77 protein-coding genes and 2 tRNA genes (1 of these 79 only partly in view) are annotated in these 88,170 nt (G+C 58.2%); 30 read left to right on the forward strand and 49 right to left on the reverse strand.

Annotated features, from left to right (window positions below; all coding sequences use genetic code 11):
- Positions 1–350, forward strand: partial view of a divergent polysaccharide deacetylase family protein gene (locus ACP2AU_RS09835; protein WP_426375954.1) — the 3' end only. The gene continues 466 nt to the left of window position 1, outside the view; only the last 350 of its 816 coding nucleotides appear in the window; its start codon lies beyond the left edge, outside the window; its stop codon occupies positions 348–350.
- On the opposite strand, the gene hisF is transcribed toward ACP2AU_RS09835, so the two are convergent.
- The 5 genes from hisF to ACP2AU_RS09860 form a co-directional block, all read right to left on the reverse strand.
- Positions 347–1,120 carry an imidazole glycerol phosphate synthase subunit HisF gene (gene hisF, locus ACP2AU_RS09840; RefSeq protein WP_426375955.1) on the reverse strand — a complete coding sequence of 258 codons (774 nt, stop codon included), beginning with the start codon at positions 1,118–1,120 and terminating at the stop codon, positions 347–349. The genes ACP2AU_RS09835 and hisF overlap by 4 nt on opposite strands.
- Positions 1,121–1,129: 9 nt before the next feature.
- The gene (gene hisA / locus ACP2AU_RS09845; RefSeq protein WP_426375956.1) at positions 1,130–1,867 is read right to left on the reverse strand and encodes a 1-(5-phosphoribosyl)-5-[(5-phosphoribosylamino)methylideneamino]imidazole-4-carboxamide isomerase; all 738 of its coding nucleotides are present in this window, start codon (positions 1,865–1,867) and stop codon (positions 1,130–1,132) included.
- A complete protein-coding gene (hisH, locus tag ACP2AU_RS09850; RefSeq protein ID WP_426375957.1) occupies positions 1,861–2,502 on the reverse strand; it encodes an imidazole glycerol phosphate synthase subunit HisH in 642 nt (213 codons plus the stop codon). Before hisH ends, hisA begins: the two co-directional genes overlap by 7 nt.
- A 27-nt stretch (positions 2,503–2,529) precedes the next feature.
- A complete protein-coding gene (hisB, locus tag ACP2AU_RS09855) occupies positions 2,530–3,123 on the reverse strand; it encodes an imidazoleglycerol-phosphate dehydratase HisB (RefSeq protein WP_426375958.1) in 594 nt (197 codons plus the stop codon).
- 102 nt (positions 3,124–3,225) lie between these two features.
- Complete coding sequence (locus ACP2AU_RS09860) at positions 3,226–3,687, reverse strand: SRPBCC family protein (RefSeq protein ID WP_426375959.1); 462 nt, start codon at positions 3,685–3,687, stop codon at positions 3,226–3,228.
- Positions 3,688–3,881: 194 nt separating this feature from the next.
- On the opposite strand from ACP2AU_RS09860, the gene ACP2AU_RS09865 reads away from it, so the two are divergent.
- The 5 genes from ACP2AU_RS09865 (at position 3,882) to nei (ending at position 8,752) form a co-directional block, all read left to right on the forward strand.
- Complete coding sequence (locus ACP2AU_RS09865) at positions 3,882–6,098, forward strand: AsmA family protein (protein WP_426375960.1); 2,217 nt, start codon at positions 3,882–3,884, stop codon at positions 6,096–6,098.
- On the forward strand, positions 6,098–7,162 hold the full coding sequence (gene mutY / locus ACP2AU_RS09870) for an A/G-specific adenine glycosylase (RefSeq protein WP_426375961.1): 1,065 nt from the start codon (positions 6,098–6,100) through the stop codon (positions 7,160–7,162). The genes ACP2AU_RS09865 and mutY overlap by 1 nt, the downstream gene beginning before the upstream one ends.
- 64 nt (positions 7,163–7,226) lie before the next feature.
- A complete protein-coding gene (locus ACP2AU_RS09875) occupies positions 7,227–7,499 on the forward strand; it encodes an oxidative damage protection protein (protein ID WP_426375962.1) in 273 nt (90 codons plus the stop codon).
- A gap of 119 nt (positions 7,500–7,618) precedes the next feature.
- A tRNA-Phe gene (locus ACP2AU_RS09880) sits at positions 7,619–7,694 on the forward strand.
- Positions 7,695–7,909: 215 nt separating this feature from the next.
- The gene (gene nei / locus ACP2AU_RS09885) at positions 7,910–8,752 is read left to right on the forward strand and encodes an endonuclease VIII (protein WP_426375963.1); all 843 of its coding nucleotides are present in this window, start codon (positions 7,910–7,912) and stop codon (positions 8,750–8,752) included.
- Positions 8,753–8,760: 8 nt separating this feature from the next.
- On the opposite strand, the gene ACP2AU_RS09890 is transcribed toward nei, so the two are convergent.
- The 5 genes from ACP2AU_RS09890 to ACP2AU_RS09910 form a co-directional block, all read right to left on the reverse strand.
- Positions 8,761–10,401 (reverse strand): sensor domain-containing diguanylate cyclase, encoded by a 1,641-nt coding sequence (locus ACP2AU_RS09890; protein ID WP_426375964.1) that lies wholly within the window; start codon positions 10,399–10,401, stop codon positions 8,761–8,763.
- A gap of 166 nt (positions 10,402–10,567) precedes the next feature.
- Positions 10,568–11,803 (reverse strand): aromatic amino acid transporter, encoded by a 1,236-nt coding sequence (locus ACP2AU_RS09895; protein WP_426375965.1) that lies wholly within the window; start codon positions 11,801–11,803, stop codon positions 10,568–10,570.
- 157 nt (positions 11,804–11,960) lie between these two features.
- Entirely contained in the window at positions 11,961–12,743 is a 783-nt protein-coding gene (locus ACP2AU_RS09900; RefSeq protein WP_426375966.1) for a MipA/OmpV family protein, read from the reverse strand.
- A 247-nt stretch (positions 12,744–12,990) separates the two neighbouring features.
- Positions 12,991–13,401 (reverse strand): hydroxyisourate hydrolase, encoded by a 411-nt coding sequence (gene uraH, locus ACP2AU_RS09905; protein WP_426375967.1) that lies wholly within the window; start codon positions 13,399–13,401, stop codon positions 12,991–12,993.
- A 37-nt stretch (positions 13,402–13,438) separates the two neighbouring features.
- Positions 13,439–13,930 (reverse strand): GlcG/HbpS family heme-binding protein, encoded by a 492-nt coding sequence (locus ACP2AU_RS09910; RefSeq protein ID WP_426375968.1) that lies wholly within the window; start codon positions 13,928–13,930, stop codon positions 13,439–13,441.
- A gap of 149 nt (positions 13,931–14,079) precedes the next feature.
- Between ACP2AU_RS09910 and ACP2AU_RS09915 the strand changes: the two genes are divergently transcribed.
- Positions 14,080–14,763 carry a heavy metal response regulator transcription factor gene (locus ACP2AU_RS09915; RefSeq protein ID WP_426375969.1) on the forward strand — a complete coding sequence of 228 codons (684 nt, stop codon included), beginning with the start codon at positions 14,080–14,082 and terminating at the stop codon, positions 14,761–14,763.
- On the forward strand, positions 14,760–15,842 hold the full coding sequence (locus ACP2AU_RS09920; RefSeq protein WP_426375970.1) for a heavy metal sensor histidine kinase: 1,083 nt from the start codon (positions 14,760–14,762) through the stop codon (positions 15,840–15,842). Before ACP2AU_RS09915 ends, ACP2AU_RS09920 begins: the two co-directional genes overlap by 4 nt.
- A gap of 69 nt (positions 15,843–15,911) precedes the next feature.
- Here ACP2AU_RS09920 and ACP2AU_RS09925 read toward each other — a convergent pair whose 3' ends face one another.
- Together ACP2AU_RS09925 and ACP2AU_RS09930 are read right to left on the reverse strand one after the other, a co-directional pair.
- Entirely contained in the window at positions 15,912–16,577 is a 666-nt protein-coding gene (locus ACP2AU_RS09925; protein WP_426375971.1) for an alpha/beta hydrolase, read from the reverse strand.
- Positions 16,578–16,659: 82 nt separating this feature from the next.
- Positions 16,660–16,815: a hypothetical protein gene (locus tag ACP2AU_RS09930; RefSeq protein ID WP_426375972.1), complete on the reverse strand. Its 156-nt coding sequence runs from the start codon at positions 16,813–16,815 to the stop codon at positions 16,660–16,662.
- Between the two features lie 75 nt (positions 16,816–16,890).
- Between ACP2AU_RS09930 and rhtB the strand changes: the two genes are divergently transcribed.
- Positions 16,891–17,511 carry a homoserine/homoserine lactone efflux protein gene (gene rhtB / locus ACP2AU_RS09935; RefSeq protein ID WP_426375973.1) on the forward strand — a complete coding sequence of 207 codons (621 nt, stop codon included), beginning with the start codon at positions 16,891–16,893 and terminating at the stop codon, positions 17,509–17,511.
- A gap of 102 nt (positions 17,512–17,613) precedes the next feature.
- On the opposite strand, the gene ACP2AU_RS09940 is transcribed toward rhtB, so the two are convergent.
- Complete coding sequence (locus ACP2AU_RS09940) at positions 17,614–18,489, reverse strand: hypothetical protein (protein WP_426375974.1); 876 nt, start codon at positions 18,487–18,489, stop codon at positions 17,614–17,616.
- Between the two features lie 136 nt (positions 18,490–18,625).
- Here ACP2AU_RS09940 and ACP2AU_RS09945 point away from each other — a divergent pair, with 136 nt between their 5' ends.
- Positions 18,626–20,824 carry a TonB-dependent receptor domain-containing protein gene (locus tag ACP2AU_RS09945; protein WP_426375975.1) on the forward strand — a complete coding sequence of 733 codons (2,199 nt, stop codon included), beginning with the start codon at positions 18,626–18,628 and terminating at the stop codon, positions 20,822–20,824.
- 55 nt (positions 20,825–20,879) lie between these two features.
- Here ACP2AU_RS09945 and ACP2AU_RS09950 read toward each other — a convergent pair whose 3' ends face one another.
- The 5 genes from ACP2AU_RS09950 to ACP2AU_RS09970 all read right to left on the reverse strand — a co-directional run bounded on the left by ACP2AU_RS09950 (position 20,880) and on the right by ACP2AU_RS09970 (position 26,464).
- Complete coding sequence (locus tag ACP2AU_RS09950; RefSeq protein ID WP_426375976.1) at positions 20,880–22,082, reverse strand: multidrug effflux MFS transporter; 1,203 nt, start codon at positions 22,080–22,082, stop codon at positions 20,880–20,882.
- Between the two features lie 99 nt (positions 22,083–22,181).
- Entirely contained in the window at positions 22,182–22,613 is a 432-nt protein-coding gene (locus ACP2AU_RS09955; RefSeq protein ID WP_426375977.1) for a DUF4124 domain-containing protein, read from the reverse strand.
- Positions 22,614–22,720: 107 nt separating this feature from the next.
- Positions 22,721–23,929 (reverse strand): glycolate oxidase subunit GlcF, encoded by a 1,209-nt coding sequence (gene glcF / locus ACP2AU_RS09960; protein WP_426375978.1) that lies wholly within the window; start codon positions 23,927–23,929, stop codon positions 22,721–22,723.
- A gap of 2 nt (positions 23,930–23,931) precedes the next feature.
- On the reverse strand, positions 23,932–24,999 hold the full coding sequence (gene glcE, locus ACP2AU_RS09965; protein WP_426375979.1) for a glycolate oxidase subunit GlcE: 1,068 nt from the start codon (positions 24,997–24,999) through the stop codon (positions 23,932–23,934).
- Positions 24,992–26,464 (reverse strand): FAD-linked oxidase C-terminal domain-containing protein, encoded by a 1,473-nt coding sequence (locus ACP2AU_RS09970; protein ID WP_426375980.1) that lies wholly within the window; start codon positions 26,462–26,464, stop codon positions 24,992–24,994. The genes glcE and ACP2AU_RS09970 overlap by 8 nt, the downstream gene beginning before the upstream one ends.
- A gap of 225 nt (positions 26,465–26,689) precedes the next feature.
- On the opposite strand from ACP2AU_RS09970, the gene ACP2AU_RS09975 reads away from it, so the two are divergent.
- The 6 genes from ACP2AU_RS09975 (at position 26,690) to ACP2AU_RS10000 (ending at position 31,934) form a co-directional block, all read left to right on the forward strand.
- Entirely contained in the window at positions 26,690–27,448 is a 759-nt protein-coding gene (locus ACP2AU_RS09975) for an FCD domain-containing protein (RefSeq protein ID WP_426375981.1), read from the forward strand.
- Between the two features lie 153 nt (positions 27,449–27,601).
- On the forward strand, positions 27,602–28,372 hold the full coding sequence (locus ACP2AU_RS09980; protein WP_426375982.1) for an ABC transporter ATP-binding protein: 771 nt from the start codon (positions 27,602–27,604) through the stop codon (positions 28,370–28,372).
- 103 nt (positions 28,373–28,475) lie between these two features.
- Entirely contained in the window at positions 28,476–29,228 is a 753-nt protein-coding gene (locus ACP2AU_RS09985; protein ID WP_426375983.1) for a transporter substrate-binding domain-containing protein, read from the forward strand.
- A 47-nt stretch (positions 29,229–29,275) separates the two neighbouring features.
- Entirely contained in the window at positions 29,276–29,980 is a 705-nt protein-coding gene (locus ACP2AU_RS09990) for an ABC transporter permease (RefSeq protein WP_426375984.1), read from the forward strand.
- Between the two features lie 3 nt (positions 29,981–29,983).
- The gene (locus tag ACP2AU_RS09995; protein ID WP_426375985.1) at positions 29,984–30,706 is read left to right on the forward strand and encodes an ABC transporter permease; all 723 of its coding nucleotides are present in this window, start codon (positions 29,984–29,986) and stop codon (positions 30,704–30,706) included.
- A 160-nt stretch (positions 30,707–30,866) separates the two neighbouring features.
- Positions 30,867–31,934, forward strand: a complete 1,068-nt coding sequence (locus tag ACP2AU_RS10000; RefSeq protein ID WP_426375986.1) for a succinylglutamate desuccinylase — start codon at positions 30,867–30,869, stop codon at positions 31,932–31,934.
- Between the two features lie 13 nt (positions 31,935–31,947).
- Here the strand turns inward: ACP2AU_RS10000 and ACP2AU_RS10005 are convergent, their stop codons facing one another.
- Positions 31,948–34,974, reverse strand: a complete 3,027-nt coding sequence (locus ACP2AU_RS10005) for an efflux RND transporter permease subunit (RefSeq protein WP_426375987.1) — start codon at positions 34,972–34,974, stop codon at positions 31,948–31,950.
- Positions 34,974–36,056, reverse strand: coding sequence for an efflux RND transporter periplasmic adaptor subunit (locus ACP2AU_RS10010; RefSeq protein ID WP_426375988.1), 1,083 nt, complete (start codon positions 36,054–36,056; stop codon positions 34,974–34,976). The genes ACP2AU_RS10005 and ACP2AU_RS10010 overlap by 1 nt, the downstream gene beginning before the upstream one ends.
- Before the next feature lie 165 nt (positions 36,057–36,221).
- Here ACP2AU_RS10010 and ACP2AU_RS10015 point away from each other — a divergent pair, with 165 nt between their 5' ends.
- Entirely contained in the window at positions 36,222–36,866 is a 645-nt protein-coding gene (locus tag ACP2AU_RS10015) for a TetR/AcrR family transcriptional regulator (protein WP_426375989.1), read from the forward strand.
- A gap of 22 nt (positions 36,867–36,888) precedes the next feature.
- Here ACP2AU_RS10015 and astB read toward each other — a convergent pair whose 3' ends face one another.
- The 6 genes from astB to ACP2AU_RS10045 all read right to left on the reverse strand — a co-directional run bounded on the left by astB (position 36,889) and on the right by ACP2AU_RS10045 (position 44,758).
- Complete coding sequence (astB, locus tag ACP2AU_RS10020) at positions 36,889–38,229, reverse strand: N-succinylarginine dihydrolase (RefSeq protein WP_426375990.1); 1,341 nt, start codon at positions 38,227–38,229, stop codon at positions 36,889–36,891.
- A 14-nt stretch (positions 38,230–38,243) separates the two neighbouring features.
- On the reverse strand, positions 38,244–39,719 hold the full coding sequence (gene astD / locus ACP2AU_RS10025) for a succinylglutamate-semialdehyde dehydrogenase (protein ID WP_426375991.1): 1,476 nt from the start codon (positions 39,717–39,719) through the stop codon (positions 38,244–38,246).
- A complete protein-coding gene (gene astA / locus ACP2AU_RS10030) occupies positions 39,719–40,819 on the reverse strand; it encodes an arginine N-succinyltransferase (RefSeq protein WP_426375992.1) in 1,101 nt (366 codons plus the stop codon). The genes astD and astA overlap by 1 nt, the downstream gene beginning before the upstream one ends.
- Before the next feature lie 28 nt (positions 40,820–40,847).
- The gene (locus ACP2AU_RS10035) at positions 40,848–41,864 is read right to left on the reverse strand and encodes an arginine N-succinyltransferase (RefSeq protein WP_426375994.1); all 1,017 of its coding nucleotides are present in this window, start codon (positions 41,862–41,864) and stop codon (positions 40,848–40,850) included.
- 168 nt (positions 41,865–42,032) lie between these two features.
- Positions 42,033–43,250: an aspartate aminotransferase family protein gene (locus ACP2AU_RS10040; protein ID WP_426375995.1), complete on the reverse strand. Its 1,218-nt coding sequence runs from the start codon at positions 43,248–43,250 to the stop codon at positions 42,033–42,035.
- A gap of 44 nt (positions 43,251–43,294) precedes the next feature.
- A complete protein-coding gene (locus tag ACP2AU_RS10045) occupies positions 43,295–44,758 on the reverse strand; it encodes an exonuclease domain-containing protein (RefSeq protein ID WP_426375996.1) in 1,464 nt (487 codons plus the stop codon).
- Positions 44,759–44,941: 183 nt separating this feature from the next.
- Between ACP2AU_RS10045 and ACP2AU_RS10050 the strand changes: the two genes are divergently transcribed.
- Entirely contained in the window at positions 44,942–46,081 is a 1,140-nt protein-coding gene (locus ACP2AU_RS10050) for a DcaP family trimeric outer membrane transporter (RefSeq protein WP_426375997.1), read from the forward strand.
- A gap of 497 nt (positions 46,082–46,578) precedes the next feature.
- Here the strand turns inward: ACP2AU_RS10050 and aceF are convergent, their stop codons facing one another.
- Complete coding sequence (aceF, locus tag ACP2AU_RS10055; protein ID WP_426375998.1) at positions 46,579–48,228, reverse strand: dihydrolipoyllysine-residue acetyltransferase; 1,650 nt, start codon at positions 48,226–48,228, stop codon at positions 46,579–46,581.
- Between the two features lie 10 nt (positions 48,229–48,238).
- Positions 48,239–50,902 (reverse strand): pyruvate dehydrogenase (acetyl-transferring), homodimeric type, encoded by a 2,664-nt coding sequence (gene aceE / locus ACP2AU_RS10060; protein ID WP_426375999.1) that lies wholly within the window; start codon positions 50,900–50,902, stop codon positions 48,239–48,241.
- 622 nt (positions 50,903–51,524) lie between these two features.
- Here aceE and ACP2AU_RS10065 point away from each other — a divergent pair.
- Positions 51,525–52,889, forward strand: coding sequence for a KamA family radical SAM protein (locus tag ACP2AU_RS10065; RefSeq protein ID WP_426376000.1), 1,365 nt, complete (start codon positions 51,525–51,527; stop codon positions 52,887–52,889).
- A gap of 44 nt (positions 52,890–52,933) precedes the next feature.
- Here ACP2AU_RS10065 and ACP2AU_RS10070 read toward each other — a convergent pair whose 3' ends face one another.
- The gene (locus ACP2AU_RS10070) at positions 52,934–53,254 is read right to left on the reverse strand and encodes a hypothetical protein (protein ID WP_426376001.1); all 321 of its coding nucleotides are present in this window, start codon (positions 53,252–53,254) and stop codon (positions 52,934–52,936) included.
- A 73-nt stretch (positions 53,255–53,327) separates the two neighbouring features.
- Complete coding sequence (gene trxA / locus ACP2AU_RS10075) at positions 53,328–54,191, reverse strand: thioredoxin (protein WP_426376002.1); 864 nt, start codon at positions 54,189–54,191, stop codon at positions 53,328–53,330.
- 137 nt (positions 54,192–54,328) lie between these two features.
- On the opposite strand from trxA, the gene lon reads away from it, so the two are divergent.
- Positions 54,329–56,779: an endopeptidase La gene (gene lon, locus ACP2AU_RS10080; RefSeq protein WP_426376003.1), complete on the forward strand. Its 2,451-nt coding sequence runs from the start codon at positions 54,329–54,331 to the stop codon at positions 56,777–56,779.
- A gap of 45 nt (positions 56,780–56,824) precedes the next feature.
- On the opposite strand, the gene ACP2AU_RS10085 is transcribed toward lon, so the two are convergent.
- Positions 56,825–57,319 (reverse strand): MarR family winged helix-turn-helix transcriptional regulator, encoded by a 495-nt coding sequence (locus ACP2AU_RS10085; RefSeq protein WP_426376004.1) that lies wholly within the window; start codon positions 57,317–57,319, stop codon positions 56,825–56,827.
- 202 nt (positions 57,320–57,521) lie between these two features.
- Between ACP2AU_RS10085 and ACP2AU_RS10090 the strand changes: the two genes are divergently transcribed.
- The 6 genes from ACP2AU_RS10090 to ACP2AU_RS10115 all read left to right on the forward strand — a co-directional run bounded on the left by ACP2AU_RS10090 (position 57,522) and on the right by ACP2AU_RS10115 (position 63,535).
- Complete coding sequence (locus ACP2AU_RS10090) at positions 57,522–58,433, forward strand: TPR end-of-group domain-containing protein (RefSeq protein WP_426376005.1); 912 nt, start codon at positions 57,522–57,524, stop codon at positions 58,431–58,433.
- A 161-nt stretch (positions 58,434–58,594) separates the two neighbouring features.
- Positions 58,595–59,707: a branched-chain amino acid ABC transporter substrate-binding protein gene (locus tag ACP2AU_RS10095; RefSeq protein ID WP_426376007.1), complete on the forward strand. Its 1,113-nt coding sequence runs from the start codon at positions 58,595–58,597 to the stop codon at positions 59,705–59,707.
- A 161-nt stretch (positions 59,708–59,868) separates the two neighbouring features.
- Positions 59,869–60,792 (forward strand): high-affinity branched-chain amino acid ABC transporter permease LivH, encoded by a 924-nt coding sequence (gene livH / locus ACP2AU_RS10100; protein WP_426376008.1) that lies wholly within the window; start codon positions 59,869–59,871, stop codon positions 60,790–60,792.
- Positions 60,792–62,063: a high-affinity branched-chain amino acid ABC transporter permease LivM gene (locus tag ACP2AU_RS10105; RefSeq protein ID WP_426376009.1), complete on the forward strand. Its 1,272-nt coding sequence runs from the start codon at positions 60,792–60,794 to the stop codon at positions 62,061–62,063. Before livH ends, ACP2AU_RS10105 begins: the two co-directional genes overlap by 1 nt.
- A 5-nt stretch (positions 62,064–62,068) precedes the next feature.
- The gene (gene livG / locus ACP2AU_RS10110; protein WP_426376010.1) at positions 62,069–62,824 is read left to right on the forward strand and encodes a high-affinity branched-chain amino acid ABC transporter ATP-binding protein LivG; all 756 of its coding nucleotides are present in this window, start codon (positions 62,069–62,071) and stop codon (positions 62,822–62,824) included.
- A 9-nt stretch (positions 62,825–62,833) separates the two neighbouring features.
- Positions 62,834–63,535, forward strand: coding sequence for an ABC transporter ATP-binding protein (locus ACP2AU_RS10115; protein ID WP_426376011.1), 702 nt, complete (start codon positions 62,834–62,836; stop codon positions 63,533–63,535).
- Between the two features lie 66 nt (positions 63,536–63,601).
- Here ACP2AU_RS10115 and ACP2AU_RS10120 read toward each other — a convergent pair whose 3' ends face one another.
- A complete protein-coding gene (locus ACP2AU_RS10120) occupies positions 63,602–64,030 on the reverse strand; it encodes a hypothetical protein (protein WP_426376012.1) in 429 nt (142 codons plus the stop codon).
- A 307-nt stretch (positions 64,031–64,337) separates the two neighbouring features.
- Between ACP2AU_RS10120 and ACP2AU_RS10125 the strand changes: the two genes are divergently transcribed.
- The 3 genes from ACP2AU_RS10125 (at position 64,338) to ACP2AU_RS10135 (ending at position 67,613) form a co-directional block, all read left to right on the forward strand.
- Positions 64,338–64,802 (forward strand): DUF3015 domain-containing protein, encoded by a 465-nt coding sequence (locus ACP2AU_RS10125; RefSeq protein ID WP_426376013.1) that lies wholly within the window; start codon positions 64,338–64,340, stop codon positions 64,800–64,802.
- Positions 64,803–64,881: 79 nt separating this feature from the next.
- Positions 64,882–66,750, forward strand: a complete 1,869-nt coding sequence (locus tag ACP2AU_RS10130) for a DUF4105 domain-containing protein (RefSeq protein ID WP_426376014.1) — start codon at positions 64,882–64,884, stop codon at positions 66,748–66,750.
- Positions 66,720–67,613, forward strand: coding sequence for an alpha/beta hydrolase (locus ACP2AU_RS10135; protein WP_426376015.1), 894 nt, complete (start codon positions 66,720–66,722; stop codon positions 67,611–67,613). Before ACP2AU_RS10130 ends, ACP2AU_RS10135 begins: the two co-directional genes overlap by 31 nt.
- A gap of 92 nt (positions 67,614–67,705) precedes the next feature.
- Here the strand turns inward: ACP2AU_RS10135 and pnp are convergent, their stop codons facing one another.
- The 13 genes from pnp to ftsH form a co-directional block, all read right to left on the reverse strand.
- A complete protein-coding gene (gene pnp, locus ACP2AU_RS10140) occupies positions 67,706–69,841 on the reverse strand; it encodes a polyribonucleotide nucleotidyltransferase (RefSeq protein WP_426376037.1) in 2,136 nt (711 codons plus the stop codon).
- Between the two features lie 324 nt (positions 69,842–70,165).
- Complete coding sequence (gene rpsO / locus ACP2AU_RS10145) at positions 70,166–70,435, reverse strand: 30S ribosomal protein S15 (RefSeq protein WP_426376016.1); 270 nt, start codon at positions 70,433–70,435, stop codon at positions 70,166–70,168.
- 81 nt (positions 70,436–70,516) lie between these two features.
- Positions 70,517–71,440: a tRNA pseudouridine(55) synthase TruB gene (truB, locus tag ACP2AU_RS10150; RefSeq protein WP_426376018.1), complete on the reverse strand. Its 924-nt coding sequence runs from the start codon at positions 71,438–71,440 to the stop codon at positions 70,517–70,519.
- Positions 71,437–71,868, reverse strand: coding sequence for a 30S ribosome-binding factor RbfA (gene rbfA / locus ACP2AU_RS10155; protein ID WP_426376019.1), 432 nt, complete (start codon positions 71,866–71,868; stop codon positions 71,437–71,439). Before rbfA ends, truB begins: the two co-directional genes overlap by 4 nt.
- Entirely contained in the window at positions 71,868–74,414 is a 2,547-nt protein-coding gene (gene infB / locus ACP2AU_RS10160; protein WP_426376020.1) for a translation initiation factor IF-2, read from the reverse strand. Before infB ends, rbfA begins: the two co-directional genes overlap by 1 nt.
- Positions 74,415–74,434: 20 nt before the next feature.
- A complete protein-coding gene (nusA, locus tag ACP2AU_RS10165) occupies positions 74,435–75,928 on the reverse strand; it encodes a transcription termination factor NusA (protein ID WP_426376021.1) in 1,494 nt (497 codons plus the stop codon).
- Positions 75,929–75,982: 54 nt separating this feature from the next.
- Entirely contained in the window at positions 75,983–76,444 is a 462-nt protein-coding gene (rimP, locus tag ACP2AU_RS10170; protein ID WP_426376023.1) for a ribosome maturation factor RimP, read from the reverse strand.
- 309 nt (positions 76,445–76,753) lie between these two features.
- A tRNA-Leu gene (locus ACP2AU_RS10175) sits at positions 76,754–76,838 on the reverse strand.
- 8 nt (positions 76,839–76,846) lie between these two features.
- Positions 76,847–77,230 carry a preprotein translocase subunit SecG gene (gene secG / locus ACP2AU_RS10180; RefSeq protein ID WP_426376024.1) on the reverse strand — a complete coding sequence of 128 codons (384 nt, stop codon included), beginning with the start codon at positions 77,228–77,230 and terminating at the stop codon, positions 76,847–76,849.
- A 24-nt stretch (positions 77,231–77,254) separates the two neighbouring features.
- Positions 77,255–78,007: a triose-phosphate isomerase gene (gene tpiA / locus ACP2AU_RS10185; protein WP_426376026.1), complete on the reverse strand. Its 753-nt coding sequence runs from the start codon at positions 78,005–78,007 to the stop codon at positions 77,255–77,257.
- An 80-nt stretch (positions 78,008–78,087) separates the two neighbouring features.
- Positions 78,088–79,431 (reverse strand): phosphoglucosamine mutase, encoded by a 1,344-nt coding sequence (glmM, locus tag ACP2AU_RS10190; RefSeq protein ID WP_426376027.1) that lies wholly within the window; start codon positions 79,429–79,431, stop codon positions 78,088–78,090.
- Entirely contained in the window at positions 79,431–80,261 is an 831-nt protein-coding gene (gene folP / locus ACP2AU_RS10195) for a dihydropteroate synthase (RefSeq protein ID WP_426376028.1), read from the reverse strand. The genes glmM and folP overlap by 1 nt, the downstream gene beginning before the upstream one ends.
- A gap of 95 nt (positions 80,262–80,356) precedes the next feature.
- A complete protein-coding gene (gene ftsH / locus ACP2AU_RS10200; protein WP_426376029.1) occupies positions 80,357–82,300 on the reverse strand; it encodes an ATP-dependent zinc metalloprotease FtsH in 1,944 nt (647 codons plus the stop codon).
- Positions 82,301–82,579: 279 nt separating this feature from the next.
- Here ftsH and yhbY point away from each other — a divergent pair, with 279 nt between their 5' ends.
- Positions 82,580–82,888 (forward strand): ribosome assembly RNA-binding protein YhbY, encoded by a 309-nt coding sequence (gene yhbY / locus ACP2AU_RS10205; protein ID WP_426376030.1) that lies wholly within the window; start codon positions 82,580–82,582, stop codon positions 82,886–82,888.
- A 74-nt stretch (positions 82,889–82,962) separates the two neighbouring features.
- On the opposite strand, the gene greA is transcribed toward yhbY, so the two are convergent.
- The 4 genes from greA to ACP2AU_RS10225 form a co-directional block, all read right to left on the reverse strand.
- Positions 82,963–83,442 carry a transcription elongation factor GreA gene (greA, locus tag ACP2AU_RS10210; protein ID WP_426376031.1) on the reverse strand — a complete coding sequence of 160 codons (480 nt, stop codon included), beginning with the start codon at positions 83,440–83,442 and terminating at the stop codon, positions 82,963–82,965.
- Between the two features lie 4 nt (positions 83,443–83,446).
- Complete coding sequence (gene carB, locus ACP2AU_RS10215; RefSeq protein WP_426376032.1) at positions 83,447–86,665, reverse strand: carbamoyl-phosphate synthase large subunit; 3,219 nt, start codon at positions 86,663–86,665, stop codon at positions 83,447–83,449.
- Positions 86,666–86,747: 82 nt separating this feature from the next.
- Positions 86,748–87,878 (reverse strand): glutamine-hydrolyzing carbamoyl-phosphate synthase small subunit, encoded by a 1,131-nt coding sequence (gene carA, locus ACP2AU_RS10220; protein WP_426376034.1) that lies wholly within the window; start codon positions 87,876–87,878, stop codon positions 86,748–86,750.
- 58 nt (positions 87,879–87,936) lie between these two features.
- Positions 87,937–88,170: hypothetical protein (locus ACP2AU_RS10225; RefSeq protein ID WP_426376036.1), on the reverse strand; the 234-nt coding region annotated here is incomplete at its 5' end.

Genomic DNA, 88,170 nt, shown 5'->3' on the forward strand with positions numbered 1-88,170 from the left:
TGGACAGCCGCACCATTGCCAGCTCGATTGCGGGCAGCGTGGCCGACGCTTACAACATCCCGAGCCTGACCCGGGACGTTTTCCTGGATCACGAACAAACCGAAGAGTTTGTCGACCGCCAGTTCAAGCTTCTGATTCAGACTGCTAAAAAGAAAGGTACCGCCATCGGGATCGGCCACCCCCACAAGGTAACCGTGGATTATCTGGAGAAGCACCTGCCGATGCTGGATGAACAGGGCATCGCCATCGCCACGGTGAGCGGCGTCTGGGCCATGCGTAACGATAACCGGCAGATGTTTGCGGAAGGGGAAAAGCAGGCCATCCGGCCTGCCTATGCACGGAAGAATTAATCGCGGACTTCGATGCCCTGGGCCTTCATAAAGGCTTTGGCCTCGGGGATGGTGTGCTGCCCAAAGTGAAAGATAGACGCTGCCAGCACAGCATCTGCACCGCCTTGAGTCACGCCGTCTGCCAGGTGCTGGAGCTCCCCGACACCGCCTGAGGCAATCACTGGCACCGCCACGGCATCGCTGATGGCGCGGGTCAGGCCCAGATCAAACCCCACCTTGGTACCATCCCGGTCCATACTGGTGAGCAACAACTCACCGGCACCAAGGTCCACCATCTTTCTGGCCCACTCGACCGCATCCAGACCGGTTGGCTTGCGACCACCGTGGGTGAAAATTTCCCAGCGCGCCTCTTCACTTTCGCCACTCACACGCTTCGCATCGATAGCCACCACAATGCACTGGCGACCGAAACGCTCGGCCGCCTCTTTCACAAATTCCGGATTGAACACGGCCGCGGTATTGATCGAAACCTTGTCAGCGCCCGCATTCAACAATTTACGGATATCGTCTACGGTGCGGACACCGCCACCCACCGTCAGAGGAATAAACACTTCAGCGGCCATACGCTCAACGGTTTCATAGGTGGTATCGCGGCTTTCGCTGCTGGCGGTAATGTCCAGAAAAGTAATCTCGTCGGCACCCTGCTCGTTGTAACGGCGGGCCACCTCAACCGGATCGCCGGCATCGCGGATATCGACAAAGTTAACACCCTTGACCACCCGGCCTTTATCCACGTCCAGGCAGGGGATGATGCGTTTCGCCAGTGCCATGGTTCGTCCTCAGTTGCTCAGGCTGTCGCAATAGGCTTGCGCCTCGGAAACATCCAGGGTGCCCTCGTAAATAGCGCGGCCGGTGATCGCACCGATCACCCCCTTGTCTGCCACCGTGGCCAGGCGCTTGAGGTCGTCCATATTGGTCACGCCGCCGGAGGCAATCACCGGAATACCGCCCTCTTCCGCCAGCTTTGCCGTGGCTTCCACGTTTACACCCTGCATCATGCCGTCGCGGGCAATATCGGTGTACACGATGGACGAAACGCCATCGTTGGCAAAACGTTTGGCCAGGCCAACGGCCATCACCTCGGAAACCTCGGCCCAGCCGTCAGTGGCCACACGGCCGTCTTTGGCGTCCAGGCCAACGATGATGTGGCCCGGAAATTCTTTGCACATCTCGGTCACAAACTCCGGCTCTTTCACCGCCTTGGTACCGATAATCACCCACTGCACGCCGGCCTTGAGGTAAGCCTCGATGGTTTCTGCGGAACGGATGCCGCCGCCAATCTGGATAGGCAGATTCGGATACTTCTCCGCAATGGCTTTGACAATCTCACCGTTCACCGGCTCGCCGGCAAAGGCACCGTTCAGATCGACCAGGTGCAGGCGCCGGGCGCCGGCGTCTACCCATTTGGTGGCCATGTCCACCGGGTCGTCACCGAATACCGTGGAGTCTTCCATGCGGCCCTGGCGCAGTCGTACACATTTGCCGTCTTTCAGATCGATTGCGGGGATGATCAGCATTTTCCAGTCCAGTTGGTAAAGTTTTCCAGCAACTGCAGTCCCGCCCGGGCGCTTTTCTCCGGGTGGAACTGCACTGCAAAGATGTTGTCTTTCGCCACCGCCGCGGCCAGGTCGACCCCGTACCGGGTGCGGCCGGCCATATCGGCATTACCCTCGGCCTCGGCGTAATAGCTGTGAACAAAGTAGAAACGATCGCCGTCCGGAATGTTCTGCCAGAGTGGATGATCTTTGGTGTGGTACACCTGATTCCAGCCCATGTGTGGCACTTTCAAACGTTCGCCGTTATCGTTGAGCGTGTCGCCAAAGTAGCGAACTTCAGACGGAAACAGGCCAATCCCCTCAACCCCGCCATTCTCTTCGCTGCGGGCCATCAACGCCTGCATACCCACGCAAATGCCCAGAAACGGCCGGTCCCGGGAAACCTCTTTCACAAGCTCGACCACGCCCAGGCGGTGCATTTCTGCCATGCAGTCACGGATGGCGCCAACGCCGGGCAGAATCACCCGGTCGGCTTCGCGGATAGTGGCGGCATCGCCGGTAACCAGTACGGTGCAGTCCGGGGCCACGTGCTCTACAGCTTTACGGGCGGAATGCAGGTTACCCATGCCGTAGTCGATAATGGCGACGGTCTTCATGGTGCAGTTGTTCCTTACAGTGGCCGGTTACAGCGCGCCCTTGGTCGACGGGGTAACGCCTGCCATACGCTCGTCCATTTCAATCGCAAAACGCAGTGCACGGCCGAAGGCCTTGAACACGGTTTCGATCTGGTGGTGAGTGTTCTTGCCCTTCAGGTTGTCGATGTGCAGGGTCACCATGGAGTGATTCACAAAGCCCTGGAAGAACTCGGCGAACAGATCGACATCGAAGCCACCAACGCTGGCGCGGGTGTAGGGTACATCCATCAGCAACCCCGGACGGCCGGAGAGATCGATGACCACCCGCGACAGGGCTTCGTCCAGCGGCACATAGGCGTGGCCATAACGGCGAATGCCTTTTTTGTCCCCCACAGCCTGCTTGAACGCCTGCCCCAGGGTAATGCCGATGTCTTCCACCGTGTGGTGATCATCAATGTGCAGATCGCCCTTGCAGACGATGTCCAGATCCACCAGACCATGGCGGGCAATCTGGTCCATCATGTGGTCGAGGAAAGGCACGCCTGTGTCGAAATTGGCTTTGCCGGTACCGTCGAGGTTGATCTCGACGACAATCTGGGTTTCGAGGGTATTGCGCTCTACCCGAGCCTTACGTTCGGCCATGGAGACTCCGTTGAAAACTGGCTTGCTACCGAAAACTGTATTCGCGGATTATACCTATTAAGTCAGCCGGAGTCCCGCTCGTGGATTAATCACCCTGATAGTTCAGAACGCTTTCTTGAGGTTGGCCATGTAGGTGTCGACGAGGCTGTTGAACTCGTGCTTGATCACCGGGCTGATCGCCAGTTTGAGCAGGCTCGGCAGGGGCACCGTGAGCTCCGCACTGGTCTGAAACTTCACGGCGGTGGCTTTGTCACCCTTTGAAATCACCGTCCAGGAACCGCTGACAACACCATTACCCTCGCCCTTGATAGGCTTCCAGGTGATTTTCCCGGCTTCTTTGTCCGCATGGTAAGTACAGGCGTACACCGACTGAATGGCGTGCTTGTCCACACCCACTTTCTCCATTTCCCAGCGGTAGGCGTTATCGCCCAGGTCCACCAACTTATCGACTTTCGGGAAGTGGCTGGCAGATTTGGGGACATCCGCCAACAGATCGAAAACTTCATCGTAGCTCGCCGGAATTTCCAAATCCCGGTTCAGCTCAATCGATACGGTAATGGCCACAGCCGACTCCTTTTTTGTTTATTCGTGCCCAAAGGCTACCCGCCCGGCACATTAAGTGAGGGAGCTATTTTGAACCAAGACTACCGCATTGTCATACTCCCGCGCTGTTAATTTGCTAACCCTGCGTTATCCTTTGGTTTATTCACCGTATAAAACATCGGCCACCGAATTCCGACCGGAAAAGGAACCCGAACATGAAAGTAATCCGCTACGCGATTTACGCCGTTATCGCACTGGTGTTGCTGGCAGTCGCTGCCATCGCCATTGCCGTAGCAGTAATCAATCCGAACGACTACAAACCGCAAATAGAAGCGGCCGTTGAAAAGCAGACAAACCTTGATTTGATGCTGGAGGGCGACATTGGCTGGTCGTTCATTCCGCTGGGCCTGGAGCTAAACAAGGTCGAGGCCAACCTGGACGACCAGCGATTTGTGGCGCTGGAGCAACTGATCGCCCGGATCGATTTCTGGTCGCTGATTGCCATGTCACCGCAGGTGAACACCTTCCTGCTTAACGGCCTGGACGCCCGCCTGGAAGTAAACGAACAGGGCGAAGGCAACTGGACCCGGATCATGCGGGACAAAGGCGCAACACCACCGGCCGATACGGCCTCCGATACCCCCCAGCAGGAAACCGCCGGCTCAGAACCCCAGCCCGCCAGCGGCGAAACACTCAACTTCAATGTCGAAAACGTCGAAATCGGTAATGCCAGCGTTCACTACAACGACCTGAGCACTGGTCAGTCGGTTACCCTCGAGGATTTCACGGTAAACGCCAGCAACATCACGCTGGGTACCGAATTCCCGCTGGCCGTCCGCTTCCGGGTTGAAACCGCCCAGCCCCGCTTCGCCGTGGATGGCAACATCAACGCGCGCCTCCAGGCCAACCAGGCTCTGAACGAATTCGCAGTTTCCGGCCTGAACGCAGTATTTGATATGTCCGGCGAACCGTTCGGCGGCGAATCCGTCACGGCCGAGCTCACCGGCTCTCTGGCGGCCAATCTGGAGAACGAAACCGCCACACTCAGCGATTTCTCTGCCAGTCTCGCCAACCTGACGCTGAATACCGATCTCAATGTCAAAGGCTTTGGTGACAAACCGGCTCTGGATGGACGGATTGAACTTTCGGAGTTCTCCGTGAAGGAGCTTCTGGAGAACCTCGGGCAGCCAGCCATTGAGACCAGCGACCCCAATGTTCTGAGCGCCATTGCCCTATCAACCAATCTGGGCGGCGAACCCGGCGTGGTAGCTTTGTCAGAGCTTGCAATCACCCTGGACGACACCCGCTTTAACGGCGGCGGCAGCTACAATCTCGCCACCGGAGGGCTGGTATTCGATCTGGACGGCGATGCGCTGAATGTGGATCGTTACCTGCCACCCACCGCCGAAGGCAACGCCAACGCAGCGGAGACTCCGGAAACACAAACAGACAGCACCCAAACCGCCGGAACCGAACAACCGGAAACCGACCTGCTGCCACTGGAAACCCTGCGTACCCTGCTGCTGGACATTGATTTCGGTCTGGGCGAGCTGGTAGCCAGCAACCTCACCATCAAGGACATCAAAGCCAGCACCACCGCCAAAGACGGCTTGCTTCAAGTAGACGAATTCAGCGGCAAGCTTTATGACGGCAGCTTCGGCGCCAATGTCACCCTGGATGCCCGCACCGACAATCCGAAATGGCGAGTCCGGTCTGACGTCAGCAATGTCCAGACCCTGCCATTACTGACCGACCTGGCAGAGGTCGATATGTTGTCCGGGGGCGCCAATATCAAAGTCGCCGTAGACACCACCGGCAATCGTATCTCCGCCCTGCGTAACAACGCCAATGGCGAAGTCAGCTTCAACCTGGCCGAGGGCGAGTTCCGCAAGATCAACCTGACCCGCATGGCCTGCCAGGGCATTGCCCTGGCCAACCAGGACACCCTGACCGCCACAGACTGGGGCACCGCAACTCCGTTCAATGATATGCGCGGCACTCTGAAGATTGACGGCAACACCCTGAACAACACCGACCTGGTGGCCGCCCTGGCCGGTATGCGCCTGGAAGGCAACGGCACCGTCGATCTTGAGCAAACCGACCTGGACTACGAACTGGGCCTGCGCGTGGTTGGCGAAATTCACCGCGACAATGCCTGCCGGGTTACCGAATACGTGGAAAACGTGGTCATCCCGGTGGAATGCCGGGGCAATTTCACCGAAGACCCGGCCGGGCTGTGTTCATTTGACGGCTCCCGCTTCCGGGACACCCTGAAAGACATCGCCGCTAACGCCGCCAAAGCCAAAGCCCGCGAAGAAGTGGATCGCGCCAAAGCCAGGGCCGAAGAAAAGGTGCAGGAGAAACTGAAAGAGAAGCTGGGCGAGGACGCCGGCGGCAAGGTCAAGGACGCCCTGAAGGGACTGTTCAACTGATGGCCGACCGTTTTGCCGACAAGCTCCTTCGCTGGTACGACCAACACGGCAGGCACAACCTGCCGTGGCACCACAACCGCAACGCTTACCGGGTCTGGATTTCGGAGATAATGCTCCAGCAGACCCAGGTGGCCACCGTTATTCCCTACTTCGAGGCCTTCATGGCCCGCTTTCCCGATGTTCAGGCGCTGGCCGCGGCACCGGAAGACGACGTGCTTGGCCACTGGTCTGGCCTGGGCTATTACGCCCGGGCGCGCAATCTGCACAAGGCCGCGAAACAGGTGGCGGATGAGTTCGGCGGCGAATTCCCCGCCGACCAGGAAACACTGGAGAGCCTGAGCGGCATCGGGCGTTCCACCGCGGCCGCCATTGTCGCCCAGGCCTTCGGCAAACGCGCCACCATCCTGGACGGTAACGTGAAACGGGTTCTGGCCCGCTACCACGCGGTTCCCGGATGGCCCGGGCAAACCGCCGTGCTGAACACACTCTGGCAACACGCCGAAGGCCATACCCCGGAAACCCGCGTGAAAGACTACACCCAGGCCATCATGGACCTGGGCGCCATGGTGTGTACCCGCAGCAAACCCGATTGTGAAGCCTGTCCCGTCAATGACGGTTGCCTGGCCTACGAACGGGACGAGATTCGCCTTTACCCCGGCTCGAAACCCAAAAAGGAAAAGCCGGAAAAAACCACCTGGATGCTGATTCTGGAAGATGCCGAGGGCCGGATTCTGCTGGAACGCCGGCCACCCAGCGGTATCTGGGGCGGGCTCTGGAGCCTGCCGGAACTTGACCCGGCCTATGGTACCGATGAACTGCAGGATGCCTGTACGCGTGAACTGGGCCTGCACTGCCACACTCCCGAACCGTTCAGTGGTTTCCGGCACACATTCAGCCACTACCACCTGCACATTCAGCCGGTACGCCTGCCGCTGGCAGGCAGCGCCAAAGTAGCCGATTCCGACCGCCACCGCTGGCTACACCGGGACGAAGCCCTCAGCCTGGGGCTGCCCGCGCCGATCCGCACCCTGCTGACCGAACCGGAACAGGCCACGCTACTGTAACCAAGCCAAGGTGCCGGCGTGTCTGTTATCATGCCGGCATACTGACCTCAGCACAGGAGCCGACATGAGCCGCACTGTATTCTGCCGCAAGTACCAGAAAGACATGGAAGGCCTGGCCATGCCACCGATGCCCGGCCCCAAGGGCCAAGACATTTACGAAAACGTGTCCAAACTCGCCTGGGAAGAATGGCAGAACCAGCAGACCATGCTGATCAACGAAAAACACCTGAGCATGATGGACCCGAACAACCGGAAATACCTGCAGGCCCAGATGGATCATTTTTTCAATAACGAACCGTTCGACCAGGCCGAAGGCTACGTTCCGCCTGAAAAATAAGACGTTTGATCAAGGCCTGAACAACCGGCAAAAACTTCCAAAATTTTTTACCGGCCGGCCTTGACTCCCAAACCCTAAACCGGTTTAATAGCGCCCCGTTGCAGCACGTAGCTCAACACGCCCGGATAGCTCAGTTGGTAGAGCAGGGGATTGAAAATCCCCGTGTCGGTGGTTCGATTCCGCCTCCGGGCACCATTAAGAATTCTGATAAAGCCCGCCTTGTGCGGGTTTTGTCGTTTTTGGCACTACCGAAATAGCACGCCAGAATTTACTCTCCCCAGCACATCCTCCCGGCTCAAACAGGCCTGGCATCTAAAACTTTTTCACCTGACAACTCTGAATAGCCAAAGGCAACGTAGGGATTAGCGCAACTGTAATGCTTTAAAGACTGATCCGGAGTAGAAGCAAGCATGCCCGAAGGTCCCGAAATACGCCGCATGGTCGACGACATTAATAAGGCCGTTGGCGGCAAGACCGCGCAATCTGTGTTTTTTGCCTTTGAGCATCTGAAGCCTTTCGAGAATGCCCTTCAGGGGCGCAGAGTCGAGAGAGTGGAAGCCCGGAGTAAAGCCGTGCTGGTGTTTTTTGAGGCCACCGATGAAGACGGGCCGTGGTGCGTTTACAGCCATAACCAGCTGTATGGCAAGTGGCGCATCGGCAAACCCGATCGGGAACCGAGTACAAACCGGCAACTGCGCTTTGCCATTATCGGCCCGAAGAAAGCGGCCCGGTTGTACAGTGCCTCCGACATCCAACTGGTTCGGCCTGATGAATTACATGAAGTGCCCTATCTCTCACGACTGGGGCCGGACCCTCTCAATCAGGAGGTCAGCGTCGATCAGCTGGTGGCGGTGTTTGATGACCAGCGGTTTCGGGGCCGGAACCTGGGTGGTTTGCTGCTGGACCAGGCGTTCGTTGCCGGAATCGGCAATTACCTGCGCTCGGAAATCCTCTTTGAGGCGGGAGTGTCACCCCGGGCACGGCCTCGTGATCTGGACGCCAATCAACAGTCGACATTGGCCGAGGCGATTCTGACGCTGGTGCAGCGTACCTATCGGTTAAAGGGCATCACCAATTCGCCAGAACGTGCCGAGCGGCTCAAACAGCTAGGATGGACGTTCGGTCAGCGCCGGCACATGGTGTTTAACCGCGATGGCGAACGCTGTCACGATTGCGCATCGCCGCTGGTTAAAACTCTGATGGCCAGCCGGCGGCTGTATTATTGCCCTGAGTGCCAGGGTGTGCCGGATTAAGTGAGCGGTCAGGCCGCGCAACAAACCCGGTTTCGCCCACCGGTTTTCGCGGCATACAGCGCCTTGTCAGCCCGGTTAACGGCGTCTTCTACCGATTCCGTTGCCTCGTTCAGCTGTGCAACACCCAGGCTTGCGGTCACCCGGATGCTCACCTCCTCGCCGGCTTGCACAACATCGTTTTCCACACCGCTTCGAATACGCTCGGCACACCCCTCGGCTTCGGTGCGGTCGGCTCCGGGCAGCAGGATCACAAATTCTTCGCCACCAAAGCGGGCAACCAGATCCCGGTCCCGGCTGAATTTCTGTAGGTTGACGGCCACCGCTTTCAATACCAGGTCACCGGCGTGGTGTCCGTAGGTATCGTTCACCAATTTGAAGTGATCAATATCCAGGGTAATGACCGACAGCGGCACTCCCAGGGTTCTCGCCTGCGCCGCCAGAGAACCACCTTCTGACATAAAATACCGGCGATTGTAGAGCTGGGTAAGCGGATCGGTAGCGGCTTGGCGTTTGAGTTCATCCTGCTGGGCGCGAATTTCTTCAAGCACCTTTATACGGTAGGAAATGATGAACGCCAGGGTAATCGCTTCCATCACAATCCCAATGCCAACCCCATGGCTGTTGAGGTAGCCGGGCTCGATCAGGCCTTTATAGAACAGCACGGCAAACCCGTTGAACACAATGAAAAAACTGTGACCCACCAGAAAGAATTTCGCCAGCGGGTGGCCTTTGCGCCATATTGAGAGGCTAACCGACAGGGTGGTTACCATCATCAGGGCCGCCAGGCTGCTGGCCGGTATGAGCGCCCCCTCAATATCAACCAGGCCATAACAGAAGCCTGCCACCAGCAGAACCAGCAAACCCTGGAGCGTTCGGTGTTCCGTGCGGTAAAACTCGCGGGTCTCAAAAATCACCATCATGAACAGCACAAGAAAGATCGGCATGGTGAACACCGACAGGTTCAGAATGAATACCGCATCGCCGTAGGCATTGAACGCCTGCGCAATCAATCCGTACGAGAGCGCAATCCAGACAACCCCTGAAATAAGGTAAAGGGAGTAAAGAATGTTCTCTTTCTTGCTGGTGGCGAAATACAGCAGGCCGTTATAGAACACCAGCGCCAGCATCATGCCCACCAGCAGGGCGATATCCAGATGCCCACCCGCCACCAGAGCCTGTCGGGAGTACTTGTCGTCATAGATCTCGGCTTCAAACCACTGGTGCGAATACAACTGGCTGCGAATATATAACGTTGTGGTCTCGCCAGCAGGCACCGCGAACGGATACACAATCGTCCCCCGGTGCATCAGCGAATGATCGCTGGCGCTGTTCAGGTCCACTTCGGCCTGCCCCACCAAACGTTGGGCGCGCTCCTCGTAAATGGCAATGGCCCGCACCTGAAATGCCGCCGGCAAATGCAGAAACAGGGGCTTTGCTTCTGCGCCTGAATTATTCAGCACAATACGGTGCCAGGTAACGGAGGCCCCGGTTCCAAGGGTTGGGGTGCTGTTGGTGGGCGCGTAGGTTTGTTCGCGGGCAGTCTGGTAATTCAGAGACTGCGAATCATCGATCAGATAACCCACGGGAAAGTCTGTTAGCCGGATTTCATCGGCACTCACATCCAAGGTTGACGAGGCGTGTGCCGCCATGCTCATAACCCACAGCAGAAGGACGCACACGCTTATGTTGAGCAGAGCCGTTAACGAAGTCGCGGGGGAAGTCACCGGTGGCGGCATAAGCGGCGTCCTTGCTTGCGGGTACTTGATATTGACCACTCTAGAATAGCCGAGCTCCCCGGCGATTGTCAGGCGCAACTCAACGCAGCACAGGCTCCGGCAACCAACCCGCCAGCCCCATGAAATGGAACAGAATGGTCAGTGCGCCAAAAGCCAGAACCAGCACAATCGCCCACTGGCCGCCTGGGGCCATGAAGCCACGGCGCCCGCCGCTGAGCGTCCGGGATTTGCGGGCCAGCAGCGCCGGCACAATACAGGCCCAGACCGCCGCTGCGGCACCGGCATAGCCAATGGCCAGCACGAATCCGAACGGGAAAAACAACGACAGCAGCAGTGGCGGAATAAAGGTAATGGCCCAGGTTTTGGTGCGGCCTTTGCGATCGTTATCGAAGCCCAACAGATCGGCCATGTAATCGAAGGTGCCAAGGCCAACGCCAACAAAGGACGATAAAATCGCGGCCGTCGAGAAGGCACTGATGGTGGTGGCCACCTGCTCGGAATTGATGGCAAAGCCGAGGGCAGCCAGCAGCACATCCACATCACCGCCCTGGGCGACCACCGGGCCGAAATCCGCCCTCGGCAGATTGCCGAAGATGCTGATCAGCCACACCAGATAAAACGTCAGAGCCAGCATTGTGCCGCCCAGAATGGCTTTCTGCGCCTTGCGCTCTTCACCATAATAGGCGCGCATGGATGCCACCGAGTGGTGATAGCCGAAAGAAGTCAGCGCCACCGGCAGCATCGCCATGGCATAGGGCGCGTATTGGCCGCCGGTATTTGCAGAATCAAACAGGATAGCCAGATCGATTCTGACCGCCAGGCCAGAGACGCCGAGCACAAAACTCACCAGCATGAAGGTGACCAGCACCACCGACAGCCTGTCCACTGCGCGGGTTGAATGCCAGACCACCAGAGAGAACAGCAGAACAAAAACGACCGAGGCCAGTTTGCTGTCGACCCCGGTCATGCTTTGCAGAATCAACCCGGACGACGTGATGTAGGCGTACAAGAGGATGCCACCAACAAAATACACGGTCAGATTACTGAACGCGTTCACCCGGGGGCCCAACAGGGCGTTGGTGACGGTGTTGAACGACGCCCGCAAATCGAAGTGTTTGAAAGCCTCTAACAACATCCAGCCGGACAAGGTCATCACCACCATGGTGAGCACCAGGGCCAGGCTCGACCAGGTTGTCCAGGCGCCGGCACCGGAACTGGGCAAGCCCAGCATACCGGCACCGACGCAAACACTGGCGATGATACTTGCCCCGCCAATCAGGGAAGGTTTGGATCTGGATTCTGCGTGCTCGGTCACTGGGCTCCGCCGTCAAATATCAGCTGCTGGTTTTAAAAGAGGCTGAATGATACAGCTTTGAATTTGACGACACTACGCCTGAAGCGCCTGGGGAGATTAACGCCCGGGAACAATTTGGGCGCTGATCTCTGCAAACGTTGGCGCTTAACCGAAAACCTCAGAACTGATAATTAATGGCAACACTCGCCGTCCACTGATCCGCATCGCCAACGGCCTCAACAATCGGGCTGTCTTCGGCATCACCGAACAAGCGGCTGTATCGCGCGATTGTAGACACGCTTACCCGGTCAGAGATCAGGTAGGTCAGCCGGGTATTGAAACTGGCGCTGAGGTAATCATCATCGGCGCGGTAGCGAGTGAGCCCGGAGCGGGCCGCATCGGAGGCGGAAACGTCGAACAGGCTCCGGTTCCAGCGGTCGTTTGCCCAGGTGGCACCGGGGCCGACGGCAAAGCGCCATTGATCCGCAAGTTGTCCCCGATAGCGCAAATACCCGCGCACCCTCACCCCGTCCAGATCGCCAGAAACCGGCGCAGCCACATCACCGGTAATCTGCCAGCTGCCGGCGGTATAACTGGCAATCGCCCCCGCCAGCAAGCCACCGTGCACACTCTCGAACGCATCAAGATCGCCCGAGTTGTCACGGCCTTTGGCGTAGAACAACGCCGGTGCCAGCTTCCATCGTTCGCTTGCAATCAGGTCGTAGCTGATGCCCGTTACAGGATCAATCGACAACTGCCCCTTGCTTGCCTGAAACCAGGGCAGAGCTTCGGTTTTATAGGTGTCGGCGCCCCGGTACTCCGGTATCAGTGCCGCACCGATACCCAGGCCGACCGACCACTCCTGCCCGGCACCGTTCGCCTCGGCCAGCACCGGCCAGATCAGCGCAACGGCAAGCGCCGGCAACGCCACACCCGACAATGCAGAGCTCCACATCTTCATTATCGTACCCTCATATCTTCCATCAACAGATGGCAGGCATAATACATACATACATGAATGTATAATATAGGGTGCAGCTTGCGTCTAATACCTATTCGGCTGACGGCCAGGGAATTGCGCCCTTTCGTCGAATAAAAATAGGGATGCGGGTGGGCGTGGCAGGTTTTTGGTGAAAAAAGGAAGCGTTGAGACTGGCAGGGAGCGCGATAGCGGCGGCGCCTTGAAGAGGCACCGCCGCACTCGGAACTCAGTTACCGCGGTAGGTAGAGTAACCGTAAGAGCTCAGCAGCAGGGGCACGTGGTAATGCGCCAGCGAGCCGTCCATGGTGAAGACCACGGGAATTTCCGGGAAGAAGGTCTTGGCATTGCGCTCGGCAAACCAGTCACCGGTCTCGAACACCACGCGGTAGGTGCCTTCCTCAAGGCTCTCGCCTTCCGGATACAGCGCGCTGATGCGGCCCTGTTCGTTGGTGACCGCTTCGCTCAGCTCAACCCATTTGCCGTCTTCGTGGCGCTCCAGGGTTACGGTCACGTCCGGCGAAGGCAGGCCGTTTTCAATGTTCAGCACGTGAACGCTCAGCGGGTTATCGGCCGCAAAGGTCATGCTGGAGGCACCGGCAAGCATCAGTCCTGCTGCAATTGATTTCATCTTAGTCATCATTATTCTCCTAACGTATCGTCAGTGTTTGAAAAGATCAGTTTTTCAGAGTTTCCAAAGCTGCAATGGCGCAGCCCTCATCAATGGCGGAACCGCCGGCACCGGCCACACCAATGGCACCAATCACCTGGCCGTTAACTTCCACCGGCACACCGCCACCGAGCAACAACAGTTCATTAACGGTGTTCAGGTTTTCAGATTCCGGGTTGTTACGTGCAATCGCCGACAACTCGCGGCTGGCGGTTTTGGTCGAAAGCGATGTAAACGCTTTGCGCTGGGCCGCGACCGTGTTGTGCGGTCCGATATTGTCGTCGCGCTGCAGTGCAACCAGCCGACCACCACGATCAACAACCGCAACAACCGCGGTACGGTCGTCCGCATGGCAGGCCTCGAGGGTGGCCCCTACCAGATGATTCGCAAGCGCCAGAGACATATTGTTCTGTTGCAGCGGTTCGGGGCTCGCCATGGCCGAGCCTGATGCCAGAGCCAGACCTGCAAGCAAAGATTTAGTAACGGTTGTGCTCTTCATCGTTTGTCCTCTCCGGTAAATGTCGAGGCCATGATCACCTCCGCACGGGAACAGAAAACGAACAGATTTATTAACGTTTGTTAACTGAAATAAACGGCCGTTTTCTCCAACCTGAGATCGCCCGAACCCCACTTACACGAGGCACGTGGATGCGGATTCTTGTCGTCGAAGATGAAATCAAAGCTGCGGATTACCTGCGCAAGGGTCTGAGCGAATCCGGCTTTCAGGTGGAAGTGGCCAATGACGGACTGGATGCCCGGCACCTGATCGAGGAAGGCGAAGAATTTGATCTGGTGGTATTGGATATCATGCTACCCCACCTCAATGGCTGGCAGTTGTTGAAGATTCTGCGGCAGCGGTCAGATACTCCCGTGCTGTTTCTGACCGCACGGGATTCGGTGGAAGACCGGGTGCGCGGGCTGGAAGCCGGCGGCGATGACTACCTGGTCAAGCCGTTCTCCTATGCCGAATTCCTGGCCCGTGTTCGGTCTCTGCTGCGACGCGGCAGTGTGACAAGGGAAATCGATCACTTTACGGTTGCAGACCTGGAGCTGGACCTGAAGAGCCGCTCCGTCACCCGAGGCGGCAAGGACATCATGCTGTCGCCCAGAGAATTCTCGCTACTGCACCTGCTGCTGACACACGAGGGCCAGGTGATGGCACGCACCGACATCGCCACTCAGCTCTGGGATATGAATTTCGACAGTGACACCAAGGTAGTGGATGTTGCTGTCCGGCGTTTACGCCACAAGATGGACGAAGGCTATGCCCAGCGGCTGATCCATAATGTCCGGGGTATTGGCTATGTCCTGAGGGTGGATGAGGACGCATGAGACAACTGTCACTCAGCCAGCGCCTGGCGCTGATGTTTGCAGCCATCAGCCTGCTGACTCTGGGCACGATCGGCTTTCTGCTCTACGGATCGCTGGCCAAGGAACTGGCCTGGCGCGATGACCAGACTTTGCTGGGCCGGCTGGAACGGATGGAAGCCTTGCTGACAAATATCCCTACCATCGCCGAGCTTGAAAGCCAGCCCCAACTTTACGCCAATATGCTGGGCAACACCGAAAACGTCCTGTGGGTGATGAACGCAGATGGCGAGGTACTGATCGAGATCAACCCGCCCAATATTCCCGTGCCACCCCCAGCCCGGAACGCCGGGGCCGAATTTTTCACTCACAGCGACCCCGTGGCTTTCCGCGCGGTTCGGATAAATACCACCATTGACGGCCAGTCGCTCACGCTGATTGCCGGGCGCACGCTGGCTGAGCGCAACCAAATGCTCGCCGGTTACCGGGCCACTCTGTGGTGGGTGGTCACGGTCGGCACACTCATCTGTGCCCTGCTCGGCTGGCTGATCAGCCAGCGCGCGCTGGCCCCGGTAAGGCAGATATCGGAAACTTTGAGCCAGATTCGCACCAACTCACTGGATGTGCGCCTGGACGTGACCGACCCCGCGCCCGAGATCCGCCAGCTGCAAAACCGTCTCAATGGCATGATCGAGCGGCTTGAAACCGGCTTCGAGCAGTTGTCCCGCTTTTCCGAAGACCTTGCCCACGAAATGCGCACGCCATTGCACACACTGATTGGTCAAACGCAACAGAGCCTGTCCCAGCCGCGTTCGAAGGAGGAATATGAGGCCTTGCTGCTGTCCAATCTTGAGGAGCACGAGCGGCTGTCACGGGTAATCAACAGTATGCTGTTTCTCGCCCGGACAGAACATTCAGAGGCACCTGCGGCCGCGCAGGCCCTGGATCTGCCACCTCTGGTGGACCAGCTTTTCGATTACTTCGCCGACATCGCCGCAGATGCACAGATCACGCTGGTAAACGAAACCAGCGGGCAGTTGATGGCATCACGGGACATGGTGCAAAGAGCTCTGGCCAACCTGATGGATAACGCGCTTCGGTAAAAAACGTCGAACGGGGTGTGGAGTTCACGCTGGAGTTTCCGTCCTGATAACACGCCACTCCGGGCCCGTTCACGCCTTTGCGGTGATCCCCGCCAGGAAGTCATCCAGAGCACGAACCTCTTCAAGGCACAGGCTGTGTTCCATACCGTAGCTGTGGTACTCCGGCTCGTAGCCCAGCTCCTCGAGCTTCTGACAGGCTGCCTTCCCGAGCGCTTCGGCCACAATAGGATCAAAGCTGCCATGGCCGATAAAGACCGGCAGGTTGCGATTACTGTCACTCAGGGTGATGGTATCGGCGGTGGCGAAATAGGTGGACAGCGCGAACAGGCCGCCCAGGCGCTCCGGATAGCTCAAAGCCAATTCATAGGCTACGGCCCCACCCTGTGAGAACCCGCCCAGGATAATGTTCTCGCTGGCCACGCCGCGCTCACGCTCCTGGCGAATCAGATCGGCAACCATCGCCGCCGAGGCCCGAAGCTGCTCGGCATCCACCTTCCGGTTGATATCCATGGCCAGAATGTCGTACCAGGCCGGCATCACCATGCCGCCATTGACCGTGACCGGCAGTTCCGGGGCATGGGGAAAAATGAAGCGGACAGGCTGCTCGCGCGCGAACCGGAACTCCGGCACCACGGGCTCAAAATCGTGGCCGCTGGCGCCCAGGCCGTGTAACCAGATAATGGTGGTTTGGGGATTGTTACCGGTGTCAATCTGCAGGGTGTTCAGCGCGGTCATGGCCTCTCCGTTTACAACAATGGAGCGCCGACTCTAACACGTTCTTGCGGTATTCAAACGAAGGGCTTTCGTAAAACCACGGTTATGCGGCTTTGCGAAAGCCCTCCGCCCGAACGGCCTTGTCCCGGCTGCGCTTGTACTTCGTTTTGTTCTCCACCACACGCATCTGGTACTTTGGGGTTCTCAGTTCTCGTTGCACAGCACTGTGCTGTGTGGCTTTCGCCCGTTTTCTGGCCATATCACAGTCTCCTTTTCCGGCCGGTTTACACTTGGAGATAGTATAACACCGTTGATTTCAGCAAGAGCGTAAGCAATGACACTCACTGTCTGGCTGACCTTTCTGGTCGCGGCCATGTTCATCAGCATTTCACCCGGTGCCGGCGCGGTCAACTCCATGAGCAGCGGGCTGCGCTACGGCGTGCGCAAATCGTTGCCCACCATCGCTGGGCAGCAATTCGGTTATGGCGCACAGATTGTGCTGGTTGGTGCCGGGCTTGGCGCGCTCGTAGCCTCCTCCAACACCGCACTGGCTGTCATCAAATGGATCGGAGTACTTTACCTGGTCTGGCTGGGCATCCAGAAATGGCGGGAACCGCCCATCGAAGCCTCACGGGCAGACTTGTCGGGCTTCAGCCCGGCACAGCAGTTCTGGAACGGGGCACTGGTCAACCTGACCAACCCCAAGGCCACAATTTTTCTCATTGCCCTGTTCCCCCAGTTCCTGATGGCGAGCGCGCCTCACGGGCCGCAACTGGCGACCATGGGCGCGACCCTGATCTTTGTCGACATTCTGGTTATGGTGGGCTATGCCATTCTTGCCAGCCAGCTGTTCCGGTTCATGACCACGCCCCGGCGCCAGCGGCAGATGAACCGACTGTTCGGCGGCCTGTTTGTAACGGCGGCGGTAGCCCTGGCCAGTTTCAAGCGCGCCTGAGACCGCCGTGGCTATCAGGTGATCCTGAGTCGTTGTAAAGCCCCGGATGCATCACACGTGTGAAAGGGCCAGACGAGCGGCCGTCTTCGCTGGCTATACAGCTTACCTGTTAACGACCACCTTTTGAGGCAGAACCCCGGAGGTTAGCAACCATTCACTGACGCCCGGATACTGGGCCAGATCCAGCACAAACTCCTGGCCACGAGCGGCAGACCTCAGGCGGCAGTATTCCGGGGAGTCGTCCAGGCGCCAACGTTCCGGATTGTGGTGGTAACTCAGGGGCGACTTACCAGGTTCAGGCATGAAACCCGCCGGTAAGCGCCACTCCGTGACCTTTGCGGCTCCGGGCGCCGTCAGCCGGTGTTGGTCTGACAAAGTCGCTACGGTGCCAGCGGCAGGCAAGTCCTCACTCAACCCAGGCATCTGCAACCGGTTGCCGCTGACATAAAGGCTGTTCCTGGCCGAGCGCTCGCCGTGCAAATGTGGATGATAACGAACCCACTCCGGCACCAAAGGCGCGCCACCCAGAGGCCAAACCTCCGCCACCTGCAACCAACCCCAGATAGCGTGAAACGCCCGGGTTCCGGGCACAAAGCGCCATCGTTTCCGATACCTTTCCACCGGCCGGAACAGCGCAAAAAACAGGAACAGATCACCGGGCCCCACACCATGATTGGCCAGATGAGCCTGAGCCGAGCTGTGTTGGCCCAGCACCGGCCGCCAGCCTGGCAGCCGGGGATAGGCGCTTTCGATGACATCCGGGTCCAGGTGCGCGCCGCGCCTGGAAAAAGCCCGCCGGCCGGTGAGTTGCGACACCAGCTCGCCAATGCTCTCGCCATGGTGCCGGATCTGGCTGTATCGGATTGGCGACTGCTCATCCGGAATGGGCAGGGCCAGACAACGCCCATCCGGAAACACCGGGTTCGGGCACCCACCGGCGGAGCTGTCGAAGCCTTTTCTGCTGAGGATAAGTTTCATAGCCGGGCATTATTGATGAAAGCTCCGACAACAAAAAGGCCCGACGCTGTTCACCGGCAATAAGTAGATGAAATATTATTTGTTAACGATTACCATTTGCGCCGCACAAGAATTCACATTCCCGCAGGAGCAATTCATGGCCCTTAAGAAAAAATTGATCGCAGTTGCCACCCCTCTGCTCGCCACTGGCGTACCGCTTGCGGCAGCGGCACAACCACAACCGTTCGAACTGGACGAGATTGTGGTCTCCGCCAGTGGTTCCGAGCAGAAGCTGACCGAAGCTCCGGCGAGCATCAGCGTCATCAGCCAGCAGGCTTTGCAACAAAATCAGTATTCAAATATCGCCGAAGCCCTGGAAACCGTTGAGGGCGTGGACACGCGCCAGGGTACGGGCAAAACCGGCGGCCTGGACATCAGCATTCGAGGCTTACCCAGCGAGTACACCCTGCTTCTGATTGATGGTCGCCGTCAGAACGCACCCGGCGGCGTCACCCCGAATGGCTTTGGCGATACCTCCACCAGCTTTATGCCACCGATCTCTGCCATAGAGCGTATCGAAGTTATCCGCGGCCCCATGTCCACCCTGTACGGCTCCGATGCCATCGGCGGTGTGGTCAACATCATCACCAAAAAAGTATCGGAGGAATGGATCGGCTCGGCGACCGTCGAACACGAGTTTCAGGAGAATCGTGATTACGGTGACACTGGCAAAATGAGTTTCTACACCAGCGGCCCGCTGGTGAAAAACACTCTGGGGCTGGCCGTTCGGGGCAGCGTACTGGACCGGGAAGCGTCTGACCTCACCTTTGATAACGGCAGTGAGGCACCAAAGCGCGGCGTGGCGCCGGTGGATGGCCGCAACAGCAACATCGGTGCGCGTCTGACCTTTGTGCCTTTTGACGGCCACGAGTTCTACCTGGATGCCGAGGCAGGCCGGCAGGTGTACAACAACGACGAATGCCAGCTTGGAACCCGCGACGGGCGTAAGCGGAACTGCGAACCGGAAAATGATAACAAGGCCGACGGTTACTCGGACGAACTCAGGTTCAACCGAAATCAGGTGGCGCTGGGCCACGTCAGTGCCCTGGATTTTGGCACCTGGTCGAGTGATCTGACCCACAACGTCACCGAGACCGAGGGGCGGACTCTGCCGGGCATTTTTGGCCAGCCTTACGATGCTCCTTACCAGAACCTGGTCGGCGGCAACAAGCGCAAACTGGAATCCAAAGACTCCATCGTCGACACGCGCCTGGTAGCGCCCATAGGGGCCAGCCACATTGCCACCGTGGGCGCCCAGTATCGCGATACTGAACTGACCGACGGCATTGCCGACACCACCTTTGAGCAAAGCTCCTGGGCGTTATTCGCAGAGGACGAATGGTACCTGCGTGACGACCTGGCGCTGACCATCGGCGGCCGTTATGAGGACCACGACGCCTTCGCCGGCCATTTCACACCACGCGCTTACCTGGTCTGGAACAGCACGCCATCCTGGACCTTCAAGGGTGGCATCAGCCAGGGCTATAAGACGCCGGAAATCAGTGATCTGCACGAGGGCATCAACGGTGTAACCGGCCAGGGCGAAGACATCACCATCGGCACCCCGGGGCTGGAGCCGGAGAAGAGTACCAATTATGAAATCGGCGCCTATTACGACAACCTCGATGGCTTCAAGGCCAACGCCACCGTGTTTTATACCCGCTTCAAAGACAAAATCGATGATGGCAGCGACGTCGTCATCAGCGGCGATCCAGGCATTCCGGACGGCACCTACGAGCAATTGGCGAACATCGGCAAGGCAGAAACCCGCGGACTGGAGCTGGCGTCGAGCTGGCAATTCGCCCCGGACTGGAGCATTCGCGGTAACTACACCTACACCGACAGCGAACAGAAAAGCGGCGAAAACCGCGGTGCCAAGCTGACCAACACCCCGGAGCACGTGCTGAACGCACGCCTGAACTGGCAGGCGAACGCGCAATTGAGCCTGTGGCTGGCGGGCGAATACCGTGGTGAGCGCACACGCTACACCAAAAACCGGGAAAATTTCTCGACCGAGGAACAGGCGATTGACGATGCCGTCGGTGATCTCGACGCCTACGCCCTGTTCCATCTGGGGGCCAGCTACCGCGCCACAAAGGCGGTGACGCTGACGGCCACCATCAACAATTTGCTCGACAAGGACTTCCTGTCTGGCGAAGAGTACAGCTACGTTGACGATGGGAATGTGGAAACCGACTGGGCGTCTGACTACATCTACGTCAACCGCGGTATGGCACAAGGTGGCACAGTAGAGCAAGGGCGTCGGCTGTGGCTTTCAGCCACCGTCGAGTTCTGATGCCGTTAATGGCGTGAGAGCGGCAGCGGGGCCGGCAGGCCCCTTTTCCCCGGGATCAGGCTTGCGCTTCGGCCCTCGCTTTTTCCCGGGCAATCGCCGCTGGCGCGCCGGCGGCTAATGCCACTGCGCCGGCAGAACAAGCCAGCATACTGGCCACAATAGGCAGCAACGCATCGCCACCAAAGGTGGATGACAGCGCACTGACACCCCCGGCCAGGGTGAACTGCGAGGCGCCCAGCATGGCGGCGGCGGTTCCGCCCAGATGGGGGAAAAACTCCAGGGCATTGGCCATATTGTTAGGCACAATACCGCCCTGAAAACCAACGGCGCCAATGATAAACAATGCCACCGCCCAGAACGGCCCCGCCAGAAGCACAACAGTCACCAGCCCCACCAGCATCAGGAACTGCAGGATAACCTGAACCCGCAGAAGTACCACCGACGAAAAACGCCGCAACAGGGGCCGGTTAACCAGATTCAGGACCGCCATCAAGCCGATATTGGCCGCAAACAGCATCGAGAAACTGGCATTCGACAGGCCAAACCACTCCTGATAGATGAACGAGGCATGGGTAATAAAGAGCATCATGGTGCTGAAGCACATAACCTGAATACCGACAAAACGCATGGTCGTGCTGTGTCGCAGTACCAGCATATAGTTGGTTACCAGGGTCTTCACTGGCGTGGTCTCTCTGGGCCGGGGCTTCAGCCTCGGAAACAAAGCGATTTGCAGCACCACGGCGAGGAAGAGTGCGTAACCGGCCAGGAGCACAAAAATCCAGTGCCAGTCGCCCAGCGCCAGCATGAGGGCACCCAGCGAGGGCGCGGCGGCCGGAGCAATAAACATGATCAGGCCAATGAGGCCGAACAGGCGTGCCGCTTCCTGCCCACCTACCTGGTCACGGACAACGGCCGGCACCGAAACTGCGCAGAAAGCACCGCCCACGCCCTGCACGATGCGCCAGCCCACCAACTCCGACAGCGTATTGGCACCGGCAATCATCATGGCGGCCAGGGCGAAGATGGTCAGCCCGATGAACAGAATCAGCCTGCGCCCGTAACGATCTGACAAAGGCCCGCCCACCAACTGGGCCAGCCCCAGTGTCGCAACATAGGCGCTGAGCGTGAGGCCGACATCGGCATGGGGAATGCCGAAACCATCGGCAATATCGGGAAAAGCCGGCAGGTAGGCGTCCAGAGCCAGGGGCCCCAGAGCCACGGTCATGCCGAGTAATAACGCGAGCTGAAAATGAGACAAAGGCTACCTCCGTTAATAAGATAGATAGCTAACAGTAGTCCGGCAGCAATCGCAATCCGAGGTAACCGAAGCCTGCCTCTTTACTCGGGGTAACCCGGCCTAATCGAGCAGACACTCCCGGCTGTATTGCCGGCTGACCTTGCGCCGTTTCTGCCTGAGACTGTTGCCCCGGTCATTACCGTAGCCGGCCCGCAACTGGCCCTGAATACGGTCCAGCTGTTTCCGGTATTTGTCGCATTGGCGAGCCTGCTCCCGGTCTTCCCGGCTGGCGGCATAGCGGTCGCGGCTCCGGGGCGCCAGTAACCGATCCACATCGGCCCGGCTCTGCCGTACCTTGTCGGCCTGGCGGATGTTTTCGCTCATAGGTACGGTGACAGGTTCCCGCAAGGTCACATTGGAATGCCGCAATTGCGCGGGTGGCGTATCAGAAAAGTGAATCGACCCGCTGGCATCGGTCCAACGGTAGATTTCAGCGGCGGCCGGTGAGGCCACGACGACAAAAAGCAGACAAAGCGCCCGTTTCCCTGGCATGGGTTCACATCCTGTGATTTGTGGAGTTCAGAGCCCCGCCGAGGAGACGAACGGCGGGGCGGGAAATGCGACTTTAGCAGAAACGGCGGGGGCTTTCCGTGAGCCGCTCAGCGGTCCAGCAACTCAATCCAGTGGTTCACCGGCACCTCGGCTTTCGTTTCCAGATGCAACTGGCAACCGATATTGGCTGTCACAATCCGAACCGGGTTGTCCACCGTCAGGGCTTTGAGCTTATTGTCCAGTAGCTTCTGGCTCATCTCGGGCTGAGTAATGGAATAGGTGCCCGCCGAACCACAGCACAGGTGCTTGTCTTTGGTAGCCGCCAGCTCAATACCGGCTCTGGTAAGCACCTGCTCCACCACGCCACTTTGCTTCATGGCGTGCTGCAGCGTGCACGGACAATGAAACGCCACCTTGCCGCCCTGGGCGGCTCCCTTCAGCGGCTCCAGGTCCTCCTGCAACAGGAAAGCGCCCAGGTCGGTGCACAGTTCGCTGACCTTTCTCGCTTTGTTGGCATAAACCGGGTCGTCTTTGAGCAGGTGACCGTAGTCCTGAACCATGGCCCCACAGCCCGAGGCGGTCATGATGATGGCCTCGGCACCGGCTTCAATCGCCGGCCACCAGGCATCGATGTTGCCGCGCATCTGCTCCAGACCACGCTCATGCTCTGCCAAATGGTAATTCACAGCGCCACAGCAGCCGGCTTCCGGAGCTTCCAGCAAGGTTATTCTCAGCTTGTCCAGCACCCGGGCCGCAGCGGCATTGGTGTTGGGCGCGGCCGCAGGTTGGGCACAGCCCGCCAGCGCCAGAACCACCCGACTGTGACTGGACGACGGCCAGGGGCTGGCGTGCCGGCGTGGCGGCACCTTGACGCGAAGCTTTTCCGGCAAGATCGGCCGGAAGGCCTGGCCCAGGCGCAGCATCAATCCGAACACCCGGCGGTCTGGCAGAAATCGCGTCAGCGCCCAGCGCAGCCATTTTTCCTGCGGCTTACGCGGCAGCTCTTTCTCCATCAAACCACGGCTGATATCCACCAGGCGGCCATATTTCACGCCGGAAGGACAGGTGGTTTCACAGCTGCGACACGTCAGGCAGCGGTCGAGATGTTCCCGGGTTTTCTCGGTCACTTCGCCGCCTTCCAGGAACATCTTCATCAGGTAGATTCGGCCACGGGGCCCGTCCCGCTCGTCGTTGAGCTCCTGATAGGTCGGGCAGGTTGCGGTACAAAAACCGCAATGCACGCAGGCCCGGAGGATGTCCTCCGCTTCCTGACCCTCAGGATCATTGGCAAATTGCTGAACCAGATTCGTTTGCATAATTACAACCAGCTGTAGAGACGACCGGGATTGAAAATCCCGTCGGGGTCGAACGAATGTTTTACTCGGCGCTGGATGGTTTTCAGCGCTTCCGGTTGGCTGTGCATCACTTCAGTGCTGCGATCACCACCCCGGAACAGGCTGACCTGCCCGCCAGCGGCCCGGGCCAAAGGCTCCAGATCGTTCAGTGACGGCTGGCCGCGGTACCAGCGCTGGGAACCGGCCCAGTCGATCATCCAGGGGCCGCCAAGCTCCGGCGTTCTGGCCGTGGAATCCAGGGAAAAACGCCAGAGCGGCGTTTCCGGGTCGTCAAAAAAGTCGTGCTGCATATCTCGAACGTGCTGCCAAAACGGGTCATCCCCAGCCATAACATCGCCATCCCATTTCTCGGCGGTCGCTTCCACGGCAGACTTTGCGCCAGCCAGGCGCAGGTAGACCTTGCCGTCCACCCAGCAGGCACCGGTAACGGGTTTGGGCTCTCCGGCACGACGATTCATGTACGCCACCACCTCGTCCATGGCCATCTCCCGCACCAGGGTTGCGGTGGCCGCCGGCTTTGGCATGACTTTCAGGCTGATCTCGGTGATTGCCCCGAGCGTTCCCATGGCGCCGGCCTGCAAACGGGAAACGTCATATCCCGCCACGTTTTTCATCACCTGGCCACCAAAACGCAGGTGTTCGCCCTTGCCGTTCAGCAGGCGAATACCCAGCACCTGATCCCTCACCGAGCCGGCCCAGGGTCTGGCCGGGCCAGACAGATTACAGGCCAGGGTGCCACCAATCGTGGAGGCATCTCCGAAACGCGGCGGCTCGAAGTGCAAACACTGCCCCTGCTCCGCCAGCACCGCCTCTATTTCTTTCAGAGTGGTGCCGGCACGCACCGTCAGCACCAGCTCCACCGGGTGGTATTCCACCACGCCCGTGTGCCCGGCCAGGCTTAAAGTGCCGGCAGCCGCATCGGCCTGACGGCCCATAAAAGACTTGCTACCGCCGCCGACAATGTTGAGTGTCTGCCCGTGACTGCGGGCCTGGAGCACCTGCTCCTGCAGGGTTTGAATCTGATCAGCCATGGGCAGCGTCCGCCTCTTCGTGCTTGTGTTGCTTGTGCTCGATGGAGCGATACTCCTGGCAAAATTTCAGGGTGGGCACGCCCTTGCCCGGGTTCAGAATCCCGGTGGGGTCGAAGGCCGCTTTCACCTCATGGAACTGCTGCAGTTCGTCGTCATTGAACTGCACCGCCATCTGGCGAATTTTCTCCACGCCCACGCCGTGCTCACCGGTGATACAGCCACCGACCTCGACGCACAATTCCAGAATGGCGCTGCCAAACGCCTCTGCCCTGTCGAACTCGCCGGGCACATTGGCATCAAACAGGATCAACGGGTGCAGGTTGCCATCGCCGGCGTGGAACACATTCGCCACCCGCAGGCCGAACGCTTCGGACATCGCTTCCATTTCCAGCAGAACCTTCGCCAGATAGCGACGGGGAATGGTGCCGTCCATACAGTAATAATCCGGCGAGATACGCCCCACCGCCGGGAAGGCCGACTTGCGCCCTTTCCACAACAGCGCCCGCTCTTCTTCGCTCTGGGAGGTCCGGATGGAGGTAGCGCCAAGCTTACGGAACAGGGCTTCGGCCTCGGCGATGTGTTCGTGCACTTCCTCTTCGGTGCCGTCCACTTCACACAACAACAAAGCCTTGGCATCCCGGGGATAGCCGGCCCCGCAGAAGTCGTCAGCGGCAATAATGGCATGGCCGTCCATCATTTCCAGACCTCCGGGGATGATGCCGTGGGAGATCACGCTTCCCACCGCATCGCCGGCTTTCTCGATACTGTCGAAGCCGGCCATGATCACCTGGGCCACCTCCGGCTTGGGCAGCAACTTTACCTTCACCTCGGTAACCACACCCAGCAGACCCTCGGAACCGGTTACCAAAGCCAGCAGATCCATGCCACAGCTATCCAGAGCATCACTGCCAATGGTTACCCGGTCTCCCTCGGCGGTGATCACCTCCACACTGAGCAGGTTGTGCACGGTCAGGCCGTACTTCAGACAGTGGACGCCCCCGGAGTTCTCAGCCACGTTGCCGCCAATGGTGCAGGCGATTTGCGAAGAAGGGTCCGGGCCGTAATATAGGCCATACTGCGCCGCCTCTTCACTGATCGCCAGATTGCGAACGCCCGGCTGCAAGCGCGCAGTGCGACCAATCGGATCAATGTCCAGAATGCGGTTGAACTTGGCCAACGAGAGCACCACCCCTTCTTTATGGGGCATGGCGCCGGCACACAACCCGGTACCGGCACCACGGGCCACCACCGGCACACCGTGTTCGTGGCAAATGCGCATCACCCGCTGCACCTGCTCCACGGTTTCCGGGAGCACCACCAGCATGGGCATCTCCCGGTACATGGCCAGACCATCGCATTCGTAGGGCTTCAGGGTTTCGTCATCGGTGATCACGAACGCCGGATCAATAAAGGCCCGGAACTGCTTCGCCAGCTGCCATTTGCTGACCGTAGCTGAGATAGTCATAAGGTTACCGACCTGTTTTCCGAGGTTACTTTTTATACTTGATGACCAGAATACTCGTTCTCTAGAGGCAAAACGTCCATCATTTATGCTACTGGTCTGACCAGTTTTTCCGGCACAGACGCGGGCCCCTTTCTCTAACCCGCCATCAAGCCTGGGGTTTGTGGCACCGGGCAGCACTGTCGTATGCTGTTGCCTTACCTTCTAACTGGTCAGACCAGAACGGTTATGGGAATATCCAGAGAAATTTCCTGCAAGCTTGAGCGCCTGATTCTCGACGGCGGGCTGGCTCCGGGGCAGAAGATTCCCTCGGAGCGCCAACTGGTCGCCCGACTGGGGGTGTCACGCCCGGTAGTCCGGGAGGCCCTGCACGAGCTCCAGGCCCGGGGGGTCATTGAAACCCGGCATGGCAAGGGCTCTTTTGTGGCAAGCATTGTCCCCGGGCCCGGCAACCAGGAGACCGGCGCGCTGATGCACCTCTACCAGGGGCACGCCCGGACCCTGTACGATCTGCTCGAAGTGCGTGAGCAACTGGACGGGCAAGCGGCGTTTCTGGCCGCCCAACGGGCGACCAATATCGACCGGCATCGTCTGACCAAGGCCTTTCAGGCACTGGAAACCACCGACCCACTCAGTAACGCGCGCCCCGATCACAACTTTCACCAGGCTATTGTCGAGGCGTCCCACAACCCGATTCTGGTGCATATTCTGAACGGGCTGAAGAATATGATGTTGCTGACCGTGCAGGCTTCGGTCTCCAACCTGAATCCTCGCGAGGATATGCGCCGGAAAATCATGCGCCAGCACCGTCAGCTTTACGAGGCCATCATCGCATCCAAACCGGAGCAGGCACGGAAAATCGCAACCGCCCATGTACGCTTTGTCCGGCAGACCCTGAAGGCAATGGAGAAAGAAGGAGACGAACTGCTGCGCATTCCTGCCCCCTGGGACCTTCAGGACCTGCTGACCGACAACACCGGCCCATAACACGGCAAAATGCTTGCATTGATCAACATTTGCGCCAAAATGACCGACACAGGTCTTGATCCCGATTCACCAAAACTCAACAAAGCGGTATTGATTTCTGCGGCGACAGTCCGTAAAACAAGCGCCTTTGTTTGACAGTCTCAGGAGCCACCCATGGCGGAACCCGCGCCTCTTATCTGCAGGGATATCCATAAAACCTTTGACAAGCTGGAAGTCCTCAAAGGCATATCCCTTGAAACCCAAAAGGGCGATGTGGTTTCCCTGATTGGTAGTTCCGGCTCCGGCAAAAGCACATTTTTGCGCTGTATCAACCTGCTGGAGACGCCAACGTCCGGCGACATTATTGTGCACGGCGACCCAATCCGGTTCACCGACAACCGCAAGGGAGAACGCGTACCCGCCGACAACCGCCAGGTTGAATTGATTCGCGCCCGCCTTTCCATGGTCTTTCAGAGCTTCAACTTGTGGTCGCACATGACGGTGCTGGAAAACATCATTGAAGCGCCCATTCACGTGCTTAAAACCCCGAAAAAAGAAGCCATTGAGCGGGCAGAAGCTTATCTGAATAAAGTAGGCATCTACGAGCGCAAGGACTACTACCCGGCCCAGATGTCCGGCGGGCAGCAGCAGCGGGCGGCCATCGCCCGGGCCCTGGCCATGGAGCCGGAGGTGATGCTGTTTGATGAACCCACCTCAGCCCTGGACCCGGAACTGGTGGGCGAGGTGCTGAAGGTTATGCAGAGTCTGGCCGAGGAAGGCCGCACCATGATCGTGGTTACCCACGAAATGGCATTTGCAAGGGATGTGTCCAGCCAGGTCCTGTTTTTGCATCAGGGCGTGATCGAGGAGCAGGGAACCCCGGAAAAGGTCTTCGACCATCCGGATTCCGAGCGAATGAAGCAATTTCTTGCTCCCAAGTTCTGAACACCGGTGCTATCTTGAATCGGTGCTGGCCCGGAGTTAACAACAAGCTCCCGAAACTTCCATAAAAAATAAAGCCTTTGGCGAATTACTGGAGAAGTGACACATGAAAAAACTGATTGTTGCAGCAAGTTGTGCCCTGGCCCTGGCCGCCGGTACGGCCCAGGCCCAGGAAAGAAACCTGCGCATTGCTTTTGATGTGCCCTACGAGCCATTTGAATACAAAGACGACAACGGCGAACTGACCGGCTTCGAAGTGGAACTGGCCGACGCCATGTGCGAAGAAATGAATGCCAACTGCAAGTTCGTGATCCAGGCCTGGGACGGCATGATTCCCGGCTTGCTGGCACGTAAATTCGACCTGATCATGTCCTCCATGTCGATCACCGCCGAGCGCGCCAAGCGTGTGCTGTTCTCCGAGCCTTACTACAACACCCCGGGTGGCTGGTTCGGCCCGAGCGATTTCAACACCGACGTCACCAACATGGATGCCATGAAAGGCAAGACCGTGGGCGTGCAGCGTGGCACCACCATGGACACCTTTGTCACGGAAAATATGGGTGGCATTGTTGAGATCAAACGCTACACCACCGCAGACGACATGGTTCTGGACCTTGAAGGCCAGCGCCTGGATGTGGCCTTCGTGGACTACCCGGTAGGCGAGCAAACCATTCTGACCAAAGAGGGCTTCAAGGAAGTCGGCGAGCCGGTAAAACTGGGCGAAGGCGTTGGCGTTGCCATGCGCAAGCGTGATGCCGACCTGGCCGAAGAAGTGAACGCCGCTCTGCGTACGTTGAAGGAAGATGGCACCTACGACACCATCATGAACAAGTACTTCAATTACGACATCAAGATGTAATGACCTCGGGGGCGGCAACGCGCCGCCCCTGCTGACCGGATACTCCCATGTTTGATCTGAAAGGCTATGGCCCGGCTCTTGCCGAAGGCGCGATCGTCACCGTTGAGTTGGCCTTCCTCTCCCTGGCGCTTGCCCTGGTGCTGGGCCTTGTAGGGGCCAGCGCAAAACTCTCCGGTAGTCGCGTTGCCGCCGGCATTGCCACCACGTACACCACGCTGATTCGGGGAGTTCCGGATCTGGTCATGATGCTGCTGTTTTATTATGGCGGCCAGGTGGCGGTGAATATGCTGTCAGACTACCTGTGGGAAACCCGCGGTATCGACTTTTTCTTCCAGTTTGATCCGTTTATCTCCGGCGTGGTGACCATCGGCCTGATTTTCGGTGCCTACATGACAGAAACCTTCCGCGGCGCCTTTCTGGCCGTGGATGTGGGCCAGATCGAGGCGGCCAAGGCTTATGGATTTTCCCGCTGGCACACCTTCCGCCGGGTGATGATCCCACAGATGCTGCGCCATGCCCTGCCCGGCATCGGCAACAACTGGCAGGTGCTGCTCAAGACAACGGCTCTGGTCTCTATCATCGGCCTGACCGACATGGTCCGGGTGGCAGAAGAAGCCGCCAAGGCCGAGCGTATGCCGTTCCATTTCTTTATCCCCGTGGCTGCCGTGTATCTCATCCTGACCGCAGGCTCGGAACTGTTTATCAAATGGCTGGATCGTCGGGCCAATGTCGGCGTGGTCCAGGGGAATTAAACGATGCCTGATTTCATTGCCGAGTGGCTGAACGCCAACGAAATTTTTACGGCCATGACACTGATGGAATACTGGGACGGTCTGGTCACGACCGTGCATCTGGTGTTCCTGTCGCTGGTGATTGGCCTGATCGTGGCTGTGCCACTGGCGATTCTGCGCACCGTCAGGAATCCCCTGGTGTCGGGTCCGATCTGGATCTACACCTACCTGTTTCGGGGCACGCCGCTGCTGATCCAGCTGTACATCATCTACTATGGCGTGGCCCAGATTCCTGGCATCCAGGAAACCTTCTGGTGGGAGATTTTCCGGGAACCGCTCTACCCGGCCCTTCTGGCCTTTACCCTGAATACCGCGGCCTACACCACGGAAATCATCCGCGGGGCCATTATGTCGACGCCCCATGGCGAAATTGAAGCGGCCAAGGCCTACGGCATGAACTGGTTCCTGCGGATGCGCCGCATCATTCTGCCAAGCGCAGCGCGCCGGGCCGTTCAGGCCTATGCCAACGAGGTGATCTTCATGCTGCACGCCAGCGCGATTGCCAGTGTGGTGACCATTGTCGATCTGACGGGCGCGGCCAGAAACATCTACTCGCGGTTTTACGCGCCCTTCGATGCGTTCATCTTTGTCGCACTTTGCTATATGGCGCTGACGTTTATTCTGGTGTTCGTTTTCCGTAAGCTGGAAAATCATCTGCTGCGACATCAGCGGCCGGTTAATGGCTAACTTTTGCTCCTATCGCCGGGAGCATGGTCATCTGGCGGGATAGACTTTCCGGGAACCGCTACAAGCACATCCCTGTGCGCTTCTCTCCGGCCATCCATGGCCTCCGAAATTCCCGGAAAGCCTATCCCGCCAGATGCCCCCAAACGCTTCAGGGGAGTCTATGAAAGCAACGAATCAGCTCTTTGAATTCCACCCGGACTGGCTGAGCCACACGCTTGCCAACGCGGCCTGCGATCTTCCTGAAGACAAAATCTCGCTCCCCGATGGCACCCAGGTTTCCCGCAAGGGCACCGGCGTGCTCTGGATAACGCCACCACCAATGCGGCCTAACCCCAACCAGGACGCTCTGATCATTTCTGCCGGTGTACACGGTAACGAAACGGCACCGATTGAGGTACTGAACACGCTCGCATCAGAGCTGCTTTCAGAGGAGTGGTCACCGGCCTGCCCACTGCTGCTGATCCTTGGCAACCCTCCGGCGATGCTAGCCGGCGAGCGGTTTATCGATGCCAACATGAACCGGCTATTTAACGGCGCTCACGGCACACCCGAAAATGCCGGGCTTCCCGAGGCACAGCGGGCACAGTTTCTGGAAGAGATGTGCCGGCAATTCGCCCAGGCTCATCAGGGGCTCGCATTGAGCCACTACGATCTCCATACCGCCATCCGCCCCTCGAAACGAGAGCGATTTGCCCTGTACCCGTTTGTCGAAGGGCGATCCGTACCCGCCGGACAATGTGCGTTTTTGCTGGAGTCTGAGGTGGAAACCCTGCTCTTGCAGCACAAAGAATCGACCGTTTTCTCGTCGTTCACCGCCAGCGCACTTCAGTGCGAAAGCTTTACCATCGAGCTGGGAAAGGTTGAACCGTTCGGCCAGAATGACCTTCGTCGTTTTCAGGGAATCGAGGGCGCTTTGCGCCGAAAATTCCTGGGCGATCCCCCACCCAAGGCGGGCCCGCCGTTTGACCAGTTAACGGTGTTTGAGGTGGTGCATGAGGTGATTAATACCGGGCCCTCGTTCCGGTTTTACGTGCCGGACGATGCCGCCAACTTTACCGAGTATCAGCCCGGCACGTTGATCTGGGAAGATGGTCAGGATCGCTATCAGGTCGGCACCGCGCCCGAAGCCGTGGTGTTCCCCAACCGGGCAGTGCCGGCCGGGCAACGGGCCGGCCTGATGATTCGTGCCCGGGAGGTCTTCAGGGCCGACTCGCACGAGCGGCCCTGAACGCTTTCCAGAATCAGGCGGGGGCGTTCTCCGGGTCTGCCACTGGAAGCTTGATCAGCCTGGTACACACCGACGGAATAACCAGCAGCGTCAGGACCGTCGAAGCCAGCAAGCCACTGATAATCGCCCAGGCCATGGGCGGCCAGAGCGTGGAACTGGAAAAGGCCAGGGGCAGCAAGCCGGCAACGGTGGTTGCGGTTGTCAACAGGATAGGCCGGGTTCGGCGCTCTACGGCGGTGCGTACCGCATCGGCAATCGCCCGGCCGCGTTCCAGCTCCCGATCCATCACATCCAGCAGCACAATGGCGTTGTTTACCACAATACCAACCAGAGCGATCACACCAAGCAGCGACTGAAAGCCGAAGGGGGAGTCTGACAACACCAGGCCCGGAAAGATGCCCACCGTGGCCAGGGGCACGGTTAACAGAATGATGCCCACCCGTCGGAAGGAGTTGAACTGAAGCAACAGGAAAAACAGCAAAAGCAACATTCCCATGGGTGCGGCCGTCAACAACGCGCTGTTGGCCCGGTCGGAACCCTCTGCGTCGCCGCCCATATCCAGGCGAGTACCCTCCGGCAACGGATTCTGCTCCAGCCCGGCATAAAGGCCGTCCAGTGCCTGGCTGAAACTGTAATGATCCTCCAGATTGGCACTGACGGTATTCACACGAACGCCGTTACGCAGGTAAACCGCGGCCGGCTCCCACGTGGTATCCACGGTCGCAACGGCTGACAGCGGAATGGCATCTCCCCGGTCATTGTAGCTGTTGACCGACAACAGGCGTGACAGGGACAGCGAGGTTCCCTCCCGGGAACGCAGCACAATTGGAATAGGATCCTCTTCCTGGCGATAACGCTCCGCCACAGCGCCGTAACTCTGGCCATACAGGCTCTGGGCAACGTCAGCACGGGTCAGCCCGTATCGTGCGGCGGTGGCATCGTCGACATTGATGGCGATACTGGGCACCCCAATGTCCAGATCGTGGCGAACATCAACGGTGCCTTCCACCCCGCGCAGGATAGCAAAAACCTGCTCGGTCGCGCGGGCACGGGTGGTATCGTCCGGATGGAAGATTCGCACGGCCACCGGGGCCGGCCGCGGGGGGCCCTGGCCCAGAATACCGGCGGTGATGTTCAGTTCCGGCATGGACCGGGCCGCTTCGGCGCGAATCCACTGCACCAGGTCCGTGGTGTCGGCCAGTGTTGGCGTGCGCACCACCAGGCGGGCACGATTCGGCGCCTGGGGAGAGCGCTGAAGGTTGTAATAAAACGATGGCCCGGTAAAACCGACAAAACGGTGCACTTCCAGCGCTTCCGGGCGGCTGCGGATCGCCTGCTCCAGCACTGCAGCCACCTCCGCTGTCCGTGCCTGGTCGGTTCCCTCGGGCATATACATTTCAACAATCACCCGGGGCCGGTCGGCATTGGGGAAGAACTGCTGGGCCATGAACGGCGTCATGCCCAGGCTGATCACCACCAGCAGCGCGCCGATGGAAATCAGGCGCCCCGGATACCGGTAGACCAGACTGCCAAGGTAGCGCGCCAGGCCAATCAGCCGATCCCGTTGTACATTACGCCGGGGTTTGAGGAACCGCGCTGCCAGCAAAGGGACCGCGGAAATGGCCAGCAAATAACTGACGGACAAGGTCAGCATGATCATCACCGGCACGCCCCGGGTGAAATCAGCGGCCCCGCCCTTGGCCATCAACAGGGGCGCGAAAGCGGCCAGGGTGGTTCCGGTCGAGGCTCCCAATGGGCCCGCAAGCTCACCAACCGCTTTGCGCAGAGCATCCAGTCTGCGCATACCCTCATCCAGGTAGCCCTGAATGCTTTCCACCACCACAATCGCGTTATCGATCAGGATACCCAGGGAAATCACCATCCCGATCACCGCAATCTGGTGCAACACGCCGCCGCCGAGGTCGTAGAAGCCCACACTGATCAGTGCCACCATGGGCAGAATCGATGCCACCAACAGCCCCATGCGAATGCCCATACCGGTGAACACCACCGCCACGATGATCAGCACTGACAGCACCAGGCTCCAGGCCAGGTCATCGAGGCGATCGGAGACCTTGTCAGGCTGGAAAAACATTTCCCGGATGTCGTAGGGCTCGAAGTCACCCCGAACCTGTTCCAGCCGGTTACGGATGCGCTCACCGAAGCGAATCGCATCGGTGGTGCCCTCTTCCATAATGATGGACAGCAGCACCACCCGCTCACCATCAAACCAGGTTTCCGGTTGCCGGGGCTCCGCCGGCCCACGCCAGACCTCGGCAGCGGCCGCCAGCGGCACCTGGGAGCCATCCGGCAATTCGATGGGGGTGGCGCGGATGGCGTCTATGTCGGTGAACTCGGTATTGGGCAACACCGAGAGCCGTTTTCCTTCCACCACCACGAACCCGCCGGGAATGGTCTGATTTCGGCGCGCGAGGGTGTCGAGTATGCGCTTGGGCGGGACACCAAGGCGGTAAAGAGCGGCGTCATCAAGCGCCAGAGTAATCTGCTCGTCGGCATCACCTTCAAGCTCAATCCGTGAAATGCCCGGAATATCGAGCAGATTCTGCTTCAAACGCTCAGCCACCTCGGAGAGCTCGGTGACGGAGGGCGAACCACCCACCGCCAGCACCACGGCAGGGATGTCGATCAGCCGGTCGTCCAGCTCCATCAGGCCAACGTCGTCCGGGAAGTCTTGTCGCGCACGTTCCATCGCCTGACGCACCCGGTCCCAGGCGGAATCCGTATCGTAGATGCGGTCGCGCAATTTTAACCGGGCCAGGGCCACGCCGGTTCTCGCCGTACCCTGGCTCCAGTCCAGTTCTTCCACCTGTCGCAGTTCATCGGTCAGCGGCTGCAGCACCAGGCGCTCCACCGCCTCGGCACTTGCCCCGGGGTAACTCACCGTCACCATGCCTGCCCGGTATGGAAAGCTGGGGTCTTCCTGCCTGGGCATCGTGCTGTAGGCTGCGATGCCCAGTAAACACAGCATGGTCACCACCATGCCCAGCAAGCGCTGGTAATTCAGGAGGCGGCGAGTCATCAGCGTACCTCCACGGTGTCGCCATCCACCAACCGGGTCATACCGGCGTATACCACCTGGTCACCGGGCGCCAGAGCGCCGGGGTGCACCATCACACGCTCGCCGATAACCCGGTCAACCTCTACCGGTACCCGCCGGGCAATGTCATCTTTTACCCGAAACACGCTGGTTCCCACGCTATCCCGCACAACCGACAGCAGCGGCACGGTAATCGCCGATTCCCGAACCGGAGCAATGCCAACCTCTACCGGCTCGCCAGAGGACAGCGAATTGGGGGGCAGGCTGACCAGAACCGGATGCAACTCACCGCGGATGGAACTGCCCTGGGCAATTTCCACAACCGTCCCGGTGGCAGGCTCTCGGTTTCGATCCTGCACCAGCCATACCGGCAATGACTGACCAACACGCACATGGTTGAGCAGGTGCGCGGGCACCCGCACCTCCACTTCCCGCCCCAGTGGCGATGACAGGCGCATAACCGGCTGGCCCGCCGCAACGAATTCATCCCGCTCTACCAGCAATGCCTCCACCTGCCCGGCAAATGGCGCTTCCAGAACACTTTCCTCCAGCAACCGCGTGGCCTCCGCCAGCGACGCTTCTGCGGTGGCCATACTGGCCCTCAGGGAATCCCGGCGGGCGGCAATCTGTTCCAGGGTCTGTTCAGAGACCACGCCCCGCTGGTGAAGCCGGCTGGACCGTTCCCACTCCCGCTGGGCCTGCTCGAATTGCGTTCTGAGCTCTTCCAGGCGCGCCGCAGCGGAATCCCGTGCCGGCTCCAGAGCCGGGTTATACAAACGCGCTAACTCGTCGCCTGGTTTTACGCTTTGGCCTAATTCTACCGGCCTCTCCTTGAGCGTGCCGCTGACCTGAAAAGTCAGGGTTGCACGCTGGGCGGCACGGACAATACCGGAAAAGCGCAAGGGAATTTCTTCCATCTTCCCGCCGGCCACCTCGGCCACTCGCACAGAGACAGAACCGCTGTCGGCGGATTCAGACCCACCTCCACGGCAACCGGAGATCATGAAAGCAGCCAGCAGAACGCTGACCAGTGCAAACGGTGAGTGATGTGGCATGAGAGACATAGTGTTCCGACCCCTTTCCCTGAACATGGTTAATTGTTGCTCTCCGGTCCGTCGGAGGCTGGCCATTGTTTTCGACATGATGTCACTCTTTGACAAATTGTCAATAATCGGCTTTCATCGAATTTCAGTTATCATGTCGCCACAGCCAAACAGCTCGGAAGCAGTATGAATGAACCGCTGAAATCAAGACGGGAACGGGAAAAGCAGGCCAGGCACGAGGCCATTCTGGATGCCGCCGAACGGGTTTTTTCCGAAAAAGGCTACGAACGGACCTCCATGGACGATATCGCCCGCACCGCCAGCCTCAGCCGGGCGCTGCTGTATGTCTATTTCAAAGATAAAGCCGCTATTCAGCGCGGCATCATGCTGCGGGCAGGCCAGGATCTGGTTAGCCGCTTCGAACGGGCGCTGGAGAACACCGGCACCGGCCTGGGGAAAATCCGGGCCATGGGCGAGGCCTACTATCGCTTTTACGTGGAGGTGCCGGATTACTTTACTGCGCTGACCAAAGCCTCCACGGCCATCGCCGATGCCGAAGGCGACCAGGCCCGGGATATGCTGTGCTCGAAAAACGAATTGATGATGCTGATGGAGACCGCCATTCGTCAGGGGCTGGAAGACGGCACCATCAGCCAGGAGAGAATCAGCTCACCCGCCCGCACTGCATTGTATCTTCGCGGCGCACTGCATGGCGTTATCATGCTGTGCCAGGCCGAGTTGTCGCAAAGCGACGAATTCCCCTCTGAGACCTTGATACGCCACACCATGGATATGCTGACTCGCTCCATTTCGAGCGAATCAGCCCACTGAGCAGGCTGATTCCCGGGGCACCTTACAACTGGAAGTCGTAGATACTGCCGAGCCCCAGAATGGCGGTCAGCTCATCCAGAGCCTTACGCACCTCATCCAGCAGCATCGGGTCTGCAAGGTCCTGCTGGCTCAACCGGTCACGATAGTGCGCCTCAACCCAGGTGGTAAGGCGCTGGTAGAGCTCATCGGTCAGAATCACCCCGCGGTTGATGGCACCCAGCTCCTCATCATTGAGGGCAACCCGCAAACGCAAACAGGCAGGGCCACCGCCATTGCGCATGGACTGCTTGACGTCAAACACCTCCACGCCGGTAATGGGTGTGTTGGTCTTCACCAACTCGTCCAGGTACCGGCTGACAGAGGGCACCTCCCGACACTCACCCGGCACCGCCAGAAGCATACCATCGGCACTGTTCAGTAACTGGCTATTGAACAGGTACGACGACACGGCATCCTCAATGGGCACCTGCTCTGACGACACGCGGACCGCTTCCAGATCCGTACCGGTCAAACGCTCCCGGATATCCGCCAGCACCTGCGCTTCATTCAGGAAAGCCTGCTCGTGGTAGAACAGGCAGTTACCGTTGCCCACCGCAATAACGTCATTGTGAAACACGCCGGCATCGATGGCCGCCGGGTTCTGCTGGGCGAATACCGCATGGCGATCGGTCAGCCCATGCAGGCGGGCAATGGCCCGGGAGGCCTCCAGGGTTTGCCGCGCCGGGTACCTGGCCGGAGCAGGGGCAGACTCGTTAAAAGCCTCTTGCCCGTAGACAAACAACTCCACACCGGGCTCGCCGTAGCGACTGCACAAACGGGTGTGATTGGCCGCCCCCTCGTCACCAAAATGGCTGACCGATGGCAAGGCCGGATGGTGGGCGAAATAACTTTCGTCGCCGAAAATGGCCTTCAGTGACCGGCCCGTTACCTGATGCTCGATCGACCGGTGAAATTTGGCGCTGAGATTGGCCGGGGTAAAGTGCACCCGATGATCCGCGGTATCGGCACTCGGCGACACGGTGGCGGCGTTGGCCGTCCACATGGATGACGCTGACGATACCGCCGCCAGGATCGCCGGATCGGCCCTGGCTACGGCCTCCAGTACCTGGCGCTCACTACCCTCAAAGCCCAAAGCCCGGAGTGTTGGTATATGAGGGCGCTCATGAGGCGGCAGGACAGCTTGTACGTACCCGCGGTCCGCCAGTTTTTTCATCTTTTCCAAGCCCTGAAGGGCAGCCTCCCGGGGATTGGCCACGGAATTGACGTTGGATTTTGACGCCACATTCCCCCAGGACAATCCGGCATAGTTGTGGGTAGGCCCCACCAGGCCATCAAAGTTTGCTTCTACCGCGTGCTTAGCCATCACAGCTGTTCCTGTTAGTCGAAATTCAGGCCCGGAGCCAGGGTGTCCGGCAGTTCACTTTTACCCGCTTCCAGAGACGCCATCGGCCACGCACAGTAATCCGCCGCGTAATAGGCACTCGGGCGATGGTTGCCACTGGCACCGACACCGCCGAAAGGCGCCGCGCTGCTGGCACCGGTAAGCGGCCGGTTCCAGTTCACGATACCGGCCCGCACTTCCTCAACCAGGCGGTTATAGAGCTTCCTGTCGTCGGTGAGGATGCCCGCGGCCAGTCCGTAGCGGGTGTCGTTGGCCAGCTCCAGCGCCTCGTCGAAGCTTTTGTAGCGGTACACGGTTAGCAGCGGCCCGAAGTACTCCTGGTCTTCCAGGCCAATGCCCGTAGCATCCACAATACCCGGCGATAACAGGCCGGTATCGGGTTTGAGTTGTTTCATTTCCAGCAACGGGCTGGCCCCTTTTTCAAGCATTCCGGCCTGGGCGGCAAGCAGTTTCTCTGCGGCCTCGGCCGAAATGACCGAGCCCATGAACGGTTGCGGGTCGGCATCGAATTCCGCCACGGTCACCCGAGCGGCCACCGCCACCAGTCGCGCCAGGAATTCATCGCCTTTCTTGCCTTTGGGCACCAGCAAACGGCGGGCGCAGGTGCAACGCTGCCCCGCCGAGAGGAAGGCCGATTGCAGCGCATGGTGAACGGCACCGTCCAGGTCCGATACGTTCTGGACAATCAGCGGATTGTTACCGCCCATTTCCAGTGCCAGGATCTTCTCGGGCTGGCCCCCGAACTGCTCATGCAGAAGATGTCCGACGGTAGAGCTGCCGGTGAAGAACAGGCCGTCGATCAGTGGATGCCGGGCCAGGCATTTGCCGGTGTCGGAGCCGCCCTGCAACAGGCTGATCACCCCATCCGGCAAGCCGGCCTTCTCCCAGAGCCTGACCGTCAGCTCGGCAACGCCGGGCGTCAACTCACTGGGTTTGAACACCACGGTGTTACCGGCCAGCAAGGCAGGCACCATGTGGCCGTTCGGCAAATGCCCCGGGAAATTGTAGGGGCCGAAGACAGCCACCACCCCGTGGGGCCGGTGGCGCAGCACCGCATGACCGCCGGCGGCCTCGGATTCGGTATGGCCCGTGCGTTCACTGTAGGCTTTGATTGAGATCGGAATTTTTCCGATCATCGCAGCCACTTCCGTGCGCGACTCCCAGAGCGGCTTGCCGGTCTCCCGGCCAATCTGATGGGCCAGCTCTTCTTTGTTTTCCGCCAACAGCTCGCCAAAGGCCTCGATCACGGCCTGGCGTTCGGCCAGAGTTTTCCGGCGCCAGGTCAGGAACGCCTTGCGGGCTTCCCGCACTGCAGCGTCCACATCTTCAAGGCTGGCGCCATTTCCGTCCCAGACGGTCTCACCGGTCACCGGCTGAAGCGATTCAAACGGCGCACCATGGCCCTGTAACCAGAGCCCGTCGATGTAAAGATTGCCTGTCAGGTTTGCCATTAGCTGTCACCTCCCGGTTCGGAATCGTTTGTGTGCCCCTGCACTCGTTGCATAGGCGGCAGGCCGACGTCCTTCAGGGGAGCAAGACGCACTACATCGCCCGCCTCTACCAACAAGGCGTTGGCCATTTCTCTTGTCAGGTTCACGGTATCAGTCTCGACACAGTCCATGGGAATCGTGGTTACCCGAAAATCCCGGAACAAACGGTTCGAGATCATCATTCGCTGCTCTGCCGGCACATCGAGTGTAGCGGAGGATTCAACCACCTTTACCTCACGGTTACCGGCTTCACGCACCGTTCTTATGTTATTTACAAAGGCCTCAACAACGGGCCCTCCATCGAAGATATCGACCATGCCATTAAAGTTGAAGCCTTCCGCCTGAAGCATTTTCAGGGCCGGCCGGGTGTTGTCATGCACCCGGCCGATGACCGCACGCGCGCTGTCCGGCAGCATGGGCAGGTAGATTGGATATTTCGGCATCAGTTCGGCAATAAACGATTTGTTGCCCAGCCCGGAGAGCATATCGGCCTGGCTGAATTCCATGTCGAAAAACTTGCGGCCCAGGGCATCCCATAGCGGGCTGAGCCCGTTCTTGTCGGAAACGCCCCGCATTTCCGCAAAGACTTTTTCGGAAAAATGGCTGCTAAAGTCATCAAGAAACATGAACCGGCAGCGCGACAGCAACAGCCCGTTTCCCCCACCCAGATAATCGTTGGACAGCAGCAGCGAGCAGATTTCGGTGGTATCCGTCATGTCGTTCGACAGGTGAAGCGTGGGTGTTCGCACGTGGACACCGAGCTCCCTGGAGGCATTCACGGTGACGCTCAGGCGGTAGTTGTAGAACACCTCTTCCAGCCCCACCCGGGCTTCGATGCCACTGATGCCCACGGCTTTACCGGTGCGGGTATCTTCCAGTGCGAAGAGATAGAGCGCTGCCTCCGGTGCGCAGCGCTGGTTGAACGCTTCCCGGGCCCGATCGATCTTACGCTGGAGTAACGCGCGGTCTGCCGGCAGGGTGGTCAGACCTTTGCCGGCGTTCTGAGCCATGGTGTAGAGGTCGTCGAGGTCGTCTGACTGCAGCGGGCGGATAACCAGCATATTTACGCCCTCCTCACTGTATACGTGCTCATAGGGGTGAAATCCTTACCGGATCGCCAGCATTGCTTTCCAGGCCATGCCAGGTGCTTACCGGAACCTTGACATCGTCGGCCAGGGTCTCGGCAACGGGGGTCAGCACGCAACGGAAGTGCTGGCCCTCGCCAGCGCTGATCAGGCAGGTTTCGCCGTGGTTCTGCTGGCTGCCATGTAACCTTTTGGGCTGGCTGGTTACCAGGGTTTTCAGGCTGTCGGTACGTACCTCCATAACGGGGCCGCCGTCAAAAATATCCAGGTAACAGCCAGGCTGGAAGCCTTCCCGCTGGAGCAAGTCGTAGTTGGCTTCAGTCAACGGGTGCGGCTGGCCGATGGCGTCCTGGGCGGCGGTATCGAGCAGGGTGACGTACACCGGGTTCGGCGGCATGAGTTCGGCTATGAAGGTTTTGCTGAGTTGGCCGGAATACTGATCGGCGGTTTCAAAATCCATATTGAAGAAGTGTCGACCGAGGCTGTCCCAGAAGGGCACGCTGCCGTTTTCATGCTGTATGCCCTGGATTTCAACCACCGTTCGGTTGGTGAACCATTCCCGGTGGCTGGCAATGAACATCATCCGCGCCCGGGACAGTAATTCGAACACGGGGGTGTTTCGGTGCGGCTCTTTCAGGGTGAAGCCACACAGTAAGGTCAGGTCTGTCAGGGCGTGGCTCGGGTACAGGACTTCGACCCGGCGCGAGACGTTGAGTTCGTGGGAGGCGTGAACGAGATAGTCGCGCCGGTAGTTATAGAATGGCTGACCGTTGCCGGCGCGGGTGTCGATACCTGCGGTGCCGGCGATTTCGCCGGTGTCGGTGTTTTCGAGCACGAACAGGAAGCGGCGGGGGGTGCCGGCGGGTTCTTGTTCGGCCAGCGAGGCCCGGGAGTGCTCAATCTTTCGGGCGAGGTTTTCTTTCGTTTTGGGCAAGGTGGATGAGAGCCTGGCGGTCTGGGCGCCGGCTATGTCCAGGATTTGTTGCAGGTCATCCAGTTTGGCTGGTCTGACTCGCCACATGATGCGCTCCTCTATCGAACCATCAGGATTTTTGGAGCCGACTCGCCCGCCCCTGGAGCTGGATTCCCCTTCCGGAAACCGCTACGAGCACATCCATGTGAGCTTCTCTCCGGCCATCCATGGCCTCCGAAATTTCCGGAAGGGGAATCCAGCTCCAGGGGCTAAGCATTACTTGGCCGAAACCTTCTTCACTGCAGCTTCGAACCTTTCCAATGCATCGTCAATATCCGTTTCCGGAATGATCAGCGAAGGCGCCAGCCGCACCACATTGGCTCCGGCCACCAGTACCATCACGCCTTCATCCAGGCCGGCGCTCAGGAAGTCCTTGGCCTTGCCCTGCCACTGCTCGGTCAATACACAACCCAGGAGTAGGCCGGCACCGCGGACTTCAGAGAACACGCCATAGCGTTCGCCGATGTCCATCATGCCTTTGCGCAGTTTGTCGGAGCGCGCTTTCACGCCCTTGAGGATCTCCGGCTGGCTGACGGTGTCGATAACTTTCTGGGCCACGGCGCAAGCCAGGGCGTTGCCGCCGTAGGTGCTGCCATGGGTGCCCACGCCGAGGCTTGCCGCAACTTTGGCGGTGGTGAGCATGGCCGCCACCGGGAAGCCGCCGCCCAGGCCTTTGGCGCTGGTCAGGATATCCGGTACAACCTCGTACATTTCATAGGCGTACAGGTGGCCAGTGCGGCCAACCCCGCTTTGCACTTCATCAAAGACCAAGAGCGCATCGTGCTCGTCGCACAGGTCACGCAGCCCTTGCAGAAAGTCGGGGTCCGCCGGCATAACGCCACCCTCGCCCTGAATCGGCTCAACCACCACCGCACAGGTTTTCTCTTTGGAGATCAGCGCCTTTACCGAATCGAGGTTGTTGAAGTCGGCGTGATGGATGCCGCCTGGCGCCGGCTCAAAGCCTTCCAGGTACTTGGGCTGGCCACCCACGCTGACGGTGAACAGGGTGCGGCCATGGAAGGAATTCCGGAACGAGATAATCTCGTTTTTTTCCGGGCCATAATGGTCCCAGGCGTAGCGGCGTACCAGCTTGAACGCCGCTTCATTGGCTTCGGCACCGGAGTTGGCGAAGAATACCCGTTCGGCAAAGGTGTGATCACACAGGGTTTTGGCCAGCCGCAGCGCTGGCTCGTTGGTCATGACGTTCGACAGGTGCCAGATTTTCTCCGACTGCTCCTGCAGAGCGCCCAGCAGCCCCGGGTGCGCATGGCCCAGGCTGGTGACGGCAATGCCGCCCTGCAGATCCACGAACTCTCGCCCTTCCTGATCCCACACGCGGGAGCCTTCGCCTCGCACCGGGATGATGGCTCCGGGGGCGTAGTTGGGCACCATGACATCGTCAAAAAGTTCGCGGGAGACAGGTTCTCTGTTCATGGATCTCTCTCTGAGTGGATGGATTCCTCCCCATAATACGCCACTCAGGGCATAAGAACAGCCGGTTGTGATATCGCCGGTAACTCGATGATGCGGTGACGGTTTCGGTCTTTTCCCAGAAGCGCTTTTACCAGCAGCTTGTAGGAATCAAGATCAAAAGTAACCGCCCCAGAGCGCGGCTGGTATTGCTCAAGATCGGCTTCGGTGTGCTGATGATCGTTCAGGGTATCGATATGAATCCAGTTCCAGATGATCAGCCATTCGCTGCGTTCTGTTTCCGGGTTGTCTTCGATCAACGCCACCGGGCCCGGCCATGGCCAGGTTTTCAGGCGCAGGCTGTGAAAGGCGATTTGCATTCGCAGGTTATAGCGGGTGATGTCTTCGGCCCCTTCGCAGGCGCCCTTGCAGCGGCCCAGCGAGCGTTGAAAGCAGGGGCCGGGGCCTGCCGGTTCCAGGCCCAGCAGTTTTCCGCAAAGGTCGTTTTTGCCGGCGATTCCCCGCAGGGCGTTCAGTGCATCCCGCTGGCTCCTGAACAGGCCAAAGTAATCACCTAACCGTTCTGGCAGGATCTCCCGAACGAGGTCGACTGTCAGATAGCCTTCCGCGTTCTGCTGAAGGCTCAGGCTCACCAGGCTCTTGGCGGCTCGCGAGCGACGATTGTACAGCGGACTCAGGGTTTTGATTTGCTTGAGTTCCAGTAACAATGCGCCCAACTCACCGGCGGTTTCGGTATATTCCACCCGCCGCAAACTCTCCGACACGCGAATGCCCCGGCTGCTCTGGTGATCGCCTGAAAAATGCGATGCCACCCGCTGGCGGATGTTGGTGCTTTTGCCCACGTACAGCAGCGCGTCGTTGTCGCCATAAAACCGGTACACGCCCGGGCTGGCCGGCAGTGCGGTTAACATATCCGGCGGGATGTTCGAGGGCGTGCTGGGGCGCTGGAGCAAGCGGTTGACCGCCCCGGCAACTGCGCTCTCTCCGCGGTCAGCCAAGGTATGCTGAAAGAAGGCCAGCATGGCGGTCACGTCGCCCATGGCCCGGTGGCGCTCAACAGCGGGCAGGTCATGCCGGGCGATCAGCGCGTCCATGTTGTGTCGCCTGGCTTCAGGATACAGGGCCCGGGACAGTCGCACGGTGCACAGCACTCGGGCGCTGAATGACCGGCCCAGCCTGCGGAACTCGCTTTTGATGAAGCCGTAATCAAACCGGGCGTTGTGGGCAACAAAGATGCAGCCCTCGAGCTGTTGCTCCAGTTCGTCGGCAAGGCCTGAAAACCGCGGAGCCTCAGACACCATGGCATTGGAGATGCCGGTAAGCCGTTCAATAAACCCGGAAATTCGGGTTTCCGGATTTAACAGGGTCTGCCACTGCCCGACTACAACACCATTGCGCCAGAACCGGATACCGATTTCGGTGATTCGGTCGCGCTGGGCATTGCCGCCCGTGGTTTCGATATCGATAAAGGCGAAGGTGTGCTCAGAGAGCACCGACTGTTTGAATGTCATCTTTTACCATACGACCAAATCGCACCTGCGGATGCCACCACACGGGCATCGGAGGCCTATAGACATTCGTCTAAATAATCACCAATTCTGTTTGAATTGTCACAGATTGGTAACTACTTTGGGTGTGGGTCCAACAACAATAAATGTGTGGAGACAACAACGATGCAAAGTAACAAATTAAGAATGGCAATCCGTGCAACGGCGGCTGCGACAGTCTTTGGCATGGCAGGCCAGGCGGGCGCGGTAAGCTTTGGAACTGGAGGCTACGAGGCCAACCTGTACGGTTTCGCCAGAGTTGCCGCTTCCTATGATATTGACGAGGATATCGCCTCCGGCGGCCAGTCCGGTAATTTTTCCAGCATTTCTACCGGCAGCGGTGACACTGCCGATGGCCATTTCGGCATGGACGCTAACACCAGCCGGATCGGCCTGTCTGTTATGTCCCCCCAGGATGTGAAGGTCGTTGTCGAGTTTGATTTCGACAATAACGATAGTCTCGAGCCTCGCTTGCGCCATGCTTATGGTGAATATCAGGGTGTATTGATCGGTCGCAACTGGTCGAACTACAACAGTTTCGTCGGCAACACCTCTGGTCTTGATTTCGACAGCCTGCCGGGACTCGCCGGCACGCAGGGCAGGACCGAGCAGATTCGTTACACATCCGGGCCGTTTTCAGTATCACTGGAAGAACCTGCAAACAGCGTGGGTAACGGCCTCGATGCTGATGGCGACCCCGAATTGAAAGACACAAAAAGTGGCACGCCAGCATTTACCGCCCGCATGGAAGATTCGGCGGGCGGCCTGGCTTACTCAGCGGCCGTAATGGTTAAGCAGACTGCATACGATACTGGCTCAGACGATGACTCAGCGATCGGTTATGCAGCCTTTCTCGCTGGTAAATTTGCCGTGACCGACATGATCTCCATTCAGGGTGCGATCAACTACGGTGACGGTGCGACCGGTTATGTCTACCGTGCCGGCGGAAACTTCGGCCAGTACGACGCCTACGTTGATGCAGACGACGATATCGAGACCGTTGAGGCCTATGGTGGTGCGATTGGTGCCAGTGTCAGCCTAGGTGGTGGCCGTTCGGTAAATCTGGGTTATGGCATGGCCACCGTAGACCTGGATGATGCGGTCGATGATACCGCGCTTACTAGCGCCGTCACCGACACCAACACCATGGCATTCCTGAACTACCAGTGGAGCCCGGTTGAAAAGGTCAAGATGGGCGTTGAATACGCCTACCTGGAAACCGAAACTCAGGGCGGTGACGATGGCGATGCCAACCGTCTGATGTTCCTGGCGCAGTACAGCTTCTGATCCTTCCTTTCAGAAGTTAGCTCAGAACGACCCCGGCTTCGGCCGGGGTTTTTCGTTCCAGACTGGTGCACTGGCACCACAAACGTTCAGGCCTGCCTCTACCGCATTCCCTCCACCAACAAAAAAATCAACAAACTCAATCTACTAACTTGGGATGATTTTCTGGCACAGCGAATGCAATAGCAATCACTGTAGAAGTCTGGACGGCTGACACCAGTGACTTCACACATTCATCACTGCACCGTGAGGTAATGCCATGAAACTCGCCAAAGACCAATCCCGCTTGTTCGAACTGACCCAGCCCGCCGAAGCTCGAGTGCTTCAGGACCTGCACGACTACTTCGACTGGATGTTCTTCGCTAACTGATAGCTCGCCCGCGGCCCGACTGCCAGCGCCACGGGCAGCCATACCAAAAAAAAACGGGCTATCCGTTCCTGGATAGCCCGTTCTTGTTTCAAAGGCACCTCTGCAAGTGCCTTCGACAGCGTCGACCAGCTCACAGCAGCAGCGTACGAATGTCTCCCAGTAGCTGCGTCAGCAGGTTGGTGAACCGGGCTGCATCCGCCCCGTTCACCGCCCGGTGGTCGTAGGACAGCGACAGCGGCAGCATCAGCCGTGGCTGGAACTCCTTACCATCCCACACCGGCTTCATGGCCGCCCTGGACACGCCCAGAATCGCCACTTCGGGCGTATTCACAATGGGCGTAAACGCAGTGCCACCGATACCGCCCAGGCTGGTAATGGTGAAGCAGGCGCCCTGCATTTCTGCCGGCTTGAGCTGCTTGTCTCTGGCTTTCTGAGCCAGTTCAGCACTTTCAGCTGCCAGCTCCCACAGGCCTTTCTGGTCTACATCCCGGATCACTGGCACCATCAATCCGTTAGGTGTGTCTACGGCAATGCCGATGTGGATGTATTTCTTGCGCACCACCTCTTTGCGTTCCATGTCCAGCGACACGTTGAACTGGGGCAGTTCCGCCAGTGCTGCGGCGCAAGCCTTGAGCAGGAACGGCAGCGGGGTCATTTTCACGCCGCGCTTTTCACCGGCCGCTTTCTGGCTCTTGCGGAAGGCTTCCATTTCAGTGATGTCGGCATCGTCGAACTGGGTCACGTGCGGGACGTTGAGCCAGCTGCGCTGCATATTGGTGGCGGTGGCCGCCATCATGCGTGACATTCCCTCACGCTCGATTTCACCAAACTGGCTAAAGTCCGGCAGCTTCACTCCGGGAATACCGGCGCCAGTCGCAACGCCGCCACCCTGCTGTGCCTGCTGCAGCTGGCTCTTCACATAGGCGTGTACATCGTCTTTGATGATACGGCCTTTCGGGCCAGAGCCTTTCACGCGGGTGAGGTCTGCACCGAGTTCCCGGGCCAGTTTCCGCACCGCCGGGCCGGCATGCACCTTGGTGCCTGGCGAGGGCGGCTCGTAAGTGGAACCCTGCGGCTGAGGCGCGGACTCCTGCTTGCTCTCTTTCGGTGCCGGCTCATGCTCCTGGTTGTCCGCTTGAGGGCTTTCACCGGCAGCGGAATCCTCTTCCTCGTCGTCACCCTCATCTTCGATGGTCATTTCCAGCAAGTCAGAGCCTTCAGACAGCTTGTCGCCTTCTTTCACCAGAATCTTGCCAATCTTGCCCGCGTAAGGCGAAGGTACTTCCATGGTGGCCTTGTCAGACTCCACGGTAACCAGTGCGTCCTCGGCATCCACGGTGTCGCCTTCGGCCACGTTGATTTCAATGACCGGCACATCGTCAAAGCCATCCAGCGAGGGCACCTTCACCACTTCGGTGCGGGAACCGCCGGACTTTTTCTGTTTCGGCGCCGGCGCGGCTTCCTCCGACTTGGCGTCAGACGTTTGCTCTGGCGCTTCTTCCGGCGTGTCTTCCCTGGCATCGTCCGAGCCGCCAGCGTCACCACTGGCAGACAACATACCGATAACATCGCCCTCCTTTACCTTATCACCCACCTTGACCGTGATTTTGGTGATTTTGCCGGCCGCCGGGGCCGGCAGTTCTACCGAGGCTTTGTCGGATTCGACGGTCAGAATCGGATCTTCTTCTTCAACCGAATCCCCTTCACTGACGATGATTTCGATGATCTCGACTTCATCAGCGCCGCCGAGATCGGGAACCTTGATTTCCTGTTCGCTCATGGCGGTCTCCTTAGCTCAGCACCGGGTTCGGTTTGTTGCGATCGATTCCGTACTTGCGCATGGCTTCGAGAACCTGTTCCTGCTTGATTTCACCATCTTTGGCCAGGGCCGCCAGGGCGGTGACCGCCACATAGTAACGGTCTACCTCAAAGAAGTTACGGAGCTTCTCCCGGGTGTCACTGCGGCCAAAGCCGTCGGTGCCCAGTGTCATGAAGGTCTTGGGGATGAACGCCCGCAGCTGTTCGGAATGCAGCTTGATGTAGTCGGTAGACGACACCACCGGCCCTTCGGCTTCTTCCAGGCACTGAGTGACGTAGGCCTTGCGCGGCTTGTCATCCGGATGCAGGTGATTCCAGCGCTCCACGTGCTGGCCATCGCGGGCCAGTTCGTTAAAGCTGGTCACACTCCAGACATCAGAAGCGACGCCCCAGTCGTCTTTCAGCATCTGTGCCGCGGCGCGAACCTCGTTCATGATGGAGCCGGAGCCCAGCAACTGCACCCGTGGGCTCTTTTTGCGGCCCTTGGTTTCAACGGACTCGAACTTGTACATCCCTTTGATGATGCCCTCTTCGCTGTCCTTGGGCATCGCTGGCTGTTCGTAGTTCTCGTTTTCGATGGTCAGGTAGTAGAAGACGTTCTGGTTATCCTCGAACATCTCTTTCATACCATGGCGGATCACCACGGCCATCTCATAGCCGTAAGACGGATCGTACGCTTTACAGTTGGGAATGGTGTTGGCCAGAATGTGGCTGTGCCCGTCCTGGTGCTGCAGGCCTTCGCCGTTCAGCGTGGTCCGGCCGGCGGTACCCCCGATCAGGAAACCACGTGCCTGCATATCGCCGGACGCCCAGGCCAGGTCGCCTACGCGCTGGAACCCGAACATGGAATAGAACACGTAGAACGGAATCAGCGGGAAGCTGTTGGTGCTGTAGGAAGTGGCCGCAGCCATCCAGGTAGACATGGCACCGTCTTCGTTGATGCCTTCCTGAAGGATCTGCCCCTTTTTGTCTTCCCGGTAATACATGATCTGGTCACGGTCCTGGGGCACGTACTTCTGGCCTTCCGCCGTGTAGATACCCAGCTGGCGGAACATACCTTCCATGCCAAAGGTCCGGGCCTCGTCCGGAACAATCGGTACCACCCGCTTGCCAATGCGCTTGTCTTTCACCAGCGCACTGAGGATGCGCACAAACGCCATGGTGGTGGAAATCTCGCGGCCATCGGAGCCGTCCAGAACCTGCTTGAAAATATCCAGTTCGGGGATTTTCAGCGGCTGGCAGTCCTTGTTGCGCTTGGGATAGAAACCACCCAGCTCCTGCCGCTTCTTCTTCATGTAAACCAGTTCGGGGCTGTCCGGCGCCGGACGATAATAAGGTACCTCTTCCAGTTCTTCGTCTTTCAGTGGCACGCCAAAACGGTCACGGAAGTCCTTGAGGGTATCGATGTCCAGCTTTTTCAGGGAGTGGGCGGTGTTCTGGGCTTCGCCCGCCGCGCCAAATCCGTAGCCTTTGATGGTATGAGCCAGGATAACCGTCGGCTTGCCATTCGCCTGGTTCACCGCCTTGTGATAGGCCGCATACACCTTGTAGGGGTCGTGGCCGCCACGGTTCAGCTTCTGGATGTCTTCGTCCGAGAGGTTGTCCGCCAGCTTGGCCAGCTCCGGGTGCTTACCAAAGAATTCCTTGCGCAGGAACGCCGGGCCTTTGAAAGTCAGGTTCTGTAGCTCACCGTCACACAGCTCGTCCATGGCCCGCTGCATTACGCCGTCTTCGTCTTTATCGAACAGCGGGTCCCACATCCGGCCCCAGACAACCTTGATGACATTCCAGCCGGCGCCACGGAACACGCCCTCGAGTTCCTGGACGATTTTACCGTTGCCCCGGACCGGACCATCCAGACGCTGGAGGTTGCAGTTCACCACCCAGATCAGGTTATCCAGGTTTTCACGGCCAGCCTTGGAAATGGAGCCCAGGGTTTCCGGCTCGTCACACTCGCCGTCGCCCACAAAGGCCCAGACCTTGCGGCCATCCATGTCGATCAGCTCACGGCTGTGAAGGTACTTCATGACGTGGGCCTGATAGATAGACTGAATCGGCCCCAGGCCCATGGAGACTGTCGGGAACTGCCAGTAGTCCGGCATCAACCAGGGGTGCGGATAGGATGACAGGCCCTCGCCGTCCACCTCTTCACGGTACTTGTCCAGTTGCTCTTCGCTGAACCGACCTTCCAGGAAGGAACGGGCGTAAATACCCGGTGATGCGTGACCCTGGAAATACACCAGGTCTGAGGCGCGTTCTTCACCGCCGCCATGGAAGAAATAGTTGAAGCCCACATCATAGAGTGTGGCGGCCGAGGAGAAGGTAGAGATGTGCCCGCCGAGATCCCCCGGGCGCTTATTGGCACGCACCACCATCGCCATGGCGTTCCAGCGAATCAGGGAACGAATGCGACGCTCCATGAAAAGATCGCCGGGCATACGGGATTCCTGGGTGACCGGAATGGTATTCCTGAACGGCGTGGTAATGGAGTAAGGCAACTCAGTGCCATCGCGGCTGGCACGCTCGGAGAGCCGTTCCAGTATGTACTTGGCCCGGTCTACGCCTTCGTTCTCGATCAGAGATTCCAGCGCATCCAGCCATTCACTGGTTTCAATGGGATCATCATCCTGGTACATCAAACCCTCCACTTGGCATTAAAAAGTGCATCAAAAAGTGCATCGCCAGCCACGATCAGTGGCCCTAAACGGTGCGAAGTCGATAAGCTGCGGTGATATGCAGTCGTTTTTGTAGAAACCTTAGCTTGAAAGAAAGGCTGATCTGCCCGATTGACCTCTCTCAAGCATAGAACAGCTTTCCCGTTTTTCCTGCCGGACGGCAGAGTTGCGGCCATGCGGGCATGACAGAAAACTTTCGTTCTTTTACTACAAAACAACCCCAAAAAACAAACAAACAACCGTTTTAATCGCTTTTTATTGGTTATTTTTTCGATTACTTACGGAATAATGGCGGCATTCGCCCCCTGGGACAACAGGTCTCCGACGAAGGTCGAACCCTCCACGCCAACCCTTTATATAGAAACACTAAGCTTCGATGGGCTTGAAGCCACACATAAGGCAGATAATAAAAACTCAAAACATTGATTTTTATAAACTTTTAATTCTACCTCGATCGCCCGCGAGATACTTTATTAATTAGACCTGAAAATAAACATCCGTTTATGTATACTTGCCGCCCGTTTTTTAACCAGTGAAGGAGGCACGCCTCCTTTTGTCTTGGGCACACAACAGAGGGCGATCTATGAACTCCATCGTCACCTTTCCAAACCGCATCCCGGTTCAGGAATTCGAAGAACGCCGCTTCAAGGTGTACACGGACAAGCAGCTCGACAAGATTGAGGTTATCCAGAACCTCCCGGAAGAGACGCTGTTCGAGATGAAAGTTGTTGCCAGCGTGCTGCCCTTCCGGGTGAACGAGTACGTGATCAACGAACTGATCGACTGGGACAAAGTACCCAACGATCCGCTCTATCAGCTGGTGTTCCCCCAGAAGGGTATGCTGAAGGAAGAGCATTTCGAGCGCATGGCAAAAATGCACCGGGAAGGTGCCGACAAGAAAGACATCCAGGCCGTTGCCAAGGAAATCCGCGACGAGCTGAACCCGCATCCGGCCGGCCAGATGGAAATGAATATGCCGGAGCTGGACGGCGAGGTTCTGGACGGTGTGCAGCACAAATACCGGGAGACCGTGCTGTTCTTCCCATCCCAGGGCCAGACTTGCCACAGCTACTGCACTTTCTGCTTCCGCTGGGCGCAGTTTGTCGGTGACAAAGATCTGAAAATGGCCAGCACCGATGCGGAGAAGCTGCACGGCTACCTGCAGGAGCACACCGAAATGACCGACCTGCTGGTGACCGGTGGCGACCCCATGGTGATGAAAACCAAGAACCTGGTGCAGTACCTGGAACCTCTGCTGCAGCCGGAGTTCGACCACATTCAGACCATCCGCATCGGCACCAAGGCCCTGACCTTCTGGCCGTACCGTTTCGTGACCGACAAGGATGCCGACGAGCTGATCGAACTGTTTGCCAAACTGGTCGATGGCGGCAAGCACGTAGCCATCATGGCCCACTATAACCATTGGCAAGAAATCACCACCGACATCGCGGAAGAGGCCATTCGCCGCATTCGTGCCAGCGGTGCGGAAATCCGGGCCCAGGGCCCGCTGATCAAGCACGTAAACGACGATGCCGACGCCTGGGCCAAGCTGTGGAAGAAAGAAGTGAAGCTGGGCATCATCCCCTACTATATGTTTGTGGAGCGCGACACCGGGGCCAAGAACTATTTCGAAGTGCCCCTGGCCGAGGCCTACCACATCTACCGCGAAGCCATGAAAAAGGTATCCGGCCTGGCCCGCACCGCCCGCGGCCCCAGCATGAGCGCCGGCCCCGGCAAGGTGGAAATTCAGGGCATTACTGAAATCAAGGGCGAAAAAGTCTTCGTCTTGCGCTTCCTGCAGGGCCGCAACCCCGACTGGGTGCAGCGCCCGTTCTTCGCCAAGTACAGCGAGACAGCCACCTGGCTGCACGAGCTGGAACCAGCCTTTGGGGAGGAGAAATTCTTCTTTGAAGAAGAGTATGAGGCGATGCAGAAAGGGAATGGCTGAGCATTGCCCGCAAACTGAACAGGCCCGCCCCATGGCGGGCCTGCTTACCGCCCCTTCTTAGGCACAAACCCCGCCGGCTTCTCCCGGATCCATTCAACAAACACCCTCACCTCCTCCAACGCCATCAGTTTCTCTCGCGTGTTGTAGTACATTCCCAGCTCGTATTCCGAGCGAGCCTTGTGAATGGTGTTATGGCATGGGCGGCAGACCCAGAGCGTTCGCGTAATCAACTCTTCTTTTGAAAAAAGCTTCTGGAACCGCTTCTTGCGGTGAAGGTGGCGCGGGATTAAGTGGTGGCGGGTGAGCCTGGCTACCGGACGTTCGCAAAGCTCGCAATGTTCTGGCTGGGGCGGGAGTTTAAGCATCGTTGTACAGCGGTAAGAGCCAGTCGGCGACGCATCCGACCGGCTCGTGTTCCTGTAAAACCGTTCCGGCGAGTCAGTGCATCAGGGTATACAACTTCCTACGGTAGGTGCGCACATCCGGATTGTTGTTACCCAGTTTCTCGAACAGCTCTACCAGCGTGGTTTTGGCAATCCCGTCTTTATACAGGCTATCTGCCTGCATCAGGCGAATCAGCAAATCCATGGCCTCGGCGTTTTTATCCTGCAGCACCCTGTGCAAGGACAGCTGGTGCAGAGCTTCCGGATCTTTCGGGTTGGCTTCCAGCCTCTCCACCAGCTCAGCCTCTGGCGGCAGCTCGCCGGACTGTTTCAGGAACTTCACCCGCGCGGCCAGCTGCTTGGCCTTGTGCTGCATTTTTTCTTCCGGCGGCAGGCTGTTGAGTACCTGTTCGGCGGTGTCGAGATCCCCCTGTTCGGCTTTCAGCTGAGCCAGGTCGATCAACACCTCCAGGTTTTCCGGATCTTTCTGATTCAGCTCCGTCAGGATAGCCAGGGCGCCTTCCAGATCACCCGACTCCCACAAGGTATGCGCTTTTTCGTAGGGATCTTCTGCTGGCGCCTCGACGTGCTTTTCCAGCACCTTGCGGATTTCGCTTTCCGGAAGGGCACTGTTAAAGCCATCCACGGCCTGGCCATTTTTCACCAGGATCACCGTTGGCAGGCTGCGTACACCCAGAGAGGCTGTCAGTTCCTGCTGTTCGTCGGCATTGACTTTGGCCAGCCGAAAGTTGCCCTGGTACTCCTCTGCCAGCTTTTGCAGAATCGGCATCAGCTGCTTGCAGGGGGCACACCACTCCGCCCAGACATCCACCAGGATCGGCGTGTTGGCCGATGCATCCATCACATCTTGCTGAAAGTTGTCGGCTGTCGCATCGAAAATATACGGCGAATTGCTCATGAATCTGGAACCTGAACTGGAATGAATGACGTTAACCGCTTATATGGGACTGCCCGGAGAAAAATCAAGCAGCTTGAAATACCGGGACTTGCCGTTACATAACAGGATAAACACTCACGCCTTGAGAGCGACACGGTATGAATGACGAGAACCGCAAAGACTCCCTGGAAGAATTTGAAGAAGACGTAACCGAGTACATCGGCAAAGACGAAAACGGCACAAGTCTGGCGCTGCCCCGGCAGTCCATGCCCCAGCGTATGTATGTTCTGCCGGTATCCAACCGTCCCTTCTTCCCGGCACAGGTACAACCCGTTGTAGTCAACCAGGATCCCTGGCAGGAAACCCTGAAGCGGGTCGGTGAAACCGATCACCGGATTCTGGGCATCTGCTTTGTTGAGACCCCTGAAGCGGAAGACGGCATTCCGGAAAGCGACGACATGGAAGCCACAGGTTGCGCCGTCCGCGTTCACCATGCCCAGAACGACAGCGGCAAGGTTCAGTTTATTGCCCAGGGCGTGCAACGGTTCAAAATCGTGCAGTGGCTTCGTCGCCAGCCACCCTACCTCGTCGAGGTGGAATATCCGGACGAGCCGGAAGAGCCCGCAGACGAACTCAAGGCCTACACGCTGGCGATCATCAGCGCCATCAAAGAGTTGTTGCGCACCAACCCGCTCTATGGCGAGGAAGTAAAACAGTACCTGTCCCGCTTCGGCCCCGATGACAGCTCGCCGCTTGCGGATTTTGGTGCTTCCATGACCAGCGCTCCGGGGCGGGAACTGCAGGATGTACTGGACACAGTCCCTCTGCTGAGGCGGATGGAGAAAGTGCTCCTGCTGATGCGCAAGGAGCAGGAAGTCGCGCGCCTGCAATCCGAAATCAACGAGGAAGTGAACGAAAAGGTACAGAAGCACCAGCGGGAGTTCTTCCTGCGGGAACAACTGAAAGTCATCCAGCGGGAGCTGGGTATCGCCAAAGACGACAAGACTGCGGATGTCGAGCGGTTTGAGGCGCGTATGGCCAAACTGAATCCGCCAGAAGCGGTGCAGGAGCGGTTCCAGGACGAAATCCAGAAACTGCAGATACTGGAACAGGGCTCGCCGGAATACGGTGTCACCCGCAACTACCTCGACTGGATTACCCAGGTACCCTGGGGCGTGCACTCGCAGGATCACTTCGACCTGGTTCAGGCCCGCAAGATACTGGACCGGGACCACGATGGCCTGGACGATGTGAAAGACCGCATCATCGAGTTCCTGGCCGAGGGTACGTTCAAAGGGGAAGTCAGCGGCTCGATACTGCTTCTGGTCGGCCCGCCGGGCGTGGGCAAAACCTCCATTGGCCACTCCGTTGCAGACGCCCTGGGCCGCGAGTTCTATCGTTTCAGCGTGGGCGGTATGCGTGATGAGGCTGAAATCAAAGGCCATCGCCGAACCTACATCGGCGCCATGCCCGGCAAGTTTGTCCAGGCCCTGAAAGACAGCAAAGTCGCCAACCCGGTCATCATGCTCGACGAAATTGACAAGGTAGGCACCTCATACCAGGGCGACCCGGCATCGGCCCTGCTGGAAACCCTGGACCCGGAACAGAACCGGGAGTTTCTGGACCACTACCTCGACGTTCGCATGGACCTGTCCAAGGTTCTGTTCATCTGTACCGCCAACCAGCTCGACACCATTCCCCGGCCCCTGCTGGACCGCATGGATGTGATTCGACTGTCTGGTTACATCGGTGAGGAAAAACTTGCCATTGCCAAACACTACCTGGTGCCCCGCCTGCTCAAACGCGCAGGGCTGCTCAAGAAACAGCTCAATATCAGTGATGCGGCCATTCGCCAGGTGATTGAAGGTTATGCCCGGGAAGCCGGCGTACGAAACCTTGAGAAGCTCCTGCACAAGATTGTCCGCAAAGGGATTGTGCGTCTGCTGGAAAAGCCGGATGAGCCGGTGCGGGTGGGCGTGGGCGATTTGACCGACTACCTTGGCCAGCCCGCATTCAAGAAAGAGAAATCCCTGAAAGGTACCGGCGTGGTGACCGGCCTGGCCTGGACCGCCATGGGGGGAGCCACCCTGAGCATTGAGGCTTCACGCATTCACAGCAGCCAGCGCGGGTTCAAGCTCACCGGACAACTCGGCGAGGTGATGAAGGAATCCGCCGAGATCGCCTACAGTTTTGTGTCTTCCAACCTGAAGCGATTCAAAGGGGACCCGACCTTTTTCGACAAATCTTTCGTGCATCTGCACGTTCCCGAGGGCGCAACCCCCAAAGACGGCCCCAGCGCCGGAATCACCATGGCCACAGCTCTGCTGTCCATTGCCCGCAAAGAGGCACCGCAGCAGAATCTGGCCATGACCGGGGAGCTTACGCTGACCGGGCAGGTGCTGCCGGTAGGCGGCATCCGGGAAAAAGTGATCGCTGCGCGCCGGCAAAAGATCAACAACCTGATCCTGCCGGACGCCAACCGTGGGGATTATGAGGAATTGCCAGAGTATCTGAAGGAGGGAATTTCCGTCACCTTCGCCAAACATTACAGCGATGTGTTCCAGGTGTGCTTTGGTCACAAACCGAAAACGGGCTCAAGCGTTCATTAGCCTGTATTGAGGTCGGCCCGCGAACGGGCCGGCCCCAACGCCCCATCAGGCCTTTTCTTTCCAGCCGTCGTCTTTCAATACCGAACCCACCGTGAGCACCGGCGAGGCATCAATATCGTCGGCATCCATCATGTTGGCCACGCGCTGCAGCGATGCGAGGATCATGGTCTGCTCCCACTCGGCCAGGCTCTGGAATTTCTGGATAAAGTCCTCTTGCAACGGATTGGGCGCACGGGCCAGGATGTCGGCGCCCTCATCAGTAAGATGGGCATGAACCTTGCGTTTGTCACGGGTGCTGCGAACCCGGTATACCAGCTTGCGAAGCTCCAGCCGGTCCAGAATCGTGGTGACGGTTGCCTGACTGAGGCTGACATTGTCGGCAATGGTACCGATCGTCACCTCCCCCAGATCCCGGATGGTGCGCATAATCAACAACTGCGGCCCGGTCAGCCCGGCATGCTTGCTGAGTCGCTTGGAATGGAGATCCGTGGCCCGGATCACCCGGCGCAGTGCCACCAAAACCTGTTCATAGCTGTTCACATCCGTCCCCCGGAAAAGCTTGCCGCTGTTATTTATACCACTAATTATTAGAGGTCTTTGTACCAGCGATTGCAAGTTGGCAATTTTACTTAGCCTGCAAACGTCACGCTCATCGCCCCGGGAGCGTTTGTAGCATTATTTCTGGCTGTCGCTATGCTAAGGTCTGCAGCCACTTTCACTCACCCACTGACGGATACGGTTGATGTTCAGGTACTTTCTTCCCCTTATTCTTGCTCTCGCGCCGGCCGGCCTGATTCATGCCCAACAACAGCAACTCGGCCCGGAAAAGGAGCTGACCACAGAAGACGTTGAGGAAAGCATCCAGACCCTGGAAAAACCGATGTACACACCGTTTGTGGAACTGTACCTGCTTGAAGAAAGCAAGGCCCTGCGCCAGCAGATACAGAATACCCGGGCAGAACTGATCGAGAAGGTCGTCGACAAAGAGCTGTCGGTAGCCGATAAAACCATGTCGTATGCCACCGACACGGTGACCTACTTTTTCTATCTGATTGCCGGCGCCACCTCCATTCTGGTTGTGATTGGCTGGAACTCCATTCGGGATATGCGCAACCAGCTGACCAGCCTGGCCGAAAAGCGCGTCAACGAACTGGTTATCGAGTACGAGCAGCGCCTGAAGTCCATCGAAGAGCAACTGCAGCAGAAATCCGAAATCATCCACCAGAATCAGGCAGAGATAGAGCGCACCAACGAGGTGCACGCGCTCTGGCTGAAAGCAAGCCAGGAGACCTCCCAGCAAAACAAGATTGCCGCATACGACCAGATCCTGGATTTGCGCCCGGACGATGTTGAGGCCCTGAGCTACAAAGCGGACGCCGTGCTCGAGATGCAGGAGCCTCTCTGGGCCATCAGCCTGTGCCATCGCGCTCTGAAACTGGCGCCGGACAACGGCCATGCCCACTATCAGCTGGCCTGCGCCTACGCCGAAATCGGCCGCTGGGAAGATGCCGTCAACGACCTGGAAAAAGCGATTGAGATTGCCGAAGCCTACCGGGACGACGCCTCGGTTGACCCGAGTTTCGAGCACCTGCACGATCATGAAAACTTCAGGACACTCGTCTTCCAGGAAAAGGATGACAGCACGGACGCGTGACACTCAGACCGGCACGGTGCTTGCTTTCATCAGCGATGATGATTGCACCGTGTTCCAGAAAAAAAGCCATGGCCCGATTGGCTTGACAAGCAACAGACTGTGGTGTTTGTTTAACTCTCTGAGAACATAAGAATAACCCTGACACAAACAGGAAAACCACGATGACAACTTCCGTAAAGAAACTCGCTACCGCTGTAGGCGCATCTGTTGCTCTCATGGCTGCCGGGCAGGCTGCCGCCGACATCAAGATTGGTATTGCCGGCCCGATGACCGGCCCCGTCGCCCAGTATGGTGATATGCAATTCTCCGGTGCCCGCATGGCCATTGAACGCATTAACGCCGACGGCGGCGTGATGGGTGAAGAACTGGTGGCGGTGGAAGTCGATGACGTATGCGACCCGAAACAGGCCGTTACGGTTGCCAATCGCCTGGTGAACGAAGGTGTTCGCTACGTGGTCGGCCACCTGTGCTCAAGTTCCACGCAGCCGGCGTCCGACATTTACGAGGACGAAGGTATCCTGATGGTGACCCCGGCATCCACCAGCCCGGAGATCACCGAGCGCGGTTATGAGCTGGTGTTCCGCACCATCGGCCTGGACAGCATGCAGGGCCCGGTCGCAGGCAATTATATTTCCAGCCAGAACCCCGAGCGCGTGGCCATTGTTCACGACAAGCAACAATACGGTGAAGGCATTGCTACCGCCGTTCGCAATACCCTGCAGGATGCCGGCGTCGAGATCGCCATGTTCGAGGGTATTACCGCCGGCGATAAAGATTTCTCGTCCCTCGTCACCAAGATCAAACAGGCTGACGTCGATTACGTGTATTACGGTGGTTACCATCCCGAGCTGGGCCTGATTCTGCGCCAGGCCCGACAGTCTGACGTAGACGCCAGGTTCATGGGCCCCGAGGGCGTGGGTAACAAAGATATCAACACCATTGCCGGAGAAGCTGCAGAAGGCCTGCTGGTCACCCTGCCCCCCAGCTTCGACCAGAAAGAAGAAAACCAGGAGCTGATCGCCGCCTTCGACGCAAAAGGCGAAGACCCCTCCGGCCCCTTCGTACTGACCTCCTACGCTGCTGTGCAACTGGTTGCTGAAGGCATCGAAGCCGCGGATTCCAAAGATCCGTTCGATGTGGCCGCGGCCCTGCGTGACGGCAGTTTCGAGACACCGATCGGTACCGTTCAATACGACCAGGCCGGCGATATGAAATCGTTTGAGTTTGTCGTTTACGAATGGCATTCAGACGGCAGCAAGACTCCGGTTAACTGAGCCAGGATCGTTCATTAACGGAAAAATGAGAGCACCTTCCCGATGCAATTCGCGGGGAAGGTGTTTTTCTGGTCCCCGAGTTTCCTTGTTACGCCGTTTCCGGGCATCCCCGTGAGTGCGTACCTGGCTGCAAAGGGGCAGGCTGTCGGAGCTCAACAACGATGCAAGATCTCCTCTATTTCTTCCAGCAGCTCATTAACGGGCTGACGATCGGGAGTACCTACGCGCTGATCGCCATCGGCTACACGATGGTTTACGGCATCATCGGCATGATCAACTTTGCCCATGGCGAGGTTTATATGATCGGGGCCTACACGGCACTGATCGCTATTACCGGGCTGGCCACCCTGGGTATTGCCTGGTTGCCCCTGGTGCTGATCGTCGCACTGATCTGCGCAGTTTTGGTATCCAGCTCCATGGGCTGGGCGGTCGAACGGGTTGCGTATCGCCCCGTACGGGGCCGGCACCGCCTGATCCCGCTGATCTCGGCCATCGGTATGTCCATCTTTCTCCAGAACTACGTTCACCTGGCGCAAGGCTCCCGGAACATCGGGTTTCCGGCGTTGATTGAAGGTGGCTTCCGGTTCGGCTCGGAAGATACCTTTCCGATGTCTATTTCCTACATCCAGATCACCATCTTTATTACCACGCTGATTTGCATGACAGCGCTGTCGCTGTTCATTTCCCGGTCACGCATCGGGCGAGCCTGCCGCGCCGTCTCCCAGGATCTGGGCATGGCCAACCTGCTGGGCATCGACACCAACCGAATCATCTCCGCCACATTCGTTATTGGCGCGGCACTGGCGGCCGTCGCCGGCCTGTTGCTGGGTATGTATTACGGTTCCGTCGACCCTCTCTTCGGCTTTATTGCCGGGCTTAAGGCATTTACTGCTGCCGTTCTTGGGGGCATTGGCAGCATTCCCGGCGCCATGTTGGGAGGGCTTATCCTGGGGGTCGCCGAGAGCATGACCTCAGGTTACCTCAGTGGCGAGTACAAGGATGTGGTTTCCTTCAGCCTGCTGATTCTGATTCTGCTGTTCAAACCCACCGGACTGCTGGGCAAACCGGAGGTTGAGAAAATCTGATGGCTGCCAATAATTTCCGACACGCACTATTCTGTGCGATCGTCACGCTCGTCATTTCCTACCCTATCATTGGCTTCAATCTGGAAGCTCAGGGTATCAACGTCATCCTGACCGGTGCCGAGACCAGTACCATCATTTTGGTGCTGCTGGCAGCGGTGGTCGTGTTCCTGTTCCAGCTATTCCGGGACCAGATCATGGCGGCACTGAGGAGCGTTCCCAGCCCTTTGCCAAAAACCGGAAAAGAACCGATGGCCGAAAACAAACGGGCCAAAATTGAATCCTGGGTGCTCACCGGAATTGTCGTACTGGCGCTGTTCTGGCCGTTCTTTGTCTCTCGTGGCTCGGTGGATCTGGCCACCCTGGTGCTGATCTACGTCATGCTTGCCCTGGGCCTTAATGTGGTGGTGGGCCTGGCCGGGCTGCTGGACCTCGGTTACGTGGCCTTTTATGCCGTGGGGGCTTACACCTTCGCCCTGCTGTCCCAATACGCAGGCGTGTCGTTCTGGGTAGCGCTGCCGATCGGTGCCTGCCTGGCGGCTCTGTTCGGCCTGGTGCTGGGGTTCCCGGTGCTGAGGCTGCGAGGCGACTATCTGGCGATCGTAACCCTGGGGTTTGGTGAAATCATCCGCATTCTGCTGAACAACTGGACGGCGCTCACGGGCGGCCCCAACGGCATCGGCGGCATTCCGGACCCCACCCTGTTCGGCATGGAATTCGGGCGCCGGGTGAAGGAGGAAGGCAACACCTCATTCCATGAAACCTTCGGCATTGCCTACAGCGGCGAGCACAAAGTGATTTTCCTGTACCTGATTGCCCTGGTACTGGCGGTGATTACCGCCCTGATCATTCGCCGGTTCATGCGAATGCCCGTCGGGCGGGCCTGGGAAGCCCTTAGGGAAGATGAAATTGCTGCCCGCTCCCTGGGCCTGAGCCGCACCGCAGTCAAACTCTCCGCCTTTACCATTGGCGCCTTCTTTGCCGGTTTCGCCGGCACTGTATTTGCCTCCAAACAAGGCTTTATCAGCCCGGAATCGTTTGTATTCCTGGAGTCTGCCATCATTCTGGCCATTGTGGTGCTGGGCGGCATGGGCTCTCAGTTGGGCGTGGTGCTGGCCGCCATTGCCGTGACCATCCTGCCAGAGCTGGCCCGTGAGTTCTCCGACTACCGGATGCTGGTGTTCGGTGCCGCCATGGTACTGATGATGGTCTGGCGGCCCCAGGGACTGATGCCCATGCGCCGCATTCACATTGAACTGGAACGGCAGGAGTGACAGGTATGCTGGAAGTACAGAATCTGTCGATGCGCTTCGGCGGCCTGCTCGCAGTCGACCAGGTCAGCCTGGATGTGCAGGAACATGAAATTGTCTCGATTATCGGCCCCAACGGCGCCGGCAAAACCACGGTGTTCAACTGTCTCAGCGGCTTTTACAAACCCACCGGCGGGAAAATCCTGTTCGAGGGCGGTGAAGTTCAGGGCAAGCCGGATTACAAGATCTCACGGCTGGGTATGGTGCGCACCTTTCAGCACGTACGCCTGTTCGGGCAAATGACGGTGGTGGAGAACCTGCTGGTGGCCCAGCACCGGCACCTGAACACCAACCTTCTGGCCGGCCTGGTGAAAACCCCGAACTATCGGGAGCGGGAGCGCAAATCCCTGGACCGGGCCGCCTACTGGCTGGAACGCGTTGGCCTGCTGGAGCTCGCCAACCGGGAAGCCGGCAACCTGGCCTATGGACAGCAGCGCAGGCTTGAAATTGCCCGATGCATGGTCACCGAGCCGAAACTGCTAATGCTGGATGAACCCGCGGCCGGCCTCAACCCGGCCGAAACCAAAGATCTCAACCAGTTGATCGTCAGCCTGAAAGAGGACTACAACGTATCGGTGCTGTTGATCGAACACGACATGAGCCTGGTGATGGACATCTCCGACCGGATTACCGTGATCAACCAGGGACGCCCCCTGGCGGCAGGAACACCCGACGAAGTCCGCCAGAACGATGATGTAATCAAAGCTTATCTGGGCGAGGCCTGAGGAGACACCATGCTGGTACTGGAAGACGTACATACCCACTATGGCAAAATCGAGGCCCTGCACGGCGTGTCCGTGGAAGTTAAGAAAGGCGAGATTGTGTCGCTGATCGGTGCCAACGGTGCCGGTAAAACCACGCTGCTGATGACCGTCTGCGGCACACCGCAGGCCAGCGCCGGCCGGGTCATTCTGGAGGGGCGTGACATTACCCATGAAGCCACCTCCAACATCATGCGTTCCGGCATCGCCATTGTTCCGGAGGGCCGGCGCGTATTTCCGGGCCTGACCGTCGAAGAGAACCTGCACATGGGCGGTTTTTTCAACACCAAATCAGAAATCTGCAAAAGCCAGGACCACGTGTACGAACTGTTTCCCCGGCTGAAAGAGCGCGAAGATCAGCGGGCGGGCACCATGTCCGGCGGCGAACAGCAGATGCTGGCCATCGGCCGTGCGCTGATGAGCCGGCCCAGAATGATCATTCTGGACGAGCCTTCACTGGGGCTGGCGCCCATCATCATTCAGCAAATCTTCGAAATTATCGGCCAGTTGAGAGAGGAAGGCATTACCGTGTTTCTGGTGGAGCAGAACGCTCACCAGGCCCTGAGCCTGGCAGACCGGGGCTATGTGCTGGAAACCGGCCGCATTCGGCTGCACGATACCGGTAAGAATCTGCTGGCGAATCCGGAAGTGCGGGAGGCTTATTTGGGAGGATAACCTGACAGAAACCAAAAAGCCGGAGGCAGCAGCTGCACTCCGGCTTTTTTCGGGACTCACAAAAGCTTACTTGATGCTTTTGATGGTGCCCTTGTAGCCTTCAACGGTTACGTTGATGGTACCGAAGACAACGAAGTCTTCAGTTTCAACAGTGTAACGCGGAGCTACGATGATGTCTGCGCCAGAAGACTCAATGGCCTTGTAAGCTGCTGCAGACTTGGCCTTGGCAACCGGATCGCCAAAGGGCAGGCCACCGCCGGTGGAGCCACCGTAGGAAACGCCATCAGAAAACTGCTTGTCGCTACCAATGGTGAAGAACAGAACCTTGGTTACGGAAGCCTTGCCAGAAATCTTCTCGCCTACTTCAACGTCAGCTTTGATGTCTGTCTGCAGCGGAGCAGTAACAGGCATGGAGCTGGAGCTCACGTTGAGGGAGGAACAACCGGACATAGCACCGGCGAGAACGAGTGTTGATGCAATAAGCGCTTTTTTCAAAACAAACTCTCCATATGTTGTTGCGTGGCCTTCGTGGCCGTTCGCACTATACTGAAATCCGCTTTATAGAACAATACTCGCTAAAAAGTGATCTTTAGTTCTATTTTGAAATATATGAACTGGTCAGATTAATGAACATCCGGCAGTTACGTTTGTTAACCGCAACTTAACTTGCGATCTGAGGTTTTGATCTATACTCACACAGACGGTCTCCTAACAATCCCAGATAACGACCGTTGTCTTGCAGCCACGAACCGATAAGGCTGCAGGGTATGCGACGAAGCTAAACCACAGAAAGGAGTGGATAATGAAAAAACTGATCGCAGGTGCAATTCTTCTTGGTGCGTCTTCCATGGCTTTCGCTCAACCCGGTTGTGGCGTAGGTGCCATGATCTGGAAGGGACAATCAGGTATTGCTCCACACGTGCTGGCTGCCACCACCAACGGCTCCTTCGGTAACCAGACCTTCGGTATGACCACCGGCACCCTCGGCTGCCAGACCAACCAGTCCGTCCAGTCCATGGCCATGTACATGAACAGCAACATCGACAAGGTTGCCCGCGATATGTCCCGCGGCTCCGGTGAAAACCTGGATACTCTGGCGACTCTGCTGGGTGTCGATGAAGCTGACCGCGCTACCTTCCGCAACGTCCTGCAAGACAATTTTGCAGCCATTTTCCCGAATGCAGACACCACCTCCGGTGAGGCCGTAGACGCTATCGTGGCCCTGCTGGAACAGAACAGTGAGCTCAGCAAATACGTAGCGGCCTGATCACCGCGCGTGACGGAACAGACTGGCGCCAGGGACGGCGCGCTCACTCCAGAATAACCAACCCGGAAACACCAATTTCATGGGCTTTACCCTACGCATCGGGCAGGCCATTCTCTGGCTTGCATTCAGTACCGCCTGGGCTCAGGCAGAACCACCCGCACTGCCAGACAACCTTCATCAACACCCAGCCTGGCTTACCCTGGGCCACTATCACCAGGGCCGATTCGATTCCGGCTACACCAGCCAGGCAGATGATCCCGCGTTCTTTCTGAGTGAGAACGGAAAAACCTCGCCCAGGGCCGAACTGGTAGCAACTCTCGAAGCCATACAACAACCCGGTAGCGGCGATAGCCATGCCCGATGTCGATTCCCGGCTCGCGACGCCTGGCTGCGTGAACAACTGGATTTGCCGCAAACACCGGTAAACTGCCCCGCGTTCGACGACTGGGCCGGCACGCTCAATACCGAAAAAGTCACCCTGGTATTCGCCGCATCCTACCTGAACAGTCCATCGTCCATGTTCGGCCACACCTTCTTGCGGCTTGATCCGCCCCAGGACGATGCGGAAGCCGACCTGCTACTGGCTAATACCATTTCCTACGCGGCAGATGCCGCAGAGCACGACAGCGAATTGCTGTTTGCCTACCGGGGCATTTTCGGCGGCTACCCCGGCATTACCTCCATCAAGCCCTACTACGAAATGATCCGGCTGTATAACGACATTGAACACCGGGATCTGTGGGAGTACACCCTGAACCTGGACCAACAGGAAGTAGACACACTGCTGGCGCACACCTGGGAAATCCAGGACAAAAATTTTGACTATTACTTCTTCGATGAGAACTGCGCCTACCGCTTGCTGGCGCTGATCGATGCCGCCCGCCCGGGCACTGAGCTTCTGAGCGAAGTAAGTACTCACGCTATTCCATCTGACACCGTTCGCTGGGTTCGCGATGCCGGGCTGGTCGAAAGCGTTCATTACCGCCCATCCGCGGCCACTGCCGTGGCTCACCGCCTGAACACACTGCCTTCAGAACACCAGACGATTGCGGCGGCCATGACCAGTGGCTATGTCGAGGTGAATGGCCCGGAAGTGCGTGAACTTGAAGACAAGAGCCGTGCCAGACTGCTGGACGCCACCTACGATTTCGTTCGCTACCAGAGCGAGGCAGAAGGCTGGCCGCGGGAAAAGGCCGCGCCCTTGTCACACCAGTTGCTGGTATCCCGCAGTCAGATTGACAGCGAAGAAAGCCTTCCGGACGTGCCGGAGCCACAGATTCGTGATGATCAGGGCCACGACACCTTCCGGCTCAGCCTGGGTGCCGGCCAACTGGCCCATAACGAATTCACCGAATTGACCATCCGGCCGGCCTATCACGACCTGCTGGATCCGCCAGCGGGCTATCGCAGTGGCGCTCAATTACAGTTCCTGCGCCTGGATACACGCCTTTATCACGACAATGACGAGCTTCAGATAGAACGGCTGACCGGCGTGGAAATTCGCTCTCTCAGCCCACGAAACCAGTTCTTTGCTCCTATTTCCTGGCAAGTCGGCTTTGGCGGCCGGCGCACCGACACAGGCACCGACAGAGTCCTGGCACCCTACCTTGAAGGCGGCGCCGGCGGCAGCTGGCGCCTTGGCCAGAACACCCAGGCCTTTGCCATCGCCACGGCCGATGTGGAAATCGATGATGACATCAAACGTGGCTACGACGTCGCTCCGGGCGCAGACTTCGGCCTGCTGCACCAGAACAACCGCTTCAGTCTGTTGGCCGGCGTAAAAACCAAAGCCTGGATCGTCAGCAGCCAACACCGGCAAGACCAGCTGTACGCCGAAGCCAACTGGCACATTGGCCGGGAATTCAGCCTGTTCACCAAGTTCACGCGGGAAAACCACTACCACAGGTACCAGAGCACATGGCAAGCGGGACTGCACGCGTACTTCTGACCCACAGGGCGGCCGTCGTCGCCCTGCTGGCCCTCATCACCCTGCTGCAAACCGGCTGCAGCAGCGTGTTCTTCTACCCGAATAAAGCTACCTACATCACCCCGGACCGGCTCAACCTGGAATACGACGACATCTACCTGAACACAGCCGATGGCGAAACCCTCCACGGCTGGTGGCTCCCGGCTCTCAGCGAGGAACCGGCAAAGGGCACAATCTACTATCTGCACGGCAACGCCCAGAACGTCAGCGCCCATATTCTCAACATTGCCTGGCTGCCCGAACAGGGCTTCAACGTGTTCACCATCGATTATCGTGGTTACGGGCAGTCCACTGGCGCCCCCGATATCGAAGGTGTCCTGCACGATGTTGAAACCGGCCTGCGTTGGCTCGTCGAACAGGATACGGCCAGCGAGCGCCCACTCTACCTGCTCGGCCAGAGCCTCGGTGGCGCTTTGGGTATCGCCCTCGCCAGCGAATGGACACAACGCAACGAACAACCCGCCCTGAACGGCATCATCCTCGATGGCACCTTCTCCGGCTTTCGTTACATCGCCCGGGAAAAACTCGACCAGTTCTGGCTCACCTGGCCATTCCAGTACCCCCTGAGCTGGACCATCCCAGATGACTACGAAGGTACAGACCACATCGCCGGCCTCTCACCGGTGCCGGTGATGGTTATCCACAGCGTTCGGGATGGCATTATTCCGTTTGAGCACGGCGTGCGGCTTTATGAGGCGGCGGAGCAGCCCAAGGAGTTCTTGCAGACCGATACGCCCCATGCGGCGACGTTTGTGATTCCGGCCTACAGGGAGGCAGTGCTGGAATTCATGGAAAAGGCTTTTAGAGGCCAGCACGAGATTTAGCGCAGAGGTTGGGGAAGGCACCCAAACTAACCAGCCCAGAAACGAGAAAACCCGCCAAAAGGCGGGCTTCTCACTACTGACTAACCTGAAAATCAGTCAGCGAAGTCAGTCGGCTGCTCGCCTTCCTTAACTTCCTTCATGGACAGCTTAACGCGACCACGATTGTCTACATCCAATACCTTCACCAGAACTTCCTGACCTTCGCTCAGCTCGTCAGTTACGTTCTCGATGCGGCGATCAGAGATCTGGGAAATGTGAACCAGACCATCCTTACCCGGCAGAATGTTAACAAAGGCACCGAAGTCCACAATGCGCTCCACGCGCCCCTTATAGATTGCGCCCACTTCGATCTCGGCGGTGATTTCCTTGACCCGGTTTACAGCAGCCTGAGCGGCGGCAGCATCAGCGGCATAGATCTTCACGTTGCCGTCGTCGTCCAGATCGATGGAGGCACCGGTCTCGTCGCAGATACCACGAATGGTCGCGCCACCTTTACCGATAACATCACGGATCTTGTCCGGATGGATCTTGATGGTGGTGATGCTTGGCGCACGGTCAGACAACTCGGCACGGGATTCGGAGATCACCTTGTTCATCTCGCCCAGAATGTGCAGGCGCGCAGCATTGGCCTGTTCCAGAGCAAGTTCCATGATTTCGTCGGTGATGCCCTGAATCTTGATATCCATCTGCAGGGCGGTAACGCCCTCTTTGGTACCGGCAACCTTGAAGTCCATGTCGCCCAGGTGGTCTTCGTCACCCAGGATGTCGGTCAATACAGCGAACTTGTCGCCTTCCTTGACCAGACCCATGGCAATACCTGCCACCGGCGCTTTCAGAGGCACACCGGCATCCATCAGAGCCAGGGAAGAACCACACACGGAAGCCATGGAGCTGGAACCGTTGGATTCCGTGATCTCGGATACCGCACGGATAGCGTACGGGAACTCTTCGATGGTCGGCATAACCGCAGCTACACCTCGCTTGGCCAGGCGACCGTGGCCGATTTCACGACGGCCCGGAGTGCCCATACGGCCAGCTTCGCCTACAGAGTACGGAGGGAAGTTATAGTGGAACAGGAACGGATCTTTACGTTCGCCTTCCAGGGCATCGATGGTCTGCACGTCACGGGTGGTACCCAACGTAGCAGTAACAATCGCCTGGGTCTCACCACGGGTAAACAGCGCAGAACCGTGAACCGACGGCAGTACACCCACTTCCACTTCAATCGGGCGAACAGTCTTGTTGTCGCGACCGTCAATCCGGGGCTTACCCTCGATAACCTGCTGACGAACAACCGACTTCTCGACCTTGCCGAAATATTTTTTCACTACGTCTTCGGTCGGCTGGTTGTCTTCTTCACCGGCCAGCTTTTCAACAGCAGCGCTCTTGATCTCGCCCAGACGCTCATAACGAGCCATCTTGTCGCGGATGGCGTAGGCTTCTTCGATGGCGCCACCGAATTCAGCCTGGATAGCATTCAGAAGCTCAGTGTTCTCAGCCTCCGGCTTCCACTCCCAACGCGGCTTGCCGTTTTCAGCAGCAAATTCCTTGATGGCGTTGATGGCTGTCTGCATTTCCTGGTGACCAAACAGCACGGCACCCAGCATCTGGTCTTCCGTCAGGCCTTTGGCCTCGGATTCAACCATCAATACCGCATCGTCGGTACCGGCAACGACCATGTCCAGCAGGGACGTACCGAGCTCTTCGAAAGTCGGGTTCAGGAAATAGCCTTTCTCGTTGGTATAACCCACACGAGCTGCACCGATAGGACCGTCGAAGGGGATGCCCGAGATAGCCAGGGCGGCTGAAGCCGCGATCATCGCTGCGATGTCCGGATCGTGATTCTTGCTGGCCGACATAACCGTCAACACAACCTGGACTTCGTTCATGTAACCAGTCGGGAACAGCGGACGGATCGGACGGTCGATCAGACGGGAGGTCAGCGTCTCTTTCTCGGACGGACGACCTTCACGCTTGAAAAAGCCACCCGGGATCTTACCCGCGGCGTAGGTTTTTTCCTGATAGTTCACGGTCAGAGGGAAGAAACCCTGGCCCGGCTTCGGCTCTTTGGCACCTACCACAGTGCCAAGAACAGCGGTATCGCCAGTACTAACCAGAACGGCGCCGGTGGCCTGGCGCGCAACACGGCCAGTCTCTAGGGTGAAGGTCTCGCCACCCAGTTCAAATGTTTTGATACGTGGTTGCAGTTCCACAGCAGACTCCTGCATTTTCAACGTTTATAAATTCCGACGAATGACCCATTCATTCGTCGTATTCCAACAACTGCAGCCGTCTGATCAGTGAACCGAAAGGCAACCCGTCTGAAAGCTAACAGGCTGTTGCAAAACCCCGGCTTTGGTTCCCGGGCTTTCAACAACCTGCTATCAATAGCGGCTTTCCATTGTGACAGGGAAAATCCTTCGGTTTCACAGACAAATCAACTGCAGCAAAAAACGCCATCTGCTCGTTCGGAGAGATCGAGGCAGAAAGCGGGAGAGAAGCACGGCTGAACCCGGAAAACCCGGGCCAGCCATCAGGTCGCTACACCCGGATTAGCGACGCAGACCCAGACGCTGGATAAGTTCCAGGTAACGGTCAGCGTTTTTGCGCTTCAGGTAATCCAGCAGCTTACGACGCTGGTTAACCATCCGGATCAGGCCACGGCGGGAATGGTGATCCTGCTTATTGGCCTTGAAATGACCCTGCAGCTTGTTGATGTTGGCAGACAACAGAGCCACCTGTACTTCAGGGGAACCGGTATCGCCTTCACCTTGCTGGTAATCAGTAACGATCTGAGCTTTCTCACTGGCAGACAGTGCCATATTTCACCTCATTGTTTGCGATGCATATCTGTTCAGCCGAACCGCGCATCTCTACAGCCCGGCTAATCAGCAAAAGGCTTGTTACCTTTTACTGCTCTTGACCAGTCGGCGCGGCACCAGTTGCGTGCCTGTGCCTTCCGGCATTGCTTCTGCCAGCCCGACAAAGGAATGCTCGCCATAGAGGCGCACAAACCCTTCGAAAGGCTGATCAGGTATTCTAACCGGTTGTCCGTTCAAGATCGACACCAGCAACGTGCCCGACAGGCGGTATTCCGGAAACATGGTCAGAGCAGTTTCCGGAGGCAGCAACAAGCCATCAAGGCTTTCCCCCTGCTCACGCATGGCCTCCAGGTCTTTCACATCGCAGGCATCGGCCAGCGTGTAGCCCGTCGCCAGGGTACGACGCAGCGCGCTGACATGAGCACCACAGCCCAGCGCCTCGCCAATATCCTCAACCAATGAGCGGATGTACGTACCCTTGGTGCAGGTAACCGCCAGATCAAGTTCCTGCTCACGGACGGCCAGCAATTTCAGCTCGTAAATCGTCACTGGCCGCGCCGGGCGCTCAATCTCGATGCCCTCACGGGCGTATTCGTACAGCGGCCGACCGTTGTGCTTCAGGGCCGAATACATAGAAGGGACCTGTTGAATGTCGCCGCGGAACGATTCCAGTACGGCTTCAACGTCGGCTTCGGTCAGGGCCGGAACGGTGGTTTCCGCAACGATCGCGCCCTCACTGTCACCTGTTTCGGTTTTCACTCCGAGACGGGCGGTCGTGATATAGGCCTTGTCGCTGTCGAGCATGGTCTGGGAGAACTTGGTCGCCTCACCAAAGCACAACGGCAGAACTCCGGTAGCCAGCGGGTCAAGCGCCCCGGTATGGCCGGCTTTCGCCGCACCATACAGGCGCTTCACTTGTTGCAGAATCCCGTTGGAGGTCACGCCCTGAGGTTTATCGATCACCAGAATGCCGCTTACATCACGGCCTTTGCGTCTTCGGCTCAAGCGTCACGCTCCGGGTTGTCAGAAACCGGGTCATCGTTGTCATCACGCGGAACGGAGGGCTTGTCGCCAACCGCTTCACGAATCAGTTTGTCCATCTTGCGACTTTGACCCAACAGCTTATCAAAGTGGAACCGCAGCTGAGGTACCACGCGGAGCTTCATCGCCCGGCCAACCTGGCCACGAAGAAACCCTGACGCTTTGTTAAGCACTGTGAGGGAATCCTGAACTTCCGGGGACTCCTCGGTCAGCTCTTCCGTAGACAACAGCGAAACGTAAATATCGGCATAGCCCAGGTCACGGCTGACTTTCACATCATTGACGGTGACCATACCAACGCGAGGGTCTTTCACCTCGCGCTGGATCAGCTGCGCCAGCTCTCGCTGCATCTGATCGCCAATGCGATCTACGCGACTGTATTCCCGTGCCATCAGGCCCCCGTAGACTCAAGCTTACGTTCAACGCGGACGCGATCAAATACCTCGATCTGGTCGCCCACTTTCACGTCGTAGCCTTTAACACCAATACCACACTCCATGCCGTTACGGACTTCCTGGACGTCGTCCTTGAAGCGACGCAGAGACTCCAGCTCGCCTTCAAAGATCACCACGTTGTCACGCAGCACGCGAATCGGCTTGTTACGGTATACGTTGCCCTCGGTCACCATACAGCCAGCTACCTGGCCGAACTTCGGTGAACGGAACACATCACGCACATCGGCAATACCAACGATGTCTTCGCGGAACTCCGGCTTGAGCATACCGGTCAGCGCTGCTTTCACGTCATCAATCAGGTTGTAGATGATGCTGTAGTAGCGCAGATCCAGACCTTCCTGCTCAACCAGGCGCTTGGACGCGGTATCGGCACGAACGTTGAAACCAAAGATGACGGCATTGGTGGCCATGGCCAGGCTGACGTCGGTTTCAGCGATACCGCCAACACCAGAGGATACGATCTTCACCTGAACCTCATCGTTACCCAGGTCCTGCAGGGCCTTGGTAATAGCTTCCAGAGAACCACGCACGTCGGTTTTGAGAACGACATTCAGGGTTTTGACTTCGTCTTTACCCATGTTCTCGAACATATTCTCGAGCTTGGCGGCCTGTTGACGCTGCAGACGCTGCTCGCGCTCGCGGGTCTGGCGGAACTCAGCCAGCTCTTTGGCCTTCTTCTCGTCGGCCACGGCGAAGAACTCGTCGCCGGCATCCGGCGTACCGTTAAGGCCGAGGATTTCAACCGGAATAGAAGGGCCGGCCTCTTTTACCTGGCGGCCAGCTTCGTCGGTCATGGCGCGAACCTTACCGAAGAAGGCACCGGCCACAACCATTTCGCCCTGGCGCAAGGTACCGTTCTGTACCAGTACCGTGGCCACAGAACCACGGCCACGCTCCAGGCTGGATTCAACCACAACGCCTTTCGCTACGGCATCCGGAGACGCATCCAGTTCCAGAATCTCGGCTTGCAGCAGTACCGCCTCGAGCAGGTCGTCGATGCCCGCACCGGTGTGTGCAGAGACTGGCACGAACTGCACGTCGCCGCCCCAGTCTTCGGGGATCACGTCCAACGCAGAGAGCTCGTTCTTGATCCGGTCAGGATCGGCCTCTTCCTTGTCCATCTTGTTGATGGCAACGACGAGGGGAACACCGGCTGAGCGAGCGTGCTCAACGGCTTCCTTGGTTTGCGGCATTACGCCGTCGTCGGCGGCCACAACCAGAATGACGATATCGGTACACTGGGCACCACGCGCCCTCATGGCGGTAAATGCCGCGTGGCCCGGAGTATCCAGGAACGACACCATGCCGTGATCGGTTTCTACATGGTAGGCACCGATATGCTGGGTAATACCACCGGACTCACCCGAGGCAACCTTCGCACGACGGATATAATCAAGCAGCGAGGTCTTGCCGTGGTCGACGTGACCCATCACGCTGACAACCGGCGCCCGTTTGATTTTTTCCTTGCCTTCGTTATCGCCGGTGATTTCACTCAGCACTTCTTCCTCAAAGGCATCCTCACTGACCGACTTGGGCTTATGGCCCAACTCTTCGGTCACCAGAACGGCCGTTTCCTGATCCAGCGCCTGGTTGATGGTAGCCATGACGCCCATACCCATCAGGGTTTTAATAACATCAGCGGCCTTAACGGCCATGCGCTGGGCGAGATCACCAACGGTGATGGTTTCCGGAATTTCTACTTCTCTTACCATGGGCTTTGTGGGCCTCTCGAAAGCATGACGCTTTTCTTTCGGTTTCTTTTTGGCCCGCAGCTGTTTACGAGGAACCGTTTCTTCCTCGTCCTCTGAAATCACCAGAGGCTCTTCTACCGGACGGCTGCGAGGGCCGCGGTGGCCAGCCTGCTTCTTCTTAGGCTTGCCTTCTTCGATATCGTCGCCGCGCTCACGCACCTTCTCTTTCTTCTTCTTGGGCTTGCGATCCCGACCTTCCTCCTCGGGCGGAGGCATGGGAATATCCTCCGGCGCGATGGCAGGTTCTGCGGTTTCTGGAGCAGCTTCCGGAGCAGTCCCGGCTTCGGCTTCTAGCGGCGCCGGTGTGTCTGTGCCGGACTCCTCAGCAGGCGCTGCTTCCGCTGCCACTTTCGGCGCCTCTTCCGCCGGCGCCTGTTCGGCTGTCGGCGTCTGCACCGGCTCTTCCGTTACCGGCGCTTCGGCTTCCGGCTCGGGCTGCAGCTCTGCGCGCTTGATGTAGGTGCGGCGTTTGCGCACTTCTACATTGACGGTCTTGGCCTTACCGGCCTTCAGTGTCGTCGTGGTTTTGCGCTTCAGTGTAATCTTGCGTGGTTCAGCATCCGCATCGCCATGCGTTTTTCTCAGATAGGCCAGCAACTGCTGCTTCTCATCGCTGGTGACAGCATCGTCTTCTTTGCGGGCCTTGAGCCCGGCCTCAACGATCTGCTTCAGCAAACGATCCACGGGAGCGCCTACATCTGCGGCCAGTTGTTTTACCGTTACTTCAGCCATACTGGTCCTCCTCTCCCGAATCAGGCCTGGTCTTCAAACCAGGGTGCGCGCGCAGTCATAATCAGCTGACCGGCGCGCTCTTCATCCATACCTTCAATTTCAAGCAGTTCATCAATCGACTGCTCCGCCAGATCTTCCATTGTCCGCACGCCCATGCCGGCCAGTTTGAAGGCCAGGCTACGGTCCATGCCGTCCATAGTCAGAAGATCTTCCTCAGGCTCTGAACCCTCCAGAGCTTCCTCACTGGCCAGCGCCTGGTTCAATAACACATCCTTGGCCCGGCGGCGCAATTCAGTGACGGTGTCCTCGTCAAAGCCCTCAATCGCCAGCATTTCTTCCATGGGCACGTAGGCCACTTCTTCGATAGAAGTAAAGCCTTCCTCAATCAGCACACTGGCAAATTCTTCGTCCACATCCAGATGAGCGGTGAAATGCTCAACCAGACGGTTGTGTTCCTGCTCCTGGCGCTCACCCGCTTCCTCTTCGGTCATCACGTTCAGAGTCCAGCCGGTCAGGTCGGTCGCCAGGCGAACGTTCTGGCCATTACGGCCAATCGCCTGAGCCAGGTTATCCTCAGCCACGGCGACCTCCATGGTGTGACGGTCTTCATCCATCACGATGGAAGCCACTTCTGCTGGCGCCATTGCGTTGATTACCAGCTGCGCCGGGTTATCGTCATAAAGCACGATGTCCACACGCTCGCCGCCCAACTCGTTGGAGACGGCCTGAACCCGGGAACCACGCATACCAACGCACGCGCCTACCGGGTCGATCCGGCGGTCGTTTGTTTTTACCGCAATCTTCGCTCTGGAGCCCGGGTCACGGGCCGCACCACGAATTTCGATCAACTCCTCAGCAATCTCGGGCACCTCGATGCGGAACAGTTCAATCAGCATCTGGGAATCCGTGCGGCTCAAAATCAGCTGCGGCCCCCGGTGATCGGTCCGGATCTCGAGCAACAATGCGCGCACGCGATCGCCCATCCGGAAAGTTTCCCGCGGAATAAGATGCTCACGTGGCAGCAGCGCCTCGGCATTAGCCCCCAGATCAACAATTACGTTATCGCGGGTAACCTTTTTCACGGTTCCGGAGACCAGCTCACCAACACGATCGCGATAGCTATCGACAATCTTGGTGCGCTCAGCTTCGCGAACTTTCTGGAAAATAATCTGCTTGGCGGCCTGCGCGCCAATACGACCAAAGGCAACGGACTCCACCTTTTCTTCGTGGGTATCGCCAGGCTTCAGGTCGGTATCAATCTCTTCCGCTTCCTGCAGGGTCAGTTCAGTGCCCAGCGCTGGCACTGCATCGTTATCAACCACCAGCCAACGGCGAAAGGTTTCGTACTCTCCGGTGCGGCGATCGATGGCAACCCGGATATCGGCGTCTTCGTCTTCGTAACGTTTTTTGGCCGCGGTAGCGAGTGCGAGTTCAATCGCCTCGAAAATTACATCCTTCTCGACACCTTTTTCGTTCGAGACGGATTCCACGACCAGCAAGATCTCTTTACTCATGGGATTGCCCTGCCCTCAAAATAAACCATACGTCTGAAAATTTATTCGAATATGTCACTCGAAAATCGGCACTATATTGGCTTTCTCAATACTGTCGAAAGGCAGCAGGTACTCGTGGTCATCCACAACAACCACCACCTCGTCACCGTCCACACCCTTGATCAGGCCCTGGAACTTGCGCCGACCTTCAAACGCCATACGCAACTTGATCTGAACCTGGTGACCGGTGAACGCCTCGTACTGTTCAAGGCGGAACAGAGGCCGGTCCATGCCGGGGGAAGACACCTCCAGGGTGTACTCGGTCTGAATCGGGTCTTCGACATCCATCACGCCGCTGACCTGCCGGCTGACTTTTTCGCAATCCTCGATACCAATACCGTTTTCGGCATCATCGATAAACACCCGGAGCTTGGAATGATGCCCCTGGGAGCGAAATTCAATGCCCCAGAATTCATAACCCAGGCCCTCGACCACCGGGCGCAGGATGTCTTCCAGTTGTTTCAGTTTGGCTGACAAGTGTCGCCGCCTCCATTTCCAGATTTTCAGGGTACAAAAACAAAAAAAGGGCTGTTGATCAGCCCTTTTATGCACCAGGGCCCTTGCGCCAGGCCCCTTAATCAAAAAGCCCCGATAGTTGGGGCTTTTTGTTGCAAGAATTCGCAAAACGCCAACCCTTTCGAGCGTCTTGCCGACAGACACCTGGCCTGCCTGGGAACCCGATCGACACAGGCTCCAATATCCGCGGCAGTATAATGATGCCGCACGGACTGGTCAAGGACTGACCAAAAAAAACGACCTGGTTTTGCCAAGCCGTTTTCTTCAATATGGTGCCCGGGGCCGGACTCGAACCGGCACGACTTTCGTCACTACCCCCTCAAGATAGCGTGTCTACCAATTTCACCACCCGGGCATCATTCTTTACTCGAGTTCGGGAAGCGTGTCCCCGCCCTCGGATTCGCTGCCTGCTCCTGCCTCGACATCAGTCGGGGCCTGCTCAGCCGGCGCGTTGACCTCGGCGGATTCCTGAACGACAGGAATACCCGCTTCACCAGCCACTTCTGCGCGCTGCTTGGCAAAGATAGCCAGCGAAAAACTTGTCACAAAAAAGATCACCGCCATGAAGGTGGTCATCCGGGTCAGGAAGCTACCACTACCCTGACTGCCAAACACCGTCTGTGAGGCACCACCACCGAAAGCTGCCCCGGCGTCCGCACCTTTGCCCTGCTGGATCAGAACCAGACCCACCAGCGACACGGCGATCACGACGTGAACAACAACTACCAGTGTTTCCAACCAATCCATACAGACTCTCGTAAACGTGTCGGCTTAGGCATCTGCCGGAAAAGCCCGGCAAATACTGATAAATTCTTCGGCCTTCAACGAGGCGCCACCAATAAGGCCGCCATCAATATCCGGCTCTGCGAATAGAGCGGGCGCATTATCCGCTTTTACACTGCCGCCGTAAAGTACCGAAACCTCATTCGCCGGCGCTTTCATGCCAGCAAGCACATTACGGATCTCCAAATGCATCGCTTGAGCGTCTGCGGCTGTTGCGGTTTTTCCGGTACCGATCGCCCAGACCGGCTCATAGGCAACAACAACCCGGCGCCATTGATCACCGGATACCGAAGCCAGCCCTTTGCGAACCTGAGCAGCGACCACGGACACCGCCTCACCGGCTTCCCGCTCTTCGAGCGTTTCACCCACGCAAAGCATCGCTGTCAGCCCGCTGGCAAGCACCTGCTTCACTTTTTCTGCGGCAACCCCGTCGGTCTCGCCGAAAAGCTGGCGACGCTCGGAATGGCCCACCAGTATATAAGCGCACCCCATATCACGGGCCATACCGGCGGAAATCTCGCCAGTGTATGCGCCGGCCTGCCATTGGGACACATTTTGCAACCCAGTGGCCACTTCGCCACCCGCAAACTCGGCGACTTCGCTCAGATAGATGGCCGGAGGAACAATCACGACCTCTACACCACCACTGCCGGACTGCTCGCTAATCGAGCCAACCAGGCGCTTCACCAGGTCTTTCGACCCGTTCATCTTCCAGTTTCCGGCAACAATTTTGCGACGCATCTCTGTCCTCGACAGTCCCGAACAAAAGGGAGGCGAAACTATACAGCAGTCATTGACCGCACACAACTACCCCTTCGACTTCAGGGTGTTGAGCGCTCCACCACCTGTGCCAGCTCCTCAACCACCCGGGAGATATCGTCAGCACTCTGACCCTCAGCCATCACCCGAATCAGGGGCTCCGTTCCGGAAGCACGAAGCAAAATGCGCCCGGCATCACCCAATGACGCCTCGGCACGCGCCATTGCTTCTACGATATCCGTGCGACTCAGTGGGTCAAACCGCTCATCAACACGAACATTGATCATCTTCTGGGGCAATTTACTCATACCCCGCCGCAACTCCTCCATAGTTTTACCTGACCGGCGCACTGCCAGCAGCACCTGCAGGGCGGAAACAATGCCGTCGCCCGTGGTCGTGCAATCACGGATAACCATATGGCCGGAGCCCTCGCCGCCAAGGGACCAGTTGTTGCTCAGCAGGCGCTCCATAACATAACGATCACCCACCTTGGCCCGTTCAAACGCAACACCCAGTTCACGAAGCGCCAGCTCCACTCCGAGGTTGGTCATCAGGGTCCCGACCACGCCCCCATCAAGACGACCCTCAGCCTGGCGCCGGGACGCGAGAATATAGAGCAACTCATCACCATCAACCTCCGAACCGTCGCGATCGACCATCAGCACCCGGTCGCCGTCACCATCGAACGCCACACCCAGGTCTGCATTTTTCTCCGCAACGGTTTGCCTGAGCGCCTCGAGATGGGTGGAACCGACGTTAAGGTTGATATTCAGACCATCCGGCTCGGCACCGATAACGGTCACTCTGGCCCCCAGTTCCCGAAACACCTTGGGTGCAACATGATAGGTCGCGCCATGGGCGCAATCCAGAACCAGGTGCATACCATCGAGGGTAAATTCGTTGGGCACAGTGCTCTTGCAGAATTCGACATAGCGACCAGGTGCATCATCAACCCGGCTCGCCTTACCCAGCTCCTCAGGACTGCACACCTCAATGGGCCGATCCAGCCAACGCTCGATTTCCGCTTCAAGGGCATCGTCCAGCTTGGTTCCCTCGGAGGAAAAAAACTTGATGCCGTTGTCATGGTGAGGGTTGTGGGAGGCACTGATGACAATCCCTGCGGATGCCCGGAACGTTCGGGTGAGATAGGCAATGGCTGGCGTGGGCATGGGGCCGAGAAGTTTGACATCAACGCCTGCCGCCGCAAGCCCCGCCTCGAGTGCGGATTCGAACATATAGCCGGACAGGCGGGTATCCTTGCCAATCAGGACGCTGTTACGCTGCCCCTGGCGTTTGAATGCCTGACCTGCGGCCCACCCCAGGTGCAACATGAACTCGGGAGTGATCGGGCGATCACCCACACGCCCACGAATGCCATCGGTACCAAAATATTTGCGCTGCGTCATCAGACTGCCTCCTTCGCTGCCCTTACGATACTTACCGCGTCCACCGTTTCCCGTACATCATGAACACGGAGAATGCTGGCGCCTTTCATGACCGCTATTGTCGCGGCAGCGAGACTGGCCGGCAACCGTTCATTAACATCCCGGCCGGTCACAGCACCCAGCATCGACTTGCGGGACAGGCCAATCAGCAACGGGTGCCCAAGAATATGAAGTTGCTCCAATGAAGCCAGCAACTGATAGTTATGGTCCACGCTCTTACCGAAACCAAAACCGGGGTCCAGAATAATATCCTCCGGGCGAACACCGGCACGCTCAGCCACTCTCATCCGCTCCACCAGGAACGCACTGACGTCCCGGCGCACATTCCGGTAACGGGGGTCTTTCTGCATGGTTTCAGGCTCGCCCTGAATGTGCATGATGCATACGGGAATACCGGCTTTGGCTGCCACCTCAGGCGCACCCTCGCGCTGCAGCGCACGCACGTCGTTGATCAGCCCCGCCCCCAGTTTTGCGGCCTCCGCCATAACTTTGGGGTTGCTGGTATCGATCGAAATGACCGCATCAAGCTCTCTGGCAATCGCCTCTACCACCGGGCAAACCCGGTCCAACTCTTCCTGGGTGGACACCGCAGCAGCCCCCGGACGTGTGGATTCGCCCCCGACATCAATAAACGATGCGCCATCGCTGACCATCTGGCGAGCCCTCAACAGGGCAGACTCCCGGGAATTAAAAAGCCCGCCATCGGAAAAAGAGTCGGGCGTAACATTAAGGATTCCCATCACGTGGCATCTGGACAGGTCCAGTTCGCGGCCAGCGAAATTCAGTTTCATAGCGAATCTTCCAAAGGCAGGGCGTCAGGCAGGAATAAAAACAAACGCCGCCCGGGAACCGGGCGGCGTCACTTTCTTCATTAAGAGATGGCCGGTCAGTGCTCGCCAGCCGGGCGACCGACACCGGGCTGGCGCCCGTCATCATCGCCCTGAGGCTTTGGAGCCGGCTCGGGCTCTTCGGCCGCCACACCGCCAGTTGGGCCGTTGCCACCCCAATTTTTCGGGGGCCGGGGCTCATTGCCAGCCATGATGTCATCAATCTGATAACGATCGATGGTTTCGTACTTCATCAGGGCCTCGGCCATCATGTCCAGCTTGTCCCGGTTATCCACCAGGATTTGCTTGGCCGACTCATAGCACGAGTCGATGATGTTTCTGACCTCTTCGTCAATACGCTGAGCGGTTTCCGGGGAGTACACGGTATGAGCTTGTCCCGCAGACCGGCCCAGGAACGGCTCTTCGCTATCGGTATCGTACTGCAGTGGCCCCAGTTTCTCGGACAGACCCCACCGGGTAACCATGTTCCGGGCCAGACTGGTGGCACGCTCGATGTCATTCGACGCGCCTGTAGTCACACCCTCAAAGCCCAGGGTCAGCTCTTCGGCAATACGACCACCGAACAAGCTGCAGATTGAACTGGTCAGGTAACGCTTGGAATGACTGTACTTGTCTTCCTCCGGCAGGAACATGGTGACACCCAGTGCCCGCCCGCGCGGAATGATACTGACCTTGTAAACCGGGTCGTGCTCGGGCATCAGCCGCCCGACAATCGCATGGCCCGATTCGTGATAGGCGGTATTCCGCTTTTCTTTCTCACTCATCACCATGGACTTGCGCTCGGCACCCATCATGATCTTGTCTTTGGCCAACTCCAGTTCTTCCATGGAAACCAGCCGCTGATTACGGCGAGCTGCAAACAGCGCGGCTTCGTTCACCAGGTTGGCAAGATCGGCACCGGAGAAGCCCGGTGTTCCTCGGGCGATCACACCCGGATCAATGCCATCGGCCAGGGGCACTTTCTTCATGTGCACCTTGAGGATCTGCTCGCGACCAATGATGTCCGGCAAACTCACCACCACCTGACGGTCAAACCGTCCCGGACGCAACAAGGCCGGGTCCAGCACATCCGGACGGTTGGTTGCGGCAATAACGATAACGCCTTCATTGCCCTCGAAACCGTCCATTTCGACCAGGAGCTGATTCAGGGTCTGCTCGCGCTCATCGTGGCCGCCACCCATACCAGCACCCCGGTGCCGACCCACGGCGTCGATCTCATCGATGAAGATGATGCAGGGGCTTTGCTTTTTCGCCTGCTCGAACATATCGCGTACCCGCGATGCGCCGACCCCGACAAACATTTCCACGAAGTCCGAACCGGAAATCGAGAAGAAGGGTACCTTTGCCTCACCGGCAATGGCTTTGGCCAGCAGGGTCTTACCGGTACCCGGCGGCCCCACCATCAATACGCCCCTCGGAATGCGGCCGCCCAGGCGCTGGAACTTGCTGGGGTCGCGCAGGAAGTCGACCAGCTCCTTTACGTCTTCTTTGGCCTCATCAACACCCGCCACATCCGAGAAGGTTGTCTTGATCTGATCTTCGCTCATCAGACGGGCCTTGCTCTTGCCGAACGACATCGGGCCTTTGCCGCCTCCGCCGCCCTGCATCTGGCGCATGAAGAACACAAACAGAGCAATAATGATCAATATCGGAAACGCGGCCACGAGCAGCTGCGTCCACAGGCTCTGGCGCTCCGGCTCCTTACCGATCACCTCTACGTTGTTGGCGAGTAGGTCGTCCATCAGCTTGTTGTCAGATACCTGGGGCCGGACGCTCTGGAACTGAGAGCCGTCATTACGGACACCCTGCACCTGCAAGCCATCAATCGTGACCTGCTGCACCTGGCCCTGCTGGACCATCTCGACAAACTGAGAATAATTAACTTGCTGTCCGGTGGTGGTGGGAGAGAAATTCTGAAACACCATCAACAGAACGGCGGCTATGATTAGCCAGAGAACCAGATTTTTTGCCATATCGTTCAAGGATCATCACCTGTGAATTGCAGGATTGGCGCCACAAGAGCATCAACCCTTTTCGACACCTTACACCAATTGTACGCCGGTAAACCAGAAACAGCGCATCCGGGACCTGATCGCGATATTACTTATATTGGAGGCTGTGAACTGAATTACAACACCTCCTGTAAGTGAATACGGCCATTTGTCGGGACCGGGGATCTGTTACAATCAGGCAATTATACGACGTTGCCAGCGGCTACACCGCTGACCTTTTGTTAATTGCACCAATTAAGAGATTACATCATGAGTCTTTCACCGGAACAGCGCCGGGAATACCGGGCCATTGCCCACAACCTCAAGCCCGTTATTATTGTTGGCGACAAGGGCCTGTCTGAGGGGCTTCAGGAGGAACTGGAGCGCGCCCTGAACGACCATGAACTGATCAAAATCAAAGTCGCCAGCCAGGATCGCGAAGTGCGCCAGGAGGCAATTCAGGCATTGTGTGAAGCCTCTGGCGCCGAACTGGTACAAAGCATTGGAAAAATTGCCGTGATTCTTCGCCGGGCGAAAAAACCGAACCCCAAGCTGTCGAACCTGCTTCGCAACCAATGAGCGGTTCAAGGCGATAAAAAAGCCGGCGCTGGTATTCCAGCGCCGGCTTTTTAAACTTCTCTCTCACCGCAAAGTCAGATGTATTCCACTTCGGAAATCTCGTACTCCACCGTGCCCGAAGGGATACGCACTGCCACCACGTCATCGACGTGCTTACCCACCAGGGCCCGCGCAATCGGAGACGACACCGACAGCTTGCCAGCCTTGATGTCCGCCTCATCCTCACCCACGATCTGATAGCACACCTCTTCGTCGGTATCGACGTTAATCAGATGCACGGTTGTACCAAAGATCACCTTGCCGGTGTTTTCCATGGTGGTTACGTCGATGACCTGCGCCGACGACAGCTTGCCCTCGATCTCCTGGATGCGCCCCTCGATAAAGCTCTGCTGCTCGCGAGCGGCATGATATTCCGCGTTCTCCTTCAGATCGCCGTGCTCACGGGCATCGGCAATGGCGGCAATCACTCGCGGCCGATCCTCGGACTTCAGCTTTTTCAGCTCCTCGCGCAGACGGTCTTCGCCCGCCTTGGTCATAGGTACTCTGTCAGCCATAGCCTTACTTTCCTGCGTGTAGTTCCTGGAGACGGCGAACCGTGCGTTCCGGGCCAAACTTGATGGCCCGGCAGAGGGCTTCGCCACCCGCCAGTGTGGTTGTGTAGGTTACTTTGGTCTGCAAGGCAGACTGGCGGATCTGCGCCGAGTCGGAAATCGCCTTGCGCCCCTCAGTGGTGTTAATGATTAACTGAACCTGGCCGTTCTTGATAAGGTCAACGATGTGGGGCCGCCCCTCACGCACCTTGTTCACCCGCTCAACGGCAATGCCCTCGGCTTCCAGCGCCTTGGCGGTGCCGGTGGTGGCAACAATCCTGAACCCGGCCTCTACCAGGTCACGCGCCACACTGGCAGCGCCCGGCTTATCCACATCGCGTACCGACATGAAAGCGACGCCCTGAGCCGGCAATCGCTCACCAACGGCCAGGGCCGCTTTCGCGAAGGCTTCATCGAAGCTGTCACCCAGCCCCATCACCTCACCTGTGGACTTCATTTCCGGCCCGAGAATCGGGTCTACCGCCGGGAACTTGTTGAACGGGAATACGGACTCTTTCACCGCGTAGTAAGACGGCACAATTTCCTGCGTGAAGTTCAGTTCCTTCAGGCTCTTGCCCGACATAACCCGTGCGGCAACCGCAGCCAGGGACGCACCAATCGCCTTCGACACAAAGGGAACAGTCCGTGAGGCCCGCGGATTCACCTCGATCACATAGATCTCGCCGTCCTGATACGCCAACTGCACGTTCATCAGCCCGATCACATCCAGTTCGATCGCCATCTTTTTAACGGCATCGCGCATCTGGTCTTGCACATCTTTACTGAGGCTGTAGGGCGGGAGGGAACACGCCGAGTCACCCGAGTGAACTCCGGCCTGCTCGATATGCTGCATGATACCACCAATCACCACATCCGTGCCGTCGCAGATGGCGTCGATATCCACTTCAATAGCGGCATTCAGGAAATGGTCCAGCAATACCGGACTGTCGTTGGAGACCAGCACCGCGTTGCGCATATAACGCACCAACTCGGTCTCATCGTAAACGATTTCCATGGCGCGCCCACCCAGGACATAAGACGGCCGCACCACCAGTGGGTAGCCGATTTCCCGGGCTGCCAGAATGCCTTCCTCGTGACTGCGCACGGTGGCGTTTTCCGGCTGCTTCAAACCCAGACGGGTGATCATCTGCTGGAACCGCTCACGATCCTCGGCACGGTCGATGGCGTCCGGGCTGGTGCCGATGATCGGCACGCCGGCCGCTTCCAGGCCACGGGCCAGTTTCAGCGGGGTCTGGCCGCCGTACTGGACAATCACGCCCTTGGGCTTCTCGACGTGAATGATTTCCAGCACGTCTTCCAGGGTAATCGGCTCGAAGTACAACCGGTCGGAGGTGTCGTAGTCGGTGGACACGGTCTCCGGGTTACAGTTGATCATGATGGTTTCGTAGCCGTCTTCACGCATGGCCAGGGCCGCGTGCACACAGCAGTAGTCGAATTCGATGCCCTGGCCGATCCGGTTGGGCCCGCCGCCGATCACCACGATCTTCTCTCGATCGCTGGCATCCGACTCGCACTCTTCCTCATAGGTGGAGTACATATAGGCGGTGTCGGAGGCAAACTCGGCAGCGCAGGTATCCACGCGCTTGTACACCGGGCGGATATCCAGATCGTGGCGCAGCTTGCGCAGGCTCACCTCGGAGATGCCCAGCAGTTTGGCCAGCCGTGCGTCAGAAAAGCCCTTGCGCTTGAGCCGGAACAGGGTGGCCTGGTCAATATCGGCCTTGCCAGCACTCTTCAGCGCCTGCTCTTCCTTGATCAAGTCCTCGATCTGTACCAGATACCAGGGGTCTACGTGGGTATGCTGATGCAGGTCATCCACGGTCAGCCCAGCCCGGAAGGCGTCACCGATATACCAGATACGCTCGGCACCGGGCACGTTCAGTTCACGGGTCAGGGTTTCCTGGGAGTCCTGGGAACTGAGATCTTCCAGTTTCTCGTCAAAGCCTTCGGAGCCCACTTCCAGGCCGCGCAGGGCTTTCTGCAGCGATTCCTGGAAGGTCCGGCCGATGGCCATCACTTCACCCACGGATTTCATCTGGGTGGTCAGACGGGCGTCGGCCTGAGGGAACTTCTCGAAGGTGAACCGGGGAATCTTGGTGACCACGTAGTCGATGGACGGCTCAAACGAAGCCGGCGTAACACCACCGGTAATCTCGTTCTGCAGCTCGTCCAGGGTATAACCTACCGCCAGTTTGGCCGCCACCTTGGCGATCGGGAAGCCGGTGGCCTTGGACGCCAGCGCCGAGGAACGGGACACCCGCGGGTTCATTTCGATAACAACCATGCGCCCAGTGTCCGGATTGATGCCGAACTGCACGTTGGAGCCGCCGGTTTCCACACCAATCTCACGCAGAACCGCCAGGGAGGCGTTCCGCATGATCTGGTATTCCTTGTCGGTCAGGGTCTGGGCCGGGGCCACAGTGATGGAGTCGCCGGTGTGCACGCCCATGGCATCGAAGTTCTCGATGGCGCAGACGATGATGCAGTTGTCCGCTTTGTCGCGCACCACCTCCATCTCGTACTCTTTCCAGCCAATCAGCGATTCGTCGATCAGCAGCTCGTTGGTCGGGGACAGGTCCAGACCGCGGGTACAGATTTCTTCGAATTCGTCGCGGTTGTAAGCAATACCGCCGCCGGAACCGCCCATGGTGAAGGACGGGCGGATGATACACGGGAAGCCAATATCGTCAGCCACTTTCCAGGCTTCGTCCATGGAATGGGCGATGGTGGCCCGCGGGCACTCCAGACCGATTTTCTTCATGGCCTTGTCGAAGCGGTCGCGGTCTTCGGCTTTGTCGATGGTGTCGGCATTAGCGCCGATCATTTCCACGCCGTGCTTTTCCAGTACGCCGTGTTTTTCCAGATCCAGCGCACAGTTGAGCGCGGTCTGCCCGCCCATGGTGGGCAGCAGGGCATCCGGCTTTTCTTTCTCGATGATTTTCTCGACGGTCTTCCAGGTGATCGGCTCGATGTAGGTGGCATCCGCCATCACCGGGTCGGTCATGATCGTCGCCGGATTCGAGTTCACCAGGATTACCCGGTAACCCTCTTCGCGCAGCGCCTTACAGGCCTGGGCTCCGGAGTAGTCGAATTCGCACGCCTGCCCGATCACAATGGGGCCTGCGCCCAGGATCAGGATGCTTTGGATGTCGGTACGTTTTGGCATGTCTTGGTCAACCTGTCAGCAACTTTTGAATTCTGGCAGCGCGATGGTCTGCGCCGGTGAGCTATCTGCGATGGCCTTGCCCTCAGGCAGATCGGCTTTCCATCAGCTGGATAAACTCGTCAAACAACGGTGCCACATCGTGCGGGCCCGGACTGGCTTCCGGGTGTCCCTGGAAGCTGTAGGCAGACTTGTCTGTGCGACGGATACCCTGCAGAGTGCCGTCGAACAGGGACTTGTGGGTGGCTTCAACGTTAGCGGGCAATGTGTCTTCATCCACCGCAAACCCGTGGTTCTGGCTGGTGATCATGACCGTGCCCTCGGCGATATCCTGCACCGGATGGTTGGCGCCGTGGTGGCCGTGACCCATCTTCATGGTCTTGGCGCCACTGGCCAGAGCCAGCAACTGGTGACCGAGGCAGATGCCAAACACCGGAATGTCGGTTTCCAGCACTTCCTTGATGGCGGTGATGGCGTAGTCGCAGGGCTCCGGGTCGCCCGGGCCGTTGGACAGGAATATGCCGTCCGGATTCATGGCCAACACCTCAGAAGCCGGTGTTTGGGCCGGCACTACGGTGAGATCGCAACCCCGGGCCGCCAGCATTCTCAGAATATTGAATTTCACGCCGTAGTCCCAGGCAACGACTTTGAACCTGGCGTTGTCACGCTCACCGTAACCTTCGGCCAGATTCCACTCAGTCTGGTTCCACTGGTAGGTTTCCGTGCAGGTCACCTCTTTGGCCAGGTCCATACCCTTCAACCCGGGGAAAGCGCCGGCCAACTCCAGGGCGCGTTCGGCAGTGGCGTTTTCACCGGCAACAATCGCTCCACTCTGGGAGCCTTTGTTCCGCAGAATGCGGGTCAGGCGGCGGGTATCAATGTCGGCAATACCAACAATGTTGTTGCTTCGCAGGTAATGATCAAGGCTGTCCTGGCTCCGCCAGCAACTGGCAAGCAACGGGAGATCCCTGATGATCAGTCCGGCGGCGTGAATGCGGTCGGATTCTACGTCTTCCTCGTTAACTCCGGTGTTGCCAATGTGCGGATACGTGAGGGTAACGAGCTGACGGGAGTAGGACGGGTCGGTCAGGATTTCCTGATAGCCGGTCATGGCGGTGTTGAACACCACCTCGCCGCTGGTTTCTCCGTCTGCGCCGATGGCAGTGCCGTAGAAGAGGCTTCCGTCTGCGAGTGCAAGGATTGCTGGTGTGCTCAAGGCTTGTATCCTCATCGAGTGGCGTAAGTTCGTCACGAACAGGAACGCAAGCGCATATTCAGGTTGCAAAAAAGCGAGACAGGGTAAAAACCCGGTCCCGCTTTCTTATAAACTTTTCAAAGGTACGCTTGGTGCAGTCAAACCGCATTATTGTAAGCGATTTTGGCGGTTTTTGTCCACGCCGAATTGCCCATACCAATATCTCCAAGCTCCGGTCGATGGTGCGGGCCTGTTCTCCGGAAACCGCTACAAGCACTTCCCTGTGCGCTTCTCTCCGGCCATCCATGGCCTC

Source organism: Marinobacter sp. VGCF2001 (assembly GCF_049943275.1).
Lineage (GTDB): Bacteria > Pseudomonadota > Gammaproteobacteria > Pseudomonadales > Oleiphilaceae > Marinobacter.

What these genes read in the sequence shown, in the direction of transcription:
- hisF (WP_426375955.1), bottom strand. Translation starts at nt 1,120, where the DNA reads ATGGCACTGGCGAAACGCATCATCCCCTGCCTGGACGTGGATAAAGGC.
- hisA (WP_426375956.1), bottom strand. Translation starts at nt 1,867, where the DNA reads ATGCTGATCATCCCCGCAATCGATCTGAAAGACGGCAAATGTGTACGA.
- hisH (WP_426375957.1), bottom strand. Translation starts at nt 2,502, where the DNA reads ATGAAGACCGTCGCCATTATCGACTACGGCATGGGTAACCTGCATTCC.
- hisB (WP_426375958.1), bottom strand. Translation starts at nt 3,123, where the DNA reads ATGGCCGAACGTAAGGCTCGGGTAGAGCGCAATACCCTCGAAACCCAG.
- ACP2AU_RS09865 (WP_426375960.1), top strand. Translation starts at nt 3,882, where the DNA reads ATGAAAGTAATCCGCTACGCGATTTACGCCGTTATCGCACTGGTGTTG.
- mutY (WP_426375961.1), top strand. Translation starts at nt 6,098, where the DNA reads ATGGCCGACCGTTTTGCCGACAAGCTCCTTCGCTGGTACGACCAACAC.
- ACP2AU_RS09875 (WP_426375962.1), top strand. Translation starts at nt 7,227, where the DNA reads ATGAGCCGCACTGTATTCTGCCGCAAGTACCAGAAAGACATGGAAGGC.
- nei (WP_426375963.1), top strand. Translation starts at nt 7,910, where the DNA reads ATGCCCGAAGGTCCCGAAATACGCCGCATGGTCGACGACATTAATAAG.
- ACP2AU_RS09890 (WP_426375964.1), bottom strand. Translation starts at nt 10,401, where the DNA reads ATGGCGGCACACGCCTCGTCAACCTTGGATGTGAGTGCCGATGAAATC.
- ACP2AU_RS09900 (WP_426375966.1), bottom strand. Translation starts at nt 12,743, where the DNA reads ATGAAGATGTGGAGCTCTGCATTGTCGGGTGTGGCGTTGCCGGCGCTT.
- uraH (WP_426375967.1), bottom strand. Translation starts at nt 13,401, where the DNA reads ATGACTAAGATGAAATCAATTGCAGCAGGACTGATGCTTGCCGGTGCC.
- ACP2AU_RS09910 (WP_426375968.1), bottom strand. Translation starts at nt 13,930, where the DNA reads ATGAAGAGCACAACCGTTACTAAATCTTTGCTTGCAGGTCTGGCTCTG.
- ACP2AU_RS09915 (WP_426375969.1), top strand. Translation starts at nt 14,080, where the DNA reads ATGCGGATTCTTGTCGTCGAAGATGAAATCAAAGCTGCGGATTACCTG.
- ACP2AU_RS09920 (WP_426375970.1), top strand. Translation starts at nt 14,760, where the DNA reads ATGAGACAACTGTCACTCAGCCAGCGCCTGGCGCTGATGTTTGCAGCC.
- ACP2AU_RS09925 (WP_426375971.1), bottom strand. Translation starts at nt 16,577, where the DNA reads ATGACCGCGCTGAACACCCTGCAGATTGACACCGGTAACAATCCCCAA.
- ACP2AU_RS09930 (WP_426375972.1), bottom strand. Translation starts at nt 16,815, where the DNA reads ATGGCCAGAAAACGGGCGAAAGCCACACAGCACAGTGCTGTGCAACGA.
- rhtB (WP_426375973.1), top strand. Translation starts at nt 16,891, where the DNA reads ATGACACTCACTGTCTGGCTGACCTTTCTGGTCGCGGCCATGTTCATC.
- ACP2AU_RS09940 (WP_426375974.1), bottom strand. Translation starts at nt 18,489, where the DNA reads ATGAAACTTATCCTCAGCAGAAAAGGCTTCGACAGCTCCGCCGGTGGG.
- ACP2AU_RS09945 (WP_426375975.1), top strand. Translation starts at nt 18,626, where the DNA reads ATGGCCCTTAAGAAAAAATTGATCGCAGTTGCCACCCCTCTGCTCGCC.
- ACP2AU_RS09955 (WP_426375977.1), bottom strand. Translation starts at nt 22,613, where the DNA reads ATGCCAGGGAAACGGGCGCTTTGTCTGCTTTTTGTCGTCGTGGCCTCA.
- glcF (WP_426375978.1), bottom strand. Translation starts at nt 23,929, where the DNA reads ATGCAAACGAATCTGGTTCAGCAATTTGCCAATGATCCTGAGGGTCAG.
- glcE (WP_426375979.1), bottom strand. Translation starts at nt 24,999, where the DNA reads ATGGCTGATCAGATTCAAACCCTGCAGGAGCAGGTGCTCCAGGCCCGC.
- ACP2AU_RS09970 (WP_426375980.1), bottom strand. Translation starts at nt 26,464, where the DNA reads ATGACTATCTCAGCTACGGTCAGCAAATGGCAGCTGGCGAAGCAGTTC.
- ACP2AU_RS09975 (WP_426375981.1), top strand. Translation starts at nt 26,690, where the DNA reads ATGGGAATATCCAGAGAAATTTCCTGCAAGCTTGAGCGCCTGATTCTC.
- ACP2AU_RS09980 (WP_426375982.1), top strand. Translation starts at nt 27,602, where the DNA reads ATGGCGGAACCCGCGCCTCTTATCTGCAGGGATATCCATAAAACCTTT.
- ACP2AU_RS09985 (WP_426375983.1), top strand. Translation starts at nt 28,476, where the DNA reads ATGAAAAAACTGATTGTTGCAGCAAGTTGTGCCCTGGCCCTGGCCGCC.
- ACP2AU_RS09990 (WP_426375984.1), top strand. Translation starts at nt 29,276, where the DNA reads ATGTTTGATCTGAAAGGCTATGGCCCGGCTCTTGCCGAAGGCGCGATC.
- ACP2AU_RS09995 (WP_426375985.1), top strand. Translation starts at nt 29,984, where the DNA reads ATGCCTGATTTCATTGCCGAGTGGCTGAACGCCAACGAAATTTTTACG.
- ACP2AU_RS10000 (WP_426375986.1), top strand. Translation starts at nt 30,867, where the DNA reads ATGAAAGCAACGAATCAGCTCTTTGAATTCCACCCGGACTGGCTGAGC.
- ACP2AU_RS10005 (WP_426375987.1), bottom strand. Translation starts at nt 34,974, where the DNA reads ATGACTCGCCGCCTCCTGAATTACCAGCGCTTGCTGGGCATGGTGGTG.
- ACP2AU_RS10010 (WP_426375988.1), bottom strand. Translation starts at nt 36,056, where the DNA reads ATGTCTCTCATGCCACATCACTCACCGTTTGCACTGGTCAGCGTTCTG.
- ACP2AU_RS10015 (WP_426375989.1), top strand. Translation starts at nt 36,222, where the DNA reads ATGAATGAACCGCTGAAATCAAGACGGGAACGGGAAAAGCAGGCCAGG.
- astB (WP_426375990.1), bottom strand. Translation starts at nt 38,229, where the DNA reads ATGGCTAAGCACGCGGTAGAAGCAAACTTTGATGGCCTGGTGGGGCCT.
- astD (WP_426375991.1), bottom strand. Translation starts at nt 39,719, where the DNA reads ATGGCAAACCTGACAGGCAATCTTTACATCGACGGGCTCTGGTTACAG.
- astA (WP_426375992.1), bottom strand. Translation starts at nt 40,819, where the DNA reads ATGCTGGTTATCCGCCCGCTGCAGTCAGACGACCTCGACGACCTCTAC.
- ACP2AU_RS10035 (WP_426375994.1), bottom strand. Translation starts at nt 41,864, where the DNA reads ATGTGGCGAGTCAGACCAGCCAAACTGGATGACCTGCAACAAATCCTG.
- ACP2AU_RS10040 (WP_426375995.1), bottom strand. Translation starts at nt 43,250, where the DNA reads ATGAACAGAGAACCTGTCTCCCGCGAACTTTTTGACGATGTCATGGTG.
- ACP2AU_RS10045 (WP_426375996.1), bottom strand. Translation starts at nt 44,758, where the DNA reads ATGACATTCAAACAGTCGGTGCTCTCTGAGCACACCTTCGCCTTTATC.
- ACP2AU_RS10050 (WP_426375997.1), top strand. Translation starts at nt 44,942, where the DNA reads ATGGCAATCCGTGCAACGGCGGCTGCGACAGTCTTTGGCATGGCAGGC.
- aceF (WP_426375998.1), bottom strand. Translation starts at nt 48,228, where the DNA reads ATGAGCGAACAGGAAATCAAGGTTCCCGATCTCGGCGGCGCTGATGAA.
- aceE (WP_426375999.1), bottom strand. Translation starts at nt 50,902, where the DNA reads ATGTACCAGGATGATGATCCCATTGAAACCAGTGAATGGCTGGATGCG.
- ACP2AU_RS10065 (WP_426376000.1), top strand. Translation starts at nt 51,525, where the DNA reads ATGAACTCCATCGTCACCTTTCCAAACCGCATCCCGGTTCAGGAATTC.
- ACP2AU_RS10070 (WP_426376001.1), bottom strand. Translation starts at nt 53,254, where the DNA reads ATGCTTAAACTCCCGCCCCAGCCAGAACATTGCGAGCTTTGCGAACGT.
- trxA (WP_426376002.1), bottom strand. Translation starts at nt 54,191, where the DNA reads ATGAGCAATTCGCCGTATATTTTCGATGCGACAGCCGACAACTTTCAG.
- lon (WP_426376003.1), top strand. Translation starts at nt 54,329, where the DNA reads ATGAATGACGAGAACCGCAAAGACTCCCTGGAAGAATTTGAAGAAGAC.
- ACP2AU_RS10090 (WP_426376005.1), top strand. Translation starts at nt 57,522, where the DNA reads ATGTTCAGGTACTTTCTTCCCCTTATTCTTGCTCTCGCGCCGGCCGGC.
- ACP2AU_RS10095 (WP_426376007.1), top strand. Translation starts at nt 58,595, where the DNA reads ATGACAACTTCCGTAAAGAAACTCGCTACCGCTGTAGGCGCATCTGTT.
- livH (WP_426376008.1), top strand. Translation starts at nt 59,869, where the DNA reads ATGCAAGATCTCCTCTATTTCTTCCAGCAGCTCATTAACGGGCTGACG.
- ACP2AU_RS10105 (WP_426376009.1), top strand. Translation starts at nt 60,792, where the DNA reads ATGGCTGCCAATAATTTCCGACACGCACTATTCTGTGCGATCGTCACG.
- livG (WP_426376010.1), top strand. Translation starts at nt 62,069, where the DNA reads ATGCTGGAAGTACAGAATCTGTCGATGCGCTTCGGCGGCCTGCTCGCA.
- ACP2AU_RS10115 (WP_426376011.1), top strand. Translation starts at nt 62,834, where the DNA reads ATGCTGGTACTGGAAGACGTACATACCCACTATGGCAAAATCGAGGCC.
- ACP2AU_RS10125 (WP_426376013.1), top strand. Translation starts at nt 64,338, where the DNA reads ATGAAAAAACTGATCGCAGGTGCAATTCTTCTTGGTGCGTCTTCCATG.
- ACP2AU_RS10130 (WP_426376014.1), top strand. Translation starts at nt 64,882, where the DNA reads ATGGGCTTTACCCTACGCATCGGGCAGGCCATTCTCTGGCTTGCATTC.
- ACP2AU_RS10135 (WP_426376015.1), top strand. Translation starts at nt 66,720, where the DNA reads ATGGCAAGCGGGACTGCACGCGTACTTCTGACCCACAGGGCGGCCGTC.
- pnp (WP_426376037.1), bottom strand. Translation starts at nt 69,841, where the DNA reads ATGCAGGAGTCTGCTGTGGAACTGCAACCACGTATCAAAACATTTGAA.
- rpsO (WP_426376016.1), bottom strand. Translation starts at nt 70,435, where the DNA reads ATGGCACTGTCTGCCAGTGAGAAAGCTCAGATCGTTACTGATTACCAG.
- rbfA (WP_426376019.1), bottom strand. Translation starts at nt 71,868, where the DNA reads ATGGCACGGGAATACAGTCGCGTAGATCGCATTGGCGATCAGATGCAG.
- infB (WP_426376020.1), bottom strand. Translation starts at nt 74,414, where the DNA reads ATGGCTGAAGTAACGGTAAAACAACTGGCCGCAGATGTAGGCGCTCCC.
- nusA (WP_426376021.1), bottom strand. Translation starts at nt 75,928, where the DNA reads ATGAGTAAAGAGATCTTGCTGGTCGTGGAATCCGTCTCGAACGAAAAA.
- secG (WP_426376024.1), bottom strand. Translation starts at nt 77,230, where the DNA reads ATGGATTGGTTGGAAACACTGGTAGTTGTTGTTCACGTCGTGATCGCC.
- tpiA (WP_426376026.1), bottom strand. Translation starts at nt 78,007, where the DNA reads ATGCGTCGCAAAATTGTTGCCGGAAACTGGAAGATGAACGGGTCGAAA.
- glmM (WP_426376027.1), bottom strand. Translation starts at nt 79,431, where the DNA reads ATGACGCAGCGCAAATATTTTGGTACCGATGGCATTCGTGGGCGTGTG.
- folP (WP_426376028.1), bottom strand. Translation starts at nt 80,261, where the DNA reads ATGAAACTGAATTTCGCTGGCCGCGAACTGGACCTGTCCAGATGCCAC.
- yhbY (WP_426376030.1), top strand. Translation starts at nt 82,580, where the DNA reads ATGAGTCTTTCACCGGAACAGCGCCGGGAATACCGGGCCATTGCCCAC.
- greA (WP_426376031.1), bottom strand. Translation starts at nt 83,442, where the DNA reads ATGGCTGACAGAGTACCTATGACCAAGGCGGGCGAAGACCGTCTGCGC.
- carB (WP_426376032.1), bottom strand. Translation starts at nt 86,665, where the DNA reads ATGCCAAAACGTACCGACATCCAAAGCATCCTGATCCTGGGCGCAGGC.